100 protein-coding genes and 4 tRNA genes (2 of these 104 running past the window's edge) are annotated in these 115,343 nt (G+C 73.9%); 83 read left to right on the top strand and 21 right to left on the bottom strand.

Annotated elements, in window-relative coordinates:
• Positions 1–59, bottom strand: partial view of a 1,4-dihydroxy-2-naphthoyl-CoA synthase gene (locus B8281_RS18155; protein ID WP_085388848.1) — the 5' portion only. The gene continues 949 nt to the left of window position 1, outside the view; only the first 59 of its 1,008 coding nucleotides appear in the window; it begins with the start codon at positions 57–59; its stop codon lies beyond the left edge, outside the window.
• Between the two features lie 23 nt (positions 60–82).
• A complete protein-coding gene (locus B8281_RS18150) occupies positions 83–1,012 on the bottom strand; it encodes a DMT family transporter (protein ID WP_085388437.1) in 930 nt (309 codons plus the stop codon).
• A gap of 66 nt (positions 1,013–1,078) precedes the next feature.
• On the opposite strand from B8281_RS18150, the gene B8281_RS18145 reads away from it, so the two are divergent.
• The 6 genes from B8281_RS18145 (at position 1,079) to B8281_RS18120 (ending at position 8,650) form a co-directional block, all read left to right on the top strand.
• Positions 1,079–2,554 carry a PLP-dependent aminotransferase family protein gene (locus B8281_RS18145; protein WP_198163092.1) on the top strand — a complete coding sequence of 492 codons (1,476 nt, stop codon included), beginning with the start codon at positions 1,079–1,081 and terminating at the stop codon, positions 2,552–2,554.
• Positions 2,555–2,586: 32 nt separating this feature from the next.
• Positions 2,587–3,198, top strand: coding sequence for a TetR/AcrR family transcriptional regulator (locus B8281_RS18140; RefSeq protein ID WP_085388436.1), 612 nt, complete (start codon positions 2,587–2,589; stop codon positions 3,196–3,198).
• A gap of 34 nt (positions 3,199–3,232) precedes the next feature.
• Positions 3,233–3,952 carry a DUF1345 domain-containing protein gene (locus B8281_RS18135; protein ID WP_051028631.1) on the top strand — a complete coding sequence of 240 codons (720 nt, stop codon included), beginning with the start codon at positions 3,233–3,235 and terminating at the stop codon, positions 3,950–3,952.
• A gap of 71 nt (positions 3,953–4,023) precedes the next feature.
• Positions 4,024–5,022: an o-succinylbenzoate synthase gene (locus tag B8281_RS18130; protein WP_085388435.1), complete on the top strand. Its 999-nt coding sequence runs from the start codon at positions 4,024–4,026 to the stop codon at positions 5,020–5,022.
• Positions 5,019–6,905, top strand: a complete 1,887-nt coding sequence (menD, locus tag B8281_RS18125) for a 2-succinyl-5-enolpyruvyl-6-hydroxy-3-cyclohexene-1-carboxylic-acid synthase (protein ID WP_085388434.1) — start codon at positions 5,019–5,021, stop codon at positions 6,903–6,905. Before B8281_RS18130 ends, menD begins: the two co-directional genes overlap by 4 nt.
• A gap of 95 nt (positions 6,906–7,000) precedes the next feature.
• Positions 7,001–8,650 carry a S1C family serine protease gene (locus tag B8281_RS18120; protein WP_085388433.1) on the top strand — a complete coding sequence of 550 codons (1,650 nt, stop codon included), beginning with the start codon at positions 7,001–7,003 and terminating at the stop codon, positions 8,648–8,650.
• 190 nt (positions 8,651–8,840) lie between these two features.
• Here the strand turns inward: B8281_RS18120 and B8281_RS18115 are convergent, their stop codons facing one another.
• Positions 8,841–10,208: an isochorismate synthase MenF gene (locus tag B8281_RS18115; RefSeq protein WP_085388432.1), complete on the bottom strand. Its 1,368-nt coding sequence runs from the start codon at positions 10,206–10,208 to the stop codon at positions 8,841–8,843.
• A 63-nt stretch (positions 10,209–10,271) separates the two neighbouring features.
• Between B8281_RS18115 and B8281_RS18110 the strand changes: the two genes are divergently transcribed.
• The 31 genes from B8281_RS18110 to htpX all read left to right on the top strand — a co-directional run bounded on the left by B8281_RS18110 (position 10,272) and on the right by htpX (position 57,086).
• Entirely contained in the window at positions 10,272–10,967 is a 696-nt protein-coding gene (locus B8281_RS18110; RefSeq protein ID WP_043653744.1) for a demethylmenaquinone methyltransferase, read from the top strand.
• A gap of 394 nt (positions 10,968–11,361) precedes the next feature.
• Complete coding sequence (locus tag B8281_RS18105; RefSeq protein ID WP_228485243.1) at positions 11,362–12,663, top strand: geranylgeranyl reductase family protein; 1,302 nt, start codon at positions 11,362–11,364, stop codon at positions 12,661–12,663.
• A gap of 121 nt (positions 12,664–12,784) precedes the next feature.
• Positions 12,785–13,147 carry an NADH-quinone oxidoreductase subunit A gene (locus B8281_RS18100; protein ID WP_021481795.1) on the top strand — a complete coding sequence of 121 codons (363 nt, stop codon included), beginning with the start codon at positions 12,785–12,787 and terminating at the stop codon, positions 13,145–13,147.
• 57 nt (positions 13,148–13,204) lie between these two features.
• On the top strand, positions 13,205–13,756 hold the full coding sequence (locus tag B8281_RS18095; protein ID WP_021481794.1) for an NADH-quinone oxidoreductase subunit B family protein: 552 nt from the start codon (positions 13,205–13,207) through the stop codon (positions 13,754–13,756).
• 47 nt (positions 13,757–13,803) lie between these two features.
• Positions 13,804–14,529: an NADH-quinone oxidoreductase subunit C gene (locus tag B8281_RS18090; protein WP_051876741.1), complete on the top strand. Its 726-nt coding sequence runs from the start codon at positions 13,804–13,806 to the stop codon at positions 14,527–14,529.
• Positions 14,526–15,905 (top strand): NADH-quinone oxidoreductase subunit D, encoded by a 1,380-nt coding sequence (locus B8281_RS18085; protein ID WP_021481792.1) that lies wholly within the window; start codon positions 14,526–14,528, stop codon positions 15,903–15,905. Before B8281_RS18090 ends, B8281_RS18085 begins: the two co-directional genes overlap by 4 nt.
• Positions 15,902–16,786, top strand: a complete 885-nt coding sequence (gene nuoE, locus B8281_RS18080) for an NADH-quinone oxidoreductase subunit NuoE (RefSeq protein ID WP_085388431.1) — start codon at positions 15,902–15,904, stop codon at positions 16,784–16,786. Before B8281_RS18085 ends, nuoE begins: the two co-directional genes overlap by 4 nt.
• The gene (nuoF, locus tag B8281_RS18075; RefSeq protein WP_051027979.1) at positions 16,783–18,150 is read left to right on the top strand and encodes an NADH-quinone oxidoreductase subunit NuoF; all 1,368 of its coding nucleotides are present in this window, start codon (positions 16,783–16,785) and stop codon (positions 18,148–18,150) included. The genes nuoE and nuoF overlap by 4 nt, the downstream gene beginning before the upstream one ends.
• Positions 18,150–20,834: an NADH-quinone oxidoreductase subunit G gene (locus B8281_RS18070; RefSeq protein ID WP_085388430.1), complete on the top strand. Its 2,685-nt coding sequence runs from the start codon at positions 18,150–18,152 to the stop codon at positions 20,832–20,834. Before nuoF ends, B8281_RS18070 begins: the two co-directional genes overlap by 1 nt.
• Positions 20,831–22,243: an NADH-quinone oxidoreductase subunit NuoH gene (gene nuoH / locus B8281_RS18065; RefSeq protein ID WP_085388429.1), complete on the top strand. Its 1,413-nt coding sequence runs from the start codon at positions 20,831–20,833 to the stop codon at positions 22,241–22,243. The genes B8281_RS18070 and nuoH overlap by 4 nt, the downstream gene beginning before the upstream one ends.
• Positions 22,236–22,967, top strand: a complete 732-nt coding sequence (nuoI, locus tag B8281_RS18060) for an NADH-quinone oxidoreductase subunit NuoI (RefSeq protein ID WP_061269247.1) — start codon at positions 22,236–22,238, stop codon at positions 22,965–22,967. The genes nuoH and nuoI overlap by 8 nt, the downstream gene beginning before the upstream one ends.
• A gap of 47 nt (positions 22,968–23,014) precedes the next feature.
• Positions 23,015–23,893 carry an NADH-quinone oxidoreductase subunit J gene (locus B8281_RS18055; protein ID WP_081599926.1) on the top strand — a complete coding sequence of 293 codons (879 nt, stop codon included), beginning with the start codon at positions 23,015–23,017 and terminating at the stop codon, positions 23,891–23,893.
• The gene (gene nuoK, locus B8281_RS18050; RefSeq protein ID WP_021482715.1) at positions 23,893–24,192 is read left to right on the top strand and encodes an NADH-quinone oxidoreductase subunit NuoK; all 300 of its coding nucleotides are present in this window, start codon (positions 23,893–23,895) and stop codon (positions 24,190–24,192) included. The genes B8281_RS18055 and nuoK overlap by 1 nt, the downstream gene beginning before the upstream one ends.
• 13 nt (positions 24,193–24,205) lie before the next feature.
• The gene (gene nuoL, locus B8281_RS18045; RefSeq protein WP_081599924.1) at positions 24,206–26,236 is read left to right on the top strand and encodes an NADH-quinone oxidoreductase subunit L; all 2,031 of its coding nucleotides are present in this window, start codon (positions 24,206–24,208) and stop codon (positions 26,234–26,236) included.
• 13 nt (positions 26,237–26,249) lie between these two features.
• Entirely contained in the window at positions 26,250–27,920 is a 1,671-nt protein-coding gene (locus tag B8281_RS18040; RefSeq protein WP_085388428.1) for an NADH-quinone oxidoreductase subunit M, read from the top strand.
• The gene (gene nuoN / locus B8281_RS18035) at positions 27,917–29,698 is read left to right on the top strand and encodes an NADH-quinone oxidoreductase subunit NuoN (protein WP_085388427.1); all 1,782 of its coding nucleotides are present in this window, start codon (positions 27,917–27,919) and stop codon (positions 29,696–29,698) included. The genes B8281_RS18040 and nuoN overlap by 4 nt, the downstream gene beginning before the upstream one ends.
• A 65-nt stretch (positions 29,699–29,763) precedes the next feature.
• The gene (locus B8281_RS18030; RefSeq protein ID WP_034652106.1) at positions 29,764–30,768 is read left to right on the top strand and encodes a polyprenyl synthetase family protein; all 1,005 of its coding nucleotides are present in this window, start codon (positions 29,764–29,766) and stop codon (positions 30,766–30,768) included.
• A 354-nt stretch (positions 30,769–31,122) separates the two neighbouring features.
• On the top strand, positions 31,123–37,137 hold the full coding sequence (locus tag B8281_RS18025) for an Ig-like domain-containing protein (protein ID WP_232322613.1): 6,015 nt from the start codon (positions 31,123–31,125) through the stop codon (positions 37,135–37,137).
• Positions 37,138–37,184: 47 nt separating this feature from the next.
• The gene (locus tag B8281_RS18020; protein ID WP_043659321.1) at positions 37,185–38,159 is read left to right on the top strand and encodes a MoxR family ATPase; all 975 of its coding nucleotides are present in this window, start codon (positions 37,185–37,187) and stop codon (positions 38,157–38,159) included.
• Between the two features lie 82 nt (positions 38,160–38,241).
• Entirely contained in the window at positions 38,242–39,585 is a 1,344-nt protein-coding gene (locus B8281_RS18015; RefSeq protein ID WP_085388426.1) for a DUF58 domain-containing protein, read from the top strand.
• A complete protein-coding gene (locus B8281_RS18010) occupies positions 39,585–42,086 on the top strand; it encodes a transglutaminase family protein (protein ID WP_085388425.1) in 2,502 nt (833 codons plus the stop codon). Before B8281_RS18015 ends, B8281_RS18010 begins: the two co-directional genes overlap by 1 nt.
• Positions 42,083–43,699 (top strand): RDD family protein, encoded by a 1,617-nt coding sequence (locus B8281_RS18005; protein WP_085388424.1) that lies wholly within the window; start codon positions 42,083–42,085, stop codon positions 43,697–43,699. Before B8281_RS18010 ends, B8281_RS18005 begins: the two co-directional genes overlap by 4 nt.
• The gene (locus B8281_RS18000) at positions 43,696–44,553 is read left to right on the top strand and encodes a PP2C family serine/threonine-protein phosphatase (RefSeq protein WP_043660484.1); all 858 of its coding nucleotides are present in this window, start codon (positions 43,696–43,698) and stop codon (positions 44,551–44,553) included. Before B8281_RS18005 ends, B8281_RS18000 begins: the two co-directional genes overlap by 4 nt.
• Positions 44,550–46,256, top strand: a complete 1,707-nt coding sequence (locus tag B8281_RS17995; RefSeq protein WP_085388423.1) for an FHA domain-containing protein — start codon at positions 44,550–44,552, stop codon at positions 46,254–46,256. The genes B8281_RS18000 and B8281_RS17995 overlap by 4 nt, the downstream gene beginning before the upstream one ends.
• A complete protein-coding gene (locus B8281_RS17990) occupies positions 46,253–48,046 on the top strand; it encodes a serine/threonine-protein kinase (RefSeq protein ID WP_085388422.1) in 1,794 nt (597 codons plus the stop codon). Before B8281_RS17995 ends, B8281_RS17990 begins: the two co-directional genes overlap by 4 nt.
• On the top strand, positions 48,043–48,744 hold the full coding sequence (locus tag B8281_RS17985) for a hypothetical protein (RefSeq protein WP_043654136.1): 702 nt from the start codon (positions 48,043–48,045) through the stop codon (positions 48,742–48,744). Before B8281_RS17990 ends, B8281_RS17985 begins: the two co-directional genes overlap by 4 nt.
• A 103-nt stretch (positions 48,745–48,847) precedes the next feature.
• Positions 48,848–53,326 (top strand): FtsK/SpoIIIE domain-containing protein, encoded by a 4,479-nt coding sequence (locus B8281_RS17980; RefSeq protein ID WP_085388421.1) that lies wholly within the window; start codon positions 48,848–48,850, stop codon positions 53,324–53,326.
• A gap of 135 nt (positions 53,327–53,461) precedes the next feature.
• Positions 53,462–53,734 carry a WXG100 family type VII secretion target gene (locus B8281_RS17975; RefSeq protein ID WP_021482523.1) on the top strand — a complete coding sequence of 91 codons (273 nt, stop codon included), beginning with the start codon at positions 53,462–53,464 and terminating at the stop codon, positions 53,732–53,734.
• A gap of 131 nt (positions 53,735–53,865) precedes the next feature.
• Complete coding sequence (locus B8281_RS17970; RefSeq protein ID WP_085388420.1) at positions 53,866–54,339, top strand: LpqN/LpqT family lipoprotein; 474 nt, start codon at positions 53,866–53,868, stop codon at positions 54,337–54,339.
• 217 nt (positions 54,340–54,556) lie between these two features.
• The gene (locus B8281_RS17965; RefSeq protein ID WP_085388419.1) at positions 54,557–55,969 is read left to right on the top strand and encodes an FAD-dependent oxidoreductase; all 1,413 of its coding nucleotides are present in this window, start codon (positions 54,557–54,559) and stop codon (positions 55,967–55,969) included.
• Positions 55,970–56,201: 232 nt separating this feature from the next.
• Positions 56,202–57,086 (top strand): zinc metalloprotease HtpX, encoded by an 885-nt coding sequence (gene htpX / locus B8281_RS17960; protein ID WP_021483666.1) that lies wholly within the window; start codon positions 56,202–56,204, stop codon positions 57,084–57,086.
• A 44-nt stretch (positions 57,087–57,130) separates the two neighbouring features.
• Here htpX and B8281_RS17955 read toward each other — a convergent pair whose 3' ends face one another.
• From B8281_RS17955 to rarD, 3 genes are read right to left on the bottom strand one after another with little or no spacing between them, the layout of a single operon-like run.
• Positions 57,131–58,105 (bottom strand): HAD family hydrolase, encoded by a 975-nt coding sequence (locus B8281_RS17955; protein WP_085388418.1) that lies wholly within the window; start codon positions 58,103–58,105, stop codon positions 57,131–57,133.
• A 6-nt stretch (positions 58,106–58,111) separates the two neighbouring features.
• A complete protein-coding gene (locus tag B8281_RS17950) occupies positions 58,112–58,606 on the bottom strand; it encodes a YajQ family cyclic di-GMP-binding protein (protein ID WP_085388417.1) in 495 nt (164 codons plus the stop codon).
• Positions 58,607–58,662: 56 nt separating this feature from the next.
• On the bottom strand, positions 58,663–59,700 hold the full coding sequence (rarD, locus tag B8281_RS17945; protein ID WP_085388416.1) for an EamA family transporter RarD: 1,038 nt from the start codon (positions 59,698–59,700) through the stop codon (positions 58,663–58,665).
• A 130-nt stretch (positions 59,701–59,830) separates the two neighbouring features.
• On the opposite strand from rarD, the gene B8281_RS17940 reads away from it, so the two are divergent.
• The 7 genes from B8281_RS17940 to B8281_RS17910 all read left to right on the top strand — a co-directional run bounded on the left by B8281_RS17940 (position 59,831) and on the right by B8281_RS17910 (position 63,240).
• Positions 59,831–59,912 (top strand) — tRNA-Tyr (locus B8281_RS17940).
• Between the two features lie 165 nt (positions 59,913–60,077).
• A tRNA-Thr gene (locus tag B8281_RS17935) sits at positions 60,078–60,150 on the top strand.
• Between the two features lie 61 nt (positions 60,151–60,211).
• A tRNA-Met gene (locus B8281_RS17930) sits at positions 60,212–60,288 on the top strand.
• 134 nt (positions 60,289–60,422) lie between these two features.
• A complete protein-coding gene (gene rpmG / locus B8281_RS19580) occupies positions 60,423–60,545 on the top strand; it encodes a 50S ribosomal protein L33 (RefSeq protein WP_157759591.1) in 123 nt (40 codons plus the stop codon).
• 28 nt (positions 60,546–60,573) lie between these two features.
• The gene (locus B8281_RS17920; RefSeq protein ID WP_085388415.1) at positions 60,574–61,032 is read left to right on the top strand and encodes a MaoC family dehydratase N-terminal domain-containing protein; all 459 of its coding nucleotides are present in this window, start codon (positions 60,574–60,576) and stop codon (positions 61,030–61,032) included.
• The gene (locus tag B8281_RS17915) at positions 61,029–61,463 is read left to right on the top strand and encodes a MaoC family dehydratase (protein WP_085388414.1); all 435 of its coding nucleotides are present in this window, start codon (positions 61,029–61,031) and stop codon (positions 61,461–61,463) included. The genes B8281_RS17920 and B8281_RS17915 overlap by 4 nt, the downstream gene beginning before the upstream one ends.
• 247 nt (positions 61,464–61,710) lie before the next feature.
• Positions 61,711–63,240, top strand: a complete 1,530-nt coding sequence (locus B8281_RS17910) for a Tat pathway signal sequence domain protein (RefSeq protein ID WP_085388413.1) — start codon at positions 61,711–61,713, stop codon at positions 63,238–63,240.
• A 9-nt stretch (positions 63,241–63,249) separates the two neighbouring features.
• Here B8281_RS17910 and B8281_RS17905 read toward each other — a convergent pair whose 3' ends face one another.
• Entirely contained in the window at positions 63,250–64,392 is a 1,143-nt protein-coding gene (locus B8281_RS17905; RefSeq protein WP_085388412.1) for a LacI family DNA-binding transcriptional regulator, read from the bottom strand.
• 72 nt (positions 64,393–64,464) lie between these two features.
• Between B8281_RS17905 and B8281_RS17900 the strand changes: the two genes are divergently transcribed.
• The 3 genes from B8281_RS17900 to B8281_RS17890 all read left to right on the top strand — a co-directional run bounded on the left by B8281_RS17900 (position 64,465) and on the right by B8281_RS17890 (position 68,659).
• Entirely contained in the window at positions 64,465–66,069 is a 1,605-nt protein-coding gene (locus B8281_RS17900) for an MFS transporter (RefSeq protein ID WP_085388411.1), read from the top strand.
• Positions 66,066–67,379, top strand: a complete 1,314-nt coding sequence (locus tag B8281_RS17895; RefSeq protein ID WP_085388844.1) for an MFS transporter — start codon at positions 66,066–66,068, stop codon at positions 67,377–67,379. Before B8281_RS17900 ends, B8281_RS17895 begins: the two co-directional genes overlap by 4 nt.
• Positions 67,380–67,441: 62 nt before the next feature.
• Complete coding sequence (locus tag B8281_RS17890; protein ID WP_085388843.1) at positions 67,442–68,659, top strand: UDP-N-acetylmuramate dehydrogenase; 1,218 nt, start codon at positions 67,442–67,444, stop codon at positions 68,657–68,659.
• A gap of 19 nt (positions 68,660–68,678) precedes the next feature.
• Here the strand turns inward: B8281_RS17890 and B8281_RS17885 are convergent, their stop codons facing one another.
• The 3 genes from B8281_RS17885 to B8281_RS17875 all read right to left on the bottom strand — a co-directional run bounded on the left by B8281_RS17885 (position 68,679) and on the right by B8281_RS17875 (position 71,180).
• Positions 68,679–69,659, bottom strand: a complete 981-nt coding sequence (locus tag B8281_RS17885) for a L,D-transpeptidase family protein (RefSeq protein WP_232322612.1) — start codon at positions 69,657–69,659, stop codon at positions 68,679–68,681.
• A gap of 167 nt (positions 69,660–69,826) precedes the next feature.
• Complete coding sequence (locus B8281_RS17880; protein WP_085388410.1) at positions 69,827–70,222, bottom strand: GntR family transcriptional regulator; 396 nt, start codon at positions 70,220–70,222, stop codon at positions 69,827–69,829.
• On the bottom strand, positions 70,215–71,180 hold the full coding sequence (locus tag B8281_RS17875; protein ID WP_085388409.1) for a hypothetical protein: 966 nt from the start codon (positions 71,178–71,180) through the stop codon (positions 70,215–70,217). Before B8281_RS17875 ends, B8281_RS17880 begins: the two co-directional genes overlap by 8 nt.
• 127 nt (positions 71,181–71,307) lie before the next feature.
• Here B8281_RS17875 and B8281_RS17870 point away from each other — a divergent pair, with 127 nt between their 5' ends.
• Both B8281_RS17870 and B8281_RS17865 read left to right on the top strand, forming a co-directional pair.
• Positions 71,308–72,636, top strand: coding sequence for a hypothetical protein (locus tag B8281_RS17870; protein ID WP_085388408.1), 1,329 nt, complete (start codon positions 71,308–71,310; stop codon positions 72,634–72,636).
• A gap of 64 nt (positions 72,637–72,700) precedes the next feature.
• A complete protein-coding gene (locus B8281_RS17865; protein ID WP_085388407.1) occupies positions 72,701–73,102 on the top strand; it encodes a hypothetical protein in 402 nt (133 codons plus the stop codon).
• 72 nt (positions 73,103–73,174) lie between these two features.
• On the opposite strand, the gene B8281_RS17860 is transcribed toward B8281_RS17865, so the two are convergent.
• The 3 genes from B8281_RS17860 to B8281_RS17850 are packed head-to-tail and all read right to left on the bottom strand — an operon-like array spanning position 73,175 to position 75,881.
• Complete coding sequence (locus tag B8281_RS17860; protein WP_034654727.1) at positions 73,175–73,849, bottom strand: response regulator transcription factor; 675 nt, start codon at positions 73,847–73,849, stop codon at positions 73,175–73,177.
• Positions 73,846–75,522 (bottom strand): cell wall metabolism sensor histidine kinase WalK, encoded by a 1,677-nt coding sequence (locus B8281_RS17855; RefSeq protein WP_232322611.1) that lies wholly within the window; start codon positions 75,520–75,522, stop codon positions 73,846–73,848. The genes B8281_RS17860 and B8281_RS17855 overlap by 4 nt, the downstream gene beginning before the upstream one ends.
• On the bottom strand, positions 75,519–75,881 hold the full coding sequence (locus B8281_RS17850) for a hypothetical protein (RefSeq protein WP_085388406.1): 363 nt from the start codon (positions 75,879–75,881) through the stop codon (positions 75,519–75,521). Before B8281_RS17850 ends, B8281_RS17855 begins: the two co-directional genes overlap by 4 nt.
• Positions 75,882–76,003: 122 nt before the next feature.
• Between B8281_RS17850 and B8281_RS17845 the strand changes: the two genes are divergently transcribed.
• Positions 76,004–76,774 carry a methyltransferase domain-containing protein gene (locus B8281_RS17845; protein ID WP_085388405.1) on the top strand — a complete coding sequence of 257 codons (771 nt, stop codon included), beginning with the start codon at positions 76,004–76,006 and terminating at the stop codon, positions 76,772–76,774.
• A gap of 49 nt (positions 76,775–76,823) precedes the next feature.
• Here B8281_RS17845 and B8281_RS17840 read toward each other — a convergent pair whose 3' ends face one another.
• From B8281_RS17840 to B8281_RS17820, 5 genes are all read right to left on the bottom strand, one after another.
• Positions 76,824–77,843: an adenosine deaminase gene (locus B8281_RS17840; protein WP_034654722.1), complete on the bottom strand. Its 1,020-nt coding sequence runs from the start codon at positions 77,841–77,843 to the stop codon at positions 76,824–76,826.
• A gap of 101 nt (positions 77,844–77,944) precedes the next feature.
• Positions 77,945–78,526 carry a response regulator transcription factor gene (locus B8281_RS17835; RefSeq protein WP_051028257.1) on the bottom strand — a complete coding sequence of 194 codons (582 nt, stop codon included), beginning with the start codon at positions 78,524–78,526 and terminating at the stop codon, positions 77,945–77,947.
• Positions 78,527–78,606: 80 nt separating this feature from the next.
• Complete coding sequence (locus tag B8281_RS17830; protein ID WP_085388404.1) at positions 78,607–79,929, bottom strand: sensor histidine kinase; 1,323 nt, start codon at positions 79,927–79,929, stop codon at positions 78,607–78,609.
• Positions 79,916–80,773 (bottom strand): ABC transporter permease, encoded by an 858-nt coding sequence (locus B8281_RS17825; protein WP_043656145.1) that lies wholly within the window; start codon positions 80,771–80,773, stop codon positions 79,916–79,918. Before B8281_RS17825 ends, B8281_RS17830 begins: the two co-directional genes overlap by 14 nt.
• A complete protein-coding gene (locus tag B8281_RS17820; protein ID WP_085388403.1) occupies positions 80,770–81,786 on the bottom strand; it encodes an ABC transporter ATP-binding protein in 1,017 nt (338 codons plus the stop codon). The genes B8281_RS17825 and B8281_RS17820 overlap by 4 nt, the downstream gene beginning before the upstream one ends.
• Before the next feature lie 205 nt (positions 81,787–81,991).
• Between B8281_RS17820 and B8281_RS17815 the strand changes: the two genes are divergently transcribed.
• The 5 genes from B8281_RS17815 to rplA all read left to right on the top strand — a co-directional run bounded on the left by B8281_RS17815 (position 81,992) and on the right by rplA (position 84,853).
• A tRNA-Trp gene (locus B8281_RS17815) sits at positions 81,992–82,064 on the top strand.
• 106 nt (positions 82,065–82,170) lie between these two features.
• The gene (secE, locus tag B8281_RS17810) at positions 82,171–82,452 is read left to right on the top strand and encodes a preprotein translocase subunit SecE (RefSeq protein ID WP_031316181.1); all 282 of its coding nucleotides are present in this window, start codon (positions 82,171–82,173) and stop codon (positions 82,450–82,452) included.
• Between the two features lie 114 nt (positions 82,453–82,566).
• Entirely contained in the window at positions 82,567–83,424 is an 858-nt protein-coding gene (nusG, locus tag B8281_RS17805) for a transcription termination/antitermination protein NusG (protein WP_085388402.1), read from the top strand.
• 96 nt (positions 83,425–83,520) lie between these two features.
• Positions 83,521–83,952, top strand: a complete 432-nt coding sequence (rplK, locus tag B8281_RS17800) for a 50S ribosomal protein L11 (protein WP_021482529.1) — start codon at positions 83,521–83,523, stop codon at positions 83,950–83,952.
• A 184-nt stretch (positions 83,953–84,136) separates the two neighbouring features.
• Positions 84,137–84,853, top strand: a complete 717-nt coding sequence (gene rplA / locus B8281_RS17795) for a 50S ribosomal protein L1 (RefSeq protein WP_034653773.1) — start codon at positions 84,137–84,139, stop codon at positions 84,851–84,853.
• 116 nt (positions 84,854–84,969) lie between these two features.
• On the opposite strand, the gene B8281_RS17790 is transcribed toward rplA, so the two are convergent.
• The 3 genes from B8281_RS17790 to B8281_RS17780 all read right to left on the bottom strand — a co-directional run bounded on the left by B8281_RS17790 (position 84,970) and on the right by B8281_RS17780 (position 87,434).
• A complete protein-coding gene (locus B8281_RS17790) occupies positions 84,970–86,265 on the bottom strand; it encodes a glycosyl hydrolase family 18 protein (RefSeq protein WP_085388401.1) in 1,296 nt (431 codons plus the stop codon).
• 210 nt (positions 86,266–86,475) lie between these two features.
• Positions 86,476–87,030 (bottom strand): hypothetical protein, encoded by a 555-nt coding sequence (locus B8281_RS17785; RefSeq protein ID WP_085388400.1) that lies wholly within the window; start codon positions 87,028–87,030, stop codon positions 86,476–86,478.
• Positions 87,027–87,434 (bottom strand): DUF4383 domain-containing protein, encoded by a 408-nt coding sequence (locus tag B8281_RS17780; RefSeq protein WP_021483202.1) that lies wholly within the window; start codon positions 87,432–87,434, stop codon positions 87,027–87,029. Before B8281_RS17780 ends, B8281_RS17785 begins: the two co-directional genes overlap by 4 nt.
• Before the next feature lie 354 nt (positions 87,435–87,788).
• On the opposite strand from B8281_RS17780, the gene B8281_RS17775 reads away from it, so the two are divergent.
• From B8281_RS17775 to rpsH, 28 genes are all read left to right on the top strand, one after another.
• Positions 87,789–88,424, top strand: a complete 636-nt coding sequence (locus B8281_RS17775) for an RNA polymerase sigma factor (RefSeq protein ID WP_085388399.1) — start codon at positions 87,789–87,791, stop codon at positions 88,422–88,424.
• Positions 88,421–88,918 (top strand): hypothetical protein, encoded by a 498-nt coding sequence (locus tag B8281_RS17770; RefSeq protein ID WP_034653625.1) that lies wholly within the window; start codon positions 88,421–88,423, stop codon positions 88,916–88,918. Before B8281_RS17775 ends, B8281_RS17770 begins: the two co-directional genes overlap by 4 nt.
• A gap of 145 nt (positions 88,919–89,063) precedes the next feature.
• Entirely contained in the window at positions 89,064–90,851 is a 1,788-nt protein-coding gene (locus tag B8281_RS17765; protein ID WP_157446670.1) for a S8 family serine peptidase, read from the top strand.
• Positions 90,852–90,862: 11 nt separating this feature from the next.
• Positions 90,863–93,433 carry a CHAT domain-containing protein gene (locus B8281_RS17760; protein WP_085388397.1) on the top strand — a complete coding sequence of 857 codons (2,571 nt, stop codon included), beginning with the start codon at positions 90,863–90,865 and terminating at the stop codon, positions 93,431–93,433.
• 268 nt (positions 93,434–93,701) lie between these two features.
• Positions 93,702–94,232, top strand: a complete 531-nt coding sequence (gene rplJ / locus B8281_RS17755) for a 50S ribosomal protein L10 (protein WP_024840304.1) — start codon at positions 93,702–93,704, stop codon at positions 94,230–94,232.
• 113 nt (positions 94,233–94,345) lie between these two features.
• Positions 94,346–94,738, top strand: coding sequence for a 50S ribosomal protein L7/L12 (rplL, locus tag B8281_RS17750; protein ID WP_024840305.1), 393 nt, complete (start codon positions 94,346–94,348; stop codon positions 94,736–94,738).
• A 547-nt stretch (positions 94,739–95,285) separates the two neighbouring features.
• Entirely contained in the window at positions 95,286–98,798 is a 3,513-nt protein-coding gene (gene rpoB / locus B8281_RS17745) for a DNA-directed RNA polymerase subunit beta (RefSeq protein WP_021479867.1), read from the top strand.
• 116 nt (positions 98,799–98,914) lie between these two features.
• Positions 98,915–102,796 carry a DNA-directed RNA polymerase subunit beta' gene (locus B8281_RS17740; RefSeq protein ID WP_043651983.1) on the top strand — a complete coding sequence of 1,294 codons (3,882 nt, stop codon included), beginning with the start codon at positions 98,915–98,917 and terminating at the stop codon, positions 102,794–102,796.
• Between the two features lie 456 nt (positions 102,797–103,252).
• Positions 103,253–103,627: a 30S ribosomal protein S12 gene (gene rpsL, locus B8281_RS17735; protein ID WP_021479869.1), complete on the top strand. Its 375-nt coding sequence runs from the start codon at positions 103,253–103,255 to the stop codon at positions 103,625–103,627.
• Positions 103,627–104,097 (top strand): 30S ribosomal protein S7, encoded by a 471-nt coding sequence (rpsG, locus tag B8281_RS17730; RefSeq protein WP_021479870.1) that lies wholly within the window; start codon positions 103,627–103,629, stop codon positions 104,095–104,097. The genes rpsL and rpsG overlap by 1 nt, the downstream gene beginning before the upstream one ends.
• A 117-nt stretch (positions 104,098–104,214) precedes the next feature.
• Positions 104,215–106,317 (top strand): elongation factor G, encoded by a 2,103-nt coding sequence (gene fusA / locus B8281_RS17725; RefSeq protein ID WP_021479871.1) that lies wholly within the window; start codon positions 104,215–104,217, stop codon positions 106,315–106,317.
• A 127-nt stretch (positions 106,318–106,444) separates the two neighbouring features.
• Complete coding sequence (gene tuf / locus B8281_RS17720; RefSeq protein WP_021479872.1) at positions 106,445–107,641, top strand: elongation factor Tu; 1,197 nt, start codon at positions 106,445–106,447, stop codon at positions 107,639–107,641.
• A 479-nt stretch (positions 107,642–108,120) separates the two neighbouring features.
• The gene (gene rpsJ, locus B8281_RS17715; RefSeq protein ID WP_012867945.1) at positions 108,121–108,429 is read left to right on the top strand and encodes a 30S ribosomal protein S10; all 309 of its coding nucleotides are present in this window, start codon (positions 108,121–108,123) and stop codon (positions 108,427–108,429) included.
• A gap of 14 nt (positions 108,430–108,443) precedes the next feature.
• On the top strand, positions 108,444–109,106 hold the full coding sequence (gene rplC / locus B8281_RS17710; protein WP_021479874.1) for a 50S ribosomal protein L3: 663 nt from the start codon (positions 108,444–108,446) through the stop codon (positions 109,104–109,106).
• Positions 109,107–109,111: 5 nt separating this feature from the next.
• Positions 109,112–109,816 carry a 50S ribosomal protein L4 gene (gene rplD, locus B8281_RS17705; protein ID WP_034654917.1) on the top strand — a complete coding sequence of 235 codons (705 nt, stop codon included), beginning with the start codon at positions 109,112–109,114 and terminating at the stop codon, positions 109,814–109,816.
• Positions 109,813–110,103, top strand: coding sequence for a 50S ribosomal protein L23 (gene rplW / locus B8281_RS17700; RefSeq protein ID WP_021479876.1), 291 nt, complete (start codon positions 109,813–109,815; stop codon positions 110,101–110,103). The genes rplD and rplW overlap by 4 nt, the downstream gene beginning before the upstream one ends.
• A 31-nt stretch (positions 110,104–110,134) precedes the next feature.
• Positions 110,135–110,971 carry a 50S ribosomal protein L2 gene (gene rplB, locus B8281_RS17695; RefSeq protein ID WP_021479877.1) on the top strand — a complete coding sequence of 279 codons (837 nt, stop codon included), beginning with the start codon at positions 110,135–110,137 and terminating at the stop codon, positions 110,969–110,971.
• A gap of 15 nt (positions 110,972–110,986) precedes the next feature.
• Positions 110,987–111,268: a 30S ribosomal protein S19 gene (gene rpsS / locus B8281_RS17690; RefSeq protein ID WP_021479878.1), complete on the top strand. Its 282-nt coding sequence runs from the start codon at positions 110,987–110,989 to the stop codon at positions 111,266–111,268.
• A 58-nt stretch (positions 111,269–111,326) separates the two neighbouring features.
• Positions 111,327–111,698: a 50S ribosomal protein L22 gene (rplV, locus tag B8281_RS17685; protein ID WP_021479879.1), complete on the top strand. Its 372-nt coding sequence runs from the start codon at positions 111,327–111,329 to the stop codon at positions 111,696–111,698.
• Positions 111,698–112,543, top strand: coding sequence for a 30S ribosomal protein S3 (rpsC, locus tag B8281_RS17680; RefSeq protein WP_034654910.1), 846 nt, complete (start codon positions 111,698–111,700; stop codon positions 112,541–112,543). Before rplV ends, rpsC begins: the two co-directional genes overlap by 1 nt.
• 3 nt (positions 112,544–112,546) lie before the next feature.
• Complete coding sequence (rplP, locus tag B8281_RS17675; RefSeq protein ID WP_021480428.1) at positions 112,547–112,966, top strand: 50S ribosomal protein L16; 420 nt, start codon at positions 112,547–112,549, stop codon at positions 112,964–112,966.
• Positions 112,966–113,202 carry a 50S ribosomal protein L29 gene (gene rpmC, locus B8281_RS17670; RefSeq protein ID WP_021480429.1) on the top strand — a complete coding sequence of 79 codons (237 nt, stop codon included), beginning with the start codon at positions 112,966–112,968 and terminating at the stop codon, positions 113,200–113,202. The genes rplP and rpmC overlap by 1 nt, the downstream gene beginning before the upstream one ends.
• 11 nt (positions 113,203–113,213) lie before the next feature.
• A complete protein-coding gene (rpsQ, locus tag B8281_RS17665) occupies positions 113,214–113,504 on the top strand; it encodes a 30S ribosomal protein S17 (RefSeq protein WP_021480430.1) in 291 nt (96 codons plus the stop codon).
• Positions 113,505–113,710: 206 nt separating this feature from the next.
• A complete protein-coding gene (rplN, locus tag B8281_RS17660) occupies positions 113,711–114,079 on the top strand; it encodes a 50S ribosomal protein L14 (RefSeq protein WP_021480431.1) in 369 nt (122 codons plus the stop codon).
• Between the two features lie 2 nt (positions 114,080–114,081).
• Positions 114,082–114,423, top strand: a complete 342-nt coding sequence (rplX, locus tag B8281_RS17655) for a 50S ribosomal protein L24 (protein WP_021480432.1) — start codon at positions 114,082–114,084, stop codon at positions 114,421–114,423.
• A complete protein-coding gene (rplE, locus tag B8281_RS17650) occupies positions 114,423–114,992 on the top strand; it encodes a 50S ribosomal protein L5 (RefSeq protein ID WP_021480433.1) in 570 nt (189 codons plus the stop codon). The genes rplX and rplE overlap by 1 nt, the downstream gene beginning before the upstream one ends.
• Position 114,993: 1 nt before the next feature.
• The gene (locus B8281_RS17645; protein WP_021480434.1) at positions 114,994–115,179 is read left to right on the top strand and encodes a type Z 30S ribosomal protein S14; all 186 of its coding nucleotides are present in this window, start codon (positions 114,994–114,996) and stop codon (positions 115,177–115,179) included.
• Positions 115,180–115,260: 81 nt separating this feature from the next.
• Positions 115,261–115,343, top strand: partial view of a 30S ribosomal protein S8 gene (gene rpsH / locus B8281_RS17640; protein ID WP_021480435.1) — the start only. It continues 316 nt past the right edge of the window; 83 of the gene's 399 nt are visible here — the first part of the coding sequence; it begins with the start codon at positions 115,261–115,263; its stop codon lies beyond the right edge, outside the window.

The raw sequence follows: 115,343 nt of genomic DNA, 5'->3' as shown, positions 1-115,343 counted from the left end.
ACCTGGCGGGGGAGCGCGTGCTCCCGGCGCGCGGGGGCGCGGCTCGCGTCGTCGGGCACGGCGGGGGTGGGGTCGGTGCTGCTCACGCCCGCCACGGTAGCCGGTGCGCGAGCGGGCGGCGTGCGCGCGCCGGGGCGAGGCCGAGCACGAGGCCCGCCCCGACGACGAGCGTCCCGACGACCGACCGCGCGGTCGGCTCCTCGAACCCGAGCACGACCGACGCGACGAGCGCCGCCACGGGCAGCAGGCCCGCGAACAGCCCGGCGCGCGCGGGCCCGATCGTCGCGAGTCCGGAGTACCAGAGGAGGAACGCGACGGCCGTGACGACGACGGCGAGGTACGCGAGCGCGGCGAGCTCGGCGCCGTCGGGCACCGCGAGGAACGGGCTCCCCGACACCTGCTGCCGCACGAGCCCGAGCACGGCGAGCTGCGGCACGGCGAGGACGCACGCGTAGGCGGACACGCGCAGCGCGCCGAGCGTCGGCAGGAGGGGGACGGCGAGGAGCGAGAAGCACACCTCGCACGCGAGCGCGCCGAGCGCGAGCGCGACGCCGACGGGGTCGCCCGCGCCGCCGCCCTCCACGACCACGACCCCGGCGGTCACCACGACGGCGGCCGCGAGGGTGCGGACCGCGAGCCGCCGGGCCCGTAGCGCCCCCGCGGCCGCGAGGACGACGGGCGAGGCGCCCACGACGGCCCCGACGAGCGACGGGTCGGCGCGGCCCGCGCTCTCGACGACGAGGACGCTGAAGCCGACGAGCCCCGTGGCCGCGAGCGCGGTCAGGCGCCCGAGCGCGCGCGGCGAGGGGAGCACCCAGGGGACCCGGCGCACGGCGAGGACGGCGAGCAGGACGAGCGCGGCGACGGCGTAGCGCGCGGCCTGGCCGCCCAGCACCGGGAACCCGGCGAGGGCGGCGGACGCGACGAACGACGAGCCGACGATCGCCATGCCGGCGGCGCAGCGCAGGTCGCCGGTCCGCCGGCTGCCGGGACGGTCGGGTGCGGGAGTCATGCCTCGACCGTAGGAGTCGGCTGGACCAGGGTGCAGGGCCAGGTCGTGCCTGGTTCACTGGGCCAGATGACGACCCGGCTCGCGCCCGACGCCCTGCTGCTCGCGCTCGGTCCGCGCCCCGCGCGCGACGTCGGCCGCTGGCTGCAGGACGGCCTGCGCGCGGCCGTCGTCGAGGGGCGGGTCGCGGCGGGCACGGTCCTGCCGTCGGGCCGGGACGCCGCCGTCGCGCTCGGGGTGTCGCGCGGCACGGTGACGACGGCGGTCGACGTGCTCGTGGGCGAGGGGCTGCTCGTGTCCCGGCCGCGGTCGGGCGTCGTCGTCGCGGCGCTCCCGGCGGCGCCGTCCGCCCGGGGCGCGGTGCTGCTCGGCGAGGCGGGCTCCGGAGCCGCCCGGCCCGGCGCCGCGGCGGCCCGGCCGGTGAGCGTCGGGACGCCGGACCCGGCGCTGTTCCCCCGGACCGCGTGGGCACGCGCCGTCCGCGACGGCCTGCGCGGGCTTGCCGACGCCGACCTCGGCTACCCGGACCCCCAGGGCCTGCCCGCGCTGCGCGCGGCGCTCGCGGAGCACCTGCGCCGCAGCCGCGGCGCGCACGTGAGCGCCCGCGACGTCGTCGTGGTGAGCGGCGTGGCCCAGGCGCTCGCGCTGCTCGCGCGGCTGCTCGCCGCGGGCCGGGTGGCGCCCGGGCCGGGGCCACGGCCAGGGACAGGGACAGGGCCCGTCACGGTCGCCGTCGAGGACCCGTCGTCGCGGGGCGCGCTCGAGCTCCTGCGCGACGCGGGGACCCGCCCCGCGGGCGTGCCCGTCGACGCCGACGGGCTGCGGACCGACCTGCTCCCCGAGGACGCGCGCGCCGCGCTCGTGACGCCCGCGCACCAGTTCCCGCTCGGCGTCGTGCTCGCCCCGGCGCGCCGTCGTGCGCTGCTCGCGTGGGCCGCCGCGGGGGACCGCCTCGTGCTCGAGGACGACTACGACGCCGAGCTGCGCTACGACCGTCGGCCCGTGGCATCGGTGCAGCCCCTGGACCCCGAGCGGGTCGTGCTCCTCGGCTCCGTCTCCAAGCTCCTGTCGCCCGCGCTGCGGCTCGGCTGGGTCGTCGCGCCGCCGCGCGTCGTCGGGCCGCTCGTCGAGGCCAAGCGTCACGCCGACCTCGGTACGTCCGTCCCGGAGCAGGCGGCGCTCGCGGCGCTCCTCGGCTCCGGCGCGTACCAGCGGCACCTGCGCCGGGCCCGGGTCGTCTACCAGCGGCGGCGCCGCGCGCTGCTCGCCGCGCTCGGCGAGGCCCTGCCCGGCGTCACGGTCGGGGGCGTCGCGGCGGGTCTCCACCTCGTCGTCCCGCTCCCCGGCCCGGCGGCCGAGGACGCGGCGGTCGACGGGCTGCGCGCGGCCGGCGTCCCCGTGGAGCCCCTGAGCGGGACGGGCGTCGAGCGCGTCGAGCCGACCGAGCACGGCGTGGTCGTCGGCACGGCGCGCGTGCGCGAGCCCGACGTCGCGCGGGTCGTCGACGCGCTGCGGGCGGCGGGCGCGGGACGCCCGCCGGCCTGACGAGCGCGCGGCCGGTGCCCTACGGTGTGCGGGTGGGGACGACGCCGACCGAGACCGCCGACCGACGACCCGCACCGCGGCGCCAGGCGCGCGGTGTCGCGCGCCGGGACGCGATCGTCCGCGCCGCCGCGGACCTCATCCTCCAGGACGGCCCCGCGGCGGTGACCCACCGCGCCGTCGCGACGCGCGCCGACGTCCCGCTCGCCGCCACCACCTACTACTTCACCGGCCTCGACGACCTCATGGGGGCGGCCGGCGAGCTCATCGTCACCGGGTGGGCGGAGCACGCGCACGGCGCCGCCGAGCGCGCGGCACAGGGCGGGGACCGGGCTCGGGAGGACGCGCGCGTCCTCGTGGACGCCGTCCTGCCGCCCGGCGGGGAGAGCGAGCTGCGGGGCTTCTACGAGCACCTCGTCGGCGCCGGCCGCTACCCGGCGCTCGCCCGGGCCTACGGGATGGGTCGGCAGGGTCTGGACGACGCCGTCGCGCAGCTCCTCGCCGTGCGGGGCCTCGGCCACGTCGCGGCGTCGCTCCTCGTCGCGGTCGTCGACGGCGCCGCCGTGAGCGCGCTGAGCGAGGGACGTGACGTGCGGGCGCTCGCGGTCCGCCTCGTCGGCGAGCTCGTGGCACCCGGACCGCGCTGAGGACGGGCGCCGCCGCCGGGTAGCCTCCCGGCCCATGACCCGACGCCCGTCCACCGCCCGACCCGCCCTGCGCGACCGCCTCGTCCCCGAGACCACGCGGACCCTCGTCTCGACCGTCGTCGCGCTCGTGACCGGCCCGGTCGTCGTGCTCCTCGCGGAGGGCCCGCTCGGCCTCGACGACCGGACGGTCCCCGTGGCGGCGGGCCTCCTCGTGTGGGTCGTGCTCGCCGGGCTCTCCTGCACGCTGACGTGCGTCGCGTTCGCCGGGCGCCGCGGCCCCGAGCTCGAGCGGGCCCTGCTGCGAGCGCACCCCGACGGGCGCGGCCGCGTCCGCACGCTGCTCCTCGGAGGAGGGTCGACCGCGTGGTCCGTCCAGTTCGCGGTCATGGCGCTGCTCGTCGGGTTCGCCCTGGCCCAGGGCGTCGCGTGGGCCGCGGCCCCCGCGCTGACCGTGCTCGGCGTCGCGGTCATCGTCGTGTCGTGGGTCGCGGTGCTCGTGTCCCACACCGTGCACTACGCCCGCCGCGACGTCGCGGCCGGCGACGGCCTCGGGTTCGCTTTCCCCGGCGAGGGACCGCGCGCCTACGCCGACTACGTGTACCTCGCGGCGGGCGTGAGCACGACCTTCTCGACCGCCGACGTCACGGTGCTCGACTCCGTCACGCGCCGGATGGTCACGACCCACGCCGTCGTCGCGTTCGCGTTCAACGCCGTGATCGTCGCCCTCGTCGTCGTGGTGCTCGTCAACGCGTGAGGGCCGCGCGCTGCGGCCGTGCCCGCGTCGGTGCCGCGGGCCGACGACGACGCGTGGCATAGCCTGGGCGCGTGCCCGACTCCCGCGCCGTCGTCTACCGCACCCGACTCACCACCCGGTTCCGCGGGCTCGACGCGCGCGACGGCGTCCTCCTGCGCGGAGACGCCGGCTGGGGCGAGTTCTCGCCCTTCTGGGACTACGACGACGCCGAGTCCGCCTCCTGGCTGCGCGCCGCGCACGAGGCGGCCGACGACGGCTGGCCCGCCCCCGTCCGCGACCGGGTCCCCGTGAACGTCACCGTCCCCGCGGTCGGGCCCGACCGCGCCCGGGAGCTCGTCGCCGCGTCCGGCGGGTGCCGCACCGCCAAGGTCAAGGTCGCGCAGCGCGGGCCCGACGGCACGCTCGAACCCCTCGACGCCGAGGTCGCGCGCCTCGAGGCCGTGCGCGACGCGCTCGGCCCGGGCGGTCGGGTGCGCGTCGACGCGAACGGCGCCTGGGACCCCGAGGAGGCGCTGCGCCGCCTCCCGCACCTCGACCGCGCGGCGGGCGGCCTCGAGTACGTCGAGCAGCCGTGCCCCGACGTGGCCGGTCTCGCGGCCGTGCGGCGCGGCCAGCGCGGCGACACCGCCGTGCCCGTCGCCGCGGACGAGTCGATCCGGCGCGCCGAGGACCCGCTCGCCGTCGTGCGCGCGGACGCGGCCGACGTCGTGGTGCTCAAGGTGCAGCCGCTCGGCGGCGTGCGCGCGTGCCTCGACCTCGCCGAGCAGGTGCGGCTGCCCGTCGTCGTGTCGTCGGCGCTCGAGTCGTCGGTCGGCATCGCCGCGGGCGTCGCGCTCGCCGCCGCGCTCCCCGCGCTGCCGTACGCGTGCGGCCTCGCGACCGTGAACCTGTTCGCCGCCGACGTCGTGGCCGCGCCGCTCGTGCCCGTCGACGGGGCCCTGCCCGTGGCCCGCCCCGCGCCGAGCGCGGAGGCGCTCGCGGCGACCGCGCCCGACCCGGGCACCGACCGGCGGTGGCGCGCGCGGCTCGACCGCGTCGCCGGCCTCGTGGCCGCCGGGGGCGTGCGATGAGCGCCGCCCCCGACCCGCTGCTCGACGGCCTGGACGCCCAGCCGCCCGCCGTGCGCAGCGCGTTCGCGCTCGTGCACCGCCTCGCGCTCGAGGGCGTCGCGGACGTCGTGCTCGCCCCCGGGTCGCGCAGCGCCCCGCTCGCGTACGCGCTCGCGGCGGCGGCCGAGCTCGGCCACCTCACGCTGCACGTGCGCGTCGACGAGCGCGCGGCCGGGTTCCTCGCCGTCGGGCTCTCGCGCGGCGCGGGGCCGCTCGTGCGCGGCGGCGTCGCGCTGCCCCGGCCCGTCGCGGTCGTCACGACGTCGGGGACGGCCGTCGCGAACCTGCACCCCGCGGTGCTCGAGGCGCACCACACGGGGGTCCCGCTCGTGCTGCTCACCGCCGACCGGCCGCACGAGCTGCGCGGCACGGGCGCGAACCAGACGACCCACCAGGCCGGGATCTTCGGCCCCGCGACGCGGTTCGCCGCGGACGTCCCGGCGCCCGACGGCCGCCCGGGCGAGGTCCGCGACCTCCTCGCCGTCGCGGCGCGCGCGCTCGCCGAGGCCGTGGGCGCACGTTCGGGGCACCCCGGCCCGGTGCACCTCGACCTCGCGTACCGCGAGCCGCTCGTGCCCGTCGGCCTGCCCGGCACCCCTCCCGACGCCGCGCTCGCCGGGCCCACCGCGCCCGCCGCACCCGACCCGGACCTCCCCGGTGTCCGCCCGGTCGTCGTCGTGCCGGCCGCCTCCGCGGTTGTGCCGACCGCCGTCGCGCCGGGCGACGTCACGGAGCCGCTCGGCACGCCGGTCGCCCCCGTCGCGCTGCCGGTGCCCGGCGAGCGGACGGTCGTCGTCGCGGGCGACGGCGCGGGTCCCGTCGCGCGCGACCTCGCCGAGGCGCGCGGTTGGCCGTTGCTCGCCGAGCCGTCGTCCGGGGCGGCGGGCGGCTCGCGCCTCGTCGTCGCGCACCCGCTCGTGCTCGGGGTGGACGCGCTCGTGGACGACGTGGAGCACGTCGTCGTGCTGGGGCGGCCCACGCTCTCGCGGCCGGTGCAGCGGCTGCTCGGGCGCGGGGACGTCGCGGTGACCGTCGTGGCACCGGGCTCGCGCCCCTGGCCCGACGCCGCGCGCAACGCCTCGACCGTGCTCCCCGTGGTGCCCGCGGGGTGGCTCGAGCCCGCGTCCGCCACGGGCTGGGCCGAGCGCTGGCAGGCGGCGTCGGCCGCGGCGGCGGCCGTCGTCGCGGCGGCGACCGACGGGGCCCGGACCGACGGGCCGAGCGTCGCGCGCGCGGTCGCCGCGGCGGGCGGCCCGGACGACCTGCTCGTGGTCGGCTCGTCGAGCCCGGTGCGCGACCTGGGCCTCGTGCTCGGCCTCGACGGGCCCGGCCCGCGCGTGCTCGCCAACCGCGGGCTCGCGGGCATCGACGGGACCGTGTCGACGGCGCTCGGCGCGGCCCTCGCGACGGGTCGTGGCCACCGGCGCACCCGCGCGCTGCTCGGCGACCTCACCTTCCTCCACGACGTCGGCGGGCTGCTGCGCGGACCGGGCGAGCCGCACGCGGACCTCCAGCTCGTCGTCGTGAACGACGACGGCGGCGCGATCTTCGCGGGGCTCGAGCCCGGGGCGCTGGGGGAGTCGTCCGAGAGCGCGCGCCGCACGTTCGAGCGCGTCTTCGCGACGCCGCACGGCGCGCACCTCGCGCCGCTGTGCGCGGGGTACGGGGTGGACCACCAGCTCGTCCAGGACGTCCCCTCGCTGCGGCACGCGCTCGCGGCACCGAGCCACGGCGTCCAGGTCCTCGAGGTGCGTGTCGGGCGCGCGGAGCGCCGTCGCGAGAGCCTGGTCCTGGCGGACGATGTCCGGGCGGCGGTGCGCGCGTCGCTGTCCTCGGGCGGCTGAGGGGCGCGGAAAAACTCGCAGCGGACTCCCAGGTTCGTTCAAGCGTCGTTCAAGCGCGGCGGTGTGAAGTAGTGGGCAGAAGAAGGAGGCCCACCATGACGAACACCCCGGGCACCGAGCCCACCCCCGTCCCGACGCCCGACGCCACGCAGCCGCTGCCGGCCGCGACCGCGGGCGAGCACGCACCGGTCCGGCCGTCGGCGCACCCGACCGGCCACCCGACGCAGCCGCTCCCGCCGCACCCGGTGCAGCACCTCACGACGCCGCAGCCCGCCCCGACGGGCCACGCCACCGCACCCGCGGGGCACACGCCCACCGCGGCGCCGGCGAACCCGTACGCGCGACCCGCGCAGGGCGCGCCCGCCCCCGGCGCGCACACGCCGTCCGGCAGCTTCGGCCCGCCGCCCGCACCGCCGGCCCCGGCCACCGCCGGGGAGAGCGGCGCCCCGCAGCGCCGCCGCACCTGGGTGCCGGTCGTCAGCGCGGCGGCCGCCGCGGCGCTCCTCGCGAGCGTCGGCACCGCCGGCCTCACGGGCGCGTTCGGCGCCGACCAGGACTCCGCGTCGCTCGCCGACGTCGGCCAGCAGCACGAGACGTCGGCCGCGCCCGTCGCCGACTCGTCGTCGCAGAACCCCGACTGGGAGGCCGTGACCAAGGCCGTCGCGCCGTCGGTCGTGGCGATCCAGGTCCAGACCCCGCAGGGCGGGGCCGAGGGCTCGGGCGTCATCATCGACGACAAGGGCCACGTGGTGACGAACAACCACGTGGTGTCCGGCGCCGAGAACGACACCGTCCAGGTCACGCTCAGCGACGGCCGCCTGTTCGACGCGAAGATCGTCGGGCTCGACCCGGCGACGGACCTCGCCGTCGTGCAGCTCGTCGACGCCCCCGACGACCTCCAGCCCGCGACGCTCGGCGACTCCGACGACGTGACCGTCGGCGAGTCGGTCCTCGCGGTCGGCAACCCGCTCGGCCTCGCGAACACGGCCACGACCGGCATCGTGTCGGCCGTCGACCGCCCGGTGTCCGCGTCCGGCGAGGGCGGCGGCACGTCCGTCGTCACCAACGCGATCCAGATCGACGCGGCCATCAACCCGGGCAACTCCGGCGGCCCGCTGTTCGACGCGCAGGGCCGGGTCATCGGCATCACGTCGTCGATCGCCACGCTGTCGAGCGGCGGTGGCCAGTCCGGCTCGATCGGCCTCGGGTTCGCCATCCCGGTGAACCTCGCCAAGACGATCGGCCAGCAGCTCGTCGACAACGGCACCGCGGAGCACGCGTTCCTCGGCGTGACGCTCGCCGACGCGACCGCGACGGCCGACGGCGTCACGCGCCGCGGCGCCGAGGTCCAGGAGGTCACCGACGGCTCGCCGGCCGCCGACGCGGGCATCCGCTCGGGCGACGTGATCGTCGCCATCGACGGCCACCCGGTCGGCGGGGCGGAGTCGCTCACCGCGTTCGTGCGCGAGCGGGCCGCGGGCGCCGAGTCGAAGCTCACCGTCGTCCGCGACGGCAAGACGCTCGAGCTCGACGTCACCCTCGCGACGCGCCCGGCGGACGACGAGACCACCGGCCAGGGGTCGCAGGACGGCCAGGGGCAGACGCCGGGCCAGGACGGCCAGGGGCAGCTCCCCGGCCAGGGCGACCAGGGCGGCCAGCAGGGCGACCAGGGTCAGCAGGGCGACCCGACCGACCCGGGCAACGTCCCGAACCCGTTCGACTGGTTCTTCGGCGGCCAGGGCTGAGCTGGCGCCGCACCCCGTCCCGCCACCTCCTCTGACCGTGGCGGGACGGTGGGCCGTCGGGGACGTCCCCGCCCCGGCGGCCCACCGCACCGAGCGGCCGGCACGGATCTCCGTGCCGGCCGCTCGTCGTCGTCCGGGGGTCTCTCGTCGGGGGCCTTCCGCCGGGGTACGGGCGCGGGGCGGTGGGGCGTCAGGCGTCGCCGAGCGCGTAGCGCATCGGCTCGAGCTTCGCCTCGGACTCGGCGACCTCGGCCGCCGGGTCGGACGCCGCGACGATGCCGCACCCGGCGAAGAGCCGCACCGAGCGCGGGTCGGTGCCCGACAGCTCGGCCGAGCGCAGCGCGATGCCCCACTCGCCGTCGCCGTCGGCGCCCAGCCACCCGACCGGGCCGGCGTACCGGCCGCGGTCCATGCCCTCGATCTCGCGGATGAGGTCGCGAGCGACGACCGTCGGTGTCCCGCACACCGCCGCGGACGGGTGCAGCGCGGCCGCGAGCGCCAGGCTCGTCGGCCCCGCCGCGGCGCCGCCCGACGCCCCGGGCGCGCTCGCGCCGCGCGCGAGGACGGCCGTCACGTCGGACGCGAGGTGCATGACGTTCGGCAGGTGCAGCACGAACGGGGAGTCGGGGACGTTCATCGACGAGCAGAACGGGGCGAGCGCCTGCGCCACGGACCGGACGGCGTACTCGTGCTCCTCCAGGTCCTTCGACGACCGGGCGAGCTGCGCGGCCCGCAGGAGCGCCTCGTCGTCGGACAGGCCGCCGCGCCGGATCGTGCCGGCGAGCACGCGGGACGTCACGAGGCCCTTCTCGCTGCGGACGAGCAGCTCGGGGGTCGCGCCGACGAGCCCGTCGACCGAGAACGTCCAGCACGCCTCGTAGGCGGAGGCGAGGCGCGCGAGCAGCCAGCGCGGGTCCACGGGCTCGCTCGTGTGGGCGACGACGTCGCGCGCGAGCACCACCTTCTCCAGCGCGCCCGAGCGGATGCGCTCGACGCCTTCCGCGACGACGGCGGCCCAGTCGTCGGCGCCGAGCGCGCCGTCGTGCCAGGCCACCGCACCCGGCGCGCGCACGGGCTCGCGCGGCGTGCGGCGCAGGGCGTCCGTGGGGGAGGAGGACAGCGAGCCGGCGGTGTCGACCGTCGTGAGCCACGCGTGGCCGTCACGTCGCCCGACGACGACGCGCGGCACGACGAGCACCCCGCCGGCCCGGACCGGGTCGTGGGCGTCGTCGCCCGGCGCGGAGTCGTCGAACGCGAACGAGCCGAACGCGACGGGGCCCGTGCCGGGCAGGCCCACCTCGTCGCGCACGACCGCGCGCGCGAGCGTCTCGTGCCACGCGGCCTCGGCGTCGGCGAACCGGCCGGGGCCCCACGTCTCGAGCCGCAGCGCCTCGCCCCAGCCGACGATCCCGTCGCCGCGGCGCACCCACGCGAGGGGCCGCGTGTCCGGCAGGAGGTCGACGAGGGCGTCGAGGCCGCCGGGCAGGTCGGGGATCCGGGTGGTCCTCACGACCAGCGGGTGGGGCTGTGCGGCCGTGGCCGACGGTTCTGCGCTCATCGCCTCCCAGCGTAAGCCGCGGCGGTGCGACCGCGGGCGCGGGGACGTGGAAGCATGGGCGCCATGCCCCGTGCCAACCTGGACAAGAAGCCCTCCGAGGTCGCGTCGATGTTCGACGGGATCGCCTCCCGGTACGACCTGACCAACGACATCCTGTCGCTCGGGCAGGACCGCGCGTGGCGCCGGGCGACGGTCCGCGCGGTCGGCGCGCTGCCAGGCGAGAAGGTCCTCGACCTGGCGGCCGGGACGGGCACGTCCTCGGAGCCGTTCGCCGACGACGGCGTGCGCGTCGTCCCGTGCGACTTCTCCATCGGCATGCTCCAGGTCGGCAAGGAGCGCCGCCCGGACCTCCCGTTCGTCGCCGGGGACGCGACGCGGCTCCCGTTCGCGGACGGCACGTTCGACGCGGTGACGATCTCGTTCGGGCTGCGCAACGTCGTCGACACCGAGGGGGCGCTGCGCGAGATGCTGCGCGTCGTGCGGCCGGGCGGGCGCGTGGTGATCTGCGAGTTCTCGACCCCCACGTGGGCGCCGTTCCGCGTCCTGTACCAGGAGTACCTGGTCCAGGCGCTGCCGCGCATCGCCTCGGCGGTGACGCGCGAGGGCGGGTCGTACGAGTACCTCGCCGAGTCGATCGCCGCGTGGCCGGACCAGCAGGGCCTGGGTCGTCTCCTGCTGCGCGCGGGCTGGGAGAAGGTCGCCTACCGCAACCTCTCCGGCGGGATCGTCGCGCTGCACCGGGGCGTGCGCCCGGCCTGACGCCACACCAGGACGAGGCCCCGCGCGTGCCGCGCGGGGCCTTCTCGGCGACCCCGGCGGCGCGCGGCCGCGTCGGCACGCGTGCGCGGCGCTGACCTGGGACGACGGTGCCCCGGGCGGGCGCGGACGCGCGGGAGGCTAGGCCATCGTGGCGCCGGCCCCCTTGCCCGCGAGTCCTCGTCCCCAGGGTCGGGTGTCGCCGCGTGCCGGGACCTTCGTCACAGGATCTCCCAGGGAAGGGTCGCCTTGCTACACATCTCCCGTCCGGAGTGACTAGAGTGGCGGTGTCCATTGTGACCGACTTCACAAGGACAGTGGGTGCACCGTGTCCCGAGCCGGGCCACGGTGGAGCATCGCACGAGGACTCCGACGACGGGACGGCGAGGTGGGCACGGTGGGCGCGAGGCTCGACGACGCCGACGTGATCGTCGTGGGCGCCGGCCCGGCCGGTTCCGCGGCCGCCCACTACTGCGCCGCCGCGGGCCTGAGCGTCCTCCTCCTCGAGAAGTCGGCGTTCCCGCGCGACAAGATCTGCGGCGACGGCCTGACGCCGCGCGCGGTCGCCGAGCTCGTGCGCATGGGCGTCCCCACGCGCGCCGAGGACGGCTGGATCCGCAACCGCGGGCTGCGCGTCGTCGCGAGCGGCCGCTCGTGGGAGCTCGCGTGGCCGGACCTCGCGTCGTACCCCAGCTACGGCATGGCCCGCGCGCGCCACTCGTTCGACCGCACGCTCGCCGAGCACGCGCAGCGCACCGGCGCCAAGCTGCTCGAGCGCACCGCCGTCACCGGCCCCGTCCTCGACGAGCGCACGGGCCGCGTCGTCGGCGTCACGGCGCGCCCCGTGGACGAGAAGGGCCGGCGCGCCGGGGACGAGGTCACCTACCGGGCGCCCGTCGTCATCGCGGCCGACGGCGTCTCGTCCCGCTTCGCGCTCGCCCTCGGCCTCGCGCGGCGCGAGGACCGCCCGATCGGCGTCGCCGTCCGGACCTACTTCCGCACGCCCCGCCACGACGACCCGTGGATGGAGTCCCACCTCGAGCTGTGGGACGGCAAGCCCCGCGAGTCGAACCTCCTGCCGGGCTACGGCTGGATCTTCTCGCTCGGCGACGGCACGGCGAACGTCGGCCTCGGCTCGGTCAGCTCGACGCCCGCGCGGCAGTCCGCGGCCAACGTCGACTACAAGGACCTGTTCGCCACCTGGATGCGCAACGCGCCCCCCGAGTGGGAGTTCACGGAGGAGAACCGGCTCGCCCCGGTGCGCGGCGCGGCGCTGCCCATGGGCTTCAACCGCACGCCGCTGTACACGCGCGGCGTGCTGCTCGTCGGGGACTCGGGCGGCATGGTGAGCCCGTTCAACGGCGAGGGCATCGCGTACGCGATGCAGGCCGGGCGGGCCGCGGCCGACGTCGTGGCCCAGTCCCGCGTGCGCCTCACCGACGCGGGGCGCGAGCGTGCGCTGCAGACGTACCCGCGCCTCATGCGGCGCGAGCTCGGCGGCTACTACACGCTCGGCCGGTACTTCGTGAAGCTCATCGAGCACCCCGAGATCATGCGGATCTGCACGCGCTACGGGCTCCCGCGCCCGGTCGTCATGCGGTTCGTCCTCAAGCTCCTGTCGGACTGCTACGAGCCCCGCGGCGGCGACTGGGTCGACCGCGTCATCGCCGGGCTGACCAGGGTGGTGCCATCGTCATGAGCCCACGAGGTGGGCCGGCACCCGCGCACCACGCAGCGCCGGCACTCGCACCACCTGACCGCGGACCCGGACGACGCCGTCCGGGGAGACCCGTCCCGAGCCCCCACTCGAGGAGTCGACGATGACCAACCCGTACGTCCCGCTGCTCGTCCTCATGGGCGTGGCCGCCGTGCTCGCGCTCGGCGGCGTCGCCGCGAGCGCGGTCATCGGCCCCAAGCGGTACAACCGCGCCAAGCTCGACGCCTACGAGTGCGGCATCGAGCCCACGCCCCACGCCGTCGGCGGCGGGCGCTTCCCGATCAAGTACTACCTCGTCGCGATGACGTTCATCGTCTTCGACATCGAGGTCGTCTTCCTCTACCCGTGGGCCGTCGACTTCGCGACGCTCGCGACGTTCGGGCTGGTGGCGATGCTCGCGTTCCTCGCGCTCATCACCGTCCCGTTCGTCTACGAGTGGCGCCGCGGCGGCCTCGAGTGGGACTGACGGTGGCACCCAGCGGGGGCCCCGGCGGGCACCGGCGAGAGAACTAGGAGAGACACCATGGGGATCGAGGAAGCTCCCTCGGGCTTCTTGCTCACCACGATCGAGGACCTCGCGGGGTACCTGCGCAAGGCGTCGCTGTGGCCCGTGACCTTCGGCCTCGCGTGCTGCGCCATCGAGATGATGGCGGCGGGCGCGTCGCGGTTCGACCTGTCGCGCTTCGGCATGGAGGTCTTCCGCGCGTCGCCGCGCCAGGCGGACCTCATGATCGTGGCCGGGCGCGTGAGCCAGAAGATGGCGCCGGTCGTGCGGCAGGTCTACGACCAGATGAGCGAGCCCAAGTGGGTCCTGTCCATGGGCGTGTGCGCGTCGAGCGGCGGCATGTTCAACAACTACGCGATCGTCCAGGGCGTCGACCACGTCGTCCCGGTGGACATCTACCTGCCCGGCTGCCCGCCGCGGCCGGAGATGCTCATCAACGCGATCCTCGCGCTGCACGACCAGATCCAGCACGAGCCGCTCGGCGTGAACCGCAAGGAGGCGGCGCGCGCCGCCGAGGCGGCGGCGCTCGAGGCGACGCCCACGTTCCAGATGAAGGGGCTGCTGCGGTGACGGACGAGAAGAGCGGCGCCGGCACGCCGGTGCCGCAGCCGGAGGAGGTGAACGGCCCCCGGTCGGCCGACCTCGTGACCGGTGCCGGGTCGCCCCGCACGCTCGAGGTCGTCGAGGTCCGCGAGGGCATGTTCGGCGTCCACGGCTCGGGCGACACGTCCGGCTACGGCGGCCTGGTGCAGCCCGTCGCGATGCCGGGCGCGAGCGCCCGTCCGTACGGCGGCTGGTTCGACGAGGTCGTGGACGTCCTCGCGGAGGTGCTCGAGACGTCCGGCGTCGGGTTCGACGCCGCGGTCGAGCGCGTCGTCGTCGACCCGCCCGGCGCGCACGCCGAGCTCACGCTGCACGTGCACCGCGACCACCTCGTCGAGGTGTGCCGGGCGCTGCGCGACGACCAGGACCTGCGCTTCGAGCTGAGCCTCGGCGTGAGCGGCGTGCACTTCCCGCACGACGTCGGCCGCGAGCTGCACGCCGTCTACCACCTGACCTCGATCACCCACGGCCGGCGGCTGCGGCTCGAGGTGTCGGTGCCCGACGCGGACCCGCACGTGCCGACCACGACGTCCGTCTACCCGACGAACGACTGGCACGAGCGCGAGACGTGGGACTTCTTCGGCATCGTCTTCGACGGCCACCCGTCGCTCGCGCGCATCGAGATGCCCGACGACTGGCCGGGCCACCCGCAGCGCAAGGACTATCCGCTCGGCGGGATCCCCGTCGAGTACAAGGGCGCGACCGTGCCCCCGCCCGACACGAGGAGGTCGTACTCGTGAGCACGCACACCACCGGCGCCCCCGGCGGCGCCCCGCACGCCACCCGTCCGCCCGTCGGCGACTTCGACCCCGGCGTCCCGAGCTTCGAGGCGTCCGGCGGCGACTGGGCCGAGATCGCGGAGAGCGCCGTCGCGGCCGCCGCGCTCGGAGAGGAGCGCATCGTCGTCAACATGGGTCCGCAGCACCCGTCGACGCACGGCGTGCTGCGCCTCATGCTCGAGATCGACGGCGAGACGGTCACCGAGGCGCGCTGCGGCATCGGCTACCTGCACACGGGCATCGAGAAGAACATGGAGTTCCGGACGTGGACGCAGGGCGTCACGTTCTGCACCCGCATGGACTACCTCGCGCCGCTGTTCCAGGAGACGGCGTACTGCCTCGCGGTCGAGAAGCTCCTCGGCATCACGGACGACGTGCCCGAACGGGCGAGCGTCATCCGCGTGCTGATGATGGAGCTCAACCGCATCGCGTCCCACCTCGTGTGCCTCGGCACGGGCGGCAACGAGATGGGCGCGACGACCGTCATGACCATCGCGTTCACCGCGCGCGAGGAGATCCTGCGGATCTTCGAGGCGGTCACGGGGCTGCGCATGAACCACGCGTACGTCCGCCCGGGCGGCGTCGCGCAGGACGTGCCGCCGGACCTCGTCGAGCAGGTGCGCCGGGCGGACCCGCTCGTGCGCCGCTACCTCGGCCAGCTCGGCGACCTCATGCTCGCCAACCCCATCTTCAAGGGGCGCCTCGTCGGGGTCGGGCACCTCAACCTCGCGGGCTGCATGGCGCTCGGCGTCACCGGGCCGGTGCTGCGCTCGACGGGCCACCCGTACGACGTGCGCAAGGCCGACCCGTACTGCGGCTACGAGACGTACGACTTCGACGTCCCGACCGCGACGGGCGCCGACTGCTACGACCGCGTCGTGCTGCGGCTCGAGGAGTGCTACCAGTCGCTGCACATCGTCGCGCAGTGCCTGGACCGCCTCGAGGCGACGGCGGGGCAGCCCGTCATGGTCGGCGACCGCAAGATCGCGTGGCCCGCGCAGCTCGCGATCGGGAGCGACGGCCAGGGCAACTCGCTCGAGCACATCAAGGAGATCATGGGCTCCTCGATGGAGGCCCTGATCCACCACTTCAAGCTCGTCACCGAGGGCTTCCGGGTCCCCGTGGGGCAGGCGTGGCAGACCGTGGAGCACCCGCGCGGCGAGCTCGGGGTGCATCTCGTGTCCGACGGCGGCACGCGCCCCTACCGGGCGCACTTCCGCGACCCGTCGTTCAACAACCTCCAGGCCGTGGCGGCGATGTGCGAGGGCGGCCAGGTGGCCGACGTCGTGGTCGCGGTCGCGTCCCTGGACCCCGTGCTGGGAGGGGTGGACCGATGACCATCGACGCCGGACCTGCGACGGACGGGACGCCCGCCGGGCGGGCGCGCCCCGGGTACGACGCGGAGACGACGGCGCGGCTCGCCGCCGACGCCGCGCAGATCGTCGCGCGCTATCCCGAGTCCCGCTCCGCGCTGCTGCCGATGCTGCACCTCGTGCAGTCCGAGGACGGCTACGTGTCGCGCGACGGCATCCTGTTCTGCGCGGAGCAGCTCGGCCTCACCGCGGCCGCGGTCTCCGCCGTCGCGACGTTCTACACCCAGTACAAGCGCCACCCCAACGGCACCTACACCGTGGGCGTCTGCACGAACACGCTCTGCGCGATCATGGGCGGCGACGCGATCTTCGACGAGCTGTCTGAGCACCTCGGCGTCGGGCACGACGAGACCACCGAGGACGGCGCGATCACGCTCGAGCGCGTGGAGTGCAACGCGGCCTGCGACTACGCGCCCGTGATGATGGTCAACTGGGAGTTCTTCGACAACCAGACCCCCGGCAGCGCGACGGACGTCGTGGACCGGCTCCGCGCCGGCGAGCCCGTCGCCCCGACGCGCGGCGCGGCGAGCGTGTGCACGTTCAAGCAGATGAGCCGCGTGCTCGCCGGCTTCCCCGACGGCCGCGCCGACGAGGGCGTCGGCGCGGGCGAGCCCACCCTCGCCGGCCTGCGGCTCGCGCGCGAGCACGGCTGGACCGCCCCGGCCGCTGAGACGGACGCCGAGGCGGCCCCCGACGGCGGCGCCCCCGCCGGCGGTACGCCCGACGCCGGCGAGGCGCAGTCGAGCGCCGAGCGGAAGCCGACGACCGACGCCGACGTCGACCCCGGCGGCAAGGCCGAGTCGCCCGGCACGAAGCCCGACCCGTCGAAGGGAGCGGACGCATGAGCGAGCAGCAGAGCACCGAGACCCGCCCGGCGCCGGACCCGCTGACCCCGGTCCTGTCGGACACGTGGGACGCGGACCGGTCCTGGACGCTCGCGTCCTACCTGGACCGCGGCGGCTACGCGGGCCTGCGCGCCGCGCTCGGGCAGGACCCGGGCGACGTCGTCGCGACGGTCAAGGCGTCCGGCCTGCGCGGCCGCGGCGGCGCCGGGTTCCCCACGGGCATGAAGTGGGGCTTCCTGCCCGCGCCCGACGGCGGCCCGCGCTACCTCGTCGTCAACGCGGACGAGTCCGAGCCGGGCACGTGCAAGGACATCCCGCTCATGCTCGCGAGCCCGCAGGCGCTCGTCGAGGGCGTCGCGATCACGTCGTACGCGATCGGTTGCCGGCACGCCTTCATCTACGTGCGCGGCGAGGTGCTGCACGTGTACCGCCGCCTGCTGCGCGCGGTCGAGGAAGCGTACGAGGCGGGCTACCTCGGCAAGGACGTGCTCGGGTCGGGCTTCGACCTCGACGTCACGGTCCACGCCGGGGCCGGCGCCTACATCTGCGGCGAGGAGACGGCGCTGCTCGACTCGCTCGAGGGCCGCCGCGGGCAGCCGCGGCTCAAGCCGCCGTTCCCCGCGGTCGCGGGCCTGTACGCGCGCCCGACGGTCGTCAACAACGTCGAGTCGATCGCGAGCGTGCCGTCGATCGTCGCGCGCGGTGCGGACTGGTTCACCTCGATGGGCACGGAGCGCTCGGCCGGCGTCGGCCTGTTCTCGCTCTCCGGGCACGTGACGCGGCCGGGGCAGTACGAGGCCCCGCTCGGCACGACGCTGCGCGAGCTGCTCGACCTCGCGGGCGGGATGCGCGGGGGCAAGGCGCTGAAGTTCTGGACGCCGGGCGGCTCGTCGACGCCGCTGTTCACCGACGCGCACCTCGACACCCCGCTCGACTACGAGTCAGTTGCCGCGGCGGGCTCGATGCTCGGCACGCGCGCGCTCCAGCTCTTCGACGAGACGACGTGCGTTGTGCGGGCCGTGAGCCGGTGGACCGACTTCTACGCGCACGAGTCGTGCGGCAAGTGCACGCCGTGCCGCGAGGGCACGTACTGGATGAAGCAGGTGCTGGCGCGCATCGAGGCGGGCCAGGGCACGGAGGCCGACCTCGACCTGCTCCTCGACACGTGCGACAACATCCTGGGCCGCGCGTTCTGCGCGCTCGGCGACGGTGCGACGTCGCCCGTCACGAGCAGCATCGCGCTGTTCCGCGACGAGTACGAGGCGCACATCACGGAGCACCGCTGCCCGTTCGACCCGGCGGCCTCGGCGCTCTTCGACTACACGCCCCGCCCGGCCCGCGTCCTGACGGCAGGAGTGCACTGATGACGACCACGACCCCCGCCCCGGGCACCGGCTCCTCGGCCGTCGCGCCCTCGGGCGGCGCGGCCAAGACCCCGGCCCCCGCGGACCAGGTGACGTTCACGATCGACGACATCGAGATGTCGGTGCCCAAGGGCACGCTCGTGATCCGTGCGGCCGAGCAGATCGGGATCCAGATCCCGCGGTTCTGCGACCACCCGCTGCTCGAGCCCGCCGGGGCGTGCCGCCAGTGCCTCGTCGAGGTCGCGGCGCCCGACCGCGAGGGCAACGTGCGGCCCATGCCGAAGCCGCAGGCGTCGTGCACGCTCGAGGCGACGCCGGGCATGGTGGTGAAGACCCAGCGCACGAGCCCGGTCGCCGACAAGGCGCAGCACGGGATCATGGAGCTGCTGCTCATCAACCACCCGCTCGACTGCCCGGTGTGCGACAAGGGCGGCGAGTGCCCCCTGCAGAACCAGGCGATGAGCAACGGGCGCGCGACGAGCCGGTTCGTCGACGTCAAGCGCACGTTCCCCAAGCCGATCGCCGTCTCGACGACGATCCTGCTCGACCGCGAGCGCTGCGTCCTGTGCCAGCGGTGCACGCGCTTCTCCCAGGAGATCGCGGGCGACGCGTTCATCGACCTGCAGAAGCGCGGCGCCGCGCAGCAGATCGGCCGCTTCGACGAGGCCGTGCTCGACTTCGCGCCCCCCGCGGGCGAGGCGCCCGGCGACCGCCCGGTGGGCCTGGCCCTGGAGGACGAGGCGGGCCTCCCGTTCGCGTCGTACTTCTCCGGCAACACCGTGCAGATCTGCCCGGTCGGCGCGCTCACGGGGGCGGCGTACCGCTTCCGGTCGCGCCCGTTCGACCTGGTCTCGACGCCGTCGGTCGCCGAGCACGACTCGTCCGGGTCGGCGATCCGCGTCGACCACCGCCGGGGCGTCGTGCTGCGCCGCCTCGCGGGCCAGGACCAGCTGGTCAACGAGGAGTGGATCACCGACCGGGACCGCTTCGCCTTCACGTGGCAGTCCGCGCCGGACCGTCTCACGCACCCGCTCGTGCGCGACCGCGAGGTCGCGCCGGACGGGACCGTCACGCGCGGCGAGCTGCGCCCGGCCTCGTGGGCCGAGGCGCTCGAGGTCGCGGCCGACGCCCTGACCCGGGCCCGCGACGCGGGCGGGGTCGGCGTCCTGCCGGGCGGGCGGCTCACGGTCGAGGACGCCTACGCGTACGCCAAGCTCGCGCGCACGTGGCTGCGCACGAACGACGTCGACCACCGGGCCCGCGCGCACAGCGCGGAGGAGGCGGACTTCCTCGCGCACGCCGTGGCCGGCACGGGTCTCGGCGTGACCTTCCCCGACCTCGAGAAGGCCCCCGCGGTCCTGCTCGTCGGCCTCGAGGCCGAGGAGGAGGCGGGCGTCGCGTTCCTGCGCCTGCGCAAGGGCGCGCTGCGGCACCGGGTCCGTGTGTTCTCCGTGGCGCCGTTCGCGTCGCGCGGCGTGCAGCGCATGCACGGCACGCTGCTCCCCGCCGCCCCGGGCACCGAGGCCGAGTGGCTCGACGGCATCGCCGCGGGCGACCGGGTCCGCACGCTCGACGAGGCGAGCGGCACCGACGACGTCCTCGCCGACGCGAGCGACGCGCTCCGCCAGCCAGGGGCGGTCGTCCTCGTGGGCGAGCGGCTCGCCGCGACGCCCGGCGGGTACAGCGCGCTGCTGCGCGCGGTCGCCGCGACGGGGGCACGCCTCGCCTGGGTGCCGCGCCGAGCGGGCGAGCGTGGCGGCGTCGAGGCGGGCACGCTGCCCAACCTTCTGCCGGGCGGACGCCCGGTCGCCGACGCCGCGGCCCGCGTGGACGTCGCGACAGTGTGGGGCGCGGCGACCACCGAGGACCACCCCGCGGGGCTGCCCACGGCGCCGGGCCGCGACCTGGGGGAGATGCTCGACGCGCTCTCGGTCGGCCAGCTCGCGGGCGTCCTCGTGGGCGGGCTCGAGCTCGACGACCTGCCCGACCCGGCGCACGCGCGCCGCGCGCTCGAGGCGGCGGACGTCGTCGTCTCGCTCGAGGTGCGGCGCTCGGCGGTGACGGAGCTCGCCGACGTCGTGCTCCCGGTCGCGCCGCCCGTGGAGCGGGCCGGGGCGTTCGTCAGCTGGGAGGGGCGCGTGCGCCCGTTCCCGGCCGCGCTCGCCTCGACCGCGATGCCCGACCACCGCGTGCTCGACGCGCTCGCGGACGCCGCCGGCGCCCCGCTCGGCCTGTCGACGCTCGAGGCCGTGCGCGCCGAGCTCGAGCAGCTCGTGGGCGACGGCGCGTGGGACGGCGCGCGCGCCGCGGCGCCCACGGTCGACGCGACCGAGCCGCCCGCCGTCGCGCCGGGGACCGCGGTCCTCGCGAGCTGGCGCCTCCTGCTCGACGACGCGCGCGGCCAGGACGGCGAGCGGTACCTCGCCGGCACGGCCAAGCGCCCCGTGGCCCGCCTCTCGGCGGCCACGGCCGCCGCGGTCGACGTGTTCGACGGCGAGCTCGTGCGCGTCGTCACCGACCGGGGCGCGGTGACGCTCCCCGTGGTGGTGACCGACATGGTCGACCACGTGGTGTGGCTGCCGCTGCGCTCGCCGGGGTCGTCCGTGCACGCCACGCTCGGCGCGGTGCCGGGCGACCTCGTCCGGCTCGAGCCGGGGACCACCGACGGAGGGGAGGGCGCATGAGCGGCCTGCACGCGCTCCACGCGCTGGCCACCGAGACGCCGGCGGTGCCCGGCATCACGGCGAACTTCTCGCAGGACAACGGCTGGACGTACCTCGTCAAGGCCGTCCTCATCCTCGTGTTCCTGCTGACGAGCGTGCTGTTCGCGATCTGGTTCGAGCGCAAGGTCGTCGCCCGCATGCAGGTGCGGCCCGGCCCGAACTGGCACGGCCCGTTCGGCCTGCTGCAGTCGCTCGCCGACGCGATGAAGCTCCTGCTCAAGGAGGACATCACCGTCAAGGCGGCCGACAAGTTCGTCTACCTCCTCGCGCCGATGATCTCCGTGTTCTGCGCGCTCCTCGTGTTCGCGGTCATCCCGTTCGGGCCCGAGGTGCAGATCCCGTTCACGGACTACGTGACGCCCGCCCAGCTCACCGACTTCCCGGTCGCGACGCTCTACATCCTCGCGTGCGCGTCGCTCGGCGTGTACGGGATCGTGCTCGGCGGCTGGTCGTCCGGCTCGACGTACCCGCTGCTCGGGTCGGTCCGCTCGACGGCCCAGGTCATCAGCTACGAGCTCGCGATGGGCCTGTCGCTCGTCTCCGTCTTCCTCATGGCGGGGTCGATGTCGACCTCGCGCATCGTCGACTCGCAGACGCAGCTGTGGTGGTTCCTCCCGCTCCTGCCGGCGTTCGTCATCTACGTGATCTCCATGGTCGGCGAGACGAACCGCCTGCCGTTCGACCTCCCCGAGGCCGAGGGCGAGCTCGTGTCCGGGTACATGACCGAGTACTCGTCGATGAAGTTCGCGTGGTTCTTCCTCGCGGAGTACATCAACATGCTCAACGTCTCCGCGGTCGCGACGACGCTGTTCCTCGGCGGTTGGCGGGCCCCGTGGCCGCTCTCGGCGATCAACGACGGGATGTTCAACGAGGGCTGGTGGCCCATCCTCTGGTTCCTCGTCAAGGTCTGGGCCGTCATGTTCTTCTTTGTGTGGGTGCGCGGCACGCTGCTGCGCCTGCGCTACGACCAGTTCATGCGCTTCGGCTGGAAGGTCCTCATCCCCTTCGCGCTCGCGTGGCTCGTGCTGCTCGCCGTCGCCCAGGCCGTGCGCCAGTTCCTCGACGTGGACCTGCGCGTGTTCATCGGGATCGCGGTCGCGATAGCGCTCGTCGTCGTGGTCGTCGTCTGGTTCTGGCCAGAGAAGAAGGCGCCACCCGGCGCCGCTCCGCGCGCCGCGGGCGCCGCGCCCGAGCCGTTCGACGCGTTCGCCGGCGGCTTCCCCGTCCCGCCGCTGCCCGGCCAGTCGCTCCCGCCCTCGCCGCGCCGTCGGGCCCTCGTGCCCGACGACGCGGGCGCGGCCAGGACGTCCGCACCGGGTGCCGGTGCCCCCCGCGACACACCGCACGACAAGGAGGTCGACCGTGGCTGACGACCAGAAGCCGGACCGGCCGGGCGAGTACGAGGTCCGCCGCCCGCAGGCGAAGGGCTTTCGCGAGCTCGTCGCGCCCGTCGCCGGGTTCGGCGTGACCTTCTCCTCGATGTTCCGGCCGACCGTGACGGAGCAGTACCCGCGCCAGAAGGTGCCGCCCAAGCCGCGCTACCACGGCCGGCACCAGCTCAACCGGTACCCCGACGGGCTCGAGAAGTGCATCGGGTGCGAGCTGTGCGCGTGGGCGTGCCCCGCGGACGCGATCTACGTCGAGGGCGCGGACAACGCCGACCTGCCCGACGGCGGCCACATGTCGCCCGGCGAGCGGTACGGCCGCGTCTACCAGATCAACTACCTGCGCTGCATCTTCTGCGGGCTGTGCATCGAGGCGTGCCCGACGCGCGCGCTGACGATGACCAACGAGTACGAGCTCGCCGGGCCGACGCGCGAGGGCATGATCTGGGAGAAGCAGGACCTGCTCGCGCCGCTGCGCGAGGGCATGCTCTCCGCGCCGCACCCGATGGTGCCCGGGACGTCGGACACCGAGTACTACCGCGGAGAGGTGAGCGGACCGGTGGCCGAGCAGGTGGAGTGGGTGCGCGAGCACCGGCCGGACGACCCGACGCTCCCGCCGGAGCCGGCGGGCCGCGAGCCGGAGGTCCGGCGGGTCACGCAGCCGTCCGGGCGGTCCGCCCGTCCGTCGGCCCGGAAGGGCGCGCGGTGATCGGGGGCGGCGGCGAGGCGGTCCTCTTCTGGGTCCTCGCCCCCCTCATGGTGCTCGCGGCGCTCTCGCTGCTCTTCGCGCGCAAGGCGGTGCACGCCGCCATCGCGGTCATGTTCGTCATGGTCGACCTCGCGATCCTCTACATCGCGCAGGAGGCGCCGTTCCTCGGCGTCGTCCAGGTGGTCGTCTACACGGGCGCCGTGATGATGCTGTTCCTCTTCGTGCTCATGCTCGTCGGCGTCGACGCGTCGGACTCGCTCGTCGAGACGATCCGCGGCCAGCGCTGGATCGGCGTGCTCCTCGGGCTCGGGCTCGGGGCCGTGCTGGTCGGCGTCGTCTCGCAGGCGGCGTTCCCGCCCGCGGTCGGTCTCGAGGCCGCGAACGCGGTGACGAACCCGACGGCGCTCGCACGCGTGCTCTTCGCGGACTACGTGTTCGCGATGGAGGTCGTGGGCATCCTGCTCATCACCGCCGCGGTCTCGGCGCTCGTGCTCACGCACCGGCGCCGGCTCACCCCGAAGGTCGGCCAGCGCGAGCAGGCGGACGCGAAGGTCGCGGCACTGCCCTCGGGCGGCCGACTCACGCCGCTCGCCGCGCCCGGCGTGTACGCGCAGAACAACGCGATGGACACGCCGGCCCTCGACCCGCAGGGGCGGCCCATCGAGGAGTCGGTGTCCCGCATCCTGCGGATCCGTGGCCAGGAGCGCTCGGCCGGCACGATCCTCGAGGCCGAGCGCGACGTGCTCGTCGAGCACGAGCCGCACCGTGCCCTGCCCGCGCTGCGGGCCCAGGACGCGAACGAGCGTGTGGTGCAGGCCGCGACGGCCGAGCAGCCCGAGGGCGAGCCGCCCGCCGGCGACGTCGGGGGTCCCGACGACCCGGGCCGGTCCCGCGTGCCCGGCGCGACCCCGGGAGGAGAGGACTGATGGAGCTCACCCACTACCTCGTGCTGGCCGCGATCCTCTTCGCGATCGGTGCGGCGACGGTCCTGCTGCGCCGCAACGCGATCATCGTGTTCATGGGCATCGAGCTCATGCTCAACGCGACCAACCTCGCGTTCGTGACGTTCGCTCGCATCCACGGCGACGTGACCGGCCAGGTCCTCGCGTTCTTCGTCATGGTGGTCGCGGCGGCGGAGGTCGTCGTCGGCCTCGCGATCATCGTGTCCATCTTCCGCACCCGTCGGTCCGCCTCGGTCGACGACGTCAACCTGCTCAAGAGCTGAGGGGCCGGCACCGATGACGATGCTCCTTCCCGCCCTGCCGTCGGCGGGCGGACTGCTGACCGCGACCGACGTCGTGCCCGCGACCGAGACGGTCCCGGGCGCGTTCCTCGCCGCACCGCTGCTCGTGCTGCTCCCGCTCGTCGGGGCGGCCGTCCTGCTGCTCGCGGGCCGCCGCAGCGACCGCTGGGGCGCCTGGTTCGGCGTGCTCATGTCCGCCGCGGCGTTCGTCGTGGGCCTGGTCCTCTTCGTGTCGATGCTCGGCCTCCCGGTCGACGAGCGCGTCGTGGACTACCGCCTGTTCGACTGGATCGCGTCCGGCGGGCTCGACCTCGCCGTCGGGCTGCGGATCGACCCGCTGTCCCTGACGTTCGTGCTCCTCGTGACGTTCGTCGGGACGCTCATCCACGTGTACGCGGTCGCCTACATGGCGCACGACCGCGACCGGCGCCGGTTCTTCGCGTACCTCAACCTGTTCATCGCGGCGATGCTCGTCCTCGTCCTCGCCGACTCGTTCCTCCTGCTGTTCGTCGGCTGGGAGGGCGTGGGTCTCGCGTCGTACCTGCTCATCGGGTTCTGGAACCACAACCGGGCGTACGCGGTCGCGGCGAAGAAGGCGTTCGTCATGAACCGCGTGGGAGACATCGGCCTCATCGTGGCGATGATGCTCATGTTCGCGACGTTCGGCGCGCTCGACTTCAGCACGGTCTTCGCCCGCGTGCCGGAGGCCTCGACCGCGCTGCTCACGGCGACGGGCCTCGCGCTCCTGCTCGCGGCCTGCGGCAAGTCGGCGCAGTTCCCGCTCCAGGCGTGGCTCGGGGACGCGATGGCCGGCCCGACGCCGGTCTCCGCCCTCATCCACGCCGCGACCATGGTCACGGCGGGCGTCTACCTCGTCGTGCGGTCCGCGCCGATCTTCGAGGGCGCGCCGACGGCGCAGCTCGTCGTGGTGATCGTGGGTGCGGTGACGCTGCTCTTCGGGGCGATCGTCGGCTGCGCGAAGGACGACATCAAGAAGGCGCTCGCCGCGTCGACCATGTCGCAGATCGGCTACATGATCCTCGCCGCCGGGCTCGGCCCGATCGGCTACGCGTTCGCGATCTTCCACCTCGTGACGCACGGCTTCTTCAAGGCCGGGATGTTCCTCGGCGCGGGGTCCGTCATGCACGGCATGGACGACCAGGTCGACATGCGCCGGTTCGGCGGCCTCGCGCGCTACATGAAGGTCACGTGGATCACCTTCATGATGGGCTGGCTCGCGATCCTCGGGATCCCGCCGTTCTCCGGCTTCTGGAGCAAGGACAAGATCATCGAGGCCGCGTTCGTCCCCGTCGACGGCGAGCCGTGGCGGGCGTGGGTCTTCGGCGGCGTGGCGCTGCTCGGCGCGGGGATCACGGCGTTCTACATGTCGCGCCTGTTCTTCATGACGTTCTCCGGTCGCCGCCGCTGGAACGACGGCAGCGGCTCCGTGGACGGCCTCGGCCCGCAGGACGGTCCCGTCCAGCACCCGCACGAGTCCCCGCGCCTCATGACGTGGCCGATGATCGTCCTCGCCGTCGGGTCGGTGGCCCTGGGCGGCATCCTCGCCGCGGGCTCGCGCTTCGTCACGTGGCTCGAGCCCGTCACGGGGCACGCCGAGCACCACGAGCCCGTGCTGCCCGTCTGGTCGCTCATCGCCCTGACGCTCCTGCTCGTCCTCGCGGGCGTCGCCCTCGCGTGGCGCCAGTACGCGATGTCGAGCGTCCCGGTCCGCGCCCCGCGCGGCTCCGTGCTCACGCGCGCGGCCCGCCGCGACCTGTACCAGGACGACGTCAACGAGACGGTGTTCATGCGTCCCGGCCAGTACCTCACGCGCTCGCTCGTCTATGCCGACAAGGAGATGGTCGACGGCGGCTGGATGGGCCTGGCCGGCCTCGTCGGCAAGGTGGGGGAGTGGCTCCGCGGGTGGCAGAACGGCTACGTGCGCTCGTACGGCGCGACGATGCTCGGCGGCCTCGTGGTCGTCGTCGCCGTCGTCCTCGCCCTGACCACCGGCTCCGCGAGCTGAGAGGGAGACACCCATGACCACCTCCGTCCCCTGGTTGTCCCTGCTCATCGCCTGGCCCCTGGTGGGTGCCGCGGCGGTGTGGCTCACGGCCGCGGCCCGCACGCGCGGCGTCGGTGCGGGCGCGCTGCGTGCCGTGCGCGGCATCGCGCTCGGCGCGGCGCTCGTCGAGCTCGGCCTGCTCGTCGGCGCGTTCACCGCGTTCGACACGTCCGCGGCCGGTACCCACCAGCTCGCCGAGACGTACCGCTGGATCCCGCAGATCGGGGCGAGCTACGCGGTCGGCGCCGACGGCGTCGCGCTCGCGCTCGTCGCGCTGTCGGTGCTGCTGGTCCCGCTCGTCGTGCTCGCCGCGTGGAAGGAGCAGGACGGCGACGTCCGCCGCCTGCGCCACTACCTCGCGCTCGTGCTGCTCCTCGAGGCGTTCATGGTCGCGGTGTTCGTCGCGCGCGACGTGTTCCTCTTCTACGTGCTGTTCGAGGCCATGCTCATCCCGGTCTACTTCATGATCGGCGGGTTCGGCGTCGGGGCGCGGCGGCGCTACGCCGCGGTGAAGTTCCTGCTGTTCTCGCTCGCGGGCGGCCTCATCATGCTCGCGGCGGTCATCGCGCTCTACGTCCAGGTGCCGATCGACCCGGCCACGGGCGCGCGGCCCGAAGACGCGTTCCTCACGACGAACCTCGTCGGGTACTTCGCGGAGAACCCGATGCCGGTCACGATCGAGCGGCTGCTGTTCCTGGGCTTCTTCCTCGCGTTCGCCATCAAGGCGCCGCTCTTCCCCGTGCACACCTGGCTGCCCGACGCCGCGCAGCACGCGCCGGCCGGGACGTCCACGCTGCTCGTCGGCGTCCTGGACAAGGTGGGCACGTTCGGGATGCTCACGCTGTGCCTGCCGCTGTTCCCGAACGCGAGCAGGTGGGCGGCGCCCGTCGTCGTCGTGCTCGCCGTGGTCTCGATCCTGTACGGCGCGCTCATGGCGATCGGGCAGAGCGACCTCATGCGCCTCATCGCCTACACGTCGGTGTCGCACTTCGGGTTCATCGTGCTCGGCATCTTCGCGTTCACGTCGCTCAGCGTGTCCGGCTCGTCGCTCTACATGGTCAACCACGGGATCTCGACCGGGGCCCTGTTCCTCATCGCGGGCTTCCTCGTCGCGCGGCACCCGGAGCGCTCGCAGCGCATCGCGGACTACGGCGGCCTGCAGAAGGTCGTCCCGGTGCTCGCGGGCACGTTCCTCGTGGCGGGCCTGTCCGCGCTGTCGCTGCCCGGCCTGTCGACGTTCGTCAGCGAGATCATGGTCCTCGTCGGGACGTTCGCGCGCAGCCCGTGGGCCGCGCTCGTCGCGGTGCTCGGCGTCGTGCTCGCCGCGCTCTACGTGCTGCTGACCTACCAGCGGATCTTCACGGGCGGAACCCGCGAGGGGCTCGACCGGCTCCCCGACCTGGGCGCGCGCGAGAAGTGGGTCGTCGCGCCGCTGCTGGTCGCCCTCCTCGTCCTCGGGTTCTACCCGGTGCCCGCGCTCGACCTCGTGCGCGAGCCCGCCGAGGTGACGCTCTCCGACCTCGCGGTCGCGGGCGTCGAGGACCCGCCGCGCTCCGACCCGTTCGCCGCGGGGACCGAGCAGGTCGCCTCCTCGAGCCCGGGCACGTCCGTCACTCGTAGCTCCGACGAAGGGAGCGAGTCGTGAACGACTCCTTCGTGGCCCCCACGGTCGACTGGCTGTACCTCGCCCCGGTCCTCGTCGTGCTCGGTGCCGGCGTCGTCGGCGTGCTCGTCGAGGCGTTCGTCCCGGCGCGCGTCCGGCGCACGGTGCAGGTCGTGCTGGCCCTGCTCGCGACCGCCGCGGCGCTCGCGCTCGTCGTCGTGCTGTGGCGCGACCCCGCCGTCCAGGGCACCGACGGCGCCGCCTACGGCGTGCGGGTGCTCGGCGGGTCGATGGTCATCGACCCCTTCGGGCTCGCGATCCAGGGGATCGTCGTGCTGCTCGCGTTCCTGGCGATCCTCGTGATCGCCGACCGGACGTCGACCGGCCAGGACGCGTTCGCGCCGTCCGCGGCCGCCGTCCCCGGCTCGCCGTACGAGGACCTCACGCGGCGCAAGGGGCTGGAGCAGACCGAGGTCTACCCGCTCGTGCTGTTCGCCGTCGGCGGCATGATGATCTTCCCCGCCACGGGCAACCTCCTCGTGATGTTCGTCGCGCTCGAGGTGCTCTCGCTCCCGCTGTACGTGCTGTCCGCGATGTCCCGGCGCCGCCGTCTGCTGTCGCAGGAGGCGTCGTTCAAGTACTTCCTGCTCGGCGCGTTCGCGTCCGCGCTGTTCGTGTTCGGCGTCGCCCTCGTCTACGGGTTCGCCGGCTCGGTGGACCTCGTCGAGGTGTACCGGTCGCTCGCGACGCCCGAGGGCCCGCTCGCGAGCATGCCCGGCCTTGTCGTCGTCGGTGCCCTGCTCATCCTCGCGGGGCTGCTGTTCAAGATCGGCGCCGCGCCGTTCCACTCGTGGACCCCCGACGTCTACCAGGGGGCCCCGACGCCGATCACCGGCTTCATGGCGGCGTGCACCAAGGCCGCGGCGTTCGGGGCGCTCCTGCGCGTGCTGTACGTCGTGAGCCTCGGTCTGGCGCAGTCGTCGCCGGCCACGCGCGAGGACCTGTTCGTCGCGCTGTGGATCGTCACGCTGCTCACCATGGTCGTCGGGACCGTCGTCGGCGCCGTCCAGACCGACGTCAAGCGGCTCCTCGCGTACTCGTCGATCGCCCACGCGGGCTTCATCCTCGTCGGCGTCCTGGGGTTCTCCCAGCTCTCGCTGCGGGCGACGGTGTTCTACCTCCTCGTCTACGGCCTCGCGACGGTCGGCGCCTTCGCGGTCGTCACGCTCGTCCGTGAGACGGCCCCCGTCCGCGAGCGGGTGCCCGCGACCGTCGGGGCGGGCGCCGGGGGAGCCGACGGCTCGGACGCGGCGGACAACGTCACGGACGACTCGTCCCGGGAGCCCGTCGCCGTGCTCGGCGAGGCCACCCACCTCGCCCAGTGGGCGGGTCTGGGGCGCCGCAGCCCGTGGCTCGCCGGCGTCTTCTCGCTGTTCCTGCTCTCCATGGCGGGCATCCCGCTGACCGCCGGGTTCGTGGCGAAGTTCACCGCGTTCGGCGCGGCGATCGCCGGCCCCGACGGGCAGGGCGGCGGCTCCACGTGGGTGCTCGCGGTGGTCGGTGTGCTCGCCTCGGCCGTGGCGGTGTTCTTCTACGTCCGCCTCATCGTGCTCATGTTCTTCACGGCGCCGTCCGGCGGCGTGGGCGACGGCGCGGACGGCGGCGCGGAGGCCTCCGAGGGCACCGGGGTGACCGTCGTGCGGTCGACCGGACCGACGACCGTGGCGATCGCCGTGTGCGCGATCGGGGTGCTCCTCCTCGGTGTGTTCCCCTCCCCGGTTCTCGATCTGGCGGCCGAGGCGGTTAAGTTCGTCCCGTGACCTCCGTGCCTCCCGTCCCCTCCGCGCCCGCCGGGCCCCGCGGCCCGCGCGAGCGGACCGCTCCCGTGACGACCACCGCGATCCCGATCTCGGACCCCGAGCTCGCGGCCGCCCTCACCGAGCGCCTGGCGGAGGTCGAGACCCGGCTCCGGGCCGCCGTCGCGCACGCCGACCCGCTCGCGGACTCGGCGTCGCGGCACCTCGTGAACGCCGGGGGCAAGCGCCTGCGCCCCCTGCTCACGCTGCTCGCGGCCGAGCTCGGGGACGGGACGCGGCCCGAGGTCGCGGAGGCAGCCGTCGTCGTCGAGCTCACGCACCTCGCGTCGCTCTACCACGACGACGTCATGGACTCCGCGCCCGTGCGGCGCGGGGCGCCGTCCGCGCACGCGGTGTGGGGCAACTCCGTCGCGATCATGGTCGGCGACCTGCTCTTCGCGCGTGCCGCGTCGACCGTGGCGGCGCTCGGCCCGGAGGCCGTGCTCATCCAGGCGCGGACGTTCGAGCGGCTCTGCCTCGGCCAGCTCCACGAGACCACGGGGCCGGGCGAGGGCGACGACCCCGTCGAGCACTACCTCGAGGTCCTCGCGGACAAGACGGCGTCGCTCCTGTCGACGTCCGCACGGCTCGGCGCGATGTTCGCCGGCTGCCCGGCCGACGTCGTCGAGACGGTCGCGGCGTACGGCGAGCGGCTGGGGGTCGCCTTCCAGCTCGCCGACGACGTCCTGGACCTGGCGTCCTCCGGCGACGAGTCGGGCAAGACCCCGGGCACCGACCTGCGCGAGAAGGTCCCCACGATGCCGGTCCTCCTGCTGCGCGCGCGCATCGCGCAGGGGACCGCGACGGAGGACGATGCGGCGCTCGTCGAGCTGCTCGACTCCGACCTGACCGACGACGCCGCGCTCGCGGCGGCCGTCGCGGCGCTGCGCCGGCACGAGGTGCTCGCCGAGACGCGCGCGCTCGCCGTCCGGTGGGCCCGCTCCGCCGTCGACGAGCTCGACACGCTGCCCCCCGGGCCGGTGAGTGACGCGCTGCGCTCCTTCGCGGAGGCCCTGGCGGACCGCGCCGCCTGACCCGCCGAGAGGGTGAACTTTCCGGTCGTGGGTGCCGTGGGCGCGGGGCCGTCCCGGTGCCCGGGCCGGTTGCCCGGGACACCCGTCCGGCCCTGCCGGTAGCGGCACACCCGACGGTGGTCCGCGCCGGTGGGCCCGGGGCGCGCTCACCGAGAGGGGAGTTCTCCCCATGGGACGGGTGTCGGACCTCACTCGCCCTCCCGTTATCCTCGGTTGCGCGATCGGTGGGGCCGCCTGGCAAGTGCGAGATCGAGGGGGCCGGCGAAGGGGACCGGTCGCCTCCCGATCCGGCACCTCGGAGGACTTGTGGGTTTCCTGGCGCGCCTGCGTGAGCACCGCCGTACCGTCGCGTCCGTGAGCACCGTGTCGGTGTTCTCCACGGCGCTGGTGGGACTCGCGCTGTTCACCGAGGGCGAGGCCACGGCGGACGTGGACCTCAACGACTCGGGCGTGTGGGTGACGAAGACGTCGGCCGGCCTGGTGGGGCGGTTCAACTACGAGTCCCAGGCGATGGACGGCACGCTCAACGCGGGCAGCGCGTCGTTCGACGTGCAGCAGGACGCGGGCCGCGTGCTCCTCGAGGACGCGGGCACCGGGACCGCCTCGCCCGTGGACGTCGCCCACCTCAAGCTCGACGGCCAGGTGCGGCTGCCGGCCGGGGCGCAGGTCGCCTCCGGGGGCGCGACGACCGCGATCCTCGACGGTGAGGAGGGCCTGCTGTGGGTCCTGCCGTTCGACGGCGCCACCTCGTTCGACGCCGAGGAGCTCGACCCGACGGCCGAGGTCGGCGGTGACGGCGCGCTGACGGTGTCCGAGGACGGGACGGTCTTCGCCGCGATCCCCTCGACCGGGGCCCTGTGGACGGTCGAGACCACGAGCAAGGGCGCCGTCTCCGGCGACCCGGCGTCGACGTCCCTCCCGGTCGGGAAGGGCGCCGAGGTCGAGGTGACGGCCGTCGGTGACGAGCCCGTCGTCCTCGACCGCTCCGCCTCGCAGCTCGTGCTGCCCGGCGGCCGGACCGTCGCGGTCGAGGGCGCGGAGCAGGCGCGGCTCCAGCAGCCGTCCGCCGGGTCGGGCGACGTCGTCGTCGCGACGACCGACGCGCTCGTGACCCAGCCCCTGAAGGGCGGCGACGCCCAGCGCCGCGCCGCCCAGGGCGTCCCGGCCGCCCCGGTGCGCCTCGGGTCGTGCACGTACGGGGCGTGGGCCTCGACCGGCCAGGTGATCCGCGACTGCGAGGGCACCGACCGCGACGTCGACGAGCGCCTCGAGGGGCTCGATCCCCAGACCCGCCTGGAGTACCGGGTGAACCGGCAGGTGATCGTGCTCAACGACCTGTCGGCGGGGACGTTGTGGATGGCGGCGGACGAGTACCAGAAGGTCGACGACTGGGACGTCCAGATGCCGGAGGAGGCCGAGGGCGAGGAGGCCGACGCGGAGCTGACGAATCCCGAGCAGGTGGACCAGTTCATCGCGGACCGGTCCCAGCCGAACCGGCCGCCGCAGCCGAAGGACGACGCGTTCGGGGTGCGTCCGGGGCGCACGACGATCCTGCCGGTGCTGGGCAACGACGTGGACCCGGACGGGGACGTGATGACGGCGTCGCTCGTCGGGGACTCGCCGTCGAACGCGACCGTGCAGACCATCATGGGCGGCGCCGCGCTCCAGGCCGTGGTCCCCGAGGACGCCGAGGGCACGGGGTCGTTCCGGTACTCCGTGTCCGACGGCCGCGGCGGCGTCGCCGAGGCGGGCGTCACCCTCAAGGTGTCCCCCTGGGGCGAGAACGCTCCCCCCGAGCAGACCGGCGACCCGGTCCTGCGCGTCGCCCAGGGCGGCGCCGCGACGATCAAGGTGCTGCCCTTCTTCAAGGACCCGGACGGCGACGACCTGTACCTCGCGTCGGCGGCCGCGACGGTCGCGGGCGACGACGTGCGCTCGCGCCCCGACGGCACGGTCGAGCTGCGTGACGGCGGCGGCTCGACGGGCCGCAAGATCGTCGGGGTCACCGTGGCGGACGGTCAGGGCGGCGTGTTCGAGGGCAAGCTGCTGGTCGACGTGGTGCCGGGTCCGCAGCCGCCGGTCGCGGTGAGCGACCACGTGGTGGTCCCGGCGGGGCAGCCGGTGACGGTGGAGCCGTTGCGCAACGACACCGACCCGAACGGGGACGAGCTGCGCCTGGCGTCGGTCTCGGAGTCCGCCCCGGCGCAGATCACGCCGAACTACGACGCGGGGACGTTCACGTTCCTCTCGATGGAGCCGCGCTCCTACGACCTGACGTACCAGGTGACCGACGGCCCGAACGCGACCACGGGCCTGGTGCGGGTGGACGTCCTGCCGCCGTCCGAGGCCGAGGGCGCCCCGATCGTCGTCACCGACACGGCCCTGCTGCCCACCGGCGGCTCGACCCTGGTCGACGTGCTCGCCAACGACACCGACCCGGCGGGCGGCGTCCTGGTGGTCCAGTCGGTCTCGGTCCCGGCGGACGCAGGCGTCTCCGTGGCCGTCCTCGGGCACCAGATGCTCCGCGTCACGGAGCTGCGACGGCTCGACGGCCCCGTCAGCATCGCCTACACCGTGTCGAACGGCACGGAGTCGGCCGTGGGCGAGGTGCGGGTGGTGCCGGTGCCGGCGCCGACGCGGTTGCAGCCGCCGAACGCGGTCGCGGACGAGGTGACGGTGCACGCGGGGGACGTGGTGACGGTCCCGGTGCTGAAGAACGACACGCACCCGGACGGGTTGGAGCTGTTCCTGCAGCCCGAGCTGGAGCAGGACGTGGACCCGGCGCTGGGCGAGGCGTTCGTCTCGGAGGACACGCTGCGGTTCAAGGCGGGCTCGGAGGCGGGCACGGCGTACGCGATCTACCGGGTGCGGGACGTCAACGGGCAGGAGGACTCGGCCCAGGTCACGATCCGGATCCGCGACGGTGAGGACAACGCCCCGCCGCAGCCGCGCGAGATCGAGGCCCGGGTGCTGTCCGGGTCCAGCGTGCGCATCGCGGTCCCGCTGGACGGCATCGACCCCGACGGCGACTCCGTCCAGGTGACGGGGGTGGCGGCGCCGCCCGCGAAGGGCTCGGCGAGCGTCGTCGAGGGCTTCCTCGAGTACGCGGCCTCCAAGAACGCGACGGGCCTCGACACCTTCACGTACACGGTCCTGGACGCCCGCGGGGCGACGGCGACCGGAACCGTGCGGGTGGGGATCGCGCGGCCGGGCGAGAGCAACCAGTCGCCGGTCGCGGTGGACGACGAGGTGACGGTGCGTCCGGGGCGTACGGTCTCGGTCGCGGCGCTGGCCAACGACACCGACCCCGACGGCGACCAGGTCGGCCTGGTCCCGGGCGGGATCGAGGACACCCACGACCTGGACGCCGAGGTCGTGGCCGACCGCATCGTGCTGACCTCGCCCGACCAGGACGGCTCGTACTCGTTCTACTACCAGATCCAGGACACCTACGGCGCCCGCGCGACCGGCGCGGTCACCGTGAACGTCTCGGCGAACGCGCCCCTGCTGCCCCCGGTGGCGCGCGACGACACCGTGCCCGTGGAGGACATCCTGGGCAAGACCGAGGTCACCGTCCCCGTCCTGGACAACGACGAGGACCCCGACGGCGCCGCGAGCGAGCTCACCGTCACCACCGACGCGAGCACCGCGAGCGTCACCCCCGACGGCGAGCTCACCGTCACCCTCACCGAGGGCCGCCAGGTCATCACCTACACCGCGACCGACATCGACGGCCTGACCGCCAAGGCCTTCGTCAAGGTCCCCGGCCTCACCGACCAGAAGCCCACGCTGCGGCCGGGCACGCAGCTCGAGGTGCTGGCGGGGGAGTCGCTCCCGATCGACCTCACCCAGCACGTGCTCGTCGTGGAGGGCCGCTCCCCGCGCCTGACCACCGAGGACAAGGTCAAGGTCACCGAGGGGGACCGGCAGGTCCCGTCCGTGACCGAGATCGTCTACACGCCCGACGCGGACTACACCGGCCCGGCGTCGGTGTCGTTCGAGGTGACGGACGGGTCGGGCCCGGACGACCCGGAGGGCCGGACGAACGTCCTGACGATCCCCGTCCAGGTGCTCCCGCCGGAGAACCTGCCGCCGGAGCTGTCGACCCCGACGCTCGACGTCGCAGCGGGCGAGGAGGCATCGATCGACCTCGCGCGCTTCGCGACCGACCCCGACGGCGACCCCCTGACGTTCCGGGCCACCGGCCAGGCGCAGGGCGTGACCGTGTCCGTCGAGGGCACCACGCTGCGCGCCCAGGCGACCCCGGACGTGCCCAAGGGCTCGGTCGTGCAGGTCCCGATCACCGTCACCGACGGCGAGCACCCCCCGGTCGAGGGCACCGCGACCCTGACCGTCGTGGCCTCGACCCGCCCCCTGGCGCGCGCCAACCCCGACACCGTCGACGACGCCCACCAGGGCAAGGCCACCACCGTGCCCGTCCTGGCCAACGACTCCAACCCCTTCCCCGACCGGCCGCTGACCCTCGTCGACGCCGTGGTGGAGACGGGGCAGGGCACCGCCTCCGTCGCGGGCGACCAGGTCTCGGTCACCCCGCGCGACGACTTCGTCGGGGTCATGGTCGTCCGGTACCGGATCCAGGACGCGACGAAGGACCCCGACCGCGAGGTCGAGGGCCGCGTGCAGCTCAAGGTGCTGGGCAAGCCCGAGGCGCCCTCGACCCCGCAGGTCGTCGAGGTCCGCTCAAAGACCGTCGTGCTCACCTGGGACCCGCCGAACAACAACGGCGCCGACATCACCGGCTACACCGTGCGCTCCCAGAACGGCTACGAGAAGGCCTGCGGCACCACCACCTGCACCCTGGACGGGCTGACCAACAACGTCGAGTACACCTTCACCGTCTACGCGACCAACGCCGTCGGCGACGGACCCGCCTCCCCGGCCTCCGCCGTCGCGCGACCCGACGAGAAGCCCGACCCGCCCGCCGCACCCACCCTCGAGTTCGGCGACAAGTCCCTCACGGTCACCTGGACCAACAAGACCTACACCGACCGCTCGCCGATCGAGACGGTCAACCTCGAGATCTCGCCCGCGCCGCCGGGCGGCGCCGTGCAGAAGACGGCCCTGACCGGGACGTCGGTGACGTGGGACGGCCTGCAGAACGGCGTCGCGTACAAGGTGCGCGCCCAGGCCGTGAACCTCGCCCCCGACCCCTCGGACTGGGGCGACTACTCGGCGGCCGAGACGCCGGCGGGCAAGCCGGCGGCTCCCGCCAAGCCGGCGGTGCAGCGCACGTCGATCGGCGACACGTCGCAGATGCAGGTCTCGTGGGTCGCCCCGGACGGCAACGGCGCACCGATCACGCGGTACACGATCGAGGCGCTGCGGGGCGGGAGCGTCGTGCAGACCGCGACCGCCGCCGGCGGCGCGACGTCCGCGACGGTCGGCGTCCCGGCGGACACGACGGGCTACGCGTTCCGGGTGCGCGCGCACAACAAGGCGACGGACAAGCTCGGCGACGCCGAGTTCTCGCCGGCGTCGGACCCGGTGCGCGCGTTCGCGAAGCCGGGCGCGGTGTCGAACCTCAGCGCCGACGCGAACGGCACGGACGGTCAGATCCAGCTGTCGTTCGGCGCCGCGTCGGGCAACGGCGTGCTGGCCGACGAGATCTCCTACCAGTACGACGCCGGCGGCGGCTGGCAGACGCTCGGCGCGAACAAGGTCGTCGGCGGGCTGTCGAACGGCAAGCCGTACTCGATCAAGGTGCGCGCGGTCGCGGGTGTCGACGGCGCGCGCGAGCCGGGCGCTGCGGCGACGGCGAACGAGGAGTCGCCCTACGGGCCCATCCCGGCGCCGGTCGTGTCGATGAACGGCGGCGACCGCTCGATCACGTACAGCTGGTCGACCGCGGGCAACGGGCGCGGGTACTCCGTGCAGGTGCGCGGCGCGGTCCAGTCCACCCAGAAGGAAGGCTCCGGGAGCCTCTCGGTCGGCTACTCCGAGACGCGCGAGATCTGCGTCCGGGTCATCCCGACGGAGGGCGCCGCGAAGGAGACGTGCCGGTCGGCGACGTCCGACAAGAAGCCCGAGCCCGTCCTCACGGTGAGCAAGGGGAGCAACCACAAGCTCCCTGACGGCAACTGGCCGGGGTACTGCAGCCACTCGTCGTGCGCCGAGCTCTACCTCACCATCAAGGACGGCCCCGCCAACACCGCGTTCCGGGTGACGTGCTACGGCGGCGGGTCGCAGATCGGCTCCGGCAACTACAGCCGCGACGCCCAGGGCCGCGCCCTGCGGACCGACGGCAACGGGAACTACTCCGGCGGCCAGCAGTGCGTCTACGGCCAGCCGGGCGGCTCGGCGCGGATCGAGACGACCATCGGGAGCACGAACACCATGACGTGGTACTAGCGCGGACCGCGCCCCACCTCGGACAGCACAGCGAACGGAAGCGACGAATGACCACCATGACCCCCGAGCAGGCCACCTGGTTCGCTCAGACCTTCGACCGCCTCGTCGGCAACGTGGGCCAGGCCGTCCTGGGCAAGGCGCACGTGGTGCGCCTGACCCTGACGTGCATGCTCTCCGAGGGCCACATCCTCCTCGAGGACGCGCCCGGCACCGGCAAGACCTCGCTCGCGCGCGCCCTCGCCGCGAGCGTCCAGGGCACGAACAACCGCATCCAGTTCACCCCGGACCTCCTGCCGTCCGACGTCACGGGCGTGACGATCTACGACCAGAAGACGGGGAAGTTCGAGTTCCACCAGGGCCCGATCTTCGCGTCCATCGTCCTCGCGGACGAGATCAACCGCGCCTCGCCCAAGACGCAGTCCGCGCTCCTCGAGGTCATGGAGGAGGGCCGGGTCACGGTCGACGGCGTCGGCCACGACGTCGGCCGCCCGTTCATGGTCATCGCGACGCAGAACCCCATCGAGCAGGCCGGGACGTACCGCCTGCCCGAGGCGCAGCTCGACCGCTTCCTCATGAAGGCGTCGATCGGCTACCCGGACCACGCCTCGACGGTCGAGATCCTCTCGGGCGCGTCCGTCCGCGACCGGAGCAAGACGCTCCAGCCGCTCATCACGACGCAGGCCGTCACGGAGATGGCCGAGCTCGGCGCGCGCGTGCACGTCGACGGCGCGGTGCTCGAGTACGTCTCCCGGCTCGCCGAGGAGACGCGCAACGCGCCCGAGGTGCGCGTCGGCGTCTCCGTCCGTGGTGCGCTCGCCCTCGTGCGCTGCGCGAAGGTGTGGGCCGCCGCGCACGGGCGCAACTACGTCCTGCCGGACGACGTCAAGGAGCTGGCGCAGCCGACGTGGGCGCACCGCCTCGTGCTCGACCCCGAGGCCGAGTTCGCGGGCGCGACGAACGAGGCCGTGCTCGGCCGCCTGCTCGCCGACGTCGCGGCGCCGCAGGAGCGCCGCAGCGCCTGACGCGACCGGCGTCCCGCACGCCGGCCGCACGCCGTCCCGCCGCCGGCGGACCGACGGCCCGCACCGACCGAGAGCCCATGCCATGAACGCCACTTCCGGCCCGACGAGCGGGCGCCCCAGCGCCCGCTCCGGCCGCACCGCCAGCGGCGGCCGCCCGGGCGCACCCCGCGCGGGGTCCGCCCTCGCCGGGCTGCTCCGCCCCCTGGCCGCACCCCTCGCGCGGGTCACCGCGCCGGTCGGGCGTGCGCTCGCGCCCGCCGCGCGGACGATCCGGCCCGTGACGTCCGCCGTCAGCCCGTTCGGCTGGGCGGCGCTCGTCGTCACGGTCGCGGCCTGGTGGGCGGGGCTCGCGCTGTCGTGGCTCGAGCTGCTCGTCGTGGCGGTCCTGCTCACGGTCGCGCTGCTCGCGGCCGTCGCGTTCGTCCTCGGGCGCTTCCGGTACGCCGTCGTGCTCGATCTCGCGCAGCAGCGCGTGACGGTGGGGGACCGCGCGGTGGGCCGGCTCGACGTCCGCAACGACTCCGCCCGACCGCTGCTCCCGTCGGTCATGGAGCTGCCCGTGGGGCAGGGCATGGCGACGTTCCCCGTGCCGCGCCTGCGCCCGCAGGGGAGCCACGAGGAGATCTTCACCGTGCCGACCCACCGGCGGTCGGTCATCTCCGTCGGCCCGGTGCGCTCCGTGCGGGCCGACCCGCTCGGGCTCCTGCGGCGCGAGGTCGTGTGGACCGAGCCCGAGGAGCTCTTCGTCCACCCGCGGGTCAAGAACCTGTCCGGCTCGTCGACCGGGTTCCTCAAGGACCTCGAGGGCCGCGTGACCACCGACATCTCGAACTCCGACGTGTCGTTCCACGCGCTGCGCGACTACGTGCCCGGCGACGACCGCCGCCACATCCACTGGAAGACGACGGCCCGCACGGGCCAGCTCATGGTGCGCCAGTTCGAGGAGACGCGGCGCTCGCACCTCGCGGTGCTGCTCTCGACGCGGGCCGAGGACTACGCGCACGACGACGAGTTCGAGCTCGCCGTGAGCGCGTGCGGGTCCCTCGGGCTCCAGGCGATCAAGGAGGACCGCGGCGTCACGGTCCTCGTCAACGACGGCAACCTGCGCGGCGACCACCGCACGCGCCTCCTCGACGACCTCGCGCGCGTGGAGACGCAGTCGCAGCGCACGTCGCTCGTCGACGTCGCGCGCGTCGCGGGCCTGACGATCACCGACGCGTCCGTCGTGGCGTTCATCGTCGGGAGCCGGGTCACCCCGACGGAGCTCCGTGCGGCGTCGGCGCGCCTGCCGCAGGACGTGCGCGTCATGGCGATCCAGTGCGTGCCCGGCGCGTCCCTCAGCCGGCACGCGATCGCGGAGCTCGTCGTCCTCACCATCGGCGAGCTCGGCGAGCTCCCCCTCGCCCTGCGGAGGCTGAACGACTGATGAGCGCTCCCAGCACCACGACGCGCGGCTCGCGCCGCGCCACGTCGGTCGGCACGCCGGCGCCCTCGTCCGGCACGTCGCAGCGGAACACGACCCGGCTGCGGGGCGCCGACACCCCGCGCGCCCTCACGGTGCTCGGCGCCGTCGACGCGCTCGCGCTCGTCCTCGTCCTCGGCGCCACGGTCGTCGGGTTCGGTCCCGTCTGGGGCTCCTCGGGCTACCTGCTCCCCGCGGCGGGGGGCGCCGTCGTCGGTCTCGCGGTCGCGTGGCTCGGCGCCTGGCGGCGCTGGGCGGCGTACACCGTGCTCCCGGTCGCGGTCCTCGCGTACCTCCTCCTGGGCGGCCTGCTCGCCCTGCCCGCCGACGCGATCGGCGGCGTGCTCCCGTCGCTCGCGACGATCGCCGACCTCGCGCGGGGGGCGGTGGCGGGCTGGAAGGAGTTCGTCACGACGGTCCCGCCGCTGCACTCGTTCCCGCACCTCGCCGTCGTCCCGTACCTGCTCATGCTCGTCACGGGTCTCCTCGCGGGCACGATCGCGTGGCGCGCGCGCCGTGCCGCGTGGGCGCTCGTGCCGGTGGCCGTCGCGTTCGTCGCGGTCATCCTGCTCGGGACCGTCATCGCGGCGTACCCGGTCGTGCAGGGCCTCGTCCTCGGCGGGGTCGGCCTGCTCTGGGCGGGGTGGCGCGTCACCGCCGCGCGCCTCGGCGCGCACCAGATCACCACGGAGGCGAGTCGCGCCGCGACGCGGCGCCTGTGGTGGCACCGCGTGCGCACGGGCGCCGCGATGCTCGTCGTCGGGGGCGTCGCGGCGGCGTTCGCGGCCCCCGCGCTCCTGCCCGACGACCCGCGCACCGTCCTGCGCGAGACGGTCGTCCCGCCGCTCGACCTGCACCAGTACGTCAGCCCGCTCACGGCGTTCCGCAAGTACGCGAAGGACATGCGCGAGGACGAGCTGTTCACCGTCCGGGGCCTGCCCCCGGGCGCGAAGGTCCGCCTCGCCGCGCTCGACACCTACAACGGCGTCGTCTACGACGTCTCGAGCGGGCTGCCCGGCTCGGGCGTCTACACGCGCGCGGGCCAGGAGATCGCGACGGTCGCGCCCGGCACGCCGACGCGCCTCGACGTCCAGGTCGGCGACTACACCGGGGTGTGGGTGCCGGACGTCGGCCAGCTCGCAGGCATCACCTACACCGGCGAGCGGGCGCGCGAGCTCGCCGACACGACGTACTACAACGGCACGACCGGCACGGCGCTGTCGACCGCCGGGCTGCGCCCGGGCGACACCTACACGCTCGACGCGCTCGTCACGGCCGAGCCCACCGAGGACGACCTCCGCGCCGGGGCGATCGACCAGTCGGTGCAGGTCCCCACGCCGCCGAAGGGCGTGCTGCCCGCGTCGCTCGCGGGCAAGGCCGCGCAGTTCATGGGCGAGGAGACCGAGCCCGTCGACCAGCTCTACGCGCTGCGCGACGGCCTCGTCGCGAGCGGCATCTTCTCGAGCGGGCTGGACACGCAGCCGCTGTCGCGACCGGGCCACTCGGCGGAGCGCGTCGACACGCTGCTCGCCGACGAGGAGATGGTGGGCGACGACGAGCAGTTCGCCGTCGCGCTCGCCCTCATGGCCAACCAGGCCGGCATCCCGGCGCGCGTCGTCATGGGCTTCTACCCCGACCTGGACAAGAACCCGCTCGAGCCGGGCGAGCCGTACACGGCGACCGGGACCGACGTGCACGCGTGGGCCGAGGTGCCGTTCGTCGGGCACGGCTGGGTGCCGATCACGGCGATCCCGGACGAGGACAACAAGATCCAGCCCGAGCCGAAGAGCCTCCAGGTGCCCAAGCCCCCGATCCTCGAGGACCCGGAGCCGCCGGAGGAGCCGGCCGAGGCCGAGGCCGGGAAGATCGACGACGAGGAGAAGGAGAAGGCCGACAGCGACGGGTTCGACTGGGGGCAGGCCGTCCTCATCGGCGTCGCCGTGGTCGTGCCGCTCGCGCTGCTCGCGCTCCCCGTCGTGCTCGTGCTCGCGTACAAGGCGCGGCGCCGGGCGCGGCGCCGCACCGCGGAACGGCCCGTCGACCGCGTGAGCGGTGGCTGGCGCGAGGTGCTCGACGCCGCGACCGACCTCGGGACGCCCGTCCCCGCCGGCTCGACGCGCCGCGAGGGCGCGGGGGTGCTCGCGCAGGCGTACGGCGCGACGGCGACCATCCCGCTCGCGCACCGCGCCGACGCGACCGTGTTCGGCACCGGGGAGCCGACCGAGCAGGAGATCGAGGCGTTCTGGGCGGACGTCGACTCCGTCGTCGGAGGGCTACGCTCCTCCGTGAACCGTCGCGCGCGGGTGCGCGCCGCGCTCTCGCTGCGGTCCGTGCGCGCGGGCGCCGGTTCCGCGGGCCTGCGCCGGTGGCTGCCCGGCCGCCGCGCCGGTGCGCGGGGTGGAGCCGTGCCCCCGGCGGCAGGGTCGTCGTCGGGGCCGTCGAGTCGACAGGGAGACGAGTCATGAGCGACGTGACGTGCCCCGCCTGCGGGTCCGCGCAGTCCCCGGGGGCCGCGTTCTGCGCGGTGTGCGGTCAGCCGTTCCCGCGGACGGGCCGGCCCGTCGCCGCGCCGTCGGCCGGGCCGGTCGGCGGCGTCCAGGCCGTCGCGGGCCGCGGTGGGCCGGACCTGCCGTACGCCGCCGTCGCGCACTCGGCGCCGGACACGACGACCGAGCCCGAGGTCTACGCGGCGACGCAGAAGGCCTTCGTCCCGGTCTCGGCCGGGGCGTCGCCGTCGTCCCTCGCCGCCGCGCCCTTCGCCGGGACCGGCCGCCGGTTCCTCGCGTACCTCGTCGACGCGGCCGTGCCGGCCGTCGTCGCGCTCGTCGTCCTCGTGGCGGGTCTCGCGGTCGTGGGTGCGCCGCTCGGCAGCGTGCAGACGGTGACCCAGGACGAGGCCGCCGCGCTGCTCGGCAAGATCCTCGTGGTCTACGTCGTGGCCGCGGTGCTCGCGCTCGCGTGGTGGGTCGGCGTCTGGTTCTGGGAGGGGTCGACGGGCAAGACGCTCGGCAACCTCGCGACCGGCATCCGCACGGTGGACGCGGGCACGCGCGGGCCGGTCGGGTTCGGGCGCGCGGCGCTGCGCTGGATCATCGTGGGCGTCGTGCCGCTGGGCGGGATCCTCGTCGTGCTGCTCAGCCCGCGCTTCGACTCCACCGGCCGGTCGCAGGGCTGGCACGACAAGGCGGGCCGGTCGCTCGTGCTCGACGTGCGCGGCGTCGCCCCCACGTCCTCGGGGTACGACGGCGTCGCCTCGCTCGTGGCGGGCGGCCCCGCCGGGGCGTACGGCGCCCCGGCCGCCCCCGGCGCGTACCCCGCCGCCCCGGGCGGCCACCCGGCGTCGTACCCGGCGCCCGACGCCGGGCGCCCGCCCGCACCGTCGGCCGCGACCCCCGCCGCGTCGTTCGCGCCGCCGCCGTCTCCCGCCTCGCCGGCCCGCCCGGGCGAGGCGTCCGGGGCACCGTCGGCCGCGCCCGTGCCGGACCCGTGGGCCTTCCCGTCCACGCCCGCGCCCACCGAGGGCGGTCTCATCACGGGCGTCCCCGGCGTCGGGAGCGGAGCGTCCGCCCCGCCGCCCGCCGCGCCCCCGCCGGCCGCGGTGCCGGCGCCCACGCCCGTGCCGACGCCCGCCCCGGCTGCTGCGCGGTCCGCCACCCCGGCGGCGGGCCCCGAGGCCGCCGAGCCCGAGTGGGACAGCACCCGGATGTCCGCGCGCGACGTGCGCGCGATGGACCCCGCGCCCGACGTGGCCGTCGTCCTCGAGCTCGAGTCGGGGGAGCGGCGCACCGTCGACCGCCCGACCCTCGTGGGCCGCAACCCCCAGGCGCCCGACGACGGCCCGTGGACCCTCGTCGCCCTCGACGACCCGACGCGCTCCGTCTCCAAGACGCACGCCGAGCTGCGCGTCGACCCGAGCGGCCTGTGGCTCACCGACCGCGGCTCGACGAACGGCACCGTCGTGTCGGTGCCCGGAGCCCCGCCCCGCGTCGCCGAGCCGGGGACGCGCGTGCGCGTCCCCGTCGGCGCGACCATCCACGTGGGCGACCGTCGCCTCGTCGTCCACCCGGGAGTCTCGTGACCACCGACCAGCCCGCCGAGGTGCACCTGGCCTGGGGCGCGGCGTCGCACCGCGGCGCCCGCCGCCTCCTCAACGAGGACCGCTTCCTCGCCGCGCGCTCCGTCTTCTTCGTCGCCGACGGCATGGGCGGGCACGAGGCGGGGGAGGTCGCGAGCGCGACGGCCGTCGAGGCCCTGCGCCCGCTCGCCGACCTCGAGGTCGTCACGCCCGAGGAGGTGCGGACCCGGATCGCGGTCGCGCAGGAGAACGTGCAGGCGATCGTCACCGAGCCGGGGCGCGGCGCCGGCACGACCGTCACGGGCGTCGTCGTCTCCGAGCAGGACGGCAACCCGTACTGGCTCGTCGTCAACGTCGGCGACTCGCGCACCTACCACCTGGCGGGCGGCCGCCTGGAGCAGGTGAGCGTCGACCACTCCGAGGTGCAGGAGATGGTCGACGCCGGTCTCCTCACCCCGACCGAGGCGCTCACGCACCCGCGGCGCCACGTCGTCACGCGCGCGCTCGGCTCGCGCAACGCCCCGCAGGCCGACTTCTGGTACCTGCCCATCGAGCGGCACGACCGCGTGCTCGTCTGCTCCGACGGCCTCACCGGCGAGCTGTCCGACGAGCGGATCGCCGAGGTCCTGCTCGCCACGCCGGACCCGCAGGGCGCCGCCGAGCGGCTGGTCCACGAGGCCATCGCGGCCGGTGGCCGGGATAACATCACAGTCGTCGTCGTCGACGCGACGGGCGTGTCCGACGACACGAGCGGCGGGAGCACGACGCCGCGGGACCAGGTGGCGGCGCCGGGTCCGGTCGTCGACGAGGACACGCTGCCCAGGGATGTTCGTCTGCAGATCGGGGGTCTGACGTGACGCTGCGCTACGTCACCGGAACGGCACGCACCGTGGTGCGCGGCGGCGCGGTCGTCGTGCTGCCCGCACCGGTGGAGCCCTCGCTCGTCGAGCAGGTGTGGGACCAGCTCGGCACCGACGCGGGCGTCGTCGAGGTCCTCCAGGTCCTCACGGGCGCGTTCGGCTCGAGCCTGCGCACGGTGCCGCCGTTCGTCGTCGCGGTCGTCACCGGCCGTCGCGTCCACGTGGCCGCGCGCGGCCGCCTCTCCGTCACGCTCGAGCTCGACGGCGGCGACCGCGTCCAGGTCGAGGGCGAGGGCGTCACCACCTGGTCGGAGCGGGTCCTCGACGACGTCGTCGAGCTGCTCGTCCGGGCCGACGCGGGCGTGGTGCCCGTCGAGCCCGCACCGCCCGGCGGGCCGCTCCTCGGGGACGTGCTCTCCGTGCCGCTCGAGTCGGGCGTGGTGCTCGCGTCCGCGGTCGCGTGGCCGCTCGTCGAGCGCCCCGAGCGCCCCGAGCTGCCCATCGCGGGCGGCGAGGACCTCGGCTCCGACCCCGGGCCGGACGACGACCGGCTCGTCACCCCGGAGGCGAGCGCCCGCGAGGACCAGGCCTCGCAGCCCGGTCCGGGTGCGAGCCACGCCGCCGCGGAGACCGCGACGCTCGCCGAGGCGCCCGCGGTGCCGTCGGCGACGACGGTCCTCGGCGGTCTCGGGGCGACGCTCCGGCTCCCGGAGGAGACGATCGCGCCGCAGCCCGACGCCGTCGAGCCGCCGCCCGTCGTGGAGCCGGCCGCGCCGGTCTCCGAGGCGCCCCCGGAGGAGGACGACGACTACGCCCACCTGTGGGGCTCCACCATCCTGCGGACCGTCGAGGACGCCGCGGTCCGCTCCGCGGAGGACGAGGAGACGGACGAGGCCGACGAGCCCGCGCCGTCGGCCACGGTGCCGCCCGCGCCGCCCGTCCCGGCCGTCCCCGTCCCGCCGACGGACGAGGCGCCCGTGCCCACCCCGCCGCCCGCACCGGACGGCCTCATCGCGGGCGTCCCGCGCGAGTGGACGGGCGCCACGCCCGCCGCCGCGCACCGGGCGGCGACCGTCACGCCCGACGACGAGCCCGCGCCCGTCGCCGGGCTCGACCACGACGGCCACACCGTGCTGTCGTCGGCGATCGCGGACCTGCGCGCGGCGGCCCAGGAGCCGGCGGTCGAGGACGCGCCCGTGCCGCCCCCGGTCCCGTCCTTCAGCCCGCCGCCCGCACCGGGGCAGCAACAGATCCTCGCGCGCACGTGCCCCGAGGGGCACGCGAACCCGCCGTCGCGCGACACGTGCGCCGTGTGCGACGCGCCGCTCGACGGCGACGCCGAGCTCGCCGTGCGCCCGCCGCTGGGCCGGGTCGTGGTCTCGACGGGCCAGACGCTCGATCTCGACCGGCCGGTCGTCGTGGGCCGTCGCCCGCGCTCGCCGCGCACGCAGGCCGCGGAGCTCCCGCGTCTCGTCACGGTGCCGAGCCCGCAGCAGGACATCTCGCGCTCGCACCTGGAGATCACGCTCGAGGGCTGGCACGTGCTCGTCAGCGACATGGCGACGACGAACGGGACCACGCTCCTGCGCGCCGGCCAGCCGCCGCGGCGCCTGCACCCGTCCGAGCCGGTCCTGGTCGTCGACGGCGACGTCGCCGACCTGGGCGACGGCGTGACCCTGCGGTTCGAGGGGATCCGGTGAGCAGCAAGCGCGCACCGTCCCCACCACCGGAGATCCGCGGCTTCGAGTACGTCTCGCTCATCGGCTCGGGCGGGTTCTCGGACGTCTTCCTGTACCAGCAGCAGCGCCCGCGCCGCCGCGTCGCGGTGAAGGTGCTGCTGCACGAGTGGTCGAGCCACTCGCAGCGCGCGGCGTTCGACGCCGAGGCCGACCTCATGGCGACGCTCTCGACCCACCCGTCGATCGTCACGATGTACGAGGCGGACATCGCGGACGACGGCCGCCCGTACCTCGCGATGGAGTACTGCTCGCGGCCCAACCTCGGCGCGCGCTACCGCACCGAGCGGCTCCCCGTCGCGGAGGCGCTGCGCACGGCCGTCCAGATCGCCGGTGCCGTCGAGACGGCGCACCGCGCCGGGATCCTGCACCGCGACATCAAGCCCGCGAACATCCTCGTCACCGAGTACGGGCACCCCGCGCTCACGGACTTCGGCATCTCGTCCACGGTCGACGACGCCGCGCGCGCCGAGGGCATGTCCATCCCGTGGTCCCCGCCGGAGTCGTTCGCGGAGCCCCCGCGCAGCGGCATCGCGACCGACGTCTGGGCGCTCGCCGCGACGACGTACACGCTGCTCGCCGGGCGCACGCCGTTCGAGGTGCCCGGCGGGTCGAACTCGAGCGCGAACCTCATCTCGCGCATCGAGGGCTCGCCCCTGCCGCCCACGGGCCGCACCGACGTCCCGGCCTCGCTCGAGCGCGTGCTCGCGACGGCGATGGCGAAGAACCCGGCGTCGCGCTACCCGACGGTCCTCGCGTTCGCGCGCGCCCTCCAGCAGGTCCAGAACGAGCTGTCGTACGCGGTGACGCCGATCGACCTGCTCGACGACTCGGGCCACGTCCAGGAGGAGGAGCCGGACGACGACGCCGGGACGCGCCTGCGCCAGGTCGTCTCGATCGACCCGTCCGGGACCGGGACGTCCGCGGGGCCCGTGGCACCCGGCCGCCCGACGCAGCCGACCACGCCGCTGCACACCGCCCCGCCCGGTGCGTGGCCCGGGCAGACCGTCGCCCCGGGCACCGCGCCCGGGCAGCCGGCGCCGTACCGCCCCCAGGTGCCGTACGCGCCCGCCGCGTGGGACCAGGGGCCCTCGGCGGGGACGTCCGGCACGGTGCCGACGACCGCCGTCGGGCAGGGCGGCGCGCCCGTCGCGGAGCTCACGGACCCCTCGCGGCTGTACCCCGGCCCGCGGCGTCCCGGTGGCTGGGGGACCCCGCCCGTCGAGGACACCGTGCACCGGACCGCCGGGCCGGACCAGGCGCCCGACGACGCGTCCCCGCAGGAGCAGCGCTCCGGCCGCGGCGCGCTCTGGGCGACGGTCGCGGGCGTCGTCGGCGTCGCGGTCGCCGTCGGGGGCTTCTTCCTCCTGCGGCCCGACGCGACGCCGGACGACACGGAGACCACCGCGGGCGGCGAGAGCTCGGCCTCGCCCGACGACGACTTCGTCCCGTCGGACAACCTCGGCGACCTCGTGCCCCCGGTGAACGACCTCGTCGGCACCTACGACCCGGCGCGCGAGGTCGCGACGTTCACGTGGGCCTACGACTCGGACAAGGCGCTCGAGGACGACTCCTTCTGGTGGCGCAAGATCGACCCGATCGAGGAGACGCCGTTCAAGGAGAACTTCGACAAGACGTCGGTCGAGCTCCGGGCCAAGCCCGGCGAGCAGGTCTGCATCGAGGTCATCGTCGACCGGGACGGCAAGGTCTCGGCCACGCCGCAGAGGATGTGCGTCACGGGGGAGGCGGCATGAGCGAGCTGGCGGTCGAGTTCTGCGGCGAGTGGTTCCGCCCGTCCACCGACGGCGACCCGTTCGACATCGGGCGCGACGGGGACCTCGCGATCGAGGACAACCCGTACCTGCACCGGCGCTTCCTGCGCATCGCGCACGAGGGCGGCATCTGGTGGCTCGCCAACGTCGGGTCGCTCATCTCCGCGACGGTGTGCGACTCGGGCGGCGGCGTCCAGTCGTGGCTCTCCCCGGGCAACCGCCTGCCGATCGTCTTCCCGACGACGTCGATCGTGTTCACCGCGGGGCCGACGACGTACGAGATCACCGCGCAGCTGCGCGGCGCGCCCTACCAGGAGATCCGCTCGGAGGACCCGGAGGCGGGCGGCGCGACGACGATCGGCATGATCACGTTCACGACGAGCCAGAAGCAGCTCATCGTGGCGCTCGCCGAGCCGATGCTGCGGCGCGACGGCACGGGCCTGTCGGAGATCCCGTCGTCCGCCGCGGCGGCGGCCCGGCTCGGCTGGGCGACGACGCGCTTCAACCGCAAGCTCGACAACGTGTGCGACAAGCTCGACCGGATCGGCGTCAAGGGCCTGCGCGGCGGGCCCGGCGCGCTCGCGACGAACCGCCGCGCGCGCCTCGTCGAGTACGCCGTGGCGTCGCGCCTCGTGACGGCGGCCGACCTGCCCCTGCTCGACCTGACCGACGACGGCTGAGCCGACCCGCTCCTGCGAGCGCGCGCCGCGCGTTCCGGTCGGTCGCGCCCGTCGACCGCTCGCCGTCCGCCGCTGACCACCCGGACCCGAACGAGGAACTCCCGTGCGAATCAAGCTCACGCTGCACCGCCCCGACGCCAGCACGACGAACGTCGCCGTCACGGCCGACGCGACGGCGTCGGTGCGCGACGTCGCCGAGGCGCTGTTCGCGGGCGACCCGACGCGCGCGGGCACCGCCGTGCCGGACCGGCTCACGCTGCAGGTCGGTACGTCGCCGTCGGGCAGCGGCCAGGGCCGCGTGCTGTCGCCGACGAGCGACCTCGTCGAGGCGGGCCTGCGGTCCGGCTCGACCGTCTCGATCGTGCGGGTGTCCGAGCAGTTCGACTCGCCGGGCCAGGACCGCGGGGCCGCCGTCGCCGTGCTGCGCGTGCTCGAGGGCCCGGACGCGGGGCGCGAGTTCTCGCTGCCCGTCGGCACGAGCTACCTCGGACGCGACCGCAACATGGACATCCGCCTGAGCGACCCGCAGGTGTCGAAGCGGCACGCGCGCATCACGGTCGGCGAGACGATCGAGATCACGGACACGAACTCCGCGAACGGCCTGGTCATGGGCGGTCAGCGCATGCTGCGCTCGACGCTCACGTCCGCGGACACGGTGACGATCGGCACGACCGTGGTCTCGGTCGTCGCGCTGCACCGCACGACGAGCCTCGCGCCGACGAGCCCGGTCGTGGAGTTCAACCGGTCCCCGCGCGTCGTGGCCCGCTTCGGCGAGCGCAAGCTGCGCGCGCCCAAGCCGCCGCAGCCGCCCGAGCCGCAGCGGTTCCCCTACCTCGCGATGGTCGCGCCGCTCCTCATGGGCGTGATCCTCTACTCCGTCACGCGCAACGTCCTGTCGATCGTCTTCATCGGGCTCAGCCCGATCCTCATGCTCGGCAACTACCTCGACCAGAAGGTGCAGGCGCGGCGCAAGCTCAAGGCGCAGCGCGAGCAGTTCGAGGCCGCCGTCGTCGCGATGCGCGACACGATCGACCGCACGCACGCGGTCGAGCGGGCGGTGCGGCTCTCCGAGGCGCCCTCGGTGGCCGACACGGTGGACGCGGTGCGGCGCCTCGGCGGTCTGCTGTGGACGCACCGCCCGGAGCACGACGCGTTCCTCTCCGTCCGGATCGGTCTCGGCTCCGCGCCCGCACGCACGCAGCTCGAGCAGCCGAACGAGAACAACACGCTGCCGGAGTACTGGAACGAGCTCGAGAAGCTGCACGCGCAGTGCGCCACGATCTCCGGCGTCCCGGTCGTCGCGCGGCTGCGGACCGACGGCGCGCTCGGGGTCGCGGGGGCGGGCGCCGCGGTCGACGCCGTCGCGCGCGGCGTGCTGGTCCAGCTCGCGGGCCTGCACTCGCCGTCGGAGCTCGTGCTCGCGGCCGTGACGTCGCAGCGCTCGCGCGCGGACTGGGAGTGGCTCGAGTGGCTCCCGCACACCGGGTCGGCCCACAGCCCGCTGGGCGGCGAGCACCTCGCCGACAACCCGGGGGCCGCGCAGTCGCTCCTGTCCCGGCTCGAGGACCTCGTCGAGCTGCGCGGCGCCGACCTCGGCACGCACGCCGAGCTGCGCGGACCGATCGACCCCGAGGAGGGGGAGGACACCCCCAAGCCGGTCCTGCCGACCGTCGTCGTGCTCGTCGAGGACGACGCCCCGGTCGACCGCTCGCGCCTCACGCGCCTCGTCGAGCGCGGCGCGGACGCCGGCGTGCACGTCGTGTGGGTCGCGCCGTCCGTCGAGCAGCTCCCGGCCGCGTGCCGCACGTTCGTGCTCGTGGACACCGTCGACACCGCCGACACCCCGGGCGGCTCCGCCGGCGCGACGAGCGGCGAGGTCCGCGTCGGGCGCCTGACCTTCCCCGTCGCGTGCGAGACGGTGGACCTCGCGACGGCGCACGAGGTCGCGCGCATCCTGGCCCCGGTGGTCGACGTCGGCGCGCCCGTCGACGACGACTCCGACCTCCCGCGCTCGGTCTCCTACCTCGCGCTCGCGGGCACGGCGCTCGCGGAGGACCCGAGCCGGCTCATCGACGCGTGGCGCGAGAACGGGTCGCTCACGCCGCGCGACGGCTCCCCGCCGGTGCGGCGCTCCGCCCCGACCAACCTGCGCGGCCTCGTCGGCCACTCCGGCACGGAGCCGCTCTACCTCGACCTGCGCACGCAGGGCCCGCACGCGCTCGTGGGCGGGACGACGGGCGCGGGCAAGTCCGAGTTCCTCCAGTCCTGGGTGCTCGGCATGGCCGCGGCGCACAGCCCGGACCGCGTGACGTTCCTCTTCGTCGACTACAAGGGCGGCGCCGCGTTCGCGGACTGCGTGAACCTGCCGCACACCGTCGGGCTCGTCACGGACCTCTCGCCCCACCTCGTGCGCCGCGCGCTCACGTCGCTGCGGGCCGAGCTGCGCTACCGCGAGCACCTGCTCAACCGGAAGAAGGCCAAGGACCTCGCGTCCCTCGAGCGCACGGGCGACCCGGACGCGCCGCCGAGCCTGCTCATCGTGGTCGACGAGTTCGCGGCCCTGGTCAACGAGGTCCCCGAGTTCGTGGACGGCGTCGTGGACGTCGCCCAGCGCGGCCGGTCCCTCGGGCTGCACCTCATCCTCGCCACGCAGCGTCCCGCGGGCGTCATCAAGGACAACCTGCGCGCCAACACGAACCTGCGCGTCGCGCTGCGCATGGCCGACGAGGACGACTCGACGGACATCCTCGGCATCCCCATGGCCGCGCACTTCGACCCGTCGATCCCGGGCCGCGGCGCCGTGAAGACCGGCCCCGGCCGGATCACCCCGTTCCAGACCGGCTACGCCGGCGGCTGGACGACGTCGCGCCCCGAGCGCCCCCGGATCGACGTCCAGGAGATGTCGTTCGGCACCGGCGTGCGCTGGGAGCTCCCGGAGCCCGAGGTCGAGGAGGTCACCGACCCGGGCCCCAACGACATCGCGCGCGTCGTCGCGACCATCTCGCGGGCCGCGACCGAGGCCGCCGTCCCGATGCCGCGCAAGCCGTGGCTCGCCGAGCTCGCGCCGACGTACGACCTCGCGCGCCTGCCGAACCCGCGCACGGACACGATGCTGCTGCTCGGCGTCGAGGACGACCCGAAGTCCCAGGCCCAGCCGACGGTGTTCTACGAGCCCGACCGCGACGGCAACATGGCGATCTACGGCACGGGCGGGTCGGGCAAGAGCGCGACGCTGCGGACGATCGCGGTCTCGGCCGCCATCACCGCGCGCGGCGGCCCCGTCCAGGTGTACGCGATCGACGCGGGCGCGAGCGGCCTGCGGATGCTCGAGGACCTGCCGCACGTCGGCGCCGTCATCTCGGGCGACGACGAGGAGCGCGTCCAGCGCCTGCTGCGCACCCTGCGCGACCTCGTGGACGAGCGGTCCGCCCGCTACGCCGCCGTCCGCGCGGGCAGCCTCGACGAGTACCGCCGGCTCGCGGGCGCGCCCGACGAGCCGCGCATCCTGCTGCTGGTCGACGGCATCGGCGCGTTCCGCGAGTCATACGAGTTCCGGCCCGCGCACGCGTTCCCCGTGTGGGGCGCGTTCACGGCCGTCGCGACCGACGGGCGCCAGGTCGGCGTCCACGTCGTCGTCGCGGGCGACCGCGCGGCGTCGGTCCCGACGTCGCTCGGCTCGACGATCCAGAAGCGGCTCGTGCTGCGCCTCGCGAGCGAGGACGACTACCTGACGCTCGGCGTCCCGAAGGACGTGCTGTCGCTGACGTCCCCGCCCGGGCGCGGCGTCCTCGACGAGAACGAGGTCCAGGTCGCGGTGCTCGGCGGAGACCCGAACGTCGCGCTCCAGGCGCGCGAGCTCGGCAAGCTCCGCGACGCGATGACGCGGCTCGGCATCGCGCAGGCGCCGGGCGTCGAGCGGCTGCCGGACGGCTTCGCGCTCGAGGCGCTGCCGGAGGTCACGGGCGGGCGCCCGACGATCGGCCTCGACGACCTCGACATCGCGCCCGTGGGGCTCCCCGCGCGCGGTACGTTCATGCTCTCCGGCCCTCCCGGGGGCGGCCGCACGACGGCGCTCGTCACCATCGCGCAGGCCGTGCGCCGGGCGCGCGCGGGCCGGGTCGTGTACCTCTCGCCGCGCCGCACGAGCATCTCGGCGCTCGACGCGTGGGACACCGTCGCGACGTCGCCCGAGGAGGTCGTGACGCTCCTCGAGACGCTCACCCAGGCGATCGAGGGCGGGTCGCTGCGTCCTGGCACGCTCACGGTGCTGGTCGAGTCGGTGACCGAGTTCACCGGCACCCCGGCCGAGCAGCCGCTCGTCGCGTTCGTGCGGGCCGCCACGCGAGCCGAGCAGCTCGTCGTGGGCGAGGCGGAGTCCTCGACGTGGGGCCAGGCGTGGGCGATCGCGCAGCCGTTCAAGGCGGGCCGCACCGGTCTGCTCCTGACGCCCGGCGACCTCGACGGCGACACGCTGCTCGGGACGGGGCTCGGCCGCATCCGCCGCGCGGACTTCCCGCCGGGACGCGGTTTCCTCGTGGTCTCGGGCAGGGCGCGCAAGCTGCACGTCGCGCTCCCGCGGTAGCGACGTGACGACCACGGGCACCTCATGGGGACACCTCCCCATCGACGGCGCTCGTGGGCCGATGGTTGAGTACTGCCATCGACAACGGGACGACGTCCACGCAGGGTGGGGGTCGAGACACAGAAGGAGAACACCATGGCTGGTGGCATGTGGGGCGCGAACGTCGAGGAGCTCCGTGGGCTCGGTCAGACGCTGCAGCAGAAGGCGGACGAGATCCGGACGACGATGCAGAACCTGAACTCCCAGATCCAGAGCGTGCCGTGGGAGGGCCCCGACGCCCAGCAGTTCAAGGGCAGCGACTGGCCGGCCGCGCAGACGCAGCTGAACAACGTCGCGCAGACGCTGACGGACGCGGGCCAGAAGGCCACGCAGAACGCGCAGCAGCAGGAGCAGGCTTCGAACAGCTGATCCGGCTGAGCTCCGCCGAGGGCGCGGGACCCCGAGAGGGTCCCGCGCCCTCGGCGTACACGCGTCCGGCGTCGGGTGCGAGACTGCTGACGCGCCCCGTGGCGCCCGCCCCCGACGAGAGGACCTGACGCATGACCGAGCTGCGCTACCCGAGCGACGACTTCCCCGCGCCCGTAGGGGTGCGCGTGGTCGCGCCGGAGAGGTGGGTCCCGCTCCCGCACGTGGGCCTGCCGCTCGCGCTCGGCCGCGAGGTCGACCCGGGGGAGTTCAACCCGAACGTCATCGTCACGGTGTCGCGGATCCGGGCGGAGCAGACGCTCGACGACGCGCACGCCGAGGTGCTCCGCAAGCTCCGGCCGATGCCGCGCCTGCGCGAGCTCGACGGCGGCGAGGTGGACGTCGACGGCCTGCCGGGGCGCTGGTTGGAGGCGTCGTTCAAGGGGGGCGGGGGCATTGTCCTCGTGCAGGCGGTGCGCACGGTCGTGGTCCCGCGCGGCCCCGTGGCCGACCTCGTGCAGACGACCGGGACGTGCACGCTGACCCAGCACCCGTGGGCCGCGGCGGAGATCCGCGCGGTCCAGGAGAGCCTCCGCGTCGACCGCTGACCCCCGGCGTTACATTCGCCCGGACCGCAAGACGGGGTATCCAGCAGGCGAGACCGGTGTCAGGCTGGTCACGGAGGAGAGGGCCCGAGTGAGGCAACCCTCACCCCAGTCGTACAATCGAGAGGTCTCCTGCGGCCGGTACCCACCGGTCGACGCGGAACGGCCCGTCGGCCGCGCGGGAGAGACCCCCGTCCTCGACCGGAAGGCGCCCTGTCCTGTGAGCAGCATCCGTCCACTGCGCGTCGCGATCGTCGGCGCTGGTCCCGCCGGGATCTACGCCGCGGACATCCTGTCCAAGACCGACCTCGACGTGAGCATCGACCTGTTCGAGCGCCTGCCCGCGCCGTTCGGCCTCGTGCGCTACGGCGTCGCGCCGGACCACCCGCGCATCAAGCAGATCATCGTCGCGCTCCACAAGGTGCTGAGCCGCGGCGACATCCGCCTGCTCGCGAACGTGGACTACGGCGTCGACCTCAAGCTGGACGACCTGCGCCAGTACTACGACGCGGTGATCTTCTCGACCGGCTCGATCCGCGACGCGGCGCTCCCGATCGAGGGCATCGACCTCCCGGGCTCCTACGGCGCGGCGGACTTCGTGTCCTGGTACGACGGCCACCCCGACGTCCCGCGCACGTGGCCGCTCGAGGCCGAGCAGGTCGCGGTCCTCGGTGCTGGTAACGTCGCGCTCGACGTCGCCCGCGTGCTCGCGAAGCACGCGGACGACCTGCTGCCGACCGAGGTCCCGCAGAACGTCTACGAGGCGCTCAAGGCGTCGCCGGTCACCGACGTGCACGTCTTCGCCCGCCGCGGCCCGGCGCAGGCCAAGTTCTCGCCGCTCGAGCTGCGCGAGCTGGGCCACGTCCCGGACGTCGACGTCATCGTCTACCCCGAGGACTTCGAGTTCGACGAGGGCTCGATGGCCGCCATCAGCTCCTCGAACCAGACGAAGCAGGTCGTCAAGACCCTCACCGACTGGACGCTCAAGGACCCGAGCGAGAACACGGCGTCGCGCCGTCTGCACCTGCACTTCCTCCACGCGCCGTCGGCCGTCCTCGGCGACGGCAAGGTCGAGGCGCTGCGGACCGAGCGCACGCGCCTCAACGGCGACGGCACGGTCTCCGGGACCGGCGAGTTCCACGAGTGGCCCGTCCAGGCCGTGTACCGCGCGGTCGGCTACTTCGGCTCGCCGCTCCCGGAGATCCCCTTCGACGAGCTCAAGGGCGTCATCCCCAACCGCGAGGGCCGCGTCGTCGACATCGACGGCGAGCACCTCCCCGGCGTCTACGCGACGGGATGGATCAAGCGCGGCCCCGTGGGCCTCATCGGGCACACGAAGTCCGACGCGTCCGAGACCGTCCGGCACCTCGTCGAGGACGTCACGGGCGCGGGTGACGGCGGCGACGTCGCGGCGGCCGACCTCACGGCGGGCCGCGTCGCGCCGCTCGGCGAGCCCGAGGCCGTCCTGGACTTCCTGCGCGAGCGCGGCGTCGACCCGATCGAGTGGTCGGGCTGGGAGCTCCTGGACGCCTACGAGCGCTCGCTCGGCGAGCCGCACGGGCGCGAGCGCATCAAGGTCGTGCCGCGCGAGGACATGATCCGTGTCGCGCGCGGACAGTCGCAGGCCGGCTGACCCGGCCCCGGCCGCACGCCCGACGGCGCCCCACCCGCACCCGGGTGGGGCGCCGTCGTCGTCCCTGGGCCCTCCAGGGGTCGCCGTCGCCCCGGTGTCCGACGCCGTCGCCCCGCCCGGGAACGGGACGGTCGCCTCGGGCGTTCATCCAGGTGGGCGTCGGCAGGGTCGGCGCCCGTCGGGCGCCCGGCACACCGCGCGGGCGGGCCCGGGGCGCGGAAGGGAGCACAGCGTGGGGCGTCAGCACTTCAACGGTCTCAAGACGGCAGGCCTGTTCGGCGTCATGTGGGCCATCGTCCTGGGCCTGTGGGCCCTGTTCGGCGCGCGCGCGAACCTGCTGTGGGTGTTCGTCGGCATCGGCCTCGTCACGACGTTCTACGGCTACTGGAACTCCGACAAGATCGCCATCCGCGCGATGCACGCGCGCCCGGTGAGCGAGCTCGAGCAGCCCGCCATGTACCGCATCGTGCGCGAGCTCTCGACCGAGGCGCGCCAGCCGATGCCGCGCCTGTACGTCTCGCCCACCCAGGCGCCCAACGCGTTCGCGACGGGTCGCAACCCGAAGAACGCGGCCGTGTGCTGCACCGAGGGCATCCTGCGCCTCCTCGACGAGCGCGAGCTGCGCGGTGTCCTCGGGCACGAGCTCATGCACGTGTACAACCGCGACATCCTCACGTCGTCGGTCGCGGGCGCTCTCGCCGGGGTCATCACGTCGCTCGCGCAGTTCCTGCTGATCTTCGGCGGCGACCGCGACCGCGGCGGCAACCCGCTCGCGGCGATCGCCATGGTGGTCCTGGCGCCGATCGCGGCGATGCTCGTGCAGCTCGCGATCTCGCGCACGCGCGAGTACGACGCGGACGAGGACGGCGCGAAGCTCACCGGCGACCCCCTCGCGCTCGCGTCCGCGCTGCGCAAGCTCGACGCCGGGACGCAGCGCGCCCCGCTGCCCCAGAACCGCGACCTCGTCGACGTCTCGCACCTCATGATCGCCAACCCGTTCCGCGGCGCGGGCGTCGGCAAGATGTTCGCGACCCACCCGCCGATGGCGGAGCGCATCAAGCGCCTCGAGGCGATGGCCGGCCACGGCCCGGGCTACGGCGGCATCACCTACCACTGACCGGCGCGCACCGGAGTGCGGGGCCTGGAGCCCGGTGGCCGTGCTCAGCGGGCCGTCGACGTCCTCCTCGGCGCGCGGCGCAGGGCCTCGACGGCGTCGAGCAGGACGCGCGCGACGCCGTCGTCGTCGTTCGAGCCCGTGCGGTCGGTCGCCGCCGCGAGCACGTCGGGGTGCGCGTTCGCGACGGCGAACGAGCGCCCCGCCCAGCGCAGCATGGGCAGGTCGTTGGGCATGTCGCCGAACGCCCAGACGTCGCGCGGATCGACGCCCAGGCGCGCGCACCAGCGCGCGAGCGCGGCGTCCTTGGTGACCGTGGGGGCGAGCAGCTCGGCGAGCCCCGCCGCGCCGGAGTAGGCGAGGTGGGCGCGGTCCCCGACGGCGGCGCGCACGCGCGCGAAGAACGTCTCCTGCGCCGTCGTCTGCCCGTCCGCGACGACGACCGGCTGCGTCGCGGGGGAGTCCTCGACGGGCACGGCGGGGTCGCGCGCGAGGATCTTGCCGACCGGCTGCCGCGTCGCGCCGCCCGGCGCGGCGCCGGGGCCGAGCGTCGTCTCGACCACGGCGACGACGTCGGCGTCGTCGTCCGGCGTGGAGCGGAAGCCCGGGTCGAACGTGGGGCCGTCGACGCGCTCGAACGCGAGGGCGATACCCGGGACGGCGGTGCGCAGGTCCGCGACGAGCGCTGCCGCGTGGCCGTCCGCGAACCCGACCACGTCGAGCGGGCTCGCGGTCGCGAGGTCCCAGACGGCGGCCCCGCCGAGGCAGATGACGTGCCCGTGCCCGCCCACGACGTCGGCCAGCGCGCCGAGCCAGCGCGGCGGCCGGGCGGTGACGAACACCACCTCGACGCCCGCGTGCTCGGCCGCGCGCAGGGCCGAGCGGGTGCGCTCCGAGACGGTGCCGTCGGAACGCAGGAGCGTGCCGTCGAGGTCCGTCGCGACGACGCGCGGGAGCCCGCTCGACGACGCGGCGGGACGGCCCGGCGCGACCGGGCGCGGGCCGCCGCCGGGCAGGGTCATGGCGAGCTACCGGTAGTTGACGAACTGCAGCGCGACGTCGAGGTCGGCGCCCTTGAGCAGCGCGATGACGGTCTGGAGGTCGTCGCGCGACTTGCTCGTCACGCGCACCTCGTCGCCCGTGATCTGGGTCTTCACGGCCTTGGGGCCCTCGTCGCGGATGATCTTGGTGATCTTCTTCGCGTTCTCGCTCGACAGGCCCTCCTTGAGGGTCGCGACGAGGCGGTACTCCTTGCCCGACGCCTTGGGCGCCTTGTCGCCCGTGTCGAGGGACTTGAGCGAGATGCCGCGCTTGATGAGCTTGGTCTCGAACACGTCGAGGATCGCGAGCACGCGCTCGGCCGAGTTGGCGACCATGACGATCGTCTCGCCGCTCCAGGCGATGGAGGCGCCGACGTTGCGGAAGTCGTAGCGCTGCGAGACCTCCTTGGCGGCCTGGTTCAGCGCGTTGTCGACCTCCTGGCGGTCGACCTTGCTGACGATGTCGAACGACGAGTCGGCCATGGGTGGTCCTCTCTCGGGCCGGGAACGGTGCTGGGTCCCACCGTAGTCGAGCGTGCTCAGCGACGGGCCGCGAGGCGCGTCGCCCGGGCGGTGCGCAGGCCGTCGACCGACAGCACGACGAGCGCGAGCCAGACGAGCCCGAAGCCCGCCCACCGCGTCGGCGACATGGGCTCGTGGAACACGAGCAGGCCGAACAGGAACTGCAGCGCGGGGCCCAGGTACTGCAGGAGGCCGACGACGCTCAGCGGCAGCCGCCGGGCGGCCGCGCTGAACAGCAGCAGCGGCAGGGCCGTGACGATCCCGGCGGAGGCGAGCAGCAGCGCGTGCCCGACGCCCTCGGTGCCGAACGTGCCGGCTCCCGTGGCGCCCAGCCACCCGAGGTAGACGAGCGCGACGGGCGTGAGCACCGCCGTCTCGACGGCGAGCCCCGGGAGCGCCTCGACGGTGCGGCCCACGCGGTTCTTCACCAGGCCGTAGAGGCCGAACGAGCCGGCGAGGACGAGCGCGATCCACGGCAGGCCGCCGGCACCGGTGCTGATGACGACGACGGCGGCCGCGCCGACGCCGACCGCGACCCACTGCGCGGGCCGCAGCCGCTCGCGCAGGACCGCCACGGCGAGGAGCACGGTGACGAGCGGGTTGATGAAGTACCCGAGCGCGGCGTCCAGCACGTGGCCGGAGAGGACGCCGTACACGTAGACCGTCCAGTTCGTCACGATGAGGACGGCGGCGACGGCGAGCGTCCCGAGCGTCTGGGGCGACCGGAGGGCGGCGACGAAGCCCCCGAGCTGGCGTGTCGCGGCGAGCAGCACGAGACAGAAGAGCAGGCTCCACACGACGCGGTGGGCGATGATCTCGAGCGGTGCGGCCGGCTCCAGGAGCGGGAAGTACAGGGGCATCGCGCCCCAGAGGAAGAACGCGCCGGCACCGAGCAGCAGGCCCCAGCGGTCCGTCGGGGCGGGTGCGCCGCGGTCCGTGCCCGACGGCGCGGGTGCCGAGGCGTCGGACGGTGCGGCGGGGACGGACGGGGCGTCGGGGGGCGCGGGCGTCCCGGTGCCGGGGAGGTGGTCCGGCGCGGGGGAGGGGTGGGTCACCGCACCACTGTACGGAGGGGCGCCCACACGCGGATTTCGCACCTGGTCCGCTCGGGCTGTATCGTTGGCTCGCCCGCACGGCAGGGGCTGCACCTGGTGCAGCGACCACCGGCGAGCGACAACTCCACACGGCAGGTTGCCCGAGCGGCCAAAGGGATCTGACTGTAAATCAGACGGCTCAGCCTTCGGGGGTTCGAATCCCTCACCTGCCACCGGAGCGACGGGGCGTCACCCACGGGTGGCGCCCCGTCGTCGTGCCGGTCCGGTGCGTGGGGCGTGCCCCGCGAGCGCGTCCCGGGCACGGTCCGACGGCCCGGAAACGGCGGAACGACGCCGATTTCTCTCGGCGCCATGTTCCGTGTAGAGTTTTCCGCGCTGCCCCGATAGCTCAGTCGGCAGAGCGTCTCCATGGTAAGGAGAAGGTCAAGGGTTCGATTCCCTTTCGGGGCTCTGTGGTGACGCGGGGTCGTCTTGCTGGAATACTGCAAGGCGACCTCGCGTTCAGTCACGCGGCGGGGTAGCTCAGATGGTTAGAGCGCACGACTCATAATCGTGAGGTCGCGGGTTCGATCCCCGCCTCCGCTACCACTTTCGACAACCTCGTACGGCGGCCGGCGTCGTGCGACCTGCACAGCACATGCGCCCTCCGGAGGCGCGAGAGGTGGCTCACTACCGTGGCAAGCAAGAGCGCTGACGTTCGCCCCAAGATCACGCTGGCCTGCGTGGACTGCAAGGAGCGCAACTACATCACGAAGAAGAACCGTCGCAACGACCCGGACCGCCTGGAGCTCGCGAAGTTCTGCCCGCGCTGCGGCAAGCACACCGCGCACCGCGAGACCCGCTGAGCCTCCGGCTCCGCACCCGCGACCCGCAGTGAGCGTCAACCTGGCCTACGTTGGCCGCGAGTACCCCGCCAACGCGCCGTACTCGGTGGGGCGCGAGAAGCTGCGCGAGTTCGCGGGCGCCGTCGGCGCCACCCACCCCGTGCACCACGACCTCGTGGCGGCGCGGGGTGCTGGCTATCCGGACCTCGTCGCACCTCCGACCTTCGCGGTCGTCGTCGCCCAGCGGGCGGAGGGGCAGCTCATCGAGGACCCGGAGGCGGGCATCGACTTCTCGCGCGTCGTCCACGCGGACGAGCGCTTCACGCACCACCGGCCGATCGTCGCGGGCGACGAGCTCGTGACCGTGCTGCACGTGGACTCGATCGTCGAGCGAGCCGGCCTCGCGATGGTCACCACGCGCTGCGAGATCGCGGCCCTGTCCGACGGCGGCACCGAGCCCGTCGCGACCGTCACCTCGACCCTCGCCGTCCGCGGGGAGGGCGCATGAGCACCGGCGTCACCCGTCCCGTCCTCGCCGACCTCGCCGTCGGCGACGTGATCGGCACGCGCACGGTCGAGGTCGACCGCGCCCGCCTCGTGCGGTACGCCGGTGCGAGCGGCGACTTCAACCCCATCCACTGGAACGACGCGTTCGCGGCCGAGGTCGGCCTGCCGGGCGTCATCGCGCACGGCATGTTCACCATGGGTGCCGCCGTCGCGCTGGTGGAGGACTGGGCCGGCGACCCGGGCGCGGTCGTCGACTACCAGACCCGGTTCACGCGCCCTGTGCCCGTGCCGAACCCGGGCGTCGCGACGCTCGAGGTGACGGGCACCGTCGGCGCGATCGACGCCGAGGCGGGCACCGTCCGTGTCGACCTCACGGTCATCTTCGAGGGCGCACGCGTGCTCGGCAAGACGCAGGCTGTCGTCCGCCTCTGACCTGCGGTCGCCCTGGGCGACCATGCGCTCCTGACGCCACGAGGGCGCCGCACCCGGCCGGGTGCGGCGCCCTCGTCGTCGTCCCGCGTCCCACCCGCTCCGGGCGAACCACATCTCCTGTCCGGGCATGAGCCGCAGCCAGGGAGGCGGGCTGGAACCCGCGCCTGACCCGCGTGGGACCCCTTTCGCCGTGAGAGCGCTCCCACTATGGTGGGTCGCGCCACTCACGACGTCGAAGGAGACGCTCATGACCCAGCACGGCGGCCGCTCTGGACGGCCCGACCTCACCGCGCACGACCCCGGTCCCGCTCGCGGCGTCGACCGACGCACCGTCCTCGCCCTCGGTGGCGCGCTCGCGCTCGCGGGGCTGACGGCCGCCCCGGCCGCGGCGACGAGCACCGGTCCGCTGCCCGCCGCAGGCGATCTCGGGCGGGGTGCGCCCGGCGTCCCGGCGCGGGGCCGCGCGGCGTCGGTCCGGCGCGCCCACGGCTTCCTCGCCGCGGCGACCGACGCCTACCCGGAGGTGAACCCCGGCCCGCGGCTCGCGCAGTCCTACGCGGACCAGCTCGGGCTGTTCTCCACCGCGTTCGTCTACGACAACGCCCTCGCGATCCTCGCGACGCTCACCGCCGGGCGACGCCACCTCGACCGCGCGCGGGCGCTCGGCGACGGGCTCGTGTTCGCGCTCGAGCACGACCCCGACCACGACGACGGCCGGCTCCGGCAGGCGTACAACGTCGGTCCCTACACCTTCTACGACGGCACGCCGCAGGAGCACGGGCTCGTGCTCCCCGACGGGACGGCGAACGTCGGGTGGCAGTTCGGCTTCCTCGGGACGGCGGTCGGGGACATGGCCTGGCCGGGCATCGCCCTGCTGCACCTGCACGCCGTGACGCGCGAGCGACGCTACCTCGACGCCGCCCGGCGGATCGGCGAGTGGATCGTCGCGAACACGTGGTCGCAGGCGCCCCTCGGCGGGTTCTCGTTCGGCGTGGACGGCGCGAACGTCCCGATCCCCAACGGCTCGACCGAGCACAACGTCGACTGCGTCGCGTTCTTCCGCCAGCTCGGGTCCGTGACGCGCGACCGGCGCTGGAGCCGTGCGGCCGAGCACGCGCGCGCGTTCGTCGACCGCATGTGGGAGCCCGACGGCGGCTACCTCTACACCGGCACGAACGACGGCACCGAGATCAACCGGGACCCGCTCCCGCTCGACCCGCAGACGTGGGGGTGGCTCGCGCTGCGCGAGCGGCGCTACGCCCGTGCCCTGGACTGGGCGGACGACGCGCTGGCCGCGCGCGACGTCGCGGGCGAGGGGGTGTCGCAGCTCCCGGCGGGCACGGTCGTCGAGGGCGTGACGTTCTCGAGCGCGAGCCTCACGTCGACGGCCTCGTACAACGACCTGCCGGTGCACCCGCAGGGCGTGTGGCTGGAGGGGACGGCGCAGCTCGCGTCGGCGCTCGCGGACCGCGGGGCACGCGGGCGGGGGAGTCGTCACGACCGGCGGCGGGGACGCCGGGGCTGCGAGCGGGACGACGACCGGGTCCGCGCCGAGGGCCTGCTGCGCGAGGTCCAGGGCGTGCAGGAGGGCGTCGGCGCCGGTCAGACGATCGGGGGCGCGCCGCTGCCCGAGCGCGCGGGCGTCGTCGCGGCGTCGAGCCTGCTCGACTCGGGGTTCGGGTTCGGGTACTTCCAGGTCCAGCACGTCGGCGCGACGTCGTGGTACCTGCTCGCCGCGGCGCGCGCGAACCCGCTCCAGCCGGGCCGGCTGGGCTGACGCGGGCGCTCAGGTGGTGGGGGCGGCGCCCGTCGTCGTCCCCACCACGAGCTCGACGTCGAGCTCGACCGTGGTGGGCGCCTCGCCCGCGAGCTGGCGGATGACGGCCAGCCCGAGCTCGGCGCCCTTGCGCGCGAGCGGCTGGTGCACGCTCGTCAGCACGTCGGGGGCCAGCCACGGGAGGTCGAGCCCGTCGAACCCCGCGACCGAGACGTCGTCGGGCACGCGCAGCCCGAGCTCGCGCGCGGCGAGCAGCGCGCCCGCCGCGAGGAGGTCGGAGTGGGCGATGACGGCGGTCGGCCGGGTCGCGGGGTCGGCCGGCTCGGTCGTCCCGTCGGCCGCGGTGCGGCCGAGCAGGGCGAGCGTGGCGGACCGGCCGTGCTCGACGAGCGAGGCCTCGGTCTCCCAGCTCGCGACCGGCTCGACGACGTCGCGCACGCCCGCGAGGCGGTTGGCTGTCGGGGTGCGGTCCACCTGGGCGAGCCGCGCGGCGTCGAGCGGTCCGCTGCGGTCGGACGTGTCGAGGGGGAGCGAGACCTCGGCGATGCGCGTGTGCCCGAGCTCGACCAGGTGCCGCACGGCGTCCGCGGTGCCCGCGCGGTCGTGGATGAGGACGAGCGGGGCGCCCTCGACGGGGCGGCCCTCGCCGACGACGACGGGCACGCCGCGCCGCTGGAGCGCGGCGAGCGTCGCGTCGTCCGTACCGACGCCCCACACGAGCACCGCGACGTCCATGGCCGCGCTCTCGACGAGCGGGTCGACGGCGCGTGCGGGGTCGTCGGACGGGATGCCGGGGATGAGCAGCACGCCGAGGCCGTTCTCGCCCAGGGTCGAGACGAGGCCGTCGAGCACCTGGACGGCGACCGGGTCGCGGAACGCGCGGCGGAGCTGGTCGCCGACGACGACCCCGACGACGCCCGACCGGCCGGAGCGGAGCTGGCGGCCCAGCGGGTTCGGTCCGGTGTACCCGAGCTCCTTCGCGGCGTCGAGCACGCGCGCGCGGGTCTCCGGGGTGATCGGCCCGGCGCCGGAGAACGCGAGCGACGCCGTCGAGACGGAGACCCCCGCGAGCTCGGCGACCTTGGCGAGCGTGGGCCGGTGAGCCGGCGCGGCGGGCGCCGCGGGCTCCCGGTTCCCGGGGGTGTCGCTCATCACGCTCCCTGCCTCCCGCGGGCGCGGGATTCTCGATTGACGCGCGGCCAGCGTACCCGCACACTGGTGACCATGCCTCGAATCGATTCGAAGCGCACTCTCGTCCGTCGGATCGAATCGATTCGAGGAGGTGCTGCGCAGTTCCCGTCCGGCCCCGGGTCCGACGCCCGCGCCCTGGCCAGGGCCCGCTGGGTGCTCCTCGGGGTGTTCGCGCTCAACGGCGTCATGATGTCGAGCTGGCTCGCGCGCCTCCCCTCCGTGCGCGACGCACTCGGCCTCGGCCCCGCAGACCTGGGCGTCGTGCTCCTCGCGGGCGCCGTCGGGGCGCTCCTCACGGTCACCGCGGCCGGACCCTTCGTCACGCGGTTCGGCGGCCGGGTCGCGTTCGCCGTCTCGGCGGGCCTGTTCGGCGTCGCGTTCCTCCTGCTCGGGCTCGGTCCCGCCACCGGGTCGGTCGCGCTCCTCGCCGCGGGCATCTTCGTCAACGGCATGGCGTTCTCGCTCGGCAACGTGCCGATGAACGTGGAGAGCGCGGGCATCGAGCGGCGCGTCGGGCGCACGATCCTGCCCCAGTTCCACGCCGCGTTCTCCGTCGGCGCCGTCGTCGGCTCGCTGGTCGGCGCGGCGTGCGCGCACGCCGAGGTGCCCGTCGTCGTGCAGTTCGTCGCGACCGGGGTCGTGGCCACCGTGTGGCGGCTCGCCGCGATCCCCGCCACGGTCCACGACACCCTCCCGACGCGGACCCCCGCGCCCGGCACAGCGGCGCCGGCCCCGGTCGACGCGCTCGGCGACGCCGTCGTCGACGTCGAGACGGCGGGCCTGCGCGCGCGCCTCGCCCGGCGCGGTGCCCGGCTCGGCGCCGCGCTGTCGGCATGGCGCGAGCCGCGCACGCTGCTCATCGGGCTCGTCATCCTCTCGGCCGCGCTCTCCGAGGGCTCCGCCAACGACTGGCTGTCCCTCGCCGTCGTGGACGGGTTCGCCCAGACCGAGGCCGTCGGCGCGGTCGTCTTCGGCACGTTCGTCGCCGCCATGACCGTGATGCGCCTCGCGGGCACGCGCCTCATCGACCGGTTCGGCCGCGTCACCGTGCTCCGCGCGTCGGGCGTGGCGTCGATCGCCGGTCTCGTGCTGTTCGGGTTCGCGCCGACGCTCCCGCTCGCGGCCGTCGGGGTCGTCCTGTGGGGCTTCGGCGCCGCGCTCGCGGTGCCCGTCGGGATCGCCGCGGCGTCCGACGAGCCCCTGCGGGCCGCGAGCCGTGTCTCGGTCGTGTCGGCGTTCTCCTCGATGGCGTCGCTCGCCGCCCCGCCGCTCCTCGGTCTCGCCGCCGAGGCGATGGGCGCGCGCCACGCGCTCGTCCTCATCGTCGCCGCGATGGTCCTCAGCGTCCTCCTCGCGCGCCAGGTCGCACCCCTGGGCACCGCCGCCGCCCGTGCGGCGCGCCCGGCGTGCGGCACCGACGACGCCGCACCCGTCGCGGTGCAGGATGGTCCGGTGGACGTCCTGACCCCCGGCGCGCACGCCCCGGACGCCGTGGGCGGCCCCGCCCTGGCCGACGGCGCCCGTCGTCGCCGCCCGTGGCGCAGCGTCCGCGCGGGGTCCTCCGCCACCGCCCACCGGGCCGCGTCCCGCCGCCCCCGCACCCGCCCGTCGCACCGCCGCGAGGAGACCTCCGCGTGACCACCGCCCGCCCCGACCGCCGCGTCGTCGCCCTCGCCACCTGGTCCGTCTTCGCGGTCTTCTTCCTCAACGGGTTCAACTTCGCGACGTGGGCCTCCCGCCTGCCCGCGGTGCGGGACTCGCTCGGCTTCACCGAGGCGCAGATGGGCCTCCTGCTGCTCTTCATGGCGGTCGGGTCGCTGCTCGCGCTGCCGCTGTCCGGGATGGTCGTCCAGCGGCTCGGTGCCTCGAAGGCCGTGACGGTCTTCGCCGTGACCAACGTCGTCGGTCTCGTCACCGCGGTCACGGGCGTCGCGACGGGGGAGGACGTCGTCGTGCGCGTCGGTCTGTTCCTCGCCGGGATCGGCACCGGCGTGTGGGACGCCGCGATGAACCTCGAGGGCGCCGCCGTCGAGCAGCGGCTCGGCAAGGCGATCATGCCGCGCTTCCACGCCGGGTTCTCGTTCGGCACCATGGCCGGCGCCGGCGTCGGTGCGCTCATGGCCGCGCTCCACGTGCCGGTCCAGGCGCACCTCACGGCCGCCGTCGTGCTGAGCCTCGTCGGCGTCCTGTGGTCCGTGCGGTTCTTCCTCCCCGCGGGCCAGGTGGACCACGCGGTCGCCGACGCCGTCGAGGACGCCGCCGGCGCCGACCCCGCCGCCGCGGCCGGGAGCGGGGCGTCGCACGGGACGGGCAAGGACGCGCGCGGGGCCCTCAGCGCGTGGACCGAGCCGCGCACCCTCCTCATCGGCCTCGTCGTCCTCGCGGCCGCGCTCACCGAGGGCGCCGCGAACGACTGGGTGAGCCTCGCCGTCGTCGACGGGTTCGGCACGTCCGACGCCATGGGCGCCGTCGGCCTCGCCGTGTTCCTCACCGCCATGACCGGGATGCGCCTGCTCGGGACGGGCCTGCTCGACCGCTACGGCCGCGTCGCCGTCCTGCGCCTGGGCGCCGCGCTCGCGCTGCTCGGCCTGCTCGTGTTCACGCTGTCCCCGAACCTCTGGGTCGCGCTCGTCGGCGTCGTCGCGTGGGGCATGGGTGCGGCGCTCGGGTTCCCCGTGGGGATGAGCGCCGCGTCCGACGACCCGGCGCGCGCCGCCGTGCGCGTGAGCGTCGTCGCGACGATCGGGTACTCCGCGTTCTTCATGGGGCCGCCGCTCATCGGCTTCCTCGCCGAGCACGTCGGCTACCGCGGGGCGCTCCTCGTGATCGCCGTGCCCGTCGTCGTCGGCCTGCTCGTCGTCGGCGCGACGCGACCGCTCCCCACGGCCGCCGGTGCCGCGGGCCAGCAGGCCGCCCAGGGCGCGGACCGCGCGGGGCGCGCCGACTGACGGGGAACCCGAACTACGCTGGACGGGTGACCTGCGAACCTGCCGCCCCCGTGGACCGTGACCTGCCCGAGATCGTCGGGACCGCCCCGGGGCTGCGTCCCGAGGCCGTCGGGACGCCGTCGCTCGCCGAGCTGACGACGCTGCGCGTGGGCGGGCCGGCGGACCGGTACGTCGAGGCGCACAGCGAGGCGGAGCTGCTGGAGATCGTCCGGGCCGCCGACGAGGCGGGGGAGCCGCTCCTCGTGATCGGGGGAGGCTCGAACCTGCTCGTGGGCGACGAGGGTTTCGGCGGCGTCGTCGTGCGCGACCTGCGGCGCGGGATCACCGTCGACGCGGAAGACTCGTGCGGGGGCGCGAGCTTCCACGCCCCGGCGGGCCAGGACTGGGACGAGCTCGTGGCGCGCGCGGTCGCGGAGGAGTGGGTCGGGGTCGAGGCGCTGTCGGGCATCCCGGGCACCGTGGGCGCGGCGCCGGTCCAGAACATCGGCGCGTACGGGCAGGACGTCGCGGGCGTGGTCTCGACCGTGCGGGTCTGGGACCGCGCGCGCTCGCGGGTGCGCACGCTCGCCCTGGGCGAGCTCGCGTTCGGCTACCGGACGTCGCTGCTCAAGCGCAGCATGCACGTGGACGCCGGCGCCGGGTCCGACGACGACGGCCCCTGGTACCCGTCGCCCCGCTACGTCGTGCTCGACGTGGGCTTCCAGGCGCGGCTCGGGTCGTTGTCGGCGCCGGTCGCGTACCCCGAGCTGGCACGCACGCTCGGCGTCCAGGTCGGGGACCGCGCGCCGAGCGCGGACGTGCGCGCCGCGGTGCTCGCTCTGCGCGCGCGCAAGGGCATGCTGCTCGACGGCGTCGGCCCCGACGTCGACCCCGCGGCGGGGCCCGACCACGACCGTTGGAGCGCCGGGTCGTTCTTCACGAACCCCGTCGTCCCGGCCGAGCAGGCGGACCTGCTCCCGGCCGAGGCCCCGCGGTACCCGGTCCGCACGGCGACGCCGACCCGGACGACCGGCCCGAGCCTCGGCGAGATCGACCCGACGCTCGTGAAGACGTCGGCCGCGTGGCTCATCGAGCACGCGGGCTTCACCAAGGGGTTCGGCGTGCAGGGCCCGTCGAGCCTCGCGCGGCTGTCGACGAAGCACACGCTCGCGCTGACGAACCGCGGCGGGGCGAGCGCGGAGGACGTCGTCGAGCTCGCGCGCGCGGTGCGCGACGGCGTCGTCGAGGCGTTCGGCGTCGAGCTCGTGCCGGAGCCGGTGCTCGTCGGCGTCGCGCTCTGACGCGCCCGACGCGCGGGGCTCAGTAGACGAGGACCGTGGTGCCGGGGTCGGCGCGCCAGGTGTCCCAGAGCCAGTTCATCGCCGAGTTCGCGACGCGGACGCACCCGTGCGACGCGGGCCACGGCGGGATCGACCCCGAGCCGTGCACCGCGATCCCTCCGGTGAAGAACTTGGGGCGCCACATGTCGCCGAGCTCGAGGCTGGACGAGTGGTTCCCGTCGACCTGCCGGCCCACCTGGAACGTGCCGCGCGGCGTGCTCGCGCGGTAGGTGCGCCCCTTCGCCTCGTACGACTCGCCGTTCCCGGACGACGCGTTGACCACCGTGACGACGCGACCGTCCTCGACGGCGAGCAGGAGCTGACGGTCGAGGTCGATCTCGACGACCTTGCCCGACCCGCTGCGCGGCTGCGGCGTGACACCCTCGTCGAGCGCGGCCTGGGTCGCCGGCCCGACGACGCCGTCGCGCGAGAGGCCCGCCGCCTTCTGCAGGGCCCACACGGCCTGCTGGGTGCCGCCGCCGAAGTCGCCGTCGGGCGCGCCGATGAAGTAGCCGAGGTCGGCGAGGCGCTGCTGGAGGGCGACCACCCGCTCGCCGGTCGCCCCGCGCGCGAGCTCGACCGGCTCGGGCGGGGCCTCGGGCGTCGGCTCCGGCGTGGGCTCGGCGGCGGGCGGCGGCGTGCTGGGCTCAGGCGTCTCGGTGGGCGTCGGCTCGGGCTCGGGCGTCTCGGTGGGGGTGGGCTCCGGGGCCGTGGTGGGCGCGGACGGGCTCGGGCTCGTCGGCTCCGGCGAGGCCGGGCTCTCGGAGGCCGACGGCGTCCGCCCGGGCTCCATGTCCGGCAGGCCCGCCTGGCAGCCCGCGAGAGCCAGCGCGGCGGCGAGCGCAGGCACGACGGCGCGCGCGACCGCCCGCCGGACGGGCCCGTGGCGGCGCGGTGCCGCCGTCGGTCGCGCGCCGGGCGCGGGTGCGGTCACGGTCGAGCGGACGGTTCCCTGCTCCACCTGGTCCCCCTTCGTCTGCCGCGGCGTCGCCGCGATGGTCCATCATGCGCCGTCCGCCGCGCCCGGTCGGACGACGGCGCCGGTTCTCGGCGGATCGTGACCCGGTCGTGACGCACGGTCTGTGCCGGTGGTCCGTGCCGGTGGTCCGTGCCGGTCGGTGCCGGTGGTCAGTGCGGCGCGCCCCGGTCCGGGCGGTGCGCGTCGAGCAGCGCGCCGCGCAGGACGTCGACGATCGCGTCGTCCGACAGCCCGGCCTCGCGGCCGGTGCGCACGAGCTCGTGCGCGGCGTGGCGCGCGGCGACGTCCGTGGGGGAGACGCCGTCGGCCACGACGGTCCCGGCCCGGCGACGCGTCGTGACGACCCCGGCCGCCTCGAGCTCCCGGTAGGCGCGGGCCACCGTCCCGGGGGCGAGACCGAGGTCCGTCGCGAGCGCGCGGATCGTGGGGAGGCGGTCCCCGACGCGCAGCCGCCCGGCCGCGACGTGCGCGACGACCTGGCTCCGGATCTGCTCGTACGGGGCGAGGCCGGTGCGCAGGTCGATCTCGACGCGCAGCTCACCCATCGCGACGCCCGTGCCCCGCGGACGCCGGGGCGGCGACCTCCGCGTCGGGGTCGGGCGCGGGACGCACGCCGACGGCGACCGCCACGAGGGCGATCACGACGGCGACGACCACGAGCACGACCGCCCCGGGGTAGCCCGCCCGGGCGGCGGCGTTCGCACCGTAGGCGAGCGTGCCGGCCGCGGTGAGCCCGAGCGCGAGCTGGGTGCCGCGCAGGACGCGGTGCGCGGACGCGCGGCGCAGCGCGAGGTCCCACCCGGGCTCGACGCGCGGGACGGCGGGGCGGCGCGCGACCAGCCGGAGCACGCCCTCCGCGCCGGCCACGAGCAGCACCCCGCCGGCGGCGAGCCACGCGCCGTAGAACCACCCGGGGTAGGGGCCGGCTGTGGACGTGACGTCGCCCAGCACGCGCGTCACGGACCGCCCGTCCGCCCCGGCGGTGAGGCCGCCGACGACGGTGAGCACGAGCACGAGGGCACCGAGGGCCCAGGTGAGGCGGCGCAGGCCGCGCGGCGCGACGTCGGACACCGTGCGCGGGCGCAGCGTGGCCGCCCGGACCGCCGTGCGCTGGCGCGGCCAGGTGCGCTCGCCGACGGCGTGCGCCCCGAGGAACGCCAGGCCGACGAGCGCGGGGGAGAGCCCCACGAGCACGCCCTCCGCGAGGCCGCCGACGGCGGTCGCCACGGCCTGCACGAGGACGGCGCCCACGAGCGCGGCGGCGGTCGCCGCGGCGACGCTGACGGTCGTCGCGTGCCGTCGGGCGGCGCGCCGCACCGGGTCGCCGTCCGCGAGCCCGTGCAGGGCGGGTGCCGGCTCGCGCGTCAGCGCGCGCACGGCGAGCACGACGAGGGCGCCGACGCCCGCGAGCGCGGCGAGGGCGACGACGCTCCACAGCAGGTCGTACGCGGCGGGGAAGAACAGATCGACCCCGTCCGGCTCCTCGGAGACACTTTGTATCAACACATCGATACATTCCCACGGACCCGCCCGCGGGTCAAGGGTGGCCGGGCGGCCTGGTGCAGACTCGATGAGAGGACTCTCATCGCGCTCTCACCCCCGTTCCACGCGCGCACGGTGCCCTGGGCGCATGACGATCGCCCCCGCCGTCCCCGACCAGCGCGCCTGGCTCGACCTGCTCACCGGTCCCGACGCGGGCGGCCTCCTCGACGCGGCGCTCGGGGCCGACGGCGCCGCGCTCGGCACGTGGCGCGTGCACCAGGTGCACGCGCGCCCCGGCGCGGAGGTCACCGTCGGGTACGACGTCGTCGCGCGCCGCACGCTCCCGGCGCGGCCCGGCGGGGCGGTGGCGACCGTCGACGCGACCGCGTACCTGCTCGCCACGACGGCGCCCCTGCCGCCCGACGCCGTCGGGCCGGGCGTCGCGCGCCTGGAGGACGGGCCGCGCGTCGTGCACGTGTGGCGGCACCCGGCCGACCCGGCGCTGCCAGCGCTCGCCGCGGCGTGCGACGCACCCGGGCTCACGCGCCGCCTGGACGACGCGGGCGTGCTCGCCCCGGGCGAGTCCGTCGAGTCCGTGGCGATGGTCGCCTACCGGCCGCTGCGGCGCGCGGTGCTCCGCGTCCGGACGCCCTCCCGCACGCTCTACGTCAAGGTCGTCCGGCCCGGCCGGGCGCGCGCGCTCGCGCGCCGCCACGACCTCCTCCAGGACGGGGCCGTGCGCGCCCCGCGGTGCCTCGCCCGGGACGACGACGGCCTCGTGGTCCTCGAGGAGGCGCGCGGCCCGTCGCTCGCGCAGCACCTCGCGGCGTCGGGGCCGGCCGCGCAGCCCGACGCGATCGACCCGCGCGAGCTGCTCCGTGCGCTCGACGCGCTGCCGGAGCGCGCGACGACGCTGCGCCGTCGACCCGCGTGGGCGGAGCGCGTGGAGCACTACGCGACGTCGGCGCTCGCGGTCCACGGGCTCGACGCCGGGCGGGTGCGGCGCGTGGCGCGCGCGGTCGGGGACGCGGTCGCGACGCGCGACCCGGGCCCCGTCGTCGCGACGCACGGCGACTTCTACGAGGCGAACGTCCTGCTCGCCGCGGGCGCGGACGCCGTCGACGTCCCGGGGGCGACGGCCCGGCCGCGCGTGGCCGCGCTGCTCGACGTGGACACGCTCGGGCCGGGCCACCGCGTGGACGACCTCGCGTGCCTGGTCGGGCACCTCGCCGTCCTGCCCGCGCTCGCGCCGACCGTGTACGGGGGCGTGGGCGGGCTCGTCGAGCGGTGCCTCGCGGTGTTCGGGACCGCCGTCGACCCGGCGGGCCTGCGCGCCCGGGCCGCGGGCGTCGTGCTGTCCCTCGTGCCGGGCGCGGGCTCGCGCGAGCTCGCGGAGGCCTGGCTCGCGGTCGCCGACGGGCTGCTGCCGGTTCCTGAGAGCACTCTCATGACGACCTCCTCGGCCTCTCACGCGTGAGCGGGAGGCTCGAGACCTGCACGGCCGAGGGGTCGTGCGCACCATCGGACGAAGGAGAAGCACCATGAAGGCACGCAGCGCATGGATCGTCACCGGGGCGCTCGGCGCGGTCGGTCTCGGGGCCACGATGGCCGCCGCCCAGGGCGCGCTCGACGCCCCCGACGAGGCGGTCGTCTCCCCGTCGGTCGAGGTGACGACGTCCGACGCCGCGACGGCCGCGACGGCCGGGGCGACCGCGTCGGCCACCCCGAGCCCGACGGACGTCCAGAACGGGACGTCGATCACGACGGTCACCGCGGGCTCCGCGAACACGTCCGCGTCGCCCACGAAGGCGGCCTCCGCCGTGACGAGCCAGACGGCGAACACCGCGAGCACCGCCCCGACGGCCGACACCGCGGGCACCGCGCAGACGGCGAGCACGCCGGCCAGCCCGGTGACCCCGCCGTCGCCGCAGTCCGCGACCTGACCGGGCCCGGGCCTCGCCGCCCGCGCCCGCACGACGCCCGCCCCGGCCTCCGGGGCGGGCGTCGTCGTCGGTTCAGGAGCGCCGTGGCGCGTCCGCGAGGCGGTAGCCCATCCCGCGCACGGTGACGAAGTGCTCCGCGCCGAGCTTGTTGCGCAGGTACCGCACGTACACGTCGACGACGTTGGAGCCGGGGTCGAAGTCGTACCCCCACACGCGCGACAGGAGCTGCTCGCGGCTGAGGACCTGCCCGGGGTTGCGCAGGAACGCCTCGGCGAGCGCGAACTCGCGCGCGGAGAGGTCGACCTCGCGGTCCGACGTCCGGGCCCGCCGCGTGCGCAGGTCCAGGCTCAGCGCGCCGTGCGTGAGCACCGTGACCTCGCCCGCGGGCTCGCTGCGCAGTCGGAGCCGGATGCGCGCGAGGAGCTCCTCGAAGCGGAACGGCTTGGCCATGTAGTCGTCGGCGCCGCCCTCGAGCCCGGCGACGGTGTCCGTGACGGACGTGCGCGCCGTGAGGATGATGACGGGGATCGCGTTCCCGGTCTCCCGCAGCCGGCGCAGCACGGTGAAGCCGTCCTGGTCCGGCAGGCCGAGGTCGAGCACGAGGAGCGCGAAGTCGCCGCTGCTCGCGAGGTCGAACGCCTCGCGGCCCGTCGCGACCGTGGTGCTCGCGTAGCCCGCGGCGCGCAGCCCCTTGGCCACGAACGACGCGATGCGGGTCTCGTCCTCGGCGACGAGGATCTGGCTCACCGGGTGGTCCTTCCGTCGGGGTCGGTGTCGTTCTCGGTGCTGCTCTGGGTGCCGTTGTCGGTGCCGGTCCGGGTGCGGGTCTCGGAGCCCGACCCGGGGTCGTTCGGCCGCGCGTCCGGCGTGTCCGGCGGCAGCTCGGGGGTCGCGGCGGACGGCGCCGTGGGTGCGGTCGGCGCGGTGGCCCCGTACGGGGCCGCGGCGTCGCCGGCCGGCCCGGCGGCCTGCCCGGGGACCGGCACGAGCGGCAGGTCGAGCGTGAACGTCGACCCGACGCCGGGCGTCGAGGCGACGTGGACGCGGCCGCCGTGGCCGTCGGCGATCGCGGCGACGATCGCGAGCCCCAGCCCGGCGCCCTCGGGGTGCGCCGCGCCGGGCGTGGTGGCCTGCGCGAACCGCTCGAAGATCCGTTCCTGCTGCTCGGGGGCGATCCCGACGCCTTCGTCGCGGACCCAGACGCGCACGCGCGCGCCGTCGTCGGACACGGCCGAGCCGAGCGCGACGGCCGACCCGGGCGCCGAGAACTTCACCGCGTTGGCCGCGAGCTGGAGGAGCGCCTGCGTGAGGCGCTGCGCGTCGGCCCGCACCGCGACGTCCGCGCGCGCGTCGACGAGCCACCGCCGGTCGCCGAGCGTGCGGACCTTGTCGTGGACGTCGTCGAGCAGCCGTCCGAGGTCCGTGTCGAGGGGGCGCACGAAGTCCGGGCGCCCGGCGGTCGCGAGCGTCACGAGGTCGTCCACGAGGCGGTTCATGCGGTCGAGCTCGTCGAGCGCGAGGTCGCGCGTCTCGGTCGCGTCGGTCGCGTCGTGCGGGTCCATGAGCTCGAGGTGACCCCGCACCACGGTGAGGGGCGTGCGCAGCTCGTGCCCGACGTCGTCGATGAGCCGGCGCTGCGAGTCGAACGCGCCCTCGAGCCGGTCGAGCATGCCGTTCACGGTGCGGGACAGGTCGGAGAGGTCGTCGTTGCCCGTGACCGGGATCCGCGCGGAGAGGTCGGTCTCGCCGATGCGCTGCGCGGTGCGCGAGAGCGTGCGGATCGGGAGCAGGAGCCGGCCGGCCACGACCCAGCCGACGACGCCGATGAGCACGAGCGCGCCGAGCGCGACGACGGCGTACGTGCGGAAGACCTGGGCGAACTCGGCGTGCTCCGCCGAGCGGTCGTAGGCGAGGACGAGCGCCGCGGGGGGCCCGGCGCCGTCCGCCCCGGTCGCGCGCACAGGTGCGACGAGCGCGCGGTAGTCCGCGGTCGCCGTCCCGACCGAGCGCAGCACCACGTGGTCGCCCGCCACGAGCGGCGACAGCGCGGCGACGAGCTCGGCGTCCTCCTCGAGGCGCAGGCGCACGTCCTGCTGCGACACGAGCGGCGTGCGACCCTCGCGCAGCCCGAGCACGCCCTCGTTCTGGGCGGGCACGGTGAGCTGGATCGACGCGACGACGACGTCCTCGGCGGACCGGAACGGCTCGCCCGTCACGGGGTTCACGCCGGAGCCCGCGATCCGCCGGAGCTCGTTCGCGCTCCGCACGAGGCTCTCGTCGATGCGCGCGTCGAGCTGGCCGCGCTGCAGGAACCACGCCGCGCCGCCCGCGAGGAGCAGCGCGAGGGCGGACAGGCCGAGGAACGCCGCGAGCATCCGGGTGCGGACCGTGAGCCCCGCGCCGCGCGCCCGGCGCCTCACCCGTCGCCCCGGTCGGGGCCGTCGCGATCGTCGTCCTGGTCGTCGGTCGCGTCGTCGTCGGGGTCGTCGCCCGAGTCGTCGTCCGAGTCGTCGTCCCGGTCGTCGTCGCTCGACGGCGGGGCGGGCGTGACGCGGTCGTCGTCCGGGTCGCCGTCGCCGTCGTCGTCGCCGTCGTCGTCGGTCGGGCTGGGCGTGGGGGCCGGGGTCGTCGGGGTCGCGGCCGGGGGAGCGGGCGTCACGACGACGGCCACGCCGACGTCGCGGTCCTGCGGCCGCGCGGCGAGCGCGCCCGCCGCGGCGGCGCCGGCGAGGACGAGCACGAGCGCCCCCACGAGCCACGCGACGGTCCGGCGAGTCATGGACCCAGTATCGGAGAGCCGGATGAGACGCACATGAGAGTCCGCGCGACGAGCCGGGAGGACGTGTGTATCTTGATGTCAAGATTGTTGACGTCTAGATACTGCGACCGGACGGAGCCGTCATGCCACGCGACTGGGACCCTGCCCTCTACCTCCGCCACGCCGACGAGCGCACGCGCCCGATGGCCGACCTCGTGGCACGCGTCCCCGTCGACGCGCGCACGGTCGTCGACCTCGGGTCCGGCCCCGGCCACCTGACCCCGCTCCTGCACGCACGCTGGCCCGACGCCGCGATCACCGGGATCGACGCGTCGCCGGCCATGGTGGCCACCGCCCGGCGCGACGCGTCCGCCCCCTGGGTGCGGTACGAGCTCGCGGACGTGCGCTCGTGGGCGCCGCCCGCGCCCGCCGACGTCGTCGTGAGCAACGCGACGCTCCAGTGGGTGCCCGGCCACCTCGACCTGCTTCCCCGGCTCGCCGACCACGTCGCCCCGGACGGCGCGCTCGCGTTCTCCGTCCCCGGCAACCACGACGCGCCGAGCCACCGGCTCCTGCGCGAGCTCGCCGCCCGACCCCCGTACGCGACGCACGCCGCGGGCGTCGAGCGCCCCGCGGCGCACGACCCCGAGGTCTACCTGGACGCGCTGACCACGCTCGGCTGGGCCGTCGACGCCTGGGAGACGACGTACCTCCACGTGCTCCACGGCCCGGACCCCGTGCTGCGCTGGGTCTCCGCGACGGGCGCCCGTCCGGTGCTCCAGGCCCTCCCCGACGACCTGCGCGACGCGTTCGTCGTGCAGTACGCCGCCGCGCTGCGGGACGCGTACCCGGAGCGCGGCGCAGGCACGCTCCTGCCGTTCCGTCGCGTCTTCGTCGTCGCGACGCGCGCGTGACCCCACGCGGCGGTCCGCCGATCTCCGGCGGCCCGCGCGCACGCGGGCGTCAGCCCGCCGCGAGCCAGTCGTCCACGCCCGCGAGCAGCCGTCGCTTGGTGCCCGACGACGCCCGGCTCGCTCGGATCGACGACCGCGCGAGGTCGGCGAGCTCCGCGTCGGAGAACCCGTGCTCGCGCCGCGCCGTCTCGTACTGCCCGACGAGCCGGGACCCGAACAGCAGCGGGTCGTCCGCGCCGAGCGCGACCTGCGCGCCCGCGTCGACGAGCGCGCCGAGCGGGACCTGCCCCGCCTCCTCGTAGACGCCGAGCGAGACGTTCGACGCCGGGCACACCTCGAGCGCGATCCCCCGGTCCACCACGTCGTCGAGGACGCGCCGGTCCTCCGCCGACCGCACCCCGTGGCCCAGGCGGTCCGGGACCAGCTCGCGCACGACCTCGTGCACGTGGCCGGGGCCCAAGAGCTCGCCGCCGTGGGGCACCGACGCGAGCCCCGCCCGTCGCGCGATCGCGAACGCGCGCGCGAACTCGGCCGTGTCCCCGCGCCGCTCGTCGTTGCTCAGACCGAACCCCACGACCTCGCCCGCGCCCTCGCCCGCGTACTGCGCCGCGAGCCGCGCGAGGGTCCGCGCGTCGAGCGGGTGCCGCGTGCGCGACGCCGCGACGACCACCGCGACCTCCGTCCCCGTCGCGGCGCTCGCGGACCGGGCGGCGTCGAGCACGATCTCCACGGCCGGGGTGATGCCCCCGACGAACGGCGCGTAGGACGTCGGGTCCACCTGGATCTCGAGTCGCCCCGACCCCTCCGCGGCGTCGTCCTGCGCCGCCTCGAGCACGATGCGCCGCATGTCGGCCTCGGACCGCACGCACGCGCGCGCCGCGTCGTACAGGCGCTGGAACCGGAACCAGCCGCGCTCGGTGGGCGGCAGGCGCAGCGGGTCGCCGTCGACGAGCGCGTGGGGGAGCCGCACGCCGTACTGCGTGGCGAGGTCGCGCAACGTGTCGGGCCGCATGGACCCCGTGAAGTGCAGGTGCAGGTGGGCCTTCGGGAGCGTCGCCAGGTCTCGCACAGCGGGAGTCTGTCACGAGCGCCCGGCGCCCGCCGTCGGGCGCGGGACGACTGCGGCGCAGGTCCCGCCGCAGGTCGGGGTGCCGACGGCGCCCGCGCGCGTCACGCCCCGGGGAGGAACCCGCGCTGCATCGCGACCGTCACGGCGGCGGTGCGGTCGTCCACGCCGAGCTTGGCGAAGGCCCGCAGCAGGTGCGTCTTCACGGTCGCCTCGGCGATGAACAGCTCGCGTCCGACGGCCGCGTTCGACAGCCCGCGGGCCACGAGCCGCAGCACCTCGACCTCCCGGTCCGTGAGCCGCTCCGTCCCGCGCACCGACGTCACGAGCCGCGTCGCGACGCTCGGCGCCAGCACCGTCTGCCCCCGCGCCGCGGCGCGCACGCCCGCGACGAGCTCCTCGCGCGGCGTGTCCTTGAGCAGGTAGCCGGTGGCGCCCGCCTCGACGGCCCGCAGGATGTCGGCGTCGGTCTCGTAGGTCGTCAGCACGACGACGCGCGGCCCCGCCGCCCTGCGCCCACGGCCCGGTGCACCGAGGATCGCCGCGGTCGCGCCCACGCCGTCGAGCACGGGCATCCGCAGGTCCATGAGGACGACGTCGGGCGCCAGCTCGCGCGCGAGCTCCACCGCCTGCGCGCCGTCGCCCGCCTCCCCGACCACCGCGAGGTCGGGCTCGGCGGCCAGCATCCCCACGATGCCCGAGCGCACGACCGGGTGGTCGTCGACCACGAGCACCCGCACCGCGCCGTCCCGGCCCGTCGTCCTCGTCACCGCACCGCTCCTCGCCTCGTCGGGGCCGTCCGGCCCGTGCCCACGCCCGTCGCGGGCAGCCGCACCGCGACGCGCGTGCCCCCGCCCGGCGCGGGCCCGACCTCGAGGCTGCCGCCCTCCGCGGCGACGCGCTCGCGCATGCCTCGCAGACCGTAGCCCTCGGCCGCGTCGGCGGGCAGCCCGCGACCGTCGTCGCACACCTCCAGGAGGGTCCCGTCCGCGTCGCGGCGCAGCACGACCCGCACCGCGCCCGCCCCGGCGTGGCGCCGCACGTTCGTCAGCGCCTCCTGGGCCGAGCGCAGCAGGACCACCTCCTCGGCGCTCGACAGCCCCGGGACGTCGTCGGCCGCGAGCTCCGTGCGCGTCCCCGTCTCCTCGGTGAAGCGCGTCGCGAGGCGGCGCAGCGCCTCCCCGAGCGTGCTGCCCTGCAGCGGGGCCGGCGCGGAGGCCGCGACCAACGCGCGGGCCTCGGCGAGGTTGTCGCGCGCCGTCGACTCGACGAGCGCGAGGCGCTCGCGCGCCGCGTCCGGGGCGCCCCGGTCCAGGTCGGCGCCCGCGGCCTGCGCCAGCATGACGACGCTCGTGAACCCCTGGGCGAGCGTGTCGTGGATCTCCTGGGCGACCCGCTCGCGCTCCGCGAGCACGCCCGCCTCGTGGTGCGAGCGCGCGAGCTCGGCCTGCGTCGCGCGCAGCGCGTCGACGAGGCGCGCGTGCCGCTCCGACTGCCGCATCGTGTGCGCCGTCCACAGCCCGAGGCTCAGCGCGAACGCGAGCGCGACGCCCATCTGCGGCGCGGCGCTCGCGAGCTCGTCGGGCTCGACGCGCCCCGTCGCCGGGTCGAACGCGAGCGCGAGCGCGGTGCCCGCCGCGAGCACGACGCACAGCACGACCTGCGCCCAGAGGTGCTCCGAGAGCATCCAGATCTGCGTGAAGACGGCGAACAGCAGCAGCGTGCCGAGCGCGTCCTGCCCGACGACGACGAGCGTCCCGGCGATCGCGACGACGAGGTAGAGGTGCGCCGGCACCTGGGCGCGCGTGCGGGCCGCGCGCCGCCCCCACGCGAGGTAGGCCAGGAGGATCGTCCCGAGCGCGGCGAGCGACACGAGCAGGGCCGTGCCGGCGACGCCCGCGGTGAGCAGCGCGAGCGCGCTGAGCACGACGATGACGTAGAACGCCACGTCCCACCAGCGCACGTCGCGCGCCCACGTGCCGTCGAGCTGGGCCGTGGCCGCACCGTCCCCGGCCCCGTCCTCGCCCCCGGCCCGGTCCCCGGCTGCCGGGAGCCCGCCCGCGGGCGACGGCGGGTCAGCCGTCGTCACGGCGCCGCCACCGGAACGACCGCGCGCCCACCACGAGCCCCAGGACCAGCCATGCGACCAGTACAGCAGCGGTCGCGCCGTGCTGCCACGACCCGGACGGCTCGAGCGCCGCGGCCTGCTCGGGGAGGAAGACCGAGCGCATGCCCTGCGCCATCCACTTGAGCGGGAACACCGAGGCGACGGTCTGCATCCACGCGGGCAGCGCGAAGAACGCGAAGAAGACCCCGGAGATGAACTGCAGCACGAGCACGACGGGCGTGACGACCGCCGTCGCGGACCGGCCCGAGCGCGGCAGCGACGAGAACGCGACCCCGCACACGGCGCCCGCGGCGCACCCGAGCACGAACACCCACGCGAACGTCGTGAGCCGGGTCGCGGCGTCGGGCATGTCCCAGGGCATCGGGACGTCGTACACGACGGCCGCGAGGAGCAGCAGGAGCGCCGTCTGCACGATCGAGGTCGCGAGGACCAGGCCCACCTTGCCGTAGAAGTACGCCGACGCGGGCAGCGGGGTCGCGCGCAGGCGCTTGAGCGCGCCGTCGTCGCGCTCGACCGCGATCGAGATCGCGAGCGACTGGAAGCTCGTGAGCATGACGCCCGTCGCGATCATCCCCGGCAGGAAGTACTGCGCGAAGGGCACGGAGTAGCCCGCGTCGCCCTGGTCCTGCCCGTCGAACACGGTCGCGAAGATCGCGAGCATGATGAGCGGGTACGTGAAGATGAAGACGACCGCGTCGCGCTCGCGGAAGAACCCGCGCAGCTCGGCGCGCGTGCGCTCGACGCCGAGGCGGGCGGGCCCGGGCAGGGCGGCGCGCGGTGCGCGCGTGGTCGGGGCGACGGTCACGGTCGGGCCTCCTCGGGGACGACGACGGTCGCGTCGTCGGGCGTGCGGGCCGCGGCGGGTGCGCCGGGCCGGTCGGGGGCGGGCGCCGGGTCGCTCGACGCGGCCGGCTCGCCGATGAGCTCGAGGTAGACGTCCTCGAGGCTCGGGCGTGTCACCTCGAGCCCGGGGACCTCGCCGTCGGGGTACCGCGCGGCGAGCGCCGCGACGACCGCCGTGGGGGAGTCCGTGCGCTCGGAGCGCCGGGTGCCGCCGTCGAGCCACCGCACGACGGGGCGGCGCGCCTCCGCGCCCCCGAGACGGTCGGGCGCGTCGAGCGCGACGACCCGCCCCGACCGCACGACGGCCGCGCGGTCGGCCAGGTAGGCCGCCTCGTCGAGGTAGTGCGTGGTGAGCAGGATCGTCGTGCCGTCCTCGCGCAGCGACCGGACGAGCGCCCAGAACGCGCGGCGGGCCTGGGGGTCGAACCCCGTCGTGGGCTCGTCGAGGAACAGCAGCTCCGGCCGGCCGACGATCCCCAGCGCGACGTCGAGCCGTCGGCGCTGCCCGCCGGAGAGCTGGCGCGTGCGCGTGCGGGCCTTCTCCCGCAGCCCGACGGCGTCGATCACCTCGTCGGGGTCCCGCGGCGTCGGGTAGAACGTCGCGAAGTGCCGGACGAGCTCGGCGACCGTGAGCTCGGCCTGGTCGCGCGAGTCCTGGAGGACGACGCCGAGGCGCGAGCGCCAGGCGCGGCCCGCGGACTGGGGGTCCTCACCGAGCACGCGGACCTCGCCCGCGTCCCGGCGGCGGAAGCCCTCGAGGATCTCGACCGTGGTGGTCTTCCCGGCGCCGTTGGGGCCGAGGACCGCGAAGATCTCGCCGCGCTCGACGCGCAGGTCGATGCCGTCCACGGCCTGCTTGGGGCCGTAGCGCTTGCGCAGGCCGCGCACGTCCACGGCCGGTCCGCTCTGCCCGGCGCCGGCGCCGGGGCCGGAGCCGGCGCCGCGGGGGCCGGCGGGGAGGGGTGTCGTCGTCATGGGACCAGCGTGTCGGCGCGGGGCCCCGGCCCGCGACGCCCGTTCGTCCGGACCTCGTGTCCACCGATCGGTGGACGGTGGTTCGACCAGGGGCGCCGCGTCGCGTACAGTGATCCCTCGGTGGTTGACGCCCGCCACGCTGGTCCGCGCCCGTGAGACGACTTTCGTCCGGGGAGCGAGGCCGTGCGAGGCGCCGTCGGCACGAAGGGTAGTGGCGCAATTGGTAGCGCAGCGGTCTCCAAAACCGCAGGTTGCAGGTTCGAGTCCTGTCTACCCTGCACGGCGTGGCTCTCGCGGGACCTTCCCGGGATCCGCGCGCGGCCCGACACCGGGTCGCACCGAGGGTTCGAGCAGGTCCCGTACGTGAGCGATGGGGAAGATCGAGTGAGCGAATCGCCGTCAGAGGCCGTGGGCGCAGGCGGTGCACGCGCCGACGAGGTGAAGAAGAAGGGCGGTCCGTCCGCGGACAAGAAGCCCAACGTCTTCGCGCGCATCGCCCTGTTCGTGCGCCAGGTGGTCGCCGAGCTCCGCAAGGTCGTCACGCCGACGCGGTCCGAGCTCATCACCTACACGACGGTGGTCCTCGTCTTCGTGGTCGTGGTCATGGCGTTCGTGACCGTCCTCGACCTGGGGATCGGCCAGGCCGTCCGGTGGGTCTTCGGCTAGCGCACGACCTTCCCCGGCCAGGCCGGGTCAGCACGGCAGCCGGCGCCTCTCGGGGCGCCGTCGGCGCTTCCAGAAGAAGTCTTCGAGCAGTTCGTTGAGAAAGCAGGTTCGTTCGTGTCCCAGGAGTCGCTGGACCAGACGGAGAACGTCGACCCGACGCAGCCCGAGGGTGCCCAGGACGACGTCGACGAGACCACGGACGTCCCGGCGGTCGACGGAGCCGACGAGGCCCTCGACGCCGCTGACGAGGCCGACGACGACGCGACGGACGACGCCGCTGACGAGACCGACGACGCGTCGGACGACGACGAGCCGTCGGACGACGACGAGGCCGACGAGGTCCGCCCGGCCGACGAGGACGGCGACGTCATCGAGGACCCGGTCGCGGAGTTCAAGCGCACGCTGCGCTCGCAGCCGGGCGACTGGTACGTCATCCACTCCTACGCGGGCTACGAGAACCGTGTGAAGGCCAACCTGGAGAACCGTATCCAGAGCCTGAACATGGAGGACTACATCTTCCAGATCGAGGTCCCCATGGAGGAGGTGGCCGAGATCAAGAACGCGCAGAAGAAGATCGTCCGACGCGTGCGCATCCCCGGCTACGTCCTCGTGCGCATGGACCTCACCGACGAGTCGTGGGGCGCCGTACGCCACACGCCCGGTGTCACCGGCTTCGTCGGGCACACCCACCAGCCGGTGCCGCTGACGCTCGACGAGGTCTTCTCGATGCTCGCGCCGATGCTCACCCCCGCCCCGGAGGCCGGCAAGCCCGCGCAGGCCGCGGCGAAGGCTCCCGTCGAGGTCGACTTCACGGTCGGCGAGTCGGTCACCGTCACGGACGGCCCGTTCGACACGCTGCCCGCCACGATCTCCGAGATCAACGTCGAGAACCAGAAGCTCAAGGTCCTCGTCTCCATCTTCGGCCGGGAGACCCCGGTCGAGCTGTCGTTCAACCAGGTCGCCAAGATCTGACGCGCGGGCGGCCCGAGCCGCCCCGCGTGAGCGCAGTACTGCAACCGGGTCATCGCCCACGGCGTCGGCCCACGAGAAGAAAGCCAGGGAAGAGTCATGCCTCCCAAGAAGAAGGTCTCCGGCCTCATCAAGCTCCAGATCCAGGCCGGTGCGGCGACGCCCGCGCCGCCGATCGGCCCCGCGCTCGGTCAGCACGGTGTGAACATCATGGAGTTCTGCAAGGCCTACAACGCGGCGACCGAGTCGCAGCGCGGCAACGTCATCCCCGTCGAGATCACGGTCTACGAGGACCGCTCGTTCACCTTCGTGACGAAGACCCCGCCGGCGGCGGAGCTCATCAAGAAGGCCGCGGGCGTGCAGAAGGGCTCGGCGACGCCGCACACCACCAAGGTCGCGAAGATCACCGCGGACCAGGTGCGCGAGATCGCCCAGACCAAGCTCGAGGACCTCAACGCGAACGACCTCGACGCCGCGTCGAAGATCATCGCCGGCACGGCCCGCTCGATGGGCATCACTGTCGAGGGCTGAGCAGAGCGAGCGCGGAGGTAGGACGAGCGCCAGCGAGTCCTGCCGGAGCGTGAGCGGCGCTCGGCCCGAGCAGACGATGCGTCGGGCCGAGCGTGGCAACATCGGAAGTGTCCGTCCACGACCGTGGGCGGCAGTGGCAGGGTCCGCGCGGACCCGCTGACCACGACTGCAGAAGGAGAAGCAGATGGCAACGCGCAGCAAGGCGTACCGCAACGCCGAGGAGAAGATCGACCGCGAGCGTCTCTACGCGCCGCTCGAGGCGATCCGTCTCGCCAAGGAGACGTCGACCGTGAAGTACGACGCGACCGTCGAGGTCGCGTTCCGCCTCGGTGTCGACCCGCGCAAGGCGGACCAGATGGTCCGTGGCACGGTCAACCTCCCCCACGGCACGGGCAAGACCGCCCGCGTCATCGTCTTCGCGAACGCGGCGAAGGCGGAGGAGGCCCGTGCGGCCGGTGCCGACGAGGTCGGCGGCGACGACCTGATCGAGAAGGTCGCCGGTGGGTACACCGACTTCGACGCCGCCGTGGCGACGCCGGACCTCATGGGCAAGGTCGGTCGTCTGGGCAAGGTGCTGGGCCCCCGTGGTCTCATGCCGAACCCGAAGACCGGCACCGTGACGATGGACGTGGCGAAGGCCGTGTCGGACATCAAGGGCGGCAAGATCGAGTTCCGTGTCGACAAGCACGGCAACCTGCACTTCATCATCGGCAAGGTCTCGTTCGACGAGAAGGCGCTCGTGGAGAACTACGCGGCGGCTCTCGAAGAGGTCCTGCGTCTCAAGCCGTCGTCCTCGAAGGGCCGGTACATCACCAAGGCCACGCTGACGACGACGATGGGCCCCGGCATCCCGCTGGACCAGTCCAAGACGACGAAGCTGCTCGAGGACGACGCCGCCTGACGGCAGTCCTCCCCGCGGACGGTCCTCCGTCCGCACCACGCACGACGGCGCGGCACCCGACCAGGGTGCCGCGCCGTCGTCGTCTCAGCAGGTCGCCCGAGGGTGCGCCGGCCGGGTCAGCAGGCGCCGAGGTCCTTCCAGACGCCCCACTGCCCGCTCTGCGCGGGGTTCTCGTTGGTGGTCCACCACTTGGCCTCGTAGGTGCGGCCCTGGTGGGAGACGCGGGCGCCACCGGTGTAGACGGCGGAGGCCGACCACGCGGTCGCGGTGCAGGTCCCGGGGTTGGTGGGGTTCGTCGGGTTGGTGGGGTTGGTCGGCTCGGTGGGGTTGGTCGGCTCCGTGGGCGTGGTCGGACCGCTCGCGAGGCGGCCGCCGATCACGGACGCGACCTGGTAGCCGTTGGTCTTGTCCCAGTTGATCGACCAGGTCATGACGCCGCCGATCTTGCCGTACGGCTTCGCGGGCTCGAAGGCGCCGCAGCCGGTGCCGACCTCGAGGCAGTCGACGGCCTTGACGACGTTCGCGAGCGGCTGGTAGCCGCCGCCCGCGGCGCGCGGCACGGCCGGGACGCCGATGCCCACCTGGTCGGGGCGCAGGCCCATCTCGAGCTGGATGCAGGTCAGCGCGGTGAGGAAGTCGACCGTGCCCTGCGAGTAGACCTGCTGGTTGCAGCCCATCATCGAGCCGGAGTTGTAGTACTGGGTGTTGACGATCGTGAGGATGTCCTTGATCGCGAGCGTGAGCTGGTAGTACCCCATGCTCGTCGCCTGGTAGTCGATCGTCTGCGGCGCCATGGTGAGGATCAGGCTCGGACCGACCTTCGCCGCGAGCTGGTGGAGGGCGCTCGACATGTACGTGGCGTTGATGCCGTGCTCGAGGTCGATGTCGACGCCGTCGAACCCGTACTTCTGCATGAGCGCGTACGTGGTGTCGGCGAAGTTCTTCGCCTCGGTCGCGTTCGAGACGATGACGTTCCCCTTCTCGCCGCCCACGGAGATGACGACCTTGCGGCCCTGGGCCCGGATGGCCGCGACGTCTGCCTTGAACTGGGCCTCGGTGTAGCCGCCGAGCTCCGCGCTCGCGAGGTTGAACGTGATGCCGCCGGGGGTCCCGGCGAGGTTGTCCGCGAACGCGATCGCCACGAGGTTGTACGCCTGGGGGACCTCGGACAGGCGCATCGTCACGGAGCCGTTGTCGAAGTTGTGCCAGTAGCCGGTGAGCCACTGCGTGCTGCCCGACGGCGCGGCGGCGCTCACGGGAGCGGCGGGGGCGGCGGACGGCGCCGCGGCGGTCGCGGGCGCGGCGGCGAGCGCGCCGCCCGCGACGACGGTCGCCGCGGCGACGACGGAGGCGAGGGCGCGCAGCGCGCGCCCGGTGAGGCCGCGCGTGCGGCCGGGGAGGACTGTTCTCACGGAGGTGCTCCTCGTGCTCGTGCGGGGCGCGTCGTCGCGCCTCGCCGGTCCGCACCCGCGGTGTGGGTGCAGGGGTCGCTCCCGACGCTAGGCCCGGTGCCCGCCGCGCGGCATGAGGGATTCCCCGGAACTTCGGGCCCCGCGGTTACGGGAGAACTCGTACCCTCCGGGAGGCGTGGCGCCGCTCCGGGCGCAGCCGCCGTCGGGCCCTCACGGCGCGGTGCCGGGGCCGCCGTCGTGGGCCTGGCCGTGACCCGGCAGGTGCCCCAGGGCGGGCAGGTGGGACCCGTGCGGGACGGCGTGCCGCGCGGCGTCGGTCCCGCCGAGACCGAACGTCGCGACGGCGGCGACCACGACGGACACCGAGAAGAGCGCGACGAGCCGCGCCCCGGCGCGCGGCGGCGGGCCGTCGGCGGGGACGCGCGCCGGTCGGGCGAGGACGCACGCCGACGCGACCCGCAGGGCGGCCGCGGCGGCCGCACCCGCGGAGAGCGGCACGCCGGACACGACGGGCACGGCCACCCCGGCGACGGTCGCGACGAGGAGCAGGGCGATCCCGAGGCGCGGGACCGCCGTCGGGCGCCCGGGCCGCGGTCCGCGGGCGAGGAGCACGAGCGCGACGACGAGCTCCCCGGCCCCGGTGGCCAGCGCGAGCAGGCCGGACGGCGCCGGGAACGCGCCCCGGACGAGCCCGAGGTCGACGATCCCGGCGCCGAGCAGCGCGAGCGCGGCGCCGACGCGGCGGGTCGGGACGGGCGTCGTCATGCCGTGACGGCGCGGCCCGCGTCCTCGCGGTCCGCGGCGAGCCCGACGCCGAGGAGCAGCAGCGCGCTGGCGAGGTGCAGCACGTTGTCGGCGCCGTTGAGCGCGATGATGTTGGCGCCGGTGTCGACGAGGAACAGCCCCACCACGCCGACGAGGAGGTACACCGCGCCGATCGCGACGTTCGTGCCGCGCGCGGCCCGGACGCTGCGCGACGCGAGCAGCAGCGCCGCCCCGATGCCGAGGTGGACGATGTTGTGCAGGGGGTTCACCTCGAACAGCAGGAGGTTGCGGCCCTCGGTGGCGGCGAAGCCGACCCCCGACGTCACGACGAAGCCGGCGAGGCCGACCAGCAGGTAGACGGTGCCGAAGACGGCTGCGAGCAGGCGGTTCGGGGACGAGGTCATGGTGGTCTCCGCTCGGTGGTCGCGCGGCCTCTCCGCGCGTCGCCCCGGGTTCGGAGCGGTGCGCGATCCGGACGGGTCCGCCGGTGCGGGTCCCGGACCGGGACCGGTCCGGACGGAACCGACCGCGATGTATCAGACGGGCGGTCCGCCCCTCTCGTCCGGGTGGAGGAGCGCCGACCAGACGCTCCCGCCCGTGTGCCGGAGGGACGAGATGCGACGCAACCGCACGAGCCGGGAGGGGTGTGACCAGTGACGATGGTTGTCGACCCCACCGGCCCGGCCGTAGAATCAGGCGCTTCCGGGGACCCCCCGCTGATGCCTGACCGGACGAGCGTGCCGAGGACAGTGCGCCCCATGACCAGAACGACCGACGAGGTGGCCGACACCGGCGAACCGGGCCTCAGCCTGGGGGACCGGGGCGCGTTCGCGCTCCTGGAGTACCGCGACGGCCGCCCGGAGGCGCTCGGGGACTTCGTCCGCGAGGCGTCCCCCCTCCTGTGGCACACGGTGCGCGCGCAGGGCGTCGAGCGCGAGCAGGCCGACGACCTCGTCCAGACGGTGTGGGTCGCGCTCGTGCGCAACGCGATGACCATCAAGGAGCCGCACGCCGTCCTCAAGTGGCTGCTCATCACGGCCAAGCGCGCAGCCTGGGAGGCCGTGCGCAAGCACCGCGACGAGGCCCGACGGCGCACCGAGCTCCCGGACGACACCGACGAGGGCGTCCCCGAGCTCCCGTCGGGCGACCCGACGCCGGACGTCGAGGTGCTCCGCAACGAGCGCGACCGCTCCCTCTGGGCCGCGCTCGACCGGCTGCCGGAACGCTGCCGCCAGCTCCTGCACCTCGTGTCGCTCGCCGACCGTCCGGACTACAAGGCCATCTCGGCCGCCATCGGCATGCCCGTCGGGAGCATCGGCTCCACGCGGGGCCGCTGCCTCGCCAAGCTGCGCGACATCATCGACGACCAGGGGGAACCGTGGGAAGTATCATGAGCACCGAGCCGACGCACAGCCCCGACGAGCCGCTCGACGCCGTCGACCTCGCCCTCCTGGCCGACCTCGCGCGGATCGCCGAGGAGATCGACCCCGTCCCGGACGGCCTCGTCGAGCGGTCGCTCTTCGCGATCACGCTCGCCGGGCTCGAGGCCGAGGTCATGGAGCTGGAGTACGTCCAGGCCCCCGCGACGTCCGTGCGCGGCGACGCGCCGCCGGTCGAGGCGCGCACGATCACGTTCACGTCCGAGTCCGTCACGGTGATGATCTCGCTGTCCCCGACGGACGACGGTCGCATCCGCATCGACGGCTGGGCCGCCCCCGCGACGGCGCTGCGCGTCGAGCTGCACCGCCCCGGCGTGGTGAGCGAGACGACGAGCGACGACGACGGCCGCTTCGTCTTCGAGGCCGTCGACCGCGGCCCGGCGAGCCTCGTGGTCCGCCGCGCCGACGGCGCCGGCGGTGCCGTGAGCACGCCGGTCGTCGAGCTCTAGCACCCGGTGGGCCGCGGGCGACGCCCGCGGCCCACCGACCGCAGGACCACCAGCAACCCTTCCCCGCGCAGCGGTGCGCGGGCGGCCGCCCGTCGACGACGACGCGCGCGGCACCGGACGAACGTCATCTCCCGAGGAGGAGCACGTGAGCGAGACCCCTGAACCCCCCGCCGCGGCGGACCCCGGCTTCTTCGGTGACCGGCCGAGCCGGCTCCAGTGGCGCACCCGCACGATCGACCCGGTCGCCGCGCAGCGTCGCGCCGGGCAGCAGTCCCCGCACCCGACCTGGTACGTGGGCGACCGGATCCTCATCCCCGAGTCGCCGTTCGACCGCGAGGGGAACCGCTCCCTGCGGTGGCTCGAGCGCGCGGCCGAGCGCCTCCGCCTTCGCGTGGAGGTGCAGCAGGAGAGCATCGACGACGCCGAGCTCGTGCGCGAGGCCGACCTCGACCCGGAGACGACGACCGACCTGCTCCGCACGTTCGGCTACTCCGTGCGTCTGCGCTACCGCGACGACACGCAGGGGGAGCTCCCCGACGCCTGGCGCCTCGTCGAGGAGCTGAGCGGACGACTGTGCCCGGACGACCGGCACAGCCCGCGGCTCGCGCTCGACCACATGGTCGCGCCGACCCCGTTCATCGGCGGCCAGCCGTACACCCAGCCGTTCCCGTACACGCAGCCGCACCCGTACACCCAGCCCCATCCCTACACGCAGCCGCACCCGTACACCCAGCCCCATCCCTACACGCAGCCGCACCCCTTCGCGGGCACCGCGGAGTACTCCCTGCCGGGCTCGGGCGGCCGCACGCCCGTGAGCTGGATCGGGCCCGTGCCGCGCCGTGCGCTGCCCGCGGGGGACACGCCGTGGGTCGCGGGCGACGGCGTCCGTCGCCCCGTCGTCGCCGTGCTCGACACCGGCGTCGGCGAGCACCCGTGGTTCGACGACGACCTCGAGACGCGCGGCACGATCGTCGTGCGCGACCCCGAGCTGCTCGGTCAGCCGCTGTCGACCCTCCCGCCGACGGAGTACCCGTACGAGGACCCGGAGATCGGCGGCGTGTCCGTCTCGCCCCTGACCGGTCCGCTCGACCCGGTCGCGGGCCACGGGACGTTCATCGCGGGCCTCGTGCACCAGCTCTGCCCGGACGCCGTCATCCTCGCCCCGCGCCTCTACGGCGGGTCGGGCATCGTGCCCGAGCGCGACCTGCTGCGGACGCTGCGCCGCGTGCTCCTGTGGCACGTGCTCGGCCTGGCCGGTCGCGACGGCTACGCGCCGATCGACGTCCTCGTGCTCTCTCTCGGGTACTACCACGAGCGCCCGGAGGACGCGGACTTCGACGCCCCGTTCGGAGCGCTCATCCGCGCGCTGCGCCGGTACGGGGTCATCGTCGTCGTGTCGTCGGGCAACGACGGCCAGACCCGCCCGACCTACCCGGCGGCATTCGCCCCGCGGATCAACAGGAAGGCGGAGCCGCCCGTCCCGCTCGAAGGGGTGACGCTGCTCCTCGACGAGCCGCCGGTCCTCACGGTCGGTGCGGAGAACCCCGACGGGACGGTGTCGCTCTTCAGCAACGACGGCCCCTGGATCACGTGCACCCGCCCGGGCGCGGCCCTCGTGTCCACGATCCCGCGCACGATCGACGGCGCCGTCGCGCCCTCGCGCCACGTGCAGGAGCTGTGGGGCCCGGGATACCGCGCCACGATCGACCCCGAGGGGTTCCAGGGCGGGTTCGCGACGTGGAGCGGGACGTCGTTCGCGGCGCCCGTCCTCGCGGGCGAGCTCGCGGCGTCCCTGCTCGAGCGGATCGCCGACGACCCGACGGACCCGGGCGTCCTGCAGCCCGGCCAGGGCGCGCCGGACCGCTGCGCCTGGCTGTGGCCGTCCATTACCCTGGCGACGGGTCTGGTCCCGACCCCGGGTGACGACGCATGAGGTGATGAGCGGTGGTGCGCAGCGGCCGGGAGGTGCTCGAGGCCCGGCTGGCCGCTGCGCAGGCCGTGAACGCGCGCGGCCAGCACCGGCGCGCGAGCCGCGCGTTCGCGCAGATCGTCCAGGACGTCGACGCCGTGGGCGAGGGCGCGAGCCGGGACGACGCCTACCTGGCCGCGCGCGCCCTGCTGGGGCTCGCGCTCGCCGAGTTCGAGCTGACGGGCGACGTCGACGGCGCCTACGAACGGCTCGCCGAGGTCGAGGCGCGCGGCGCCGCGCTGGCCAGGCGCGACCTGGCTCTCGTCGTACGGTCGCAGCGCGGGCTCCTGCGGCTGCGGACCGGCGACGTCGCCGCCGCGCTGGACGAGATGGAGACGGCGGCCGAGGTCATCGACGACGCGCGCCCCCTCGACGCGGCCGTCCTGCTGCTCAACCTCGGCTCCCTGCGCCTCGAGCTCGGAGACGCCGAGGGGGCGAGCCGCGACCTCGACGACGCCGTCCACCGGGCCACCGCGCTCGGGGACCAGCTCCTGGTGTCCAAGGCCCGGCACAACCTCGGGTACGCGGAGTACCTGCGCGGCGACCTGCCGGTCGCCCTGCGCGCCATGGACGAGGCCGCGGCGCAGGCGCCGGACCGGCACGCCGCCGTCGGGCTCATCGACCGCGCGCAGGTGCTGCTCGACGCCGGCCTGCTCACGGAGGCGGACGAGGCGCTGAGCGAGGCGCGCGAGCACCTCTCCCGCTACCGCATGCTGCGCGACCTCGCGGAGGTCGAGCTGGTCCGGTCGCGCGTCGTGCTCGGCCTGCGGCGGTACGCCGAGGCGCGGCGCCTCGCCCGCTCGGCGTCGCGCCGGTTCGACCGCCTCGGCAACAGGCCGTGGGTGCTGCGCGCCCGCGTCGCGGAGCTCCAGGCGGCGCTCACGGAGCACCGCGCGACACCCGTGGGCCCGGCGCGCGCCCGCCGGCACGCGACCTGGGCGCTCGACCTCGCGCGCGACGGCGAGACCCTGGGCAGCGTCTCGGGCCTCGGGATCAAGGTCCCCGCGCAGCTCCTCGCCGTCGAGTGGCTCGTGTCCGCGGGCGACGTGCGCGGGGCGCAGGAGGTCCTGCGGGCCGTGCCCCCGCGGCTCGGCCGCGCGCCGCTCCCCGTCCGGCTCCAGCACGAGGCGGTCCTCGCGCAGCTCGCGTTCGTGGCGGGCGACCGGCGTGCCGGCGTGCGCGCCGTGCGGCGGGGCCAGGCGGCGCTCGCGGACCACCGCGCGCGGCTGGGGTCCGTGGACGCGGTGACGGCGTCCGCGGTGCACGGCGTGCGGCTCGGCAACGTCGACGTCGAGGCGGCGCTGCGCACCCGGCGCCCCGGGACGATCTTCGACGCCGTCGAGCGTGGCCGGGCGGCGTTCGCCGGGACGGGCCGCGTGCGCCCGCCCGCGGACCCGGTCCTCGCGGACCTCCTCGCCGCCGCCCGGCGCGAGGTCGAGGCGGCCCGCGCGCTGGGGGCGCCCTCGGACGCGGCCAGCCTCGCGCGCCGGCAGGACCACCTCCAGGCGGCGCGGCGCCTCCAGGACGACGCACGACGACGCTCCTGGCAGCACGGGGGAGGGGCCGCCGCCCCGGTCCCCGCGTCCGAGCGGCGGCTGCGCGCCACGCTGGCCGACGCCGGGTCCGACGCGGTCGTGGCCGACCTCATGCTCGACGGCGACGACGTGCTCGCCGTCCGCGTCAGCGCCCGGGGCTCCCGGCTCGTGCGCCTCGCGTCGCGCGCGGCGGTCGCCGAGCAGGTGCGCCGTGCGCGCGCGGACTTCGCGGTCCTGTCGAACGTGCTCATCCCGGTCCCCATGCGCGAGGCCGCGGTCGGCTCGCTGTCCCGGACGCTGGCCGCGCTCGACGACGCGCTCGTCGTCCCGCTCGAGGCGGGCGGCGACCTCCACGTCGCCGCGCGCGACCTGCTGCTCGCGCTGCCGTGGGCCTCGCTGCCCTCGCGGCGCGGGCTCCGCACGTGGGCGAACTCGTGGGTGGACCTGCGCGTCGGCGAGCCGGTGCGCCGGGCGGACGAGGCGCTCGTCGTCGCCGGACCGGGCCTGCGCTTCTCGGGCGCCGAGGCGAAGCTCGTCGCGTCCGTCTGGGAGGGAGCCGAGGCGCTCGCGGGGGAGGAGGCGACGTGCGAGGCCGTCGTCGACGGGCTGCGCACCGCGGGGGTCGTGCACCTGGCCGCGCACGGCACGCACGAGACCGACAACCCGTTGTTCTCGTCGCTGCGGCTCGCCGACGGCCCGCTGTTCGCGCACGAGCTCGACGGGACCGACCTGCACGGCGTGGTCGTCGTGCTGTCGGCGTGCGAGGTGGGGCTCTCGACGCCGCGCATCGGCGGCGAGTCGCTCGGCCTGACGAGCGTCCTGCTGCGGCTCGGCGCCCGCGCGGTGATCGCGAGCGTGGCCCCGCTGCGCGACGACGTCGCGGCGCGCGTCATGCCGTCGCTCCACGCCGAGCTGCGCGACGGCGCCATGCCGGGGACGGCGCTCGCCCGGGCGGTCGCCGACGAGCCCGAGCCGGTACCGCTGGTCTGCTTCGGCCCGCTGGTGCTCTGACGGCACGGGCCGCGGTTTGGAGCACGCGCCGTCGTCCCGTACGATGAGCGTGTACCCAAGACCGCCGGTCGTCCGACGCTGCCCGCAGACTCCGTCTGCAGGACGTGACGGACCGAAGTCCCGCCCACGAGGCGGAGGCCAGCGCAGGTAGCGAATCGACGACGTCCGCCCGGTCCCGCCGCGCGTGCGACTGCGAGCCCCGCGCCTGCGCGGGGCTCTTTCTCGTTCCGGGACGGACGCCGGTGGTACCACCACCGGAAGGATTGCCATGGCGAGGCCGGACAAGGCAGCCGCAGTCGCCGAGATCTCGGAGAAGTTCCGCGACTCGAACGCTGCCGTGCTGACCGAGTACCGCGGGCTCACCGTCGCGCAGCTCAAGCAGCTGCGTCGGTCGCTCAGCGGCAACGCAACCTACGCCGTGGTGAAGAACACGCTGACCGCCATCGCGGCCAAGGAGGCCGGTGTCGAGGGACTCGACGCCGACCTGCAGGGTCCTTCGGCCATCGCCTTCGTCACCGGGGACCCGGTCGAGGCAGCCAAGGGTCTGCGTGACTTCGCCAAGGCGAACCCCGCGCTGGTCATCAAGGGCGGTGTCCTCGACGGGCGCCCCCTGACCGCCGCGGAGGTCACGAAGCTCGCGGACCTCGAGTCCCGCGAGGTCCTGCTGGCCAAGGCGGCCGGCGCGATGAAGGCCAAGCTCTTCCAGGCTGCCTACGTCTTCACCGCGAACACCGCCCAGGCCGCCCGCGTCATCGATGCCCTGCGTCAGAAGCAGGAATCGGAGGGCGCTGCCGCCTGATCCCGTGACCGGGCTCGCCCGGTCCCGCGATCGACGCAGCGCAAGCACAACACCCCGCTTCTGGCAGGCCCGCCCCGGGCCGCTGCCGAGCACCGACCGAAAGGAACGCCATCATGGCGAAGCTCAGCACCGACGAGCTCATCGAGCAGTTCAAGGGCCTCACCCTCATCGAGCTCAACGAGTTCGTGAAGGCCTTCGAGGAGACCTTCGAGGTCACCGCCGCCGCCCCCGCCGCCGTCGCGGTCGCCGCCCCCGCGGGTGGCGCCGGTGGCGACGCCCCGGCCGAGGAGGAGAAGGACGAGTTCGACGTCATCCTCGAGGCTGCCGGCGACAAGAAGATCCAGGTCATCAAGGAGGTGCGCGCGCTCACGTCCCTCGGCCTGAAGGAGGCCAAGGACCTCGTGGACGGTGCCCCGAAGCCGGTCCTGGAGGGCGCGAACAAGGAGACGGCCGAGAAGGCCAAGGCTGCCCTCGAGGGCGCCGGCGCCACGGTCACCCTCAAGTGATCCCACCGGTCCCGTCCTGACGGGACCGGTCGCACGCCGCACGAGGCCCGCACCCCGCCCGGGGTGCGGGCCTCGTCGTTTCCCGGGGGCGGCGCCGGGCGGCCAGGAGCGCCCGGAGGGCGAGCCCGCGGCGTCGCGCGGCGTCGCGCGGCGTCCTGGGGCGACCGGGATCCGACGGCGTCGGCGCACCGGCTTCACGGAACGGCCACGAGTGTGCCACCATGTGCGGGTCGACGACGCAGGACAGCGAGGTCGACAGCAGCAGGTTCAGGGCCCGCACGGCGGGCCGGAGGACGGGCGACGAGGCTCGTGCGAGTACCGGCGAGGCGCGCAGCGCCCGGTCCCGGGCGGGGGAGTGCGCCCCGAGGTTGTGTGGCGACGCCTTCTTGGGGTATGCTCACGCTTTGCGCTGTCCTGTGCCCCCGATCTCATATACCCCCGACCCCCTCGACGACGTACGTGCGCGTCCGCGAGGTGTCGTGGCGGCGGTGATCGTGTCCAGCCCGGCCGGTGCAGCGTTCTTTCGATCTGCAGGGAAGGACCCCTCTTGGCTGCCTCGCGCACCCCTTCTGCTCCGTCCGCCGACGCCATCGCGAACCGCACCGCATCGCGTCGCCTCTCCTTCGCCAAGATCTTCGAGCCGCTCGAGGTCCCCGACCTGCTGGGCCTCCAGACCGAGAGCTTCGACTGGCTGCTCGGCAACGAGGCGTGGCAGGCGCGCGTCGCCGCCGCGGCCGAGGCCGGGCGCCAGGACGTGCCCTCGACGTCGGGTCTCGAGGAGATCTTCGAGGAGATCTCCCCGATCGAGGACTTCGGGTCCTCGATGTCGCTGTCGTTCTCCAACCACCGCTTCGAGCCGCCGAAGTACACGGCCGACGAGTGCAAGGAGAAGGACTTCACGTACGCCGCGCCGCTGTTCGTCACCGCGGAGTTCGTCAACTACAACACCGGTGAGATCAAGAGCCAGACGGTCTTCATGGGCGACTTCCCGCTCATGACCGAGCGCGGCACGTTCATCATCAACGGCACCGAGCGCGTCGTCGTCTCGCAGCTCGTCCGCTCGCCCGGCGTCTACTTCGAGCGCGCCGCCGACAAGACGAGCGACAAGGACATCTTCTCCGCGAAGATCATCCCGTCGCGCGGTGCCTGGCTCGAGTTCGAGATCGACAAGCGCGACGCCGTCGGCGTGCGCGTCGACCGCAAGCGCAAGCAGTCCGTGACCGTGCTGCTCAAGGCGCTCGGCCTCACGGAGTCCGAGATCCGCGAGCAGTTCGCGGACTTCCCGTCCGTGCTCGACACGCTCGAGAAGGACCACGTCCACACGCAGGACGAGGCGCTCGTCGACCTCTACCGCAAGATCCGCCCGGGCGAGCCGCCGACGGTCGAGGCCGGCCGCGCGCTCCTCGAGAACTTCTACTTCAACCCGAAGCGCTACGACCTCGCGAAGGTCGGTCGCTACAAGGCGAACAAGAAGCTCGGCATCGACGCGCCGCTCAGCGACTCCACGCTGTCGGTCTCGGACGTCGTCGCGACGATCAAGTACCTCGCGGCGCTGCACGCGGACCACGCGAGCATCCCGGGCACGCGCAACGGCGAGGCCGTCGAGGTGCGCGTCGAGACGGACGACATCGACCACTTCGGCAACCGCCGCATCCGCGCCGTCGGCGAGCTCATCCAGAACCAGGTCCGCACGGGCCTGTCCCGGATGGAGCGCGTCGTGCGCGAGCGCATGACGACGCAGGACGTTGAGGCGATCACGCCGCAGACGCTCATCAACATCCGCCCGGTCGTGGCGTCCATCCGCGAGTTCTTCGGCACGTCGCAGCTCTCGCAGTTCATGGACCAGAACAACCCGCTCGCGGGCCTGACGCACAAGCGTCGTCTCTCGGCCCTCGGCCCGGGTGGTCTCTCGCGCGACCGCGCCGGCATGGAGGTCCGTGACGTCCACCCGTCGCACTACGGCCGCATGTGCCCGATCGAGACTCCTGAGGGTCCGAACATCGGTCTGATCGGCTCGCTCGCGTCGTACGGGCGCATCAACCCGTTCGGCTTCATCGAGACGCCGTACCGCAAGGTGACCGCGGGCAAGGTGACCGACGAGGTCGTCTACCTCACGGCCGACGACGAGGACCGCCACGTCATCGCGCAGGCGAACCAGACGCTCAACGCCGACGGCTCCTTCGCGGACGAGCGCGTGCTCGTGCGCACCAAGGGCGGCGAGGTCGAGATCGTCCCCGGCGCGCAGGTCGACTACATGGACGTCTCGCCGCGCCAGATGGTCTCGGTCGCCACGGCGCTCATCCCGTTCCTCGAGCACGACGACGCGAACCGCGCCCTCATGGGTGCGAACATGCAGCGCCAGGCCGTGCCGCTGGTCCGCTCCGAGGCCCCGCTCGTCGGGACCGGCATGGAGTGGCGCGCGGCCGTCGACGCGGGCGACGTCGTCGTCGCGACGAAGCCCGGTGTCGTCACCGAGGTCTCGGCCGACCTCGTGCTCGTCGCGAACGACGACGGCACGACCGGCAGCTACCGGATCGCGAAGTTCCGCCGCTCGAACCAGGGCACGAGCTACAACCAGCGCGTGCTCGTCGACGAGGGCCAGCGCGTCGAGCCCGGCTCCGTCCTCGCGGACGGCCCGGCGACCGACGAGGGCGAGCTCGCGCTCGGCCGCAACCTCCTCGTGGCGTTCATGTCGTGGGAGGGCCACAACTACGAGGACGCGATCATCCTCAGCCAGCGTCTCGTGCAGGACGACGTGCTCTCCTCGATCCACATCGAGGAGCACGAGGTCGACGCGCGCGACACCAAGCTCGGCCCCGAGGAGATCACGCGGGACATCCCGAACGTCTCCGAGGACGTCCTGGCGGACCTCGACGAGCGCGGCATCATCCGCATCGGTGCCGAAGTCGGCGCGGGCGACGTCCTGGTCGGCAAGGTCACGCCGAAGGGCGAGACCGAGCTGACCCCGGAGGAGCGCCTGCTGCGCGCGATCTTCGGCGAGAAGGCGCGCGAGGTGCGCGACACGTCCCTCAAGGTGCCCCACGGCGAGTCCGGCACGGTCATCGGCGTGCGCGAGTTCAACCGCGAGGACGGCGACGAGCTGCCCGCGGGCGTGAACCAGCTCGTGCGCGTCTACATCGCGCAGCGCCGCAAGATCACGGACGGCGACAAGCTCGCCGGCCGTCACGGCAACAAGGGCGTCATCTCCAAGATCCTGCCCGTCGAGGACATGCCGTTCCTCGAGGACGGGACGCCGGTCGACGTCGTCCTCAACCCGCTGGGCGTCCCCGGTCGTATGAACGTGGGCCAGGTCCTCGAGACCCACCTCGGGTGGGTCGCGAAGCAGGGCTGGGACATCTCGCTCGCCGACGGCAAGGACCTCTCCTGGCGGGAGAACGTCCCCGAGATCGCCGCGACGTCCGAGCCGGGCCGTCCCGTCGCCACCCCGGTGTTCGACGGCGTCCACGAGGACGCGCTCACGGGCCTGCTCTCGACGACCATCCCGAACCGCGACGGCGACCGCATGGTCGGCGCCGACGGCAAGGCGCGTCTCTTCGACGGCCGCTCCGGCGAGCCGTTCCCCGAGGCCGTGTCGGTGGGCTACATGTACATCCTCAAGCTCCACCACCTGGTCGACGACAAGATCCACGCGCGCTCGACCGGCCCGTACTCGATGATCACCCAGCAGCCGCTCGGTGGTAAGGCGCAGTTCGGCGGTCAGCGCTTCGGCGAGATGGAGGTGTGGGCCCTCGAGGCGTACGGCGCGGCCTACACGCTCCAGGAGCTCCTCACGATCAAGTCGGACGACGTGCCCGGTCGCGTCAAGGTCTACGAGGCGATCGTCAAGGGCGAGAACATCCCCGACTCGGGCATCCCGGAGTCCTTCAAGGTCCTCCTCAAGGAGATGCAGTCGCTGTGCCTGAACGTCGAGGTGCTCTCGAGCGACGGCGTGTCCATCGAGATGCGGGAGTCGGACGACGACGTGTACCGCGCAGCCGAAGAGCTCGGCATCGACCTGTCGCGCCGCCCCAACGCGGCGTCCAGCGTCGACGAGATCTGATCTCGGGCAGGTGGGAGCGGGTCACCCCGCTCCCACCGACGACCCCCACACCAACCGTCTTTTTGGCGTCGGGGCCGGCCACGGCCGGTCCCGGCAGGCGAAGGAAGTAGGACAACTTGCTCGACGTCAACGTCTTCGACGAGCTGCGTATCGGCCTGGCCACGGCCGACGACATCCGTGCGTGGTCGCACGGTGAGGTGAAGAAGCCCGAGACCATCAACTACCGCACCCTCAAGCCCGAGAAGGACGGACTCTTCTGCGAGAAGATCTTCGGCCCCACCCGGGACTGGGAGTGCTACTGCGGCAAGTACAAGCGCGTGCGCTTCAAGGGCATCATCTGCGAGCGCTGCGGCGTCGAGGTGACGCGCTCGAAGGTGCGTCGTGAGCGCATGGGCCACATCGAGCTCGCCGCGCCGGTCACGCACATCTGGTTCTTCAAGGGCGTGCCCTCGCGCCTCGGCTACCTGCTCGACCTCGCCCCGAAGGACCTCGAGAAGGTCATCTACTTCGCGGCGTACATGATCACCTCGGTCGACGAGGAGGGCCGCCAGGAGGACCTCCCGAACCTCCAGAACGAGATCGACCTGGAGAAGAAGGAGATCGCGGACGCCCGCGACAACGACATCAACTCCCGCGCCCAGAAGCTCGAGGCCGACCTGGCCGAGCTCGAGGCCGAGGGTGCCAAGGCCGACGCGCGCCGCAAGGTCCGCGACTCGGCCGAGCGCGAGATGGCGCAGATCCGCAAGCGCGCCGACGCCCAGCTCGACCGTCTCGAGCAGGTGTGGGACCGCTTCAAGAACCTCAAGGTCGCCGACCTCGAGGGCGACGAGATGCTGTACCGCGCCCTCCAGGACCGCTACGGCACCTACTTCGAGGGCTCGATGGGCGCCGCGGCGATCCAGAAGCGTCTCCAGGACTTCGACCTGGAGGCGGAGGCCGAGTCCCTGCGCGAGACCATCCGCTCGGGCAAGGGCCAGCGCAAGACGCGTGCCCTCAAGCGCCTCAAGGTCGTCAACGCGTTCCTCACCACGACGAACTCGCCCACGGGCATGGTGCTCGACGCCGTCCCGGTCATCCCGCCGGACCTGCGCCCGATGGTGCAGCTCGACGGTGGCCGCTTCGCGACGAGCGACCTCAACGACCTGTACCGCCGCGTGATCAACCGGAACAACCGCCTCAAGCGTCTCCTCGACCTGGGTGCGCCGGAGATCATCGTCAACAACGAGAAGCGGATGCTCCAGGAGGCCGTGGACTCGCTGTTCGACAACGGCCGCCGCGGTCGTCCGGTCACCGGCCCGGGCAACCGCCCGCTCAAGTCCATCTCGGACATGCTCAAGGGCAAGCAGGGTCGTTTCCGTCAGAACCTGCTCGGCAAGCGCGTCGACTACTCGGGCCGTTCGGTCATCGTCGTCGGCCCGCAGCTCAAGCTGCACCAGTGCGGCCTGCCGAAGCAGATGGCGCTCGAGCTGTTCAAGCCGTTCGTCATGAAGCGCCTCGTGGACCTCAACCACGCGCAGAACATCAAGAGCGCGAAGCGCATGGTCGAGCGTGCCCGCCCGGTCGTGTGGGACGTGCTCGAAGAGGTCATCACCGAGCACCCCGTGCTGCTCAACCGTGCACCGACGCTGCACCGCCTGGGCATCCAGGCGTTCGAGCCGCAGCTCGTCGAGGGCAAGGCGATCCACCTGCACCCGCTCGTCTGCGCCGCGTTCAACGCGGACTTCGACGGTGACCAGATGGCCGTCCACCTGCCCCTGAGCGCCGAGGCGCAGGCCGAGGCCCGCATCCTCATGCTCTCGAGCAACAACATCCTCAAGCCGTCGGACGGCCGTCCGGTGACCATGCCCTCGCAGGACATGATCATCGGTCTGTACCACCTGACGAGCGACCGCGAGGGTGCCGAGGGCGAGGGTCGTGCGTTCGGCTCGGTGGCCGAGGCGATCATGGCGTTCGACCAGGGCACCCTGGACCTCAACGCCCGGGTGAAGATCCGCACGACGGACCTCGTCCCGCCGGTCTCCGGCTTCGAGGCTCCCGAGGGCTGGGAGGAGGGTCAGCCGATCCTCTTCGACACCACGCTCGGTCGCGCGCTGTTCAACGAGACGCTCCCCGTCGACTACCCGTACGTGAACTCGGTCGTCGACAAGAAGCGCCTCTCGGCGATCGTCAACGAGCTCGCGGAGCGCTACCCGAAGGTCGAGGTCGCGGCGTCGCTCGACGCGCTGAAGGCCGCCGGCTTCCGCTGGGCGACCCGCTCGGGCGTCACGATCGCGATCTCCGACGTGGCGACGCCCAAGGAGAAGGCCGTCATCCTCGAGCAGCACGAGGAGCGCGCGCTCAAGGTCCAGCAGCAGTACGACCGTGGTCTCATCACGGACGACGAGCGCCGTCAGGAGCTCATCGAGATCTGGACCCAGGCGACGGACAAGGTCGCGTCGGTCATGCGCGAGAACCTCGAGGCGAACGACCGCAACACCGTGTACCGCATGGTCGGCTCGGGTGCGCGTGGTAACTGGATGCAGGTCCGTCAGATCGCCGGTATGCGCGGTCTCGTGGCGAACCCGAAGGGCGAGATCATCCCGCGCCCGATCAAGTCCAACTACCGCGAGGGCCTGTCCGTCCTCGAGTACTTCATCGCGACGCACGGTGCCCGCAAGGGTCTGGCGGACACCGCGCTGCGGACCGCCGACTCGGGCTACCTCACGCGTCGTCTCGTGGACGTGTCGCAGGACGTCATCGTCCGCGAGGAGGACTGCGGCACCGAGCGCGGCCTGACCCTGCCGATCGCCGAGGAGCTCGCGGGCAAGCTCGTGCGCCACCCGAAGGTGGAGACGAGCGTCTACTCGCGCACCCTCGCGGCCGACCTGGTCGACCCCGAGGGGAACGTCGTCGGCAAGGCCGGCGACGACGCGGGCGACGTCCTCATCGACGCCGCGGTCACCGCGGGCGTCCGCGAGGCCAAGGTCCGCTCGGTCCTCACGTGCGAGTCGCGCGTCGGCACGTGCGCCAAGTGCTACGGGCGCTCGCTCGCCACGGGCAAGCTCGTCGACATCGGCGAGGCGGTCGGCATCATCGCCGCCCAGTCGATCGGTGAGCCGGGCACGCAGCTGACGATGCGTACCTTCCACACCGGTGGTGTCGCCTCCGCGGACGACATCACGCAGGGTCTGCCGCGTGTCACGGAGCTCTTCGAGGCCCGCACCCCCAAGGGTGAGGCGCCCATCGCGGAGTTCTCGGGCCGCATCGCGATCGACGACTCGGAGCGCTCGCGCCGTCTGGTGCTCACGCCGGACGACGGCTCGGAGGAGATCGCCTACCCGGTGACGAAGCGTGCCCGTCTGCTCGTGCAGGACGGCGACCACGTGAACGTCGGCACGCAGCTCGTCCAGGGTGCGGTGGACCCGAAGAAGGTCCTGCGCATCCTCGGCCCGCGCGCCACGCAGAAGCACCTGGTGGACGAGGTCCAGGAGGTCTACCGCTCGCAGGGCGTGGACATCCACGACAAGCACATCGAGGTCATCGTGCGGCAGATGCTGCGTCGCGTGACCGTGCTCGACTCGGGTGACTCGCACCTCCTGCCGGGCGAGCTCGCCGAGCGCGGCCGCTTCGAGGACGCGAACCGTCGCGCGGTGGCGGAGGGTGGCCAGCCGGCCTCCGGCCGTCCGGAGCTGATGGGCATCACGAAGGCGTCGCTCGCGACGGACTCGTGGCTCTCGGCCGCGTCGTTCCAGGAGACGACGCGCGTGCTCACCGAGGCGTCGATGAGCGGTCGTCGTGACCCGCTCCTCGGCCTCAAGGAGAACGTCATCATCGGTAAGCTCATCCCGGCCGGTACCGGTCTTCCCCGGTACACCAAGGTCCAGGTCGAGCCGACCGAGCAGGCCAAGACGGAGCTCTACCCGAGCTTCGGCTACGACGAGATCGACTTCCCGGCGCTCGGCATGGGCTCCGGCGAGGCGATCCCGCTCGAGGACCTGGACTTCGGCGACTACCGCTGACGTCCCACGACGGGTGCCCGTCGGCTGCCGCGCCTCGTACGCGGTGGCCGGCGGGCACCCGTCGTCGTCCCTCCTGCGGGACGACGACGGGCCTGGGGGAGCGGCCGTGCTCGCGACCTGCTCCTTTGACTCCTTGCCGGGTGGCAGGTAACCTGGTAAACCGTGCCCGCGCCGTCGGGCCCTCCGTGATGTCCCTGGCGGGACGGTGCGGGCGAGCGATCGTCGCACACCGCCGCGTGGCGGTCTCCGGACGGGCCGATGTGAGTGCCCGGGCACTCCGGATCCCGGTCCTGGTGGCGCGCTCGCGCCCACGGCCCGGAGCCGGACCATCGAGCCGGTGGTAGGTGGCTGCTGCAGCGTCTCTCGCGCTGCGGGTGCCTCGTGCGATCGGCTCCAGCAGCCCGCACGACCACCATCGGGGATAGCCCCGGTAGCTCGAGAAGACACGGAGACGTAGTGCCTACGATCCAGCAGCTCGTCCGCAAGGGGCGGACCTCGAAGGTGGGGAAGTCCAAGACTCCCGCCCTCAAGGGCTCCCCGCAGCGGCGCGGTGTGTGCACGCGCGTGTACACCACCACCCCGAAGAAGCCGAACTCCGCGCTGCGCAAGGTCGCTCGCGTGAAGCTCTCCTCCCAGGTCGAGGTCACGGCCTACATCCCCGGCGTCGGCCACAACCTCCAGGAGCACTCCATCGTGCTCGTGCGCGGCGGTCGTGTGAAGGACCTCCCGGGTGTGCGCTACAAGATCGTGCGCGGCGCGCTCGACACGCAGGGCGTGAAGAACCGCAAGCAGGCCCGCAGCCGCTACGGCGCCAAGAAGGAGAAGAGCTGATGCCTCGCAAGGGCCCGGCCCCGAAGCGGCCGCTCATCGTCGACCCGGTCTACGGGTCTCCCGTCGTCACGCAGCTCATCAACAAGGTGCTGCTCGACGGCAAGAAGTCCACCGCCGAGTCGATCGTCTACGGCGCCCTCGAGGGCGTCCGGGCGAAGACGGACGGCGACCCGGTCGTCGTGCTCAAGCGCGCGCTCGAGAACGTCCGCCCGGCGCTCGAGGTCCGCTCGCGCCGCGTCGGTGGTGCGACCTACCAGGTCCCGGTCGAGGTGCGCCCGGCGCGTGCGACGACCCTCGCGCTGCGCTGGCTCACGGACTACTCGCGCGCCCGTCGCGAGAAGACCATGACGGAGCGCCTCATGAACGAGATCCTCGACGCCAGCAACGGCCTCGGCGCCGCGGTCAAGCGCCGCGAGGACATGCACAAGATGGCGGAGTCCAACAAGGCCTTCGCCCACTACCGCTGGTAGTCCGCACGACGGGCCCCGGGGACCGGAGCGTCCCCGGGGCTGTCGGCGGGTCCGAGGCCGGTCATCCCGGTCCGAGCAGCGCCCCCGACTCAACCCATCTAACGAGGGAAGCAGACCGTGGCACTTGACGTGCTGACCGACCTGAGCAAGGTCCGCAACATCGGCATCATGGCCCACATCGATGCCGGGAAGACCACGACCACCGAGCGCATCCTGTTCTACACGGGTGTGAACTACAAGCTCGGCGAGACGCACGACGGCGCGTCCACGACCGACTGGATGGAGCAGGAGAAGGAGCGCGGCATCACCATTACGTCCGCCGCCGTCTCGTGCTACTGGAACAAGAACCAGATCAACATCATCGACACGCCCGGCCACGTCGACTTCACGGTCGAGGTCGAGCGCTCCCTGCGCGTGCTCGACGGCGCCGTCGCCGTCTTCGACGGCAAGGAGGGCGTCGAGCCGCAGTCTGAGACGGTGTGGCGCCAGGCGGACAAGTACAACGTCCCGCGCATCTGCTTCGTCAACAAGATGGACAAGCTCGGCGCGGACTTCTACTTCACCGTCGACACGATCATCAACCGCCTCAAGGCGAAGCCGCTGGTCATCCAGCTCCCGATCGGGGCCGAGAGCGACTTCACCGGTGTCGTGGACCTGCTCGAGATGAAGGCGCTCGTCTGGCACGGGGAGACCCAGCTCGGCGAGGCGTACGACACCGAGGAGATCCCCGCGGACCTGGTCGAGAAGGCCCAGCAGTACCGCAGCGAGCTCGTCGAGGCCGTCGCCGAGGCCGACGAGGAGCTGCTCGAGAAGTACCTCGGTGGCGAGGAGCTGACGATCGCCGAGCTCAAGGCCGGCATCCGCAAGCTCGTCATCGCGGGCGAGGCGTTCCCGGTCCTGTGCGGCTCCGCGTTCAAGAACAAGGGCGTCCAGCCCATGCTCGACGCGGTCATCGACTACCTGCCGTCGCCCCTCGACGTGCCGGCCATCGACGGTCACGACCCGAAGGACGAGGAGAAGGTCATCCAGCGTCACCCCGACGCCTCGGAGCCGTTCTCCGCGCTCGCCTTCAAGGTCGCGGCGCACCCGTTCTTCGGCAAGCTCACCTACGTGCGCGTGTACTCCGGTCGCGTCGAGCCCGGCCAGCAGGTCGCGAACTCGACCAAGGGCAAGAAGGAGCGCGTCGGCAAGATCTTCCAGATGCACTCCAACAAGGAGAACCCGGTCGACGAGGCGAGCGCCGGTCACATCTACGCGGTCATCGGCCTCAAGGACACCACGACCGGCGACACGCTGAGCGACATGGCGAACCCGGTCATCCTCGAGTCGATGAGCTTCCCCGAGCCCGTCATCGACGTGGCGATCGAGCCGAAGACGAAGGCCGACCAGGAGAAGCTCTCCACGGCGATCCAGAAGCTCGCCGAGGAGGACCCGACCTTCCGCGTGAAGCTGGACGACGAGACCGGCCAGACCGTCATCGGCGGCATGGGCGAGCTCCACCTCGACATCCTCGTCGACCGCATGCGTCGCGAGTTCAAGGTCGAGGCGAACGTCGGCAAGCCGCAGGTCGCGTACCGCGAGACGATCCGCCGCAAGGCCGAGAAGATCGAGTACACGCACAAGAAGCAGACCGGTGGGTCCGGGCAGTTCGCGAAGGTCCAGGTGACCTTCGAGCCGCTCGACACGTCCGAGGGCGAGCTCTACGAGTTCTCCAACGCCGTCACCGGTGGTCGCATCCCGCGCGAGTACATCCCCAGCGTCGACGCCGGCATCCAGTCCGCGATGGAGCTCGGCGTGCTCGCCGGCTTCCCGCTGGTCGGGGTGAAGGCGATCCTGCTCGACGGCGCCTACCACGAGGTCGACTCCTCGGAGATGGCGTTCAAGATCGCCGGCTCGATGGTCCTCAAGGAGGGCGTCAAGCGGGCGGACCCGGTTCTGCTGGAGCCGGTGATGGCGGTCGAGGTGCGTACGCCCGAGGAGTACATGGGCGACGTCATCGGCGACCTGAACTCACGTCGTGGAATGATCCAGTCCATGGAGGACGCGACGGGTGTGAAGGTCGTCCGGGCCCACGTACCGTTGTCAGAGATGTTCGGGTACATCGGTGACCTCCGGTCCAAGACCCAGGGTCGTGCGGTGTACTCGATGCAGTTCGACAACTACGCCGAGGTTCCTCGGAACGTTGCCGAAGAGATCATCAAGAAGACCCGGGGCGAGTGAGTCCCCACAGGTCGAAGACCCGCACAACCATCAACCTGTAGGAAACCGCAACGCCCCGCGGATGTAGGATCTCTCGGTCGACATTCGCAACGTTCGGCACATCTACCCAAGTCCCAGGAGGACCCCAGTGGCTAAGGCCAAGTTCGAGCGGACCAAGCCGCACGTCAACGTCGGCACCATCGGTCACGTCGACCACGGTAAGACGACGCTGACGGCAGCGATCTCGAAGACGCTCGCGGACACGTACCCGGACCTGCCGGCGAACACGCAGCGCAACTTCGACGAGATCGACGCGGCTCCCGAGGAGAAGCAGCGCGGTATCACGATCAACATCGCGCACATCGAGTACGAGACGCCGAAGCGCCACTACGCGCACGTCGACGCCCCGGGTCACGCCGACTACATCAAGAACATGATCACCGGTGCCGCCCAGATGGACGGCGCGATCCTGGTGGTCGCCGCGACCGACGGCCCGATGGCCCAGACGCGCGAGCACGTCCTGCTCGCCCGCCAGGTCGGCGTGCCGTACCTGCTCGTGGCGCTCAACAAGTCCGACATGGTCGACGACGAGGAGATCCTCGAGCTCGTCGAGATGGAGGTGCGCGAGCTCCTCTCCTCGCAGGAGTTCGACGGTGACAACGCGCCGGTCGTGCGCGTCTCCGGTCTCAAGGCGCTCGAGGGCGACCCCGAGTGGACCGCGAAGATCCTCGAGCTCATGGAGGCCGTGGACGAGAACGTGCCCGAGCCCGTCCGCGAGCTCGACAAGCCGTTCCTCATGCCCGTCGAGGACGTCTTCACGATCACCGGTCGTGGCACCGTCGTCACCGGCAAGGTGGAGCGTGGCACGCTCGACCTCAACTCGGACGTCGAGATCGTCGGCATCCGCTCGCCCCAGAAGACCACGGTCACGGGCATCGAGACGTTCCACAAGCAGATGGACCAGGCTCAGGCCGGCGACAACACCGGTCTGCTCCTGCGCGGCATCAAGCGCGAGGACGTCGAGCGCGGCCAGGTCGTCGTGAAGCCGGGCTCGATCACCCCGCACACGCAGTTCGAGGCGCAGGTCTACATCCTGGGCAAGGACGAGGGCGGCCGTCACAACCCGTTCTACTCGAACTACCGTCCGCAGTTCTACTTCCGCACGACGGACGTCACCGGCGTCATCACGCTGCCCGAGGGCACCGAGATGGTCATGCCCGGTGACAACACCGAGATGACGGTCGAGCTGATCCAGCCGATCGCCATGGAGGAGGGCCTCGGCTTCGCCATCCGTGAGGGTGGCCGCACCGTCGGCTCGGGCCGCGTCACCAAGATCCTCAAGTGATCTGACGCTGCCTCTGCAGCACCTCGTCGAAGGCCCGGTCCCGTCCGCGGGGCCGGGCCTTCGGCCTGCGGTCACCGTCACACCGGCGTCGCGTCGTCCCGACTTGGACGACGGCGGCTTCGTGTGGCAGACTGTTCAGGTTGCCTGTTACGGGTGCGCTCTTTCACGTGTCGAACAGTGTGTTGAACCGGTCCTCTCGCCGAGGGCCAGGACCCCGGGACTTCTCCCGGGTCTGCGGGTTGAGCTCTCTGTGTCGCCATGGATCGAGTACCCCGCGGAACACACGTTCCGACAGGCTCGCACAAACGTTGTGGTCCGGTTCGCGGAGCCGTGCGTCAGCACGGAGCCCGGCGGGAGTCCACATATCCAACGGCCCTGCGCCTCTTGGCGTGTGCGCCCAGGTGCGTCGCGACTACGCGACACGCCCGAGCGCGGGGGTCGGACAGCTAGCGGTTCGAGAGAGAGAGTCAGACGACGCCATGGCGGGACAGAAGATCCGCATCCGGCTCAAGTCCTACGACCACGAGGTCATCGACAGCTCGGCGCGCAAGATCGTCGACACGGTGACGCGCGCTGGTGCAACGGTCGTGGGTCCGGTGCCGCTGCCGACGGAGAAGAACGTCTTCTGCGTCATCCGGTCGCCTCACAAGTACAAGGACAGCCGCGAGCACTTCGAGATGCGCACGCACAAGCGGCTGATCGACATCATCGATCCCACGCCGAAGGCGGTCGACTCGCTCATGCGTCTCGACCTGCCGGCTGACGTGAACATCGAGATCAAGCTCTGAGGCTGGAGGACATCATGACTACCCCCCAGCAGAACGCGCGCCCGGTCACCGCGGTGCTCGGCACGAAGCTCGGGATGACGCAGCTCTGGGACGAGGCCGGGCGCCTCGTGCCCGTCACCGTCGTCGCGGTCGGCACGAACGTCGTGACGCAGGTGCGCACGTCGGACGCCGACGGCTACGCCGCCGTGCAGCTCGCCTACGGCCAGATCGACCCGCGCAAGGTCACGAAGCCGCTCAAGGGCCACTTCGAGAAGGCCGGCGTCACGCCGCGTCGTCACGTCGCCGAGGTCCGCACCACCGACGCCACCGAGTACTCGCTCGGCCAGGAGATCACCGCGGAGGCCTTCGAGGCCGGCGCCGTGGTCGACGTCGTGGGCACGACCAAGGGCAAGGGCACCGCCGGTGTCATGAAGCGTCACGGCTTCTCCGGCGTGGGTGCCTCCCACGGCTCGCACCGCAACCACCGCAAGCCCGGCTCGATCGGTGGGGCCTCGACCCCGTCGCGAGTCTTCAAGGGCCTGCGCATGGCCGGTCGGATGGGCAACGTCCGTCAGACCACCCAGAACCTGACCGTCCACGCGGTCGACGCCGAGAAGGGTCTGCTGCTCGTCAAGGGCGCGGTTCCCGGCCCCAAGGGCGGCGTCGTCCTCGTGCGCAGCGCCGCGAAGGGAGCGTGAACCCCATGTCCGCTCTGACCGTTGACGTGCTGGACCCCAAGGGCAAGAAGGCCGGCACCGCCGAGCTCCCCGCCGAGGTGTTCGACGTCGAGCTCAACGTCCCGCTGATCCACCAGGTCGTCGTCGCCCAGCGTGCTGCCGCACGCCAGGGCACCCACGACACCAAGTCCCGCGGCGAGGTCCGCGGTGGTGGTCGCAAGCCGTACAAGCAGAAGGGCACCGGCCGCGCCCGCCAGGGTTCGACCCGTGCGCCGCAGTTCGCCGGCGGTGGCGTCGTCCACGGCCCCACGCCGCGCTCGTACGACCAGCGGACGCCCAAGAAGATGAAGGCCGCCGCGCTCCGCGGTGCCCTCTCGGACCGCGCCCGCAACGGCCGCGTCCACGTGGTGACCGGCTTCGGCGTCGACGGCGTGCCGTCGACCAAGACCGCCGTCACGACGCTCGCCAAGCTCTCCGGGCGCAAGCACGTCCTCGTCGTCACCGAGCGTGGCGACGAGCTGACGATCAAGTCGCTGCGGAACGTCGAGCAGGTCCACCTCCTGGTGGCCGACCAGCTCAACACCTACGACGTGCTCGTCTCCGACGACGTCGTCTTCACGCAGGGCGCGCTCGACGCGTTCCTGACGGGCCCGGCCACGGGTCGCTCCGCGAAGGCCGTCGCCACCTCCACCGAGGCGGACGAGACTGCTGCCGAGGAGGCCGCGAAGTGACCACCGTGACCAAGGACCCCCGTGACGTGATCCTCGCGCCGGTCGTCTCCGAGAAGAGCTACGGCCTGCTCGACGAGGGCAAGTACACGTTCGTCGTCGACCCGCGGGCCAACAAGACCGAGATCAAGATCGCCGTCGAGCAGATCTTCTCGGTCAAGGTCGCCTCGGTGAACACGATCAACCGCAAGGGCAAGACGCGTCGCACGCGTTTCGGCCTGGGCAAGCGCAAGGACACCAAGCGTGCGATCGTCACCCTCCGCGAGGGCACGATCGACATCTTCGGCTGAGCCGACGAGAGCAGATTGAGGACAGATCCCCATGGGAATCCGTAAGTACAAGCCGACGACGCCCGGCCGCCGCGGCTCGAGCGTCGCCGACTTCGCCGAGATCACGCGCTCGCAGCCGGAGAAGTCTCTGGTCCGCCCGCTCTCCAAGAGCGGCGGCCGCAACAGCTCCGGTCGTATCACCACCCGTCACAAGGGTGGTGGCCACAAGCGTGCGTACCGCGTGATCGACTTCCGTCGTCACGACAAGGACGGCGTGCCGGCGAAGGTCGCGCACATCGAGTACGACCCCAACCGCACCGCGCGCATCGCGCTCCTGCACTACGCGGACGGCGAGAAGCGCTACATCGTCGCGCCGGCCAAGCTCAAGCAGGGCGACGTCGTCGAGGCGGGCGCGGGCGCGGACATCAAGCCCGGCAACAACCTGCCGCTGCGCAACATCCCGACCGGTACGGTCATCCACGCCATCGAGCTCAAGCCCGGTGGCGGCGCGAAGATCGCCCGCTCGGCCGGTGCGTCCGTGCAGCTCGTCGCCAAGGACGGGCCGTACGCGCAGCTGCGCATGCCCTCCGGCGAGATCCGCAACGTCGACCTGCGCTGCCGCGCGACGGTCGGCGAGGTCGGCAACGCCGAGCAGTCGAACATCAACTGGGGCAAGGCCGGCCGCATGCGCTGGAAGGGCAAGCGCCCGACCGTCCGCGGTGTCGCCATGAACCCGATCGACCACCCGCACGGTGGTGGTGAGGGCAAGACCTCCGGTGGTCGCCACCCGGTGAGCCCGTGGGGCCAGCCGGAGGGTCGTACCCGCCGTCCCAACAAGCCGAGCGACAAGCTGATCGTGCGTCGTCGCCGTACCGGCAAGAAGCGCTGATAGGAGCCTGGAGACATGCCTCGTAGCCTGAAGAAGGGCCCCTTCGTCGACGACCACCTGCAGAAGAAGGTGGACGCTCAGAACGAGAAGGGGACCAAGAACGTCATCAAGACCTGGTCCCGTCGGTCGGTCATCACGCCCGACTTCCTCGGTCACACGTTCGCCGTGCACGACGGTCGCAAGCACACGCCGGTGTTCGTCACCGAGTCGATGGTCGGCCACAAGCTCGGCGAGTTCGCTCCCACGCGGACCTTCCGCGGCCACGTGAAGGACGACAAGAAGGGTCGTCGCCGCTGACCCCCGGGTCAGTCTGGTGACGACCTGGACGGTCAAGAGACAAGAAGGCAGGACAGCAATGGAAGCCAAGGCGCAGGCGCGGTTCGTCCGTGTCACGCCCCAGAAGGCCCGGCGCGTCGTGGACCTCATCCGTGGCAAGCAGGCCTCCGAGGCCGTCGCGGTGCTGAAGTTCGCACCGCAGGCGGCGAGCGAGCCCGTCCGCAAGGTCGTGGAGAGCGCCATCGCCAACGCCCGGGTGAAGGCGGACCGCGCGAGCGAAGCGTTCGAGGAGCAGGAGCTCGTCGTGCGTGAGGCGTTCGTCGACGAGGGCCCGACCCTCAAGCGTTTCCGCCCGCGGGCCCAGGGCCGTGCGAACCGCATCCTCAAGCGCACCAGCCACATCACCGTGGTCGTCGCTCCGCGTGAGAACACGAAGGGAAGTGCCCGATAGTGGGACAGAAGGTTCACCCGCACGGGTACCGCCTCGGCATCACCACCGACCACCGGTCGCGCTGGTTCGCCGACAGCACCAAGCCCGGCCAGCGGTACCGCGACTACGTCCGCGAGGACGTCCAGATCCGCAAGCTCATGAGCACGGGTCTCGAGCGCGCCGGCATCTCCAAGGTCGAGATCGAGCGCACCCGTGACCGCGTCCGCGTGGACATCCACACGGCGCGCCCGGGCATCGTCATCGGCCGCCGCGGCGCCGAGGCCGACCGCATCCGCGGCGAGCTCGAGAAGCTCACCGGCAAGCAGGTGCAGCTCAACATCCTCGAGGTGAAGAACGCCGAGACGGACGCGCAGCTCGTCGCGCAGGGCATCGCCGAGCAGCTCGCGAGCCGCGTCTCGTTCCGTCGTGCCATGCGCAAGGGCATCCAGTCCGCGCAGCGCGCCGGCGCGAAGGGCATCCGCGTGCAGGTCTCCGGCCGCCTCGGTGGCGCGGAGATGAGCCGGTCGGAGTTCTACCGCGAGGGTCGTGTGCCGCTGCACACGCTGCGCGCGTACATCGACTACGGCTTCTTCGAGGCCCGCACCACGTTCGGCCGCATCGGCGTGAAGGTGTGGATCTACAAGGGCGACGTCACCGAGAAGGAGTTCGCCGCGCAGCAGGCCACGGCCGCTCCGCGCCAGGGCCGTGGCGGCCCGCGCGGTGAGCGCGGCGGCGACCGTCGTGGTGGCGGCCGTCGTCCCGAGCGTTCGGCCGAGCGGACCCCCGCGTCCGAGTCGCCGGCGGCGCCCGAGCAGGCTGCTCCCGCCGCGGAGGCGAAGGCCCCTGAGACCGGAACGGAGGCCTGAGTCATGCTGATCCCGCGCAGGCTCAAGCACCGCAAGCAGCACCACCCGTCGCGCTCCGGCGCGGCGAAGGGTGGCACCCAGATCTCGTTCGGCGAGTACGGCATCCAGGCTCTCGAGCCGGCGTACGTGACGAACCGCCAGATCGAGGCTGCTCGTATCGCGATGACCCGCCACATCAAGCGTGGCGGCAAGGTCTGGATCAACATCTACCCGGACCGTCCCCTGACCAAGAAGCCTGCCGAGACCCGCATGGGTTCCGGTAAGGGTTCGCCCGAGTGGTGGGTCGCCAATGTCAAGCCCGGCCGGATCGTCTTCGAGCTGGCGGGTGTCCCGGAGGACCTGGCTCGCGAGGCCATGCGCCGCGCGATCCACAAGCTCCCGATGAAGTGCCGTTTCGTGGTGCGCGAGGGTGGTGGCAACTGATGGCAATCGGAACGAAGGGGCTCGCCCCCGTCGACCTCGACGCCATGGACGACGAGACGCTCGTCGCCGAGCTCAAGAAGGTCAAGGAGGAGCTCTTCAACCTCCGCTTCCAGTCGGCCACCGGCCAGCTGGAGAGCCACGGGCGCCTCAAGGCCGTCCGCCGCGACATCGCGCGGATCTACACGATCCTGCGTGAGCGCGAGCTCGGCATCCGAACCGCGCCGAGCGCCGAGTGAGTGAGGCTGGAATGAGCGAGAACGCAACGAACGCGCCCGAGGCGGCCGAGGAGCGCGCGCACCGCAAGACGCGCCGCGGCTACGTCGTGAGCGACAAGATGGACAAGACCGTGGTGGTCGAGGTCGAGGACCGGGTCAAGCACCCGCTCTACGGCAAGGTCATCCGCCGCACGAGCAAGGTCAAGGCGCACGACGAGCAGAACTCTGCCGGCGTGGGCGACCTGGTGCTCATCATGGAGACCCGCCCGCTGTCCGCGACCAAGCGGTGGCGCCTCGCGGAGATCCTCGAGAAGGCCAAGTGATCCACCGGTCGTGACGGGCGGGCCCCGGCTCGCTCGTCACGACCGCTCTCGTGCCGCACCGCGGTGCGGCAACCAGTGAGGACAGGTCGGGCGGGTCCACCGCCCGGTCCTGGCCGGTTCACCCGCGAGGGACCCGGCACTGACAGCTATCCGTTCGGCAAGGCTCGCCCCCGGCGAGAACCGGCTCGACGACAGGAGTTCATTACATGATCCAGCAGGAGTCGCGACTTCGTGTCGCCGACAACACGGGTGCCAAGGAGATTCTCTGCATCCGTGTTCTCGGTGGCTCGGGCCGTCGCTACGCCGGAATCGGCGACGTCATCGTCGCAACCGTCAAGGACGCGATCCCGGGCGGCAACGTGAAGAAGGGCGACGTGGTCAAGGCCGTCGTCGTCCGCACCGCCAAGGAGCGCCGTCGTCCGGACGGTTCCTACATCAAGTTCGACGAGAACGCCGCCGTGATCCTCAAGAACGACGGCGAGCCGCGCGGGACGCGCATCTTCGGCCCGGTCGGGCGCGAGCTGCGCGACAAGCGGTTCATGAAGATCATCTCGCTGGCTCCGGAGGTGCTCTGACCATGGCCAAGATCAAGAAGGGCGACCTCGTCGTCGTCATCGCGGGCAAGGACAAGGGCAAGCAGGGGCGCGTCCTCGAGGTGCTCACCGACCGTGACCGCGTCATCGTCGAGGGCGTCCAGCGCGTCACCAAGCACACCAAGGTCGGCCAGTCGCAGCGCGGCACGCGGACCGGTGGGATCGAGACCGTCGAGGCCCCGATCCACATCAGCAACGTGATGGTCGTCGACCCGGAGACCAAGAAGGGCACCCGCGTCGGGTACCGCACCGAAGAGGTCGAGCGTGACGGCCGCAAGCGCACCGTGCGCGTGCGTGTCGCCAAGCGCTCCGGGAAGGACATCTGATGAGCACCGAGATCGTCGCCCCCGAGGTGCCCCGCCTGAAGCAGCGCTACCGCGAGGAGATCGTCGCCGGTCTGCGCGAGGAGTTCGGGCACGAGAACGTCAACCAGGTCGCCCGCGTCACGAAGATCGTCGTGAACATGGGTGTCGGTGACGCCGCCAAGGACTCGAAGCTCATCGAGGGCGCCATCCGCGACCTGTCCGCGATCACCGGCCAGAAGCCGCAGGTGACCAAGGCCCGCAAGTCCATCGCGCAGTTCAAGCTGCGCGAGGGCATGCCGATCGGCGCGCACGTCACGCTGCGCGGCGACCGCATGTGGGAGTTCCTGGACCGCCTGCTGTCGATCGCCCTGCCGCGCATCCGCGACTTCCGCGGCCTGTCGCCCAAGCAGTTCGACGGGAACGGCAACTACACGTTCGGTCTCACGGAGCAGTCGATGTTCCACGAGATCGACCAGGACAAGATCGACCGTGTCCGCGGTATGGACATCACGATCGTGACCACGGCGACGACCGATGACGAGGGCCGCTCCCTGCTGCGCCGTCTCGGCTTCCCCTTCAAGGAGAACTGACATGGCGAAGAAGGCCCTGATCAACAAGGCGGCCGCCAAGCCGAAGTTCGCGGTCCGCGCCTACACCCGGTGCCAGAAGTGCGGTCGCCCGCACTCGGTGTACCGCAAGTTCGGCCTGTGCCGCATCTGCGTGCGCGAGATGGCCCACCGTGGTGAGCTTCCGGGCGTCACCAAGAGCAGCTGGTAACAACTACGTCGTAGGTCCTGGCGGAGCGCGTCGCTCGACGCGCCCCGCCCGGATACCACGTCGAGGAAGGGCTAGAGCCCGATGACGATGACCGACCCGATCGCAGACATGCTGACGCGTCTGCGGAACGCGAACTCGGCTTACCACGAGACGGTGACCATGCC

The organism is Cellulosimicrobium sp. TH-20 (assembly GCF_002105775.1).
GTDB lineage: Bacteria > Actinomycetota > Actinomycetes > Actinomycetales > Cellulomonadaceae > Cellulosimicrobium > Cellulosimicrobium funkei.
This window is presented reverse-complemented; position numbering and strand designations above follow the sequence as displayed.

Bases quoted from the DNA above. Each gene is read 5' to 3' on its own strand.
- B8281_RS18150 (WP_085388437.1), bottom strand. From the start codon at position 1,012: ATGACTCCCGCACCCGACCGTCCCGGCAGCCGGCGGACCGGCGACCTG.
- B8281_RS18145 (WP_198163092.1), top strand. From the start codon at position 1,079: ATGACGACCCGGCTCGCGCCCGACGCCCTGCTGCTCGCGCTCGGTCCG.
- B8281_RS18135 (WP_051028631.1), top strand. From the start codon at position 3,233: ATGACCCGACGCCCGTCCACCGCCCGACCCGCCCTGCGCGACCGCCTC.
- menD (WP_085388434.1), top strand. From the start codon at position 5,019: ATGAGCGCCGCCCCCGACCCGCTGCTCGACGGCCTGGACGCCCAGCCG.
- B8281_RS18120 (WP_085388433.1), top strand. From the start codon at position 7,001: ATGACGAACACCCCGGGCACCGAGCCCACCCCCGTCCCGACGCCCGAC.
- B8281_RS18115 (WP_085388432.1), bottom strand. From the start codon at position 10,208: ATGAGCGCAGAACCGTCGGCCACGGCCGCACAGCCCCACCCGCTGGTC.
- B8281_RS18110 (WP_043653744.1), top strand. From the start codon at position 10,272: ATGCCCCGTGCCAACCTGGACAAGAAGCCCTCCGAGGTCGCGTCGATG.
- B8281_RS18100 (WP_021481795.1), top strand. From the start codon at position 12,785: ATGACCAACCCGTACGTCCCGCTGCTCGTCCTCATGGGCGTGGCCGCC.
- B8281_RS18095 (WP_021481794.1), top strand. From the start codon at position 13,205: ATGGGGATCGAGGAAGCTCCCTCGGGCTTCTTGCTCACCACGATCGAG.
- nuoE (WP_085388431.1), top strand. From the start codon at position 15,902: ATGACCATCGACGCCGGACCTGCGACGGACGGGACGCCCGCCGGGCGG.
- nuoF (WP_051027979.1), top strand. From the start codon at position 16,783: ATGAGCGAGCAGCAGAGCACCGAGACCCGCCCGGCGCCGGACCCGCTG.
- B8281_RS18070 (WP_085388430.1), top strand. From the start codon at position 18,150: ATGACGACCACGACCCCCGCCCCGGGCACCGGCTCCTCGGCCGTCGCG.
- nuoH (WP_085388429.1), top strand. From the start codon at position 20,831: ATGAGCGGCCTGCACGCGCTCCACGCGCTGGCCACCGAGACGCCGGCG.
- B8281_RS18055 (WP_081599926.1), top strand. From the start codon at position 23,015: ATGGTGCTCGCGGCGCTCTCGCTGCTCTTCGCGCGCAAGGCGGTGCAC.
- nuoK (WP_021482715.1), top strand. From the start codon at position 23,893: ATGGAGCTCACCCACTACCTCGTGCTGGCCGCGATCCTCTTCGCGATC.
- nuoL (WP_081599924.1), top strand. From the start codon at position 24,206: ATGACGATGCTCCTTCCCGCCCTGCCGTCGGCGGGCGGACTGCTGACC.
- B8281_RS18040 (WP_085388428.1), top strand. From the start codon at position 26,250: ATGACCACCTCCGTCCCCTGGTTGTCCCTGCTCATCGCCTGGCCCCTG.
- B8281_RS18020 (WP_043659321.1), top strand. From the start codon at position 37,185: ATGACCACCATGACCCCCGAGCAGGCCACCTGGTTCGCTCAGACCTTC.
- B8281_RS18015 (WP_085388426.1), top strand. From the start codon at position 38,242: ATGAACGCCACTTCCGGCCCGACGAGCGGGCGCCCCAGCGCCCGCTCC.
- B8281_RS18010 (WP_085388425.1), top strand. From the start codon at position 39,585: ATGAGCGCTCCCAGCACCACGACGCGCGGCTCGCGCCGCGCCACGTCG.
- B8281_RS18005 (WP_085388424.1), top strand. From the start codon at position 42,083: ATGAGCGACGTGACGTGCCCCGCCTGCGGGTCCGCGCAGTCCCCGGGG.
- B8281_RS17985 (WP_043654136.1), top strand. From the start codon at position 48,043: ATGAGCGAGCTGGCGGTCGAGTTCTGCGGCGAGTGGTTCCGCCCGTCC.
- B8281_RS17975 (WP_021482523.1), top strand. From the start codon at position 53,462: ATGGCTGGTGGCATGTGGGGCGCGAACGTCGAGGAGCTCCGTGGGCTC.
- B8281_RS17970 (WP_085388420.1), top strand. From the start codon at position 53,866: ATGACCGAGCTGCGCTACCCGAGCGACGACTTCCCCGCGCCCGTAGGG.
- B8281_RS17955 (WP_085388418.1), bottom strand. From the start codon at position 58,105: ATGACCCTGCCCGGCGGCGGCCCGCGCCCGGTCGCGCCGGGCCGTCCC.
- B8281_RS17950 (WP_085388417.1), bottom strand. From the start codon at position 58,606: ATGGCCGACTCGTCGTTCGACATCGTCAGCAAGGTCGACCGCCAGGAG.
- B8281_RS17915 (WP_085388414.1), top strand. From the start codon at position 61,029: ATGAGCACCGGCGTCACCCGTCCCGTCCTCGCCGACCTCGCCGTCGGC.
- B8281_RS17910 (WP_085388413.1), top strand. From the start codon at position 61,711: ATGACCCAGCACGGCGGCCGCTCTGGACGGCCCGACCTCACCGCGCAC.
- B8281_RS17905 (WP_085388412.1), bottom strand. From the start codon at position 64,392: ATGAGCGACACCCCCGGGAACCGGGAGCCCGCGGCGCCCGCCGCGCCG.
- B8281_RS17900 (WP_085388411.1), top strand. From the start codon at position 64,465: ATGCCTCGAATCGATTCGAAGCGCACTCTCGTCCGTCGGATCGAATCG.
- B8281_RS17880 (WP_085388410.1), bottom strand. From the start codon at position 70,222: ATGGGTGAGCTGCGCGTCGAGATCGACCTGCGCACCGGCCTCGCCCCG.
- B8281_RS17870 (WP_085388408.1), top strand. From the start codon at position 71,308: ATGACGATCGCCCCCGCCGTCCCCGACCAGCGCGCCTGGCTCGACCTG.
- B8281_RS17865 (WP_085388407.1), top strand. From the start codon at position 72,701: ATGAAGGCACGCAGCGCATGGATCGTCACCGGGGCGCTCGGCGCGGTC.
- B8281_RS17850 (WP_085388406.1), bottom strand. From the start codon at position 75,881: ATGACTCGCCGGACCGTCGCGTGGCTCGTGGGGGCGCTCGTGCTCGTC.
- B8281_RS17845 (WP_085388405.1), top strand. From the start codon at position 76,004: ATGCCACGCGACTGGGACCCTGCCCTCTACCTCCGCCACGCCGACGAG.
- B8281_RS17835 (WP_051028257.1), bottom strand. From the start codon at position 78,526: ATGCTGGCCGCCGAGCCCGACCTCGCGGTGGTCGGGGAGGCGGGCGAC.
- B8281_RS17820 (WP_085388403.1), bottom strand. From the start codon at position 81,786: ATGACGACGACACCCCTCCCCGCCGGCCCCCGCGGCGCCGGCTCCGGC.
- rplK (WP_021482529.1), top strand. From the start codon at position 83,521: ATGCCTCCCAAGAAGAAGGTCTCCGGCCTCATCAAGCTCCAGATCCAG.
- rplA (WP_034653773.1), top strand. From the start codon at position 84,137: ATGGCAACGCGCAGCAAGGCGTACCGCAACGCCGAGGAGAAGATCGAC.
- B8281_RS17785 (WP_085388400.1), bottom strand. From the start codon at position 87,030: ATGACGACGCCCGTCCCGACCCGCCGCGTCGGCGCCGCGCTCGCGCTG.
- B8281_RS17780 (WP_021483202.1), bottom strand. From the start codon at position 87,434: ATGACCTCGTCCCCGAACCGCCTGCTCGCAGCCGTCTTCGGCACCGTC.
- B8281_RS17775 (WP_085388399.1), top strand. From the start codon at position 87,789: ATGACCAGAACGACCGACGAGGTGGCCGACACCGGCGAACCGGGCCTC.
- B8281_RS17770 (WP_034653625.1), top strand. From the start codon at position 88,421: ATGAGCACCGAGCCGACGCACAGCCCCGACGAGCCGCTCGACGCCGTC.
- rplJ (WP_024840304.1), top strand. From the start codon at position 93,702: ATGGCGAGGCCGGACAAGGCAGCCGCAGTCGCCGAGATCTCGGAGAAG.
- rplL (WP_024840305.1), top strand. From the start codon at position 94,346: ATGGCGAAGCTCAGCACCGACGAGCTCATCGAGCAGTTCAAGGGCCTC.
- rpsG (WP_021479870.1), top strand. From the start codon at position 103,627: ATGCCTCGCAAGGGCCCGGCCCCGAAGCGGCCGCTCATCGTCGACCCG.
- rpsJ (WP_012867945.1), top strand. From the start codon at position 108,121: ATGGCGGGACAGAAGATCCGCATCCGGCTCAAGTCCTACGACCACGAG.
- rplC (WP_021479874.1), top strand. From the start codon at position 108,444: ATGACTACCCCCCAGCAGAACGCGCGCCCGGTCACCGCGGTGCTCGGC.
- rplD (WP_034654917.1), top strand. From the start codon at position 109,112: ATGTCCGCTCTGACCGTTGACGTGCTGGACCCCAAGGGCAAGAAGGCC.
- rplB (WP_021479877.1), top strand. From the start codon at position 110,135: ATGGGAATCCGTAAGTACAAGCCGACGACGCCCGGCCGCCGCGGCTCG.
- rpsS (WP_021479878.1), top strand. From the start codon at position 110,987: ATGCCTCGTAGCCTGAAGAAGGGCCCCTTCGTCGACGACCACCTGCAG.
- rplV (WP_021479879.1), top strand. From the start codon at position 111,327: ATGGAAGCCAAGGCGCAGGCGCGGTTCGTCCGTGTCACGCCCCAGAAG.
- rplP (WP_021480428.1), top strand. From the start codon at position 112,547: ATGCTGATCCCGCGCAGGCTCAAGCACCGCAAGCAGCACCACCCGTCG.
- rpmC (WP_021480429.1), top strand. From the start codon at position 112,966: ATGGCAATCGGAACGAAGGGGCTCGCCCCCGTCGACCTCGACGCCATG.
- rpsQ (WP_021480430.1), top strand. From the start codon at position 113,214: ATGAGCGAGAACGCAACGAACGCGCCCGAGGCGGCCGAGGAGCGCGCG.
- rplN (WP_021480431.1), top strand. From the start codon at position 113,711: ATGATCCAGCAGGAGTCGCGACTTCGTGTCGCCGACAACACGGGTGCC.
- rplX (WP_021480432.1), top strand. From the start codon at position 114,082: ATGGCCAAGATCAAGAAGGGCGACCTCGTCGTCGTCATCGCGGGCAAG.
- rplE (WP_021480433.1), top strand. From the start codon at position 114,423: ATGAGCACCGAGATCGTCGCCCCCGAGGTGCCCCGCCTGAAGCAGCGC.
- B8281_RS17645 (WP_021480434.1), top strand. From the start codon at position 114,994: ATGGCGAAGAAGGCCCTGATCAACAAGGCGGCCGCCAAGCCGAAGTTC.